The 112,478-nt window shown below is 68.3% G+C and carries 103 protein-coding genes (1 of these 103 cut by a window edge); 66 read left to right on the top strand and 37 right to left on the bottom strand.

The window, feature by feature from the left end:
• The 5 genes in view from LOS8367_RS10430 to uxuA are tightly spaced (each overlapping or abutting the next) and all read right to left on the bottom strand, a layout consistent with a single transcriptional unit that may run on beyond the window.
• On the bottom strand, nt 1-473 hold the start of the coding sequence (locus LOS8367_RS10430; RefSeq protein ID WP_085896438.1) for a C4-dicarboxylate TRAP transporter substrate-binding protein. Its footprint begins 505 nt before the window's first position; 473 of the gene's 978 nt are visible here — the first part of the coding sequence; the start codon lies at nt 471-473; its stop codon lies off the left edge, out of view.
• The gene (locus LOS8367_RS10425) at nt 470-1,738 is read right to left on the bottom strand and encodes an AGE family epimerase/isomerase (RefSeq protein WP_165761438.1); all 1,269 of its coding nucleotides are present in this window, start codon (nt 1,736-1,738) and stop codon (nt 470-472) included. Before LOS8367_RS10425 ends, LOS8367_RS10430 begins: the two co-directional genes overlap by 4 nt.
• Nucleotides 1,728-2,675 carry a sugar kinase gene (locus LOS8367_RS10420; protein WP_085896521.1) on the bottom strand — a complete coding sequence of 316 codons (948 nt, stop codon included), beginning with the start codon at nt 2,673-2,675 and terminating at the stop codon, nt 1,728-1,730. The genes LOS8367_RS10425 and LOS8367_RS10420 overlap by 11 nt, the downstream gene beginning before the upstream one ends.
• Complete coding sequence (locus tag LOS8367_RS10415) at nt 2,675-4,141, bottom strand: mannitol dehydrogenase family protein (protein ID WP_085896436.1); 1,467 nt, start codon at nt 4,139-4,141, stop codon at nt 2,675-2,677. Before LOS8367_RS10415 ends, LOS8367_RS10420 begins: the two co-directional genes overlap by 1 nt.
• Entirely contained in the window at nt 4,138-5,355 is a 1,218-nt protein-coding gene (gene uxuA, locus LOS8367_RS10410) for a mannonate dehydratase (protein ID WP_085896435.1), read from the bottom strand. Before uxuA ends, LOS8367_RS10415 begins: the two co-directional genes overlap by 4 nt.
• Before the next feature lie 102 nt (nt 5,356-5,457).
• On the opposite strand from uxuA, the gene LOS8367_RS10405 reads away from it, so the two are divergent.
• Complete coding sequence (locus LOS8367_RS10405) at nt 5,458-6,159, top strand: GntR family transcriptional regulator (protein WP_085896434.1); 702 nt, start codon at nt 5,458-5,460, stop codon at nt 6,157-6,159.
• A 69-nt stretch (nt 6,160-6,228) separates the two neighbouring features.
• Here the strand turns inward: LOS8367_RS10405 and LOS8367_RS10400 are convergent, their stop codons facing one another.
• Genes LOS8367_RS10400 through LOS8367_RS10390 form a run of 3 tightly spaced genes read right to left on the bottom strand, consistent with a single transcriptional unit; the run spans nt 6,229 to nt 9,364 of the window.
• The gene (locus LOS8367_RS10400; protein WP_085896433.1) at nt 6,229-7,611 is read right to left on the bottom strand and encodes an aspartate aminotransferase family protein; all 1,383 of its coding nucleotides are present in this window, start codon (nt 7,609-7,611) and stop codon (nt 6,229-6,231) included.
• Entirely contained in the window at nt 7,611-8,639 is a 1,029-nt protein-coding gene (locus LOS8367_RS10395; RefSeq protein ID WP_306456259.1) for a histone deacetylase family protein, read from the bottom strand. The genes LOS8367_RS10400 and LOS8367_RS10395 overlap by 1 nt, the downstream gene beginning before the upstream one ends.
• A gap of 23 nt (nt 8,640-8,662) precedes the next feature.
• Nucleotides 8,663-9,364: a GntR family transcriptional regulator gene (locus tag LOS8367_RS10390; RefSeq protein ID WP_242665561.1), complete on the bottom strand. Its 702-nt coding sequence runs from the start codon at nt 9,362-9,364 to the stop codon at nt 8,663-8,665.
• 106 nt (nt 9,365-9,470) lie between these two features.
• On the opposite strand from LOS8367_RS10390, the gene LOS8367_RS10385 reads away from it, so the two are divergent.
• The 7 genes from LOS8367_RS10385 (at nt 9,471) to LOS8367_RS10355 (ending at nt 17,392) form a co-directional block, all read left to right on the top strand.
• The gene (locus LOS8367_RS10385; protein WP_085896430.1) at nt 9,471-10,250 is read left to right on the top strand and encodes a class II aldolase/adducin family protein; all 780 of its coding nucleotides are present in this window, start codon (nt 9,471-9,473) and stop codon (nt 10,248-10,250) included.
• 70 nt (nt 10,251-10,320) lie between these two features.
• Nucleotides 10,321-11,862 carry an ABC transporter substrate-binding protein gene (locus LOS8367_RS10380; RefSeq protein ID WP_085896429.1) on the top strand — a complete coding sequence of 514 codons (1,542 nt, stop codon included), beginning with the start codon at nt 10,321-10,323 and terminating at the stop codon, nt 11,860-11,862.
• A 71-nt stretch (nt 11,863-11,933) separates the two neighbouring features.
• A complete protein-coding gene (locus LOS8367_RS10375) occupies nt 11,934-12,911 on the top strand; it encodes an ABC transporter permease (RefSeq protein WP_085896428.1) in 978 nt (325 codons plus the stop codon).
• Nucleotides 12,908-13,750 carry an ABC transporter permease gene (locus tag LOS8367_RS10370; protein WP_085896427.1) on the top strand — a complete coding sequence of 281 codons (843 nt, stop codon included), beginning with the start codon at nt 12,908-12,910 and terminating at the stop codon, nt 13,748-13,750. The genes LOS8367_RS10375 and LOS8367_RS10370 overlap by 4 nt, the downstream gene beginning before the upstream one ends.
• Nucleotides 13,747-15,381: an ABC transporter ATP-binding protein gene (locus tag LOS8367_RS10365; protein WP_085896426.1), complete on the top strand. Its 1,635-nt coding sequence runs from the start codon at nt 13,747-13,749 to the stop codon at nt 15,379-15,381. The genes LOS8367_RS10370 and LOS8367_RS10365 overlap by 4 nt, the downstream gene beginning before the upstream one ends.
• A gap of 8 nt (nt 15,382-15,389) precedes the next feature.
• Nucleotides 15,390-16,277 carry a 2-hydroxyacid dehydrogenase gene (locus tag LOS8367_RS10360; RefSeq protein ID WP_242665560.1) on the top strand — a complete coding sequence of 296 codons (888 nt, stop codon included), beginning with the start codon at nt 15,390-15,392 and terminating at the stop codon, nt 16,275-16,277.
• A 2-nt stretch (nt 16,278-16,279) separates the two neighbouring features.
• Entirely contained in the window at nt 16,280-17,392 is a 1,113-nt protein-coding gene (locus LOS8367_RS10355; RefSeq protein WP_085896424.1) for an NAD(P)/FAD-dependent oxidoreductase, read from the top strand.
• A 4-nt stretch (nt 17,393-17,396) separates the two neighbouring features.
• Here LOS8367_RS10355 and LOS8367_RS10350 read toward each other — a convergent pair whose 3' ends face one another.
• Nucleotides 17,397-18,074: a GntR family transcriptional regulator gene (locus LOS8367_RS10350; protein WP_085896423.1), complete on the bottom strand. Its 678-nt coding sequence runs from the start codon at nt 18,072-18,074 to the stop codon at nt 17,397-17,399.
• Nucleotides 18,075-18,206: 132 nt separating this feature from the next.
• Between LOS8367_RS10350 and LOS8367_RS10345 the strand changes: the two genes are divergently transcribed.
• The 8 genes from LOS8367_RS10345 to LOS8367_RS10310 all read left to right on the top strand — a co-directional run bounded on the left by LOS8367_RS10345 (nt 18,207) and on the right by LOS8367_RS10310 (nt 26,565).
• Nucleotides 18,207-19,553, top strand: coding sequence for a glutamine synthetase family protein (locus tag LOS8367_RS10345; RefSeq protein WP_085896422.1), 1,347 nt, complete (start codon nt 18,207-18,209; stop codon nt 19,551-19,553).
• Nucleotides 19,553-20,854, top strand: a complete 1,302-nt coding sequence (locus tag LOS8367_RS10340) for an NAD(P)/FAD-dependent oxidoreductase (RefSeq protein ID WP_085896421.1) — start codon at nt 19,553-19,555, stop codon at nt 20,852-20,854. The genes LOS8367_RS10345 and LOS8367_RS10340 overlap by 1 nt, the downstream gene beginning before the upstream one ends.
• A 14-nt stretch (nt 20,855-20,868) precedes the next feature.
• Entirely contained in the window at nt 20,869-21,834 is a 966-nt protein-coding gene (gene speB / locus LOS8367_RS10335) for an agmatinase (RefSeq protein WP_085896420.1), read from the top strand.
• Nucleotides 21,835-22,145: 311 nt separating this feature from the next.
• Entirely contained in the window at nt 22,146-22,991 is an 846-nt protein-coding gene (locus tag LOS8367_RS10330) for a cytochrome c oxidase subunit II (protein ID WP_085896419.1), read from the top strand.
• Nucleotides 22,988-24,760 (top strand): cbb3-type cytochrome c oxidase subunit I, encoded by a 1,773-nt coding sequence (locus LOS8367_RS10325; protein ID WP_085896418.1) that lies wholly within the window; start codon nt 22,988-22,990, stop codon nt 24,758-24,760. Before LOS8367_RS10330 ends, LOS8367_RS10325 begins: the two co-directional genes overlap by 4 nt.
• Nucleotides 24,757-25,449 carry a cytochrome c oxidase subunit 3 family protein gene (locus tag LOS8367_RS10320; RefSeq protein WP_085896417.1) on the top strand — a complete coding sequence of 231 codons (693 nt, stop codon included), beginning with the start codon at nt 24,757-24,759 and terminating at the stop codon, nt 25,447-25,449. Before LOS8367_RS10325 ends, LOS8367_RS10320 begins: the two co-directional genes overlap by 4 nt.
• An 11-nt stretch (nt 25,450-25,460) precedes the next feature.
• Entirely contained in the window at nt 25,461-26,174 is a 714-nt protein-coding gene (locus LOS8367_RS10315) for a heme-copper oxidase subunit III family protein (protein ID WP_085896416.1), read from the top strand.
• A gap of 7 nt (nt 26,175-26,181) precedes the next feature.
• A complete protein-coding gene (locus LOS8367_RS10310; RefSeq protein WP_085896415.1) occupies nt 26,182-26,565 on the top strand; it encodes a cytochrome C oxidase subunit IV family protein in 384 nt (127 codons plus the stop codon).
• A gap of 99 nt (nt 26,566-26,664) precedes the next feature.
• On the opposite strand, the gene LOS8367_RS10305 is transcribed toward LOS8367_RS10310, so the two are convergent.
• Nucleotides 26,665-27,231, bottom strand: a complete 567-nt coding sequence (locus LOS8367_RS10305) for an EF-hand domain-containing protein (protein ID WP_085896414.1) — start codon at nt 27,229-27,231, stop codon at nt 26,665-26,667.
• 405 nt (nt 27,232-27,636) lie between these two features.
• Between LOS8367_RS10305 and LOS8367_RS10300 the strand changes: the two genes are divergently transcribed.
• Nucleotides 27,637-29,301 (top strand): BCCT family transporter, encoded by a 1,665-nt coding sequence (locus LOS8367_RS10300; protein WP_085896413.1) that lies wholly within the window; start codon nt 27,637-27,639, stop codon nt 29,299-29,301.
• Nucleotides 29,302-29,335: 34 nt separating this feature from the next.
• Here LOS8367_RS10300 and pdxR read toward each other — a convergent pair whose 3' ends face one another.
• Entirely contained in the window at nt 29,336-30,847 is a 1,512-nt protein-coding gene (pdxR, locus tag LOS8367_RS10295; RefSeq protein WP_085896412.1) for a MocR-like pyridoxine biosynthesis transcription factor PdxR, read from the bottom strand.
• Between the two features lie 282 nt (nt 30,848-31,129).
• Here pdxR and LOS8367_RS10290 point away from each other — a divergent pair, with 282 nt between their 5' ends.
• From LOS8367_RS10290 to pta, 5 genes are all read left to right on the top strand, one after another.
• Complete coding sequence (locus LOS8367_RS10290) at nt 31,130-31,531, top strand: nuclear transport factor 2 family protein (RefSeq protein WP_207569253.1); 402 nt, start codon at nt 31,130-31,132, stop codon at nt 31,529-31,531.
• Between the two features lie 51 nt (nt 31,532-31,582).
• Nucleotides 31,583-32,977 (top strand): NAD(P)/FAD-dependent oxidoreductase, encoded by a 1,395-nt coding sequence (locus LOS8367_RS10285; protein WP_085896411.1) that lies wholly within the window; start codon nt 31,583-31,585, stop codon nt 32,975-32,977.
• A gap of 27 nt (nt 32,978-33,004) precedes the next feature.
• On the top strand, nt 33,005-34,786 hold the full coding sequence (gene xsc / locus LOS8367_RS10280; RefSeq protein WP_085896410.1) for a sulfoacetaldehyde acetyltransferase: 1,782 nt from the start codon (nt 33,005-33,007) through the stop codon (nt 34,784-34,786).
• Nucleotides 34,787-34,929: 143 nt separating this feature from the next.
• A complete protein-coding gene (locus LOS8367_RS10275) occupies nt 34,930-35,310 on the top strand; it encodes a cupin domain-containing protein (RefSeq protein WP_085896409.1) in 381 nt (126 codons plus the stop codon).
• Complete coding sequence (gene pta, locus LOS8367_RS10270) at nt 35,307-36,347, top strand: phosphate acetyltransferase (RefSeq protein ID WP_085896408.1); 1,041 nt, start codon at nt 35,307-35,309, stop codon at nt 36,345-36,347. The genes LOS8367_RS10275 and pta overlap by 4 nt, the downstream gene beginning before the upstream one ends.
• A gap of 64 nt (nt 36,348-36,411) precedes the next feature.
• On the opposite strand, the gene LOS8367_RS10265 is transcribed toward pta, so the two are convergent.
• The 4 genes from LOS8367_RS10265 to LOS8367_RS10250 form a co-directional block, all read right to left on the bottom strand.
• Complete coding sequence (locus tag LOS8367_RS10265) at nt 36,412-38,892, bottom strand: GcvT family protein (protein ID WP_085896407.1); 2,481 nt, start codon at nt 38,890-38,892, stop codon at nt 36,412-36,414.
• Entirely contained in the window at nt 38,889-41,339 is a 2,451-nt protein-coding gene (locus tag LOS8367_RS10260) for a GcvT family protein (RefSeq protein WP_085896406.1), read from the bottom strand. Before LOS8367_RS10260 ends, LOS8367_RS10265 begins: the two co-directional genes overlap by 4 nt.
• A 16-nt stretch (nt 41,340-41,355) precedes the next feature.
• A complete protein-coding gene (locus tag LOS8367_RS10255; RefSeq protein WP_085896405.1) occupies nt 41,356-41,898 on the bottom strand; it encodes a helix-turn-helix domain-containing protein in 543 nt (180 codons plus the stop codon).
• Between the two features lie 362 nt (nt 41,899-42,260).
• A complete protein-coding gene (locus LOS8367_RS10250) occupies nt 42,261-42,695 on the bottom strand; it encodes a GNAT family N-acetyltransferase (protein WP_085896404.1) in 435 nt (144 codons plus the stop codon).
• Nucleotides 42,696-42,885: 190 nt separating this feature from the next.
• Here LOS8367_RS10250 and LOS8367_RS10245 point away from each other — a divergent pair, with 190 nt between their 5' ends.
• Nucleotides 42,886-43,596, top strand: coding sequence for a cytochrome c oxidase assembly protein (locus LOS8367_RS10245; RefSeq protein WP_085896403.1), 711 nt, complete (start codon nt 42,886-42,888; stop codon nt 43,594-43,596).
• The gene (locus tag LOS8367_RS10240) at nt 43,593-44,102 is read left to right on the top strand and encodes a CopD family protein (RefSeq protein WP_085896402.1); all 510 of its coding nucleotides are present in this window, start codon (nt 43,593-43,595) and stop codon (nt 44,100-44,102) included. Before LOS8367_RS10245 ends, LOS8367_RS10240 begins: the two co-directional genes overlap by 4 nt.
• Here the strand turns inward: LOS8367_RS10240 and LOS8367_RS10235 are convergent.
• The gene (locus tag LOS8367_RS10235) at nt 44,072-44,584 is read right to left on the bottom strand and encodes a DUF2231 domain-containing protein (protein ID WP_085896518.1); all 513 of its coding nucleotides are present in this window, start codon (nt 44,582-44,584) and stop codon (nt 44,072-44,074) included. The two genes, LOS8367_RS10240 and LOS8367_RS10235, sit on opposite strands and share 31 nt — an antisense overlap.
• Nucleotides 44,585-44,662: 78 nt before the next feature.
• Between LOS8367_RS10235 and LOS8367_RS10230 the strand changes: the two genes are divergently transcribed.
• From LOS8367_RS10230 to LOS8367_RS10215, 4 genes are all read left to right on the top strand, one after another.
• Nucleotides 44,663-45,259 (top strand): cytochrome c oxidase subunit II, encoded by a 597-nt coding sequence (locus LOS8367_RS10230; RefSeq protein WP_242665559.1) that lies wholly within the window; start codon nt 44,663-44,665, stop codon nt 45,257-45,259.
• Nucleotides 45,256-47,712, top strand: coding sequence for a cytochrome c oxidase subunit I (gene ctaD, locus LOS8367_RS10225; RefSeq protein WP_085896401.1), 2,457 nt, complete (start codon nt 45,256-45,258; stop codon nt 47,710-47,712). The genes LOS8367_RS10230 and ctaD overlap by 4 nt, the downstream gene beginning before the upstream one ends.
• A complete protein-coding gene (locus LOS8367_RS10220; RefSeq protein WP_085896400.1) occupies nt 47,709-48,026 on the top strand; it encodes a hypothetical protein in 318 nt (105 codons plus the stop codon). Before ctaD ends, LOS8367_RS10220 begins: the two co-directional genes overlap by 4 nt.
• 81 nt (nt 48,027-48,107) lie before the next feature.
• Nucleotides 48,108-48,791, top strand: coding sequence for a fumarylacetoacetate hydrolase family protein (locus tag LOS8367_RS10215; RefSeq protein WP_085896399.1), 684 nt, complete (start codon nt 48,108-48,110; stop codon nt 48,789-48,791).
• A gap of 213 nt (nt 48,792-49,004) precedes the next feature.
• Here the strand turns inward: LOS8367_RS10215 and LOS8367_RS10210 are convergent, their stop codons facing one another.
• Nucleotides 49,005-50,339 carry a LysR family transcriptional regulator gene (locus LOS8367_RS10210; RefSeq protein ID WP_133166684.1) on the bottom strand — a complete coding sequence of 445 codons (1,335 nt, stop codon included), beginning with the start codon at nt 50,337-50,339 and terminating at the stop codon, nt 49,005-49,007.
• Between the two features lie 45 nt (nt 50,340-50,384).
• Between LOS8367_RS10210 and LOS8367_RS10205 the strand changes: the two genes are divergently transcribed.
• The 8 genes from LOS8367_RS10205 (at nt 50,385) to LOS8367_RS10170 (ending at nt 59,672) form a co-directional block, all read left to right on the top strand.
• Nucleotides 50,385-52,805 (top strand): GcvT family protein, encoded by a 2,421-nt coding sequence (locus LOS8367_RS10205; RefSeq protein ID WP_085896397.1) that lies wholly within the window; start codon nt 50,385-50,387, stop codon nt 52,803-52,805.
• A 114-nt stretch (nt 52,806-52,919) separates the two neighbouring features.
• Complete coding sequence (locus LOS8367_RS10200) at nt 52,920-53,678, top strand: electron transfer flavoprotein subunit beta/FixA family protein (RefSeq protein ID WP_085896396.1); 759 nt, start codon at nt 52,920-52,922, stop codon at nt 53,676-53,678.
• The gene (locus LOS8367_RS10195; protein ID WP_085896395.1) at nt 53,678-54,604 is read left to right on the top strand and encodes an electron transfer flavoprotein subunit alpha/FixB family protein; all 927 of its coding nucleotides are present in this window, start codon (nt 53,678-53,680) and stop codon (nt 54,602-54,604) included. The genes LOS8367_RS10200 and LOS8367_RS10195 overlap by 1 nt, the downstream gene beginning before the upstream one ends.
• Nucleotides 54,601-55,512: a bifunctional methylenetetrahydrofolate dehydrogenase/methenyltetrahydrofolate cyclohydrolase FolD gene (gene folD, locus LOS8367_RS10190; RefSeq protein ID WP_085896394.1), complete on the top strand. Its 912-nt coding sequence runs from the start codon at nt 54,601-54,603 to the stop codon at nt 55,510-55,512. Before LOS8367_RS10195 ends, folD begins: the two co-directional genes overlap by 4 nt.
• Nucleotides 55,513-55,577: 65 nt before the next feature.
• Entirely contained in the window at nt 55,578-56,462 is an 885-nt protein-coding gene (gene purU / locus LOS8367_RS10185) for a formyltetrahydrofolate deformylase (protein ID WP_085896393.1), read from the top strand.
• A gap of 115 nt (nt 56,463-56,577) precedes the next feature.
• On the top strand, nt 56,578-57,573 hold the full coding sequence (locus LOS8367_RS10180; RefSeq protein ID WP_085896392.1) for a taurine ABC transporter substrate-binding protein: 996 nt from the start codon (nt 56,578-56,580) through the stop codon (nt 57,571-57,573).
• A 60-nt stretch (nt 57,574-57,633) separates the two neighbouring features.
• Nucleotides 57,634-58,440, top strand: a complete 807-nt coding sequence (locus LOS8367_RS10175) for a taurine ABC transporter ATP-binding protein (protein WP_085896391.1) — start codon at nt 57,634-57,636, stop codon at nt 58,438-58,440.
• 5 nt (nt 58,441-58,445) lie between these two features.
• A complete protein-coding gene (locus tag LOS8367_RS10170) occupies nt 58,446-59,672 on the top strand; it encodes an ABC transporter permease (RefSeq protein WP_085896517.1) in 1,227 nt (408 codons plus the stop codon).
• A gap of 181 nt (nt 59,673-59,853) precedes the next feature.
• Here LOS8367_RS10170 and iolG read toward each other — a convergent pair whose 3' ends face one another.
• Genes iolG through iolD form a run of 5 tightly spaced genes read right to left on the bottom strand, consistent with a single transcriptional unit; the run spans nt 59,854 to nt 65,380 of the window.
• A complete protein-coding gene (gene iolG, locus LOS8367_RS10165) occupies nt 59,854-60,843 on the bottom strand; it encodes an inositol 2-dehydrogenase (protein ID WP_085896390.1) in 990 nt (329 codons plus the stop codon).
• A 1-nt stretch (nt 60,844) separates the two neighbouring features.
• Nucleotides 60,845-61,675 (bottom strand): class II fructose-bisphosphate aldolase, encoded by an 831-nt coding sequence (locus LOS8367_RS10160; protein WP_085896389.1) that lies wholly within the window; start codon nt 61,673-61,675, stop codon nt 60,845-60,847.
• Nucleotides 61,672-62,529 carry a 5-deoxy-glucuronate isomerase gene (locus LOS8367_RS10155; protein ID WP_085896388.1) on the bottom strand — a complete coding sequence of 286 codons (858 nt, stop codon included), beginning with the start codon at nt 62,527-62,529 and terminating at the stop codon, nt 61,672-61,674. The genes LOS8367_RS10160 and LOS8367_RS10155 overlap by 4 nt, the downstream gene beginning before the upstream one ends.
• A gap of 11 nt (nt 62,530-62,540) precedes the next feature.
• Nucleotides 62,541-63,512 (bottom strand): 5-dehydro-2-deoxygluconokinase, encoded by a 972-nt coding sequence (gene iolC / locus LOS8367_RS10150; RefSeq protein ID WP_085896387.1) that lies wholly within the window; start codon nt 63,510-63,512, stop codon nt 62,541-62,543.
• Nucleotides 63,512-65,380, bottom strand: a complete 1,869-nt coding sequence (gene iolD, locus LOS8367_RS10145; protein WP_085896386.1) for a 3D-(3,5/4)-trihydroxycyclohexane-1,2-dione acylhydrolase (decyclizing) — start codon at nt 65,378-65,380, stop codon at nt 63,512-63,514. Before iolD ends, iolC begins: the two co-directional genes overlap by 1 nt.
• A 122-nt stretch (nt 65,381-65,502) precedes the next feature.
• Between iolD and LOS8367_RS10140 the strand changes: the two genes are divergently transcribed.
• The 3 genes from LOS8367_RS10140 to LOS8367_RS10130 are packed head-to-tail and all read left to right on the top strand — an operon-like array spanning nt 65,503 to nt 68,686.
• Nucleotides 65,503-66,606 carry a Gfo/Idh/MocA family protein gene (locus tag LOS8367_RS10140; RefSeq protein WP_085896385.1) on the top strand — a complete coding sequence of 368 codons (1,104 nt, stop codon included), beginning with the start codon at nt 65,503-65,505 and terminating at the stop codon, nt 66,604-66,606.
• Nucleotides 66,607-66,622: 16 nt separating this feature from the next.
• A complete protein-coding gene (locus tag LOS8367_RS10135) occupies nt 66,623-67,516 on the top strand; it encodes a TIM barrel protein (protein ID WP_085896384.1) in 894 nt (297 codons plus the stop codon).
• Nucleotides 67,517-67,528: 12 nt separating this feature from the next.
• Nucleotides 67,529-68,686: a Gfo/Idh/MocA family protein gene (locus tag LOS8367_RS10130; RefSeq protein ID WP_085896383.1), complete on the top strand. Its 1,158-nt coding sequence runs from the start codon at nt 67,529-67,531 to the stop codon at nt 68,684-68,686.
• Nucleotides 68,687-68,745: 59 nt separating this feature from the next.
• Here LOS8367_RS10130 and LOS8367_RS10125 read toward each other — a convergent pair whose 3' ends face one another.
• Complete coding sequence (locus tag LOS8367_RS10125) at nt 68,746-69,753, bottom strand: LacI family DNA-binding transcriptional regulator (RefSeq protein ID WP_085896382.1); 1,008 nt, start codon at nt 69,751-69,753, stop codon at nt 68,746-68,748.
• A 187-nt stretch (nt 69,754-69,940) separates the two neighbouring features.
• On the opposite strand from LOS8367_RS10125, the gene LOS8367_RS10120 reads away from it, so the two are divergent.
• From LOS8367_RS10120 to LOS8367_RS10110, 3 genes are all read left to right on the top strand, one after another.
• Nucleotides 69,941-70,888, top strand: coding sequence for a sugar ABC transporter substrate-binding protein (locus LOS8367_RS10120; RefSeq protein WP_085896381.1), 948 nt, complete (start codon nt 69,941-69,943; stop codon nt 70,886-70,888).
• A 74-nt stretch (nt 70,889-70,962) separates the two neighbouring features.
• Nucleotides 70,963-72,081 (top strand): ABC transporter permease, encoded by a 1,119-nt coding sequence (locus LOS8367_RS10115; RefSeq protein WP_085896380.1) that lies wholly within the window; start codon nt 70,963-70,965, stop codon nt 72,079-72,081.
• Between the two features lies 1 nt (nt 72,082).
• Nucleotides 72,083-72,862, top strand: a complete 780-nt coding sequence (locus tag LOS8367_RS10110; protein WP_085896379.1) for an ATP-binding cassette domain-containing protein — start codon at nt 72,083-72,085, stop codon at nt 72,860-72,862.
• A 131-nt stretch (nt 72,863-72,993) separates the two neighbouring features.
• Here the strand turns inward: LOS8367_RS10110 and LOS8367_RS10105 are convergent, their stop codons facing one another.
• Both LOS8367_RS10105 and LOS8367_RS10100 read right to left on the bottom strand, forming a co-directional pair.
• Nucleotides 72,994-73,431, bottom strand: a complete 438-nt coding sequence (locus LOS8367_RS10105; protein ID WP_085896378.1) for a CREC-EF hand family protein — start codon at nt 73,429-73,431, stop codon at nt 72,994-72,996.
• A 294-nt stretch (nt 73,432-73,725) separates the two neighbouring features.
• Entirely contained in the window at nt 73,726-74,628 is a 903-nt protein-coding gene (locus LOS8367_RS10100; RefSeq protein ID WP_085896377.1) for a LysR family transcriptional regulator, read from the bottom strand.
• A 113-nt stretch (nt 74,629-74,741) separates the two neighbouring features.
• Here LOS8367_RS10100 and cuyA point away from each other — a divergent pair, with 113 nt between their 5' ends.
• The 8 genes from cuyA (at nt 74,742) to LOS8367_RS10060 (ending at nt 82,891) form a co-directional block, all read left to right on the top strand.
• Nucleotides 74,742-75,767: a D-cysteate sulfo-lyase gene (gene cuyA, locus LOS8367_RS10095; RefSeq protein WP_085896376.1), complete on the top strand. Its 1,026-nt coding sequence runs from the start codon at nt 74,742-74,744 to the stop codon at nt 75,765-75,767.
• Between the two features lie 4 nt (nt 75,768-75,771).
• Nucleotides 75,772-76,983: a DegT/DnrJ/EryC1/StrS family aminotransferase gene (locus LOS8367_RS10090; RefSeq protein WP_085896375.1), complete on the top strand. Its 1,212-nt coding sequence runs from the start codon at nt 75,772-75,774 to the stop codon at nt 76,981-76,983.
• Nucleotides 76,980-77,702, top strand: coding sequence for a cysteate racemase (gene cuyB / locus LOS8367_RS10085; protein WP_085896374.1), 723 nt, complete (start codon nt 76,980-76,982; stop codon nt 77,700-77,702). Before LOS8367_RS10090 ends, cuyB begins: the two co-directional genes overlap by 4 nt.
• A gap of 61 nt (nt 77,703-77,763) precedes the next feature.
• Nucleotides 77,764-78,750 (top strand): taurine ABC transporter substrate-binding protein, encoded by a 987-nt coding sequence (gene tauA / locus LOS8367_RS10080; protein WP_085896373.1) that lies wholly within the window; start codon nt 77,764-77,766, stop codon nt 78,748-78,750.
• Between the two features lie 63 nt (nt 78,751-78,813).
• Nucleotides 78,814-79,602: a taurine ABC transporter ATP-binding protein gene (locus LOS8367_RS10075; RefSeq protein WP_085896372.1), complete on the top strand. Its 789-nt coding sequence runs from the start codon at nt 78,814-78,816 to the stop codon at nt 79,600-79,602.
• Nucleotides 79,599-80,492, top strand: a complete 894-nt coding sequence (locus tag LOS8367_RS10070) for an ABC transporter permease subunit (protein WP_085896371.1) — start codon at nt 79,599-79,601, stop codon at nt 80,490-80,492. Before LOS8367_RS10075 ends, LOS8367_RS10070 begins: the two co-directional genes overlap by 4 nt.
• An 8-nt stretch (nt 80,493-80,500) precedes the next feature.
• Entirely contained in the window at nt 80,501-81,814 is a 1,314-nt protein-coding gene (gene hisD, locus LOS8367_RS10065) for a histidinol dehydrogenase (protein WP_085896370.1), read from the top strand.
• Nucleotides 81,815-81,871: 57 nt separating this feature from the next.
• Complete coding sequence (locus LOS8367_RS10060; protein WP_085896369.1) at nt 81,872-82,891, top strand: YeiH family protein; 1,020 nt, start codon at nt 81,872-81,874, stop codon at nt 82,889-82,891.
• 80 nt (nt 82,892-82,971) lie between these two features.
• On the opposite strand, the gene LOS8367_RS10055 is transcribed toward LOS8367_RS10060, so the two are convergent.
• The gene (locus LOS8367_RS10055) at nt 82,972-83,949 is read right to left on the bottom strand and encodes a ParB/RepB/Spo0J family partition protein (protein ID WP_207569250.1); all 978 of its coding nucleotides are present in this window, start codon (nt 83,947-83,949) and stop codon (nt 82,972-82,974) included.
• Nucleotides 83,946-85,139: an AAA family ATPase gene (locus LOS8367_RS10050; RefSeq protein WP_085896367.1), complete on the bottom strand. Its 1,194-nt coding sequence runs from the start codon at nt 85,137-85,139 to the stop codon at nt 83,946-83,948. The genes LOS8367_RS10055 and LOS8367_RS10050 overlap by 4 nt, the downstream gene beginning before the upstream one ends.
• Nucleotides 85,140-85,758: 619 nt before the next feature.
• On the opposite strand from LOS8367_RS10050, the gene LOS8367_RS10045 reads away from it, so the two are divergent.
• Both LOS8367_RS10045 and LOS8367_RS10040 read left to right on the top strand, forming a co-directional pair.
• Nucleotides 85,759-86,808, top strand: coding sequence for a replication initiation protein (locus LOS8367_RS10045; RefSeq protein ID WP_085896366.1), 1,050 nt, complete (start codon nt 85,759-85,761; stop codon nt 86,806-86,808).
• 218 nt (nt 86,809-87,026) lie between these two features.
• Nucleotides 87,027-88,259, top strand: a complete 1,233-nt coding sequence (locus tag LOS8367_RS10040) for a mandelate racemase/muconate lactonizing enzyme family protein (RefSeq protein WP_085896365.1) — start codon at nt 87,027-87,029, stop codon at nt 88,257-88,259.
• Between the two features lie 7 nt (nt 88,260-88,266).
• On the opposite strand, the gene LOS8367_RS10035 is transcribed toward LOS8367_RS10040, so the two are convergent.
• Nucleotides 88,267-89,886, bottom strand: a complete 1,620-nt coding sequence (locus LOS8367_RS10035) for a GMC family oxidoreductase (RefSeq protein WP_085896364.1) — start codon at nt 89,884-89,886, stop codon at nt 88,267-88,269.
• 118 nt (nt 89,887-90,004) lie between these two features.
• Nucleotides 90,005-91,036 (bottom strand): HTH-type transcriptional regulator GntR, encoded by a 1,032-nt coding sequence (gntR, locus tag LOS8367_RS10030; protein WP_085896363.1) that lies wholly within the window; start codon nt 91,034-91,036, stop codon nt 90,005-90,007.
• A 90-nt stretch (nt 91,037-91,126) separates the two neighbouring features.
• On the opposite strand from gntR, the gene LOS8367_RS10025 reads away from it, so the two are divergent.
• The 4 genes from LOS8367_RS10025 (at nt 91,127) to LOS8367_RS10010 (ending at nt 94,660) form a co-directional block, all read left to right on the top strand.
• Entirely contained in the window at nt 91,127-91,687 is a 561-nt protein-coding gene (locus LOS8367_RS10025) for a gluconokinase (RefSeq protein WP_085896362.1), read from the top strand.
• Entirely contained in the window at nt 91,684-92,700 is a 1,017-nt protein-coding gene (locus tag LOS8367_RS10020; protein ID WP_085896361.1) for a TRAP transporter substrate-binding protein, read from the top strand. The genes LOS8367_RS10025 and LOS8367_RS10020 overlap by 4 nt, the downstream gene beginning before the upstream one ends.
• Nucleotides 92,701-92,789: 89 nt before the next feature.
• Nucleotides 92,790-93,344, top strand: coding sequence for a TRAP transporter small permease subunit (locus LOS8367_RS10015; protein WP_085896360.1), 555 nt, complete (start codon nt 92,790-92,792; stop codon nt 93,342-93,344).
• Nucleotides 93,344-94,660 carry a TRAP transporter large permease gene (locus tag LOS8367_RS10010; protein WP_085896359.1) on the top strand — a complete coding sequence of 439 codons (1,317 nt, stop codon included), beginning with the start codon at nt 93,344-93,346 and terminating at the stop codon, nt 94,658-94,660. The genes LOS8367_RS10015 and LOS8367_RS10010 overlap by 1 nt, the downstream gene beginning before the upstream one ends.
• A gap of 97 nt (nt 94,661-94,757) precedes the next feature.
• On the opposite strand, the gene LOS8367_RS10005 is transcribed toward LOS8367_RS10010, so the two are convergent.
• Together LOS8367_RS10005 and LOS8367_RS10000 are read right to left on the bottom strand one after the other, a co-directional pair.
• Complete coding sequence (locus tag LOS8367_RS10005; RefSeq protein ID WP_242665557.1) at nt 94,758-95,792, bottom strand: LacI family DNA-binding transcriptional regulator; 1,035 nt, start codon at nt 95,790-95,792, stop codon at nt 94,758-94,760.
• Nucleotides 95,793-95,858: 66 nt separating this feature from the next.
• Nucleotides 95,859-96,650 (bottom strand): SDR family oxidoreductase, encoded by a 792-nt coding sequence (locus LOS8367_RS10000; protein ID WP_085896358.1) that lies wholly within the window; start codon nt 96,648-96,650, stop codon nt 95,859-95,861.
• A 186-nt stretch (nt 96,651-96,836) separates the two neighbouring features.
• On the opposite strand from LOS8367_RS10000, the gene LOS8367_RS09995 reads away from it, so the two are divergent.
• Together LOS8367_RS09995 and LOS8367_RS09990 are read left to right on the top strand one after the other, a co-directional pair.
• A complete protein-coding gene (locus LOS8367_RS09995; protein ID WP_085896357.1) occupies nt 96,837-97,871 on the top strand; it encodes an L-idonate 5-dehydrogenase in 1,035 nt (344 codons plus the stop codon).
• Between the two features lie 227 nt (nt 97,872-98,098).
• Nucleotides 98,099-99,706 carry an ABC-F family ATP-binding cassette domain-containing protein gene (locus tag LOS8367_RS09990; RefSeq protein ID WP_085896356.1) on the top strand — a complete coding sequence of 536 codons (1,608 nt, stop codon included), beginning with the start codon at nt 98,099-98,101 and terminating at the stop codon, nt 99,704-99,706.
• Between the two features lie 218 nt (nt 99,707-99,924).
• On the opposite strand, the gene cynS is transcribed toward LOS8367_RS09990, so the two are convergent.
• The 6 genes from cynS to LOS8367_RS19270 all read right to left on the bottom strand — a co-directional run bounded on the left by cynS (nt 99,925) and on the right by LOS8367_RS19270 (nt 104,442).
• Entirely contained in the window at nt 99,925-100,392 is a 468-nt protein-coding gene (gene cynS, locus LOS8367_RS09985; protein WP_085896355.1) for a cyanase, read from the bottom strand.
• Nucleotides 100,393-100,413: 21 nt separating this feature from the next.
• Complete coding sequence (locus tag LOS8367_RS09980) at nt 100,414-102,138, bottom strand: bifunctional protein-serine/threonine kinase/phosphatase (protein ID WP_085896354.1); 1,725 nt, start codon at nt 102,136-102,138, stop codon at nt 100,414-100,416.
• A 53-nt stretch (nt 102,139-102,191) separates the two neighbouring features.
• Nucleotides 102,192-103,043, bottom strand: coding sequence for a formate/nitrite transporter family protein (locus LOS8367_RS09975; protein WP_085896353.1), 852 nt, complete (start codon nt 103,041-103,043; stop codon nt 102,192-102,194).
• Between the two features lie 37 nt (nt 103,044-103,080).
• Entirely contained in the window at nt 103,081-103,239 is a 159-nt protein-coding gene (locus LOS8367_RS19050) for a hypothetical protein (protein ID WP_165761437.1), read from the bottom strand.
• 579 nt (nt 103,240-103,818) lie between these two features.
• Nucleotides 103,819-104,124 (bottom strand): glutathione binding-like protein, encoded by a 306-nt coding sequence (locus LOS8367_RS19275; RefSeq protein ID WP_242665556.1) that lies wholly within the window; start codon nt 104,122-104,124, stop codon nt 103,819-103,821.
• A gap of 9 nt (nt 104,125-104,133) precedes the next feature.
• Nucleotides 104,134-104,442 (bottom strand): glutathione S-transferase N-terminal domain-containing protein, encoded by a 309-nt coding sequence (locus tag LOS8367_RS19270; protein WP_242665555.1) that lies wholly within the window; start codon nt 104,440-104,442, stop codon nt 104,134-104,136.
• 78 nt (nt 104,443-104,520) lie between these two features.
• On the opposite strand from LOS8367_RS19270, the gene LOS8367_RS09965 reads away from it, so the two are divergent.
• From LOS8367_RS09965 to LOS8367_RS09930, 8 genes are all read left to right on the top strand, one after another.
• A complete protein-coding gene (locus tag LOS8367_RS09965) occupies nt 104,521-105,264 on the top strand; it encodes a helix-turn-helix transcriptional regulator (RefSeq protein WP_085896352.1) in 744 nt (247 codons plus the stop codon).
• A 241-nt stretch (nt 105,265-105,505) separates the two neighbouring features.
• Nucleotides 105,506-106,453, top strand: a complete 948-nt coding sequence (locus tag LOS8367_RS09960) for a Bug family tripartite tricarboxylate transporter substrate binding protein (protein WP_106535052.1) — start codon at nt 105,506-105,508, stop codon at nt 106,451-106,453.
• Nucleotides 106,454-106,525: 72 nt separating this feature from the next.
• On the top strand, nt 106,526-106,990 hold the full coding sequence (locus tag LOS8367_RS09955; RefSeq protein ID WP_085896351.1) for a tripartite tricarboxylate transporter TctB family protein: 465 nt from the start codon (nt 106,526-106,528) through the stop codon (nt 106,988-106,990).
• A gap of 7 nt (nt 106,991-106,997) precedes the next feature.
• Nucleotides 106,998-108,491, top strand: a complete 1,494-nt coding sequence (locus tag LOS8367_RS09950; RefSeq protein ID WP_085896350.1) for a tripartite tricarboxylate transporter permease — start codon at nt 106,998-107,000, stop codon at nt 108,489-108,491.
• Entirely contained in the window at nt 108,488-109,663 is a 1,176-nt protein-coding gene (locus tag LOS8367_RS09945) for an L-rhamnonate dehydratase (RefSeq protein WP_085896349.1), read from the top strand. Before LOS8367_RS09950 ends, LOS8367_RS09945 begins: the two co-directional genes overlap by 4 nt.
• Nucleotides 109,660-110,586 (top strand): dihydrodipicolinate synthase family protein, encoded by a 927-nt coding sequence (locus tag LOS8367_RS09940; RefSeq protein ID WP_207569249.1) that lies wholly within the window; start codon nt 109,660-109,662, stop codon nt 110,584-110,586. Before LOS8367_RS09945 ends, LOS8367_RS09940 begins: the two co-directional genes overlap by 4 nt.
• Nucleotides 110,587-110,600: 14 nt before the next feature.
• Nucleotides 110,601-111,317: a GntR family transcriptional regulator gene (locus LOS8367_RS09935; protein ID WP_085896347.1), complete on the top strand. Its 717-nt coding sequence runs from the start codon at nt 110,601-110,603 to the stop codon at nt 111,315-111,317.
• Nucleotides 111,314-112,306, top strand: a complete 993-nt coding sequence (locus LOS8367_RS09930; RefSeq protein ID WP_085896346.1) for a 4-hydroxythreonine-4-phosphate dehydrogenase PdxA — start codon at nt 111,314-111,316, stop codon at nt 112,304-112,306. The genes LOS8367_RS09935 and LOS8367_RS09930 overlap by 4 nt, the downstream gene beginning before the upstream one ends.
• The last annotated feature ends 172 nt before the right edge of the window (nt 112,307-112,478 follow it).

Genomic DNA, 112,478 nt, shown 5'->3' with positions numbered 1-112,478 from the left:
TCGACCTTGTCTTGGGTGAACATCTGCCGGGTGCCCTGGAACCAGTTGTAGTTCAGGAGCCGGATGCCGGACTCCTCGGCCAGCTCTTCGACCCATTCCTCGTAGACCGGGCTCTCGGTGATCGCGGCATACTCGGTGTAGTCGTTGACCAGATAGGGCGCGGCGAGAATGCCCAGCTCGGGCAGGAACGGCGCGAGCCGGCCGGCATCGACCAGTGCCGCGATCGGCGCGCCGGCGCGGATCTGCTCGAGCACGTCATTGTCCTCGCCGAGCTGCGAGGAGGGGTAGATCGTCACCTCCATGCGGCCCTCGGAGCGTTCCTCGATCCGCTCCTCGGCGCCCTGCATCGCGATGACAAGCGGGTCCTGCAGCGTCTGCGAGGTCGACAGGTTCAACGAGTATTCCTGCGCCGTGGCAGCGCCCGTCGACAGGGCGGCGATGGTGGCAAGCACGGTGGTGATGCGGTGGTTCATGTAAGGTCCTCCTCCTTGTGAACATCTTGATCTCGCGGCGCGGCATCCTGTTTGAGCGACCACAGCCCGGCGCGGCCGCCCTCGGTCAGGAACAGCGCGAGATGGTAAAGCAGCCGGCTCAGCGCCTCAGGCCAGAGCACCCGGCCCTGTCTGTCGAGGCGGTTGACCCAGAACGGGTCAGACCCGTCCGCGACGTAGCGCGCGAAAATCAGCTCGAGCAGCGCCAGCGCCCGCGCGGCATGTTCCCGATCGCCGGTCTCGGCATGCAGGTCGGCATAGAGCTTGCCCGCCTCGGTCAGCGGCCAGAGCAGATGTTCGGGCTCGGTCACGGCGCCATCGGCCGAGACCGCGTCAAAGGGCGCCCCGGCGAGCGGCCCGTCCCGGCGCAGCCCGTGCGCCTCGACGAAGCGCTGCATCCGCGCGGCCGTCTCAGTCACCGCCGGATCGCCACCCATCGCCGCGAAGCGGCGCAGCAGCCAGGCCCATTCATACTGGTGCCCCGGCTCGCGGCGCCAGCCATCGGCCGTGTCGAACGGGGCGAGGTCGTGGCCGGTGAACTCGCGGATCGCGCCGGTGTCGGGATCGAGGAAATGTCGCAGCCCAACCTCGACCAGACCGGCCGCCCGGTCGCGCCAGACCGCCTCACCGGTCATCTCATGGGCCTGGAGCAGCGCCTCGATCATGTGCATATGCGGGTTCTGCGCCCGCAGTTCGCCGGGCCAGGGCCCGCGCGCCGCCATCGCGTCATCCTCCCACAGCGCGCCGGTCGCGGGATCGGTAAGGCGCGTCGAAATGAAGTCCCAGCAGGCCTCGACCCGCCCTTCAGGCACCGCCTCGGGTGCTGCGCGGCGCAAAGTTACTAATGCCAGCAACGCGAAGGACTGGTCATAGGTGCGGCGCAGAGCGTATTCGGGGGCGGCGCTCGGCGCGCCCGAGGCCAGCGCCGCGACGCGGTAACCGCCATCCTCGTCGCGCAGCGCCGTGTCGAGATAGCGATGGATCGCGATGGCGGCCTCGCGCATCCATGGCGCGCCGGTCGCGAGATGCAGATGCGCGAAGGTGAAGACGAGCCGCGCCTGGGTCAGCGTCGTGCGCTCGGGCGAGGCCAGGGGTTTGCCCGGCGCCTCGAGCCGTTCGGCCACCGCGCCGCTGTCGTCCTGCGCCAGTTCCAGCCACCCCGGCAGCGTATCGAAGAGAAAATCGCCGACGCGCCGCGCTGCGACCGGGTCGTGGCGACCGGCATAGATTGTCCGATCAGCGGTCATCGCGGCCTCCCTTGGGTGCATCCCGGTCCCAGATCCGGGTTTCGGGCAAGTCGATGATCGCCCCATGCGCCGCGATCACCCGCGCGGCCATGACGGTTCCGGCCCGCGCGGCCTCGACCGGCGAGGCACCGTTCAGCCGGGCCGCGAGATAGCCCCCGTTGAAGCTGTCGCCCGCGCCGGTGGCGTCGACCACTTTGACCGCTGGCGGCACCGGCATGACCGTCGTCTCGCCCTCCGAGAGGAGTGTCACCGGCCCGGCCCCGTCCTTGACCGCCACCTCGCCCGCCCCGGCGGCAGCATAGCGTCGGGCGCAGGCGGCGGGATCGGCGTCGCCGAACCAACGCGCCTCGTCATCGAAGCTCGGCAGCGCGATGTCCGAGATCGCCGCCGCTGCGGTGATCGCGTCGCGCATTCCGGCCTCGTCGGACCAAAGGGCGGGGCGGATATTGGGGTCGAAGGCGATGCGGGCCCCGCCCTCTCGCGCGGCGCGCAGGGCATCGAGCAGCCGCGCCCGGCCCTCGGCCGGCAGGATCGCCAACGTTATCCCCGACAGGTAGATCATCCGCGCGTCCCGCATCGCGGTCCGCAGCACCGCTTCGTCATCGGCAAGGGCACGCGCCGCCGAGGTATCACGCCAGTAGGTGAAGGCGCGGTCCCCGTCCCGTTGCTCGATCATGTAGAGACCGGGACGCCGGTCGGGTATCCGCCGGATCGCTCCCGTGGCGATGCCCGCCTTGTCGAGGAATGCCACGATCCGGTCCGAGAAGCCGTCGGTCCCGAGCGCGGTGAAATAGCCCACCGGCCCCTCGGCCGGGTCCAGCCCGGCGCGCGCGTACCACAGCGTGTTGAGCGTGTCCCCGGCAAAGCCCATGCGCCAGCAGCCATCCTGCCCGCCCGACATCTCGATCATGCATTCGCCGATCGCGAGAAGCTGCATCACGCCGCCTCACCCGCGATGGCGGTGGCCATGCCCCGCTCGATCATGTCGTGCAGGATCTCCGCCGACTGCGCCTCGAACGCACCGTCGAGGAGCTCGGCAGGTGTCAGCCCCGGCAGCCGCAGCAGCCCGGCGAGCAGCGCCCTCGCACCATCGCCCGCCGCCTCGACGACCGCCGCGATCTCGACCTCGCGCGGGTCGCGCAGCGCGTAGCGTTCCCCACTCTCGTCCCGGCCCATGCAGTAGCGCGCCCAGGCCGCGGTGGCGAAGGCGAAAGGGCGCAGATCCTGCCCCACAAGCTGCGCGTCGCAGGCCGGGCCGAAGATGCGCTGCGGCAGCTTCTGGCTGCCATCCATCGCGATCTGGTAGGTCTCGTGCGCGATCGCCGGATTGGCGAAACGCGCGGCAAGCTCATCGCCATAGGCCGCGAGATCGATGCCGGGCAGCGGGTCCAGCGTCGCGGCCGCCGCCGCGATCTGCCGCCGCGCCAAGGCCGCGAGGGCCGGGTCGGCCATCGCCTCGCGCACCAGCGCATGGCCCGAGATGAACCCGGCATAGGCGATGAGCGAATGCGCCCCGTTCAGCATCCTGAGCTTCATCCGCTCGTAGAGCGCTACGTCGTCGACGAAGATCGCGCCGCCCGCCGCCCAGTCGGGGCGACCCTGCGGGAAGCGATCCTCGATCACCCATTGGCAGAAGGGCTCGGTCTCGATCGCCGCGGCATCCTCGAAACCGGTCAGGCGGGCCGCGAGCGCGAGCGTCGCCTCGGTCGCCGCCGGGGTGATCCGGTCGACCATCGAGGACGGGAAGGCCACTTTGGCGGCGATCCAGTCGGCGAGTTCGGGATCAACCCGACGGGCAAAGCCCACCACGCCCCCGCGCAACAGCGCACCGTTCTCCGGCAAGTTGTCGCAGCACAGCACGGTGAAGGGCGCATGTCCCGCCGCACGCCGTCGGCGCAGCCCCTCGACCAGTAGCCCCAGCACGCCGCGCGGCGCGGCCGGTCTTTCGAAATCGGCCGCGACATCCGGATGTGCCGGGTCGGCGTCAGGACCGCTCCGGTCGATGCCATAGGCCTTTTCGGTGACGGTTAGCGTGACGATGCGGATCGCCGGATCGGACATCGGCCCGAGCACCGCCTCGGGCGTGCCGCGCGCCGCGACCACCCGGTCGATCGCACCGATCACCCGCGCCCGGTCGCCCTGCGCGCCGCGCTCGATCAGCGTGTAAAGCCCGTCCTGCGATGCCAGCGTCTTGGCCAAGTCGGCCGAGCGCAGGCTGACCCCCGCGATGCGCCAATCGCCGCCAGAGGCCGCCAGCGCGGCGTCGGTGATCGCGGCCTGATGCGCGCGATGGAAGGCGCCCGCCCCGAGATGAAGAATACCCACACCATGCGCCGCCGGGTCGTAGCCGCGGGCCGCGCCCACGGGCAGCTGTGCCAGCGCGCTGCGCGAAAGCCGGGTCATGGCCGCAGCCCATGCTCGGCATGGCCGAGCGCGGTCATGATGCCGCGCAGCTCGGCCAGCCCCTTGAGCCGGCCGATCGCCGGGTAGCCGGGCTGGGCCCTGCGCTTCAGGTCGTCGAGGATGTCCTGCCCGTGATCGGGGCGGAACGGGATCGAGACATCGGCGCGGCCCTCTTCCCGACGTCGTGCCTCCTCGCGTAGAACGGCGGCGATAAAATCCACCATGTCGGTGTCGCCGCCCAGATGCTCGGCCTCGTGGAACGAGCAGGGCGTGCCGTCGCCTTCGCGCGCGACGTTGCGCATGTGCAGGAAATGCACCCGATCCCCCAGCCGCGCCATCATGCCGGGAATGTCGTTGTCGGCCCGCGCACCAAGCGAGCCCGAGCACAGCGTGATGCCGTTCGCGCGCAGATCCACCGCCTCCATCACGGCGCAGTAATCGGCCTCGGTCGACATGACGCGCGGCAGGCCCAGTAAAGAGAATGGCGGATCGTCGGGGTGACAGCAGAGCCGAAGCCCCAGCCTTTCGGCCTCGGGCGCCACTTCCGCGAGGAAATCGATCAGGTGGCCGCGCAGCGTCTCGGCGCGCATGCCCGCATATTCGGCCAGATGCGCGCGCACGTCGTCGAGGGTGAAATGCTCGGCGGCCCCCGGCAGGCCGAAGACGACATTGGTGGCCAGACGGCGGCGCATGTCATCGTCCATCCGCGCGAAACGCTCGGCCGCGATCTCGGCCACGCCCTCTGGAAAGCTCTCGGCCGCGCCGGGGCGCTTCAGGATATGGATATCGAAGGCCGCGAAGTCGTGCAGGTCGAAACGCATTGCCGTGCCGCCATGCGCGACGCGGTAGGCAAGGTCGGTGCGGGTCCAGTCCAGAACCGGCATGAAGTTGTAGCAGATCACCTCGATGCCGGCGTTGGCGAGATCGGCCATGCTTTGCTTGTAGGCCGCGATATGGGCACGCCAATCGCCGGACTGCTTCTTGATGTCCTCGGAGACGGGCAGGCTCTCGACCACCTCCCAGGCAAGACCGGAAGCGGTGCCGTCAGCACGCGTGGCAATCTCGCGCTGCCGCTGCTCGATCTCTTCCAGAGGCCAGACCACGCCGGTGGGCATGTGATGCAACGCCGAGACCACGCCCTCGACCCCGGCCTGCATCATGTCGTCGATGCCAACCCCGTCCTTCGGCCCGAACCAGCGCCATGTCTGCCGCATAACGGATCTCCCTCCCAATCGCTGACGAGACTAGACCGCGATTCGAAAGTTTACAAGTATGGTAGTATGGATTAAGGTGGCGCCAGATCCATAGAGAGCGCCATGTCAGCCACGAACCCAGCATCCTTCGCCCTCGACGCCTCCGCCCCGGTTGGCCTCCAGCTCATCACCAGCCTCCGCGCGCGCATCGTCACCGGCGAACTGACCCCGGGCACCCGCCTGTCGGAACAGGACATTGCCACCGGCTATGGCCTCTCGCGCCAGCCGGTGCGTGAGGCGTTCATCCGGCTCGCCGGGGAAAAGCTGTTGGAAGTGCGGCCGCAGCGCGGCACCTATGTGCGCAAGATCGACGTCGCCGAGGTCGAGGTCTCGCGCTTCGTGCGCGAGGCGGTCGAGGCCGATATCGCCCGGCTGGCGGCGCGCAGCGCCGATGCGGCCGCGCTGGCCGAGCTGCGCCGTCAGATGGCGGATCAGGCCAAGGCCGCGCAGGACGGGGGACGCAGCTTCGTAGAGCTGGACGAGCTGTTCCACCGTACGCTGGCCGAGATGGCCGGTCGCGCCGGTGCCTGGACGCATCTGCAGCCGATCAAGATGCACATGGACCGGGTGCGGCACCTCACGGCCGTGGAGTTCCCCGTCGACCGGCTGGTCGGCCAGCATCAGGCCATCGTCGACGCGATCGCGGCAGGAGACGCAGATGCCGCCGAAGCGGCGGTCCGAACCCATCTGCGCGGCGTGCTCGACGACCTGCCGAAGGTCGCCGAAGCGCATCCGGATTTCTTCATCGCCGAGCCCGCACCGTAAGGCACGATAGACCGGCCGCGCGGCACCCTGCCCGATGCCCGGGACAGGGAGCGCGCAGCCCTCGTCGCCTTAGACGAGACCTTCTTTCGAGACGTGATCCTGCGTGCGGTCGAGGATGCGTCCCATTCGGGCGACGATCTCGTCGATGTCGCCTTCGGTCACGATCAGCGGCGGGCAGAGCGCCAGAGTGTCGCCAACATTGCGGATGATCATCCCTTCCTCATGGCCGATCTCGAAGGCGGCCAGACCGACCTTGCCGACCGGATCGAAGGCGCGCTTCGAGGTCTTGTCCGCCACCAGTTCGAGGCCCGCGATCAGCCCGGCGCCGCGCACCTCCCCCACCAGCGGATGATCGGCGTATTGCCGAAGCCCCTCTTGCAGCCGTGCCCCCATCCGGGTCGCGTTGCCCATCAGGTCGCGCTCCTCGATGATCTTCAGATTCTCGAGCCCCACCGCCGTCGCGACCGGATGGCCCGAGGCAGTGAAGCCGTGACCGAAGGTACCGATCCGGCCGGTGTTGTCGGCGATCGCGTCGTAGACCTTCTCCGAAAACACCACCGCCGCGAGCGGCATGTAGGAGGAGGTGAGCTGCTTCGAGAGCACCATGATGTCCGGGGTGAAGCCGTAATGCACCGCGCCGAAGCTCGACCCTAGCCGTCCAAATCCGTTGATCACCTCGTCGGCGATCAGCAGGATATCGTGCTTGCGGCACAGCGCCTCGATGCCTTTCCAGTAGCCCGCCGGCGGCGGCATCACGCCCCCCGCCGCCATCAGCGGCTCGCCGATGAAGCCGGCGATGGTTTCGGGCCCCTCCCGCAGGATCACCTCCTCGGCCTCGGCCAGAAGGCGCTGCGTGAACTCGGCCTCGCTCTCGCCCTCATGCCCGAAGCGGTAGTGATGCGGACAGGTCAGATGGTGGACCGGGATCGCCGGCAGATCGAAATCCATGTGATTGTAGGGCAACCCGGTGAGCGAGCCCGAGGCCACGGTGATCCCGTGATACCCCTTGATGCGGGCCAGAAACTTTTTCTTTTCAGGACGTCCCAACGCATTGTTCATGTACCACGCCATCTTGACGACGGTGTCATTGGCTTCCGAACCCGACGAGGTGAAGAACACCCGGTCAAGTCCTTGAGGAGTCATCTCGACCAGCTTCTCCGCCAGCCGGATCGACGGCTCATGCGCCTTGTGTGCGAAGCTGTGGTAGTAGGGCAGCGCCTGCATCTGCTTATGGGCGGCCTCGACGAGACGCGGCTCGTCGAAGCCCACGGCGACGGACCAGAGCCCGGCCAGCGCCTCGATGTACTCCTTGCCATGCTCGTCATAGACGTGGATGCCCTTGCCCCGCGAGATCACCAGCGGGCCCTTTTCCTCGTGCCGGCGGGCGTTGGTATAGGGGTGCAGGGAAGTGGCGATATCGGCCTGCGCCAGCGAATTCGACAGCTTGTTCATCACCGCGCTCCATCGGTTGCGAATGTTTCAGGCGCCTTGCCCATTGCGCCGCCCAGGAAGGCGGCGAGGTTGTCGGTCAGATCCGCCGAGAGGTAACCACCCTCCTGCACCATCACGCAAGGCAGGTCTGCGGCGGCGATCATCTCACCGGCGACCCGGAAACCGTCGGTCGTCACCGCGAGGCCCCGAAGCGGATCGTTTTCATGCGCGTCGAGGCCGAGCGAGAGCACCAGCGCCCCGGGGGCAAACGCGGCGATCCGCGCGAGGGCCTGCCGGATCGCGTCGTGCCAGACGTCGTCACCGCTGTCGCGCGGCAGGGCGAGGTTGAGATTGTAGCCTTCGCCAGCGCCTTGACCCGTCTCGTGCGCATGGCCGTTGAAGAAAGGGTAGTAATCCATTGGATCCGCATGGATCGAAACGGTGAGCACGTCGGCGCGGTCGGAGAAGATCGCCTGCGTGCCATTGCCGTGATGCACATCGATGTCGAGGATCGCCACCCGTTCGTGGTGCCGACGCAGATGTGCCGCGGCGATGGCGGCGTTGTTCAGCAGGCAATGCCCCGAGGCGCTGTCTGCGTCCGAATGATGCCCCGGCGGGCGGCAGAGCGCATAGGCCATAGGATCGCCGTCCAACACCGCCCGCGCGGCGGCGACGGCGCAATCGGCGGCGCGACGGGTGGCGGTCCAACTGTACTCGCCGATTGGCGCCGAAGGATCGGCGAGATGCCAGCCCGCCCTGCCGAGGATATGCCGCGGATAGGTCGAGCGGGCTTTCTGCGGATGCGTGTTCGGCACCACCTCGGCCCCGGCATTCGGCAACTTCTGCCACTCGGTCCATGCGGTCTCTAGAAAGGCCACGAATTCGGGCGTGTGCACCGCCAGAAGATTGGCGTCGTCGCAGCGCGGCGGCGCCTCGGGGACAAGCCCCAGCCGATCGAGCCCGGCAAGCAGAAGCCGACCGCGCTCGGCCCGCTCGGCATTGCGCGTGACGCGGCCGTTGGTGATGCGGAAATCCGGGTCGTGAGCCATGGATTCGGGGGCGTGGAAGCACCTCATGCGGAGCCGTCCTCCTTAAGCTTGCGAAAGATGTCGGTCACGACGCGCCGTGCCGTGCCGATGTGATATTCGAGCGCCGCGCGGGCGCCCTGTGCATCCCGTGCGGCGATGGCGTCGAAGACCGGCTCATGGGTCTCGGCCATGCGCATCGGATCGTCGTAGAGCCGCCCAATCAGCATCAGGCTGAGCTGGGTTTCGTCGGCGATCTGGTCGAACACGGTGACGAAGCGCTCATTGCCGCTATGCAGGCAGATCAGCCGGTGGAACGCCATGTCGGCCTCGATCTGGCTCAGCGGATCGTCAGCTTCGGCCAGATCCCGCATCTCGTCGATCCGCTCGCGCAACCCGATGAGCGCTTGGGCCGGATCGCCCGCGACCAGCCGCTCCACCGCCGCGCATTCGATGCAGATCCGAAGCTCGTAGAGGCTGTCGATCGCCTCGACCGTGACCTCGCGTACGAAGAAGCCACGATTGGGCTGCGACACGACGAGGCCACGATTCTCCAGAAGCCGCGCCGCTTCGCGCACCGGCGCACGGCTCAGACCCAGTTCGCGGGCGATGCCGGATTCGGTCAGCCGGTCGCCTGGTTTCAGGCGCCCCTGCAGAATTGCGTCGGTGATCAGCCGGACCACGTGCTGCACCAGCCCGGCGCGGTCGAGGCGGGCAAAGATCGGATCAGGGGCGGGGTCCATGCTCATGAACCGAAGCTAGACCCGGTTCTGTCGATTGTCGACAATCTTCTTGACTGAACGGCAAACGCCCGACAGGCTCGACCCCGACGGATCGTTGCAGAGGGGACGAAGCATGGCCGACGGACTGGGAGGCAGCACCATCGAAGACGTCGGCGCGCTCAGGCGCGACCTCGCCGCCGCCTATCGGCTGATCGCGCTCGAAGGCATGGATGACGGGATCTACACCCATATCTCGGCGCGGCTCCCCGACGGACCGGACGGCGAGAAGCGGTTCCTGCTCAACCCCTTCGGCCTGCGTTTCGACGAGGTGACGGCGTCGAGCCTCGTCACCGTCGACGAGAGCGGCGCCGTGATCGACGACCCTTACGGCGCGGGCGTCAACGCGGCGGGCTTCACCATCCATTCGGCGGTGCACATGGCGCGCCACGACGCGGTCTGCGTGCTGCACACCCACACGGTGGCGGGCGTCGCGGTCTCATCGGTCGAGGAGGGCCTGCTGTCGCTGAACCAGTGGTCGGCGCAGTTCCACGGGCAGGTCGCCTATCATGATTACGAGGGCATCGCGCTCGACCTCGCGGAACGCGAACGGCTGATCGCCGATCTCGGCCCGAAGAACGTGATGGTGCTGCGCAACCACGGCATGCTCACCTGCGGCCGCTCGGTGGCTGAGGCGGTGAAGCTGACGCTGAACCTCGAACGTTCCTGCAAGGCGCAGATCGCGGCGCTCGGCATGGGGCTGAGGCCGCGTCCGCTCTCCGACGAGATCGCCGCGCACACGGCGCGCCAGTACCAGCGCGGCTACGACCGCTACGAGATCGACGGCAAGCCCGATCCGGAATGGGCCGCCGAGCTGCGCCGTCTCGAACGGACGGCGCCGGGCTTCGACGCCTGAACGGGCGCAAGAGAATAAAAAGAAGGTCACTCAAAGCAGGACCACACCAACAGACCGACAGGGAAGACAGATGAAGCATTTGCTGACGACGAGTTTCCTCGTGGCCGCGGCCACCGGCGCCTTCGCGCAGGAGCAGGGCGGACGCCTCGACATCGTGGTGCAGCCCGAGCCGCCGAGCCTGATGCTCGGCCTCGTGCAGAACGGCCCCACGCAGATGGTCGCGGGCCATATCTACGAGAGCCTGCTGCGCTACGACACCGACCTCCAGCCGCAGCCATCGCTCGCCAAGAGCTGGGAGATCTCCGAGGACGGCCTCACCTACACCTTCCACCTGCACGAGGGCGTCACCTGGCATGACGGCGAGCCCTTCTCGGCCGAGGACGTGGTCTTCTCCGCCGACGAGTTCCTGCGCGAAACCCATTCGCGGCTGCGCGTCAGCCTGAACTACGTCGAGAGCATCACCGCTCCCGACGCCAATACGGTGGTGTTCCAGCTCTCCGAGCCCTTCGGCCCATTCATCAACAGCTTCGAGGCCGGCACCATGCCGATCGTGCCGAAGCACATCTATGCGGGCACCGACTACGCCAACAACGAAATGAACGCGACGCCGATCGGCACCGGCCCGTTCAAGTTCGAGGCCTGGGAAAAGGGCAGCCACATCCACCTCGTGAAGAACGAGGACTACTATCTCGACGGCAAGCCATATCTCGACGAGGTGTTCTTCCGCGTCATCCCCGACGCCGCCTCGCGCGCTGTCGCCTTCGAGACCGGCGAGGCCGACGTGCTGCCCGGCGGCTCGATCGAGAACTGGGACGTGGCGCGGCTGATGGAGGACGAGGACACCTGCTCGACCGGCGAGGGCTGGGAGTTTCTCGCGCCGCACAGCTTCATGTGGATGAACAACCGCGAGGGCCCGACCTCGGACGAGCGCTTCCGGCAGGCGGTGATGTACGCGATGGACCGCGAATTCGTGCGCGACGTGGTCTGGAACGGCTTTGGCAAGGTCGCGACCGGCCCGGTCAGCTCGCGCACCAATTTCTACACCGACGACGTCACCGATTACAGCCACGACCCCGACAAGGCCCGCGCCCTGCTCGAGGAGATGGGCTATGACGGCGAGCCGGTGCGCATCCTGCCCCTGCCCTATGGCGAGACCTGGCAGCGTTGGGCCGAAGCCGTGAAGCAGAACCTGCAGGAGGTCGGCATCGAGGTCGAGATCGACAGCGCCGACGTCGCGGGCTGGAACCAGAAGACCAGCGAGTGGGACTACGATCTCGCCTTCACCTATCTCTACCAGTACGGCGACCCGGCGCTCGGCACTGCGCGCAACTATCTCGAGGACCAGATCGAGAAGGGCAGCCCGTGGAACAACGTCGAGGGCTATCGCAACCCCGAGCTCGACGCGAAATGGGCCGAGGCGGCGGTGACGCTGGGCAAGGAGGAGCGCCAGAAGCTCTATACCGAGATCCAGCAGGAGATCGTCGAGGACGCGCCCGTGGCTTGGCTTCTGGAGCTGGAATTCCCGACGCTCTACGACTGCAAGGTGCAGGATCTGGTCACCACCGCCATCGGCGTGAACGACGGCCTGCGCGACACCTGGATCAAGCAGTGACGCGACGCTGACCCCGCCGGGGCGGCCCCGCCCGCCCCGGCGCCTCGCCATCGCAACGGAGAGCCCCCGGCATGGCCATCGCCACCACCGTCCTCGGACGGCTCATCAAGGCCGCGATCACGCTTCTGGCGATCGTGGTGCTGAACTTCCTGCTGATCCACGCCGCCCCCGGCGATCCCGCCGCCGTCATGGCGGGCGAGGCGGGCGCCGCCGACGAGATCTTCATCGCCCAGCTGCGCGAGCGTTTCGGCCTCGACCAGCCGCTCTACGTGCAGCTGTGGAACTATGTCGGCAACATCATCCAGTTCGATCTGGGCTACTCCTACCGGCAGGGCGCGCCGGTGTTCGACCTGATCATGGAGCGGCTGCCCGCGACATTGCTGCTGACCCTCACCGCCTTCGGCATCTCGCTGCTGTTCGGCGTCGCCATGGGCGTCGCCGCCTCGGCCCGGGTCGGCCGCGCCGGAGACAGCGTCATCACCGGCATCGCGCTGCTGTTCTACGCCACGCCGCTCTACTGGGCGGCGCTGATGGCGGTGCTGGTATTCTCGGTCTGGCTCGGCTGGCTACCCGGCTTCGGCTACGAGACGGTGGGCGGCGGTTTCACCGGGCTTTCCCGCGCCCTCGACATTCTCAAGCACCTGATCCTGCCCGCCACCACGCTGGGGCTGTTCTTCATGGCGGTCTACACTCGTATGACCCGCGCCTCGATGCTCGAGGTGGCGCAGATGGACTTCGTGAAGACCGCGCGCGCCAAGGGCCTGCCCGACCGGGTGATCCGCCGCCGCCACATCCTGCGCAACGCGCTCTTGCCGGTCGTCACCCTTGCCGGTCTTCAGGCCGGCCAGCTGGTCGGCGGCGCGGTGCTGACCGAGACGGTCTTCGCATGGCCCGGCATCGGACGGCTGATGTTCGAAAGCCTGCAGGCGCGCGACTACAACACGCTCCTGGGCGTGTTCCTGATCTCGGCCGCGATGGTCATCCTGTTCAACATCGTCACCGATCTCGTCTATCGGCTGATCGACCCCCGCATCGGAGCCACGCGATGAGCGATTTCTGGTCCCGCTTCTCCCGCAATCGCGGCGCGATCCTCGGCCTCGTGCTGCTCGCCGCCGTGATCATCGTGGCACTCATCGCGCCGCTGATATTCCCCAAGGGGCCATGGCAGATGGTGCAGCGCCCCTTCCTCACCCCCTTCGCGACCGAAGGCCTGCCCTTGGGCACCGACACGCTGGGCCGCGACGTCGCGGCGGGCCTCGCCTATGGCGCGCGGGTCTCGCTGCTCGTGGGTCTCGTCTCGACGCTGGTGGCGCTGGCCATCGGCGTGCCGCTGGGGGCGGTCGCAGGCTATTACGGCGGCTGGGTCGACGAGGCGGCGATGCGCTTTACCGAATTCTTCCAGACCATCCCCAACTTCGCGCTGGCCATCGTGCTGGTGGCGATCCTTGAGCCGACGCTCACTTCGATCACGCTGGCCATCGCCATCGTCTCATGGCCGCCCGTCGCCCGGCTCGTGCGGGCCGAAGTGCTGTCGTTGTCGAAACGCGAATTCGTCGATGCCGCGCAGCTTGCCGGGCTGTCGAACCGGCGCATCCTGCTGGGCCAGATCCTGCCCAACGCGATGTCGCCGATCATCGTCATGGCCTCGCTGATGGTCGCCACTGCGATCCTCCTCGAAAGCTCGCTCGCCTTTCTCGGCCTCGGCGATCCCAACATCATGTCATGGGGCTACATGATCGGCGCCGCGCGCACCGTGATCCGCTCGGCCTGGTGGCTGAGCTTCTTTCCCGGCCTCGCCATCGTCATCACCGTGCTGGCGCTGAACCTGATCGGCGAGGGGCTGAACGACGCGATGAACCCGCATCTCAACCGGAAGGGCCGGGCATGAGCGACACTGTCCTGCGCATCGAGAACCTGACCCTCGACCTGCCATCCGGCGCCGACCGCGCCCATGCCGTGCATGATCTGAGCTTCACGCTGGCGCGCGGCGAGGTGCTCTGCGTGGTGGGCGAGAGCGGTTCGGGCAAGTCGATGACCGCCAGCGCCCTGATGGGGCTGCTGCCGGGCGCGGTGACGATAGGCGGTGGCCGCGCGATCTTCGGCGGTCGCGACGTGCTGGCCCTGCCCGAGGCCGAGCGCCGCGCGCTCAGGGGCGCGAAGATCGGCATGATCTTCCAGGAGCCGATGACCGCGCTCAACCCGCTGATGCGGATCGGCGACCAGATATCGGAGGTGTTCGAGGCGCATGGGTTACTGACCCCGACCGAACGGCGCGCCCGCGCGCTAGCGCTGATCGAGGAGGTGGGCCTGCCCGATCCCAAGAAGATCATCCGCGCCTACCCGTTCCAGCTCTCTGGCGGCCAGCGGCAGCGGGCGATGATCGCCATGGCGCTGGCGCTCGAACCCGAGATCCTGATCGCCGACGAGCCGACCACCGCGCTCGACGTCACGACGCAGGCGCAGATCCTCGATCTGATCGCCGAGATCCGGCAAAGGCACGGCATGGCGGTGATGTTCATCACCCATGATTTCGGCGTCGTCGCCGAGATCGCCGACAGGGTCATCGTCATGCGCCATGGCGAAATGGTCGAGACCGGCCCGGCGGCCGAGGTGCTCGCGGCGCCCAAGCACGACTATACCCGCCGTCTGCTCGACGCGATCCCCTCGAACGCGGTGCCGCGCCCCGACCGGGTCACCGCCGCCCCGGCGCTGGAGATCCGCAACCTGCGCAAGACCTACCGCACCGGCGGCGGCTGGGGCCGCGCCGCGCGCGAGGTACGCGCCATCGACGACGTCTCGCTCACCATCGCCAAGGGCGAGGTGCTGGGCCTCGTGGGCGAAAGCGGCTCGGGCAAGTCGACGCTTGGCCGCGCCGTGGTGCGCCTCGTCGATCCGGACAGCGGCCGGATCCTAGTCGGTGGCGAGGACATGGCCGCGCTGGATGCGAACGCGCTGCGCCGCGCCCGCCGCCGGGTGCAGATGGTGTTCCAGGACCCCTACGCCTCGCTCAACCCCCGCGCGCGCATCCTGCGCTCGATCTCCGAGGGGCCGGTGGCGCAGGGCGTCGCGAAGCGCGACGCCGAGGCCCGCGCCCGCGAGCTTCTGGAGGTGGTCGGACTGGGCGCGGACGCCGCCGACCGCTACCCCCACGAGTTCTCGGGCGGCCAGCGCCAACGCATCGGCATCGCCCGAGCGCTTGCCATGGACCCCGACCTGATCATCGCCGACGAAGCGGTCTCGGCGCTCGACGTTTCTATCCAGGCGCAGGTGCTCGACCTGCTGCGCGATCTGCGCGCGCGGCTCGGCCTGTCGCTACTCTTCATCACCCATGACCTGAGGGTCGCGGCGCAGCTCTGCGACAGGATCGCCGTGATGCAGAAGGGACGGCTGGTCGAAATCGGCCCGGTCGACGAGGTGTTCCTGAACCCGCGCGACCCCTATACCCGCAGCCTGCTCGACGCGGTGCCCGGCGCGAGCTGGGCCGATGGCGGATCGCCCGCACGCGCCGAGGCGATCTGATGGGCCGCGTGCACAAGGGTGTCGCGCTCTGCGAGCGGCTTGACCTGATGCGCCTGTTCGGCCCGCATTTCGAGGCCGAACCCACGCTCGACCTGCGCCCGCCCGAGCGGATCGAGGATCCCGCAGAGATCGAGTTCGCCCTCGCCTGGCGGCCGGGCCAGGAGGCCTTCACCCCCTATCCCAACCTGCGCGCGGTCTTCTCCATCGCCGCAGGTACGGACGGGATCACGGCCAGCCGCTCCCTGCCCCGGGACATTCCGCTGATCCGGCTGCGCGATCCCGATCAGGCGCTGCAGATGGCGGGCTTCGCGGTGTTCCAGGTGCTCTGGCACCATCGCGGCATGGCCGATCTCATCGCGGCGCAGGCCCGGCACGAATGGGCCCGCCGCGCCGGCGGCGCCAGCCCGGCGCGGCGGCGCATCGGCATTCTCGGCCTCGGCTTCATGGGTCGGCAGATCGCCCGCAGCCTCGTGGCGCTCGGCTATCCCGTCACCAGCCTGACGCGCCGCCCGCCCGACCCCGAACCGGGCGTCACGCATCTGACCCAAAATCGACGCGCGGCGTTCCTCGCCGGGACCGACATCCTGATCAACGTGCTGCCGATGACGCCGGAAACGCGCGGCCTGCTCGACCAGACGCTGTTCGACGCGCTGCCGCGCGGCGCGGCACTGATCCAGATGGGCCGCGGCGGCCAGCTGGTCGAGGAGGACCTGCTCGCGGCGCTCGACAGCGGCCAGATCTCGGGCGCGTCGCTCGACGTCTTCGCGACCGAGCCGCTGCCGCGCGGCCACCCGTTCTGGGACCATCCGAAGATCCTCGTGACCCCGCATATCGCGGGCGAGGCGGAGGCCGGGGCGGTGGTTGAAAACGTGCGACGCGAAATGGAGGCGCTCTGAGCATGAGGGAAAACGACGTCATCGTGCTGGGCGGCGGTATCGCCGGGATCAGCGCCGCCGCCGAGATCGCCGCCGAGGCGCGCGTCACGGTGATCGAGGCCGAACCCTCGATCGGCTACCACGCGACGGGGCGGTCCGCCGCGCTGTTCATCCGCAACTACGGCAATGCCACGCTGCGCGCGCTCAACGCCGCCTCGGCCCCGTTCCTGGACGCGCCCGAAGGCGTTTCGGATCGCAGCCTGCTGTCTCCGCGCGGCGAGCTGCTGGTCGCAAACGAGAGCGAGATGGATGCCCTCGAGGCCTATGCAGACGGCGCCTCCGGGCTCGAGCGGCTGAGCCCCGCCGAGGCCGTGGAGGTCGTGCCGATCCTCAAGCGGGAGTGCATCGTGGCGGCGCTGCTCGAACGCGACGCGCAGGACATCGATGTCGATCGGATGCTTCAGGGCTACGCGCGACTGCTGCGCCTTCGGGGCGGGCGTATCGTGACCGGGCTGCGCGTTGGGGCGCTGCGGCACGAAGCCGGCCTGTGGCGGATCGAGACGGATGAGGGCCAGATCACCGCGCCGGTGCTGATCAACGCGGCCGGGGCCTGGGCCGACATGGTGGCCCGCGCCGCCGGGGCCGCGCCGCTTGGCATCACGCCGATGCGCCGCTCCGCCGCGATCCTGCCGATGCCCGAGGACGTGGCGCTTGACGACTGGCCGATGTTCGCCTCGGCCGCCGAGGGCTGGTACGCCAAGCCCGAGGCCGGAAAGCTGATGGTGTCGCCCGCAGACGAGGACCCCGTCGATCCGCATGACGCCTGGCCCGACGACATGGTCCTGGCCGAGGGGCTGCACCGCTACGAGCAGGCGGTGACCGTCCCGGTCAGCCGGGTCGAAGGCAGCTGGGCTGGCCTGCGCAGCTTCGCGCCCGATCGCAGTCCCGTCGTCGGCTTCGATCCGGCGCGGACCGGGCTGTTCTGGCTTGCCGGACAGGGCGGCTACGGCGTGCAGACCGCCCCGGCCCTGTCGCGGCTCGCCGCGGATCTCTGTCTCGACCGGGCCTCCGCCCTGCCGCAGCACGTCGTCTCTGCCCTCTCGCCGGGCCGGTTCGCGACGGCGGTATCGGGCTGACCGATCAGCCTCGATCCTCCGCGAGGACCAGCTGGCCCGCCTGCTGGATGCCGTCCCGGATGTCGTCCTCGATCGCGCGGACCAGCGCCCCGCAATCGCGCTCCCGCAGGGCGCGCAGGATCTCCTTGTGGCGGTCGACGAGATAGAACTGCCGCACGTCGCGGATCACCCGCCGCTGGAACGGGCCGAGCTGGAGCCAGACGCTTTCGATCGCGGGCATCGCCTGCTGATGCGGGTTGGCGGTGTAGAGCAGCCGGTGGAACGCGTGGTTCGAGGTGGTCAGCGCATCGAAATCGCCAGCGCGGACATGACCATCCATCCGGTCGTCGATGAGAGCCAGCTCGTCGATCAGCACCTGCGACACGTAGGGCAGCGCGCGGCGCGCCGCGTGCCCCTCAAGCGCGCGACGCAGGCTCACGATCTCCTCGAACCGCTCCGGCGTCATTCCGGGAATGCTGATGCGGCGATTGCCCAGAAGCTCGATCGCCCGCTCAGAGCCGAGCCGCCGCAGCGCCTCGCGGATCGGGGTCGGGCTGATCCCCATGCAATCGGCAAGGCCGCGGATCGTCAGCGTGCTCTCGGGCTGTACCGCCCCCACCATGATGGCGTTGCGCAGCCTTGCATAGACATAGTCCTGCGCAGTCACGAAGCCCTCGCGCGGGAGGTCGGGCAGATCCAGCATGACATCCCCTGTTCCGGTCGCATCACCACGGCAGGCGCGATGGCAGACGCGATCGCGATTGACACAGCCATATCGGACTGTCATGCAAAAAGGTATCACAAATCTGAAAATTGTATCTCGATTGGCCCCGGCATGAACGAAGACGAACCGATCTCAGCCCCCGCGCCGCAGGAGCTCGAAAACATCTTCGGCTGCGTCTGCGACCTGAACGGCGTGCTGCGCGGCAAGCGGATGCCGGCGGACCAGCTCGACAAGGTAATGGCCGGCACGGTGCGGATGCCGTTGTCGATCTGCGGCCTCGACATCTGGGGCGAGGATATCGAAGGCGGCGCCATGGTGTTCGAGACCGGCGACGCCGACGGGGTCTGCGTGCCCACCGGCCGCGGCGCCATGCCGATGAGCTGGACCCGCAAGCCGACGGCGCTGATCCCGCTGTGGATGAACGAGGAGAGCGGCGCGCCGTTCCTCGGCGATCCGCGCCGAGCCCTGCACAACGTCGTCGAACGCTTCAAAGCGCATGGCCTGACGCCGGTGGTGGCGACCGAGCTGGAGTTCTACCTGATCGACCCGTCGGGCGATTATCCCGCCCCGCCCTGCTCGCCGGTCACCGGCAAGCGGCTGACCTCGGACGGCGCGCTCTGCCTCGACGAGCTGGAGCATTTCGACGCCTTCCTCAACGACGTCTATGCCGCCTGCCACAGCCAGGGCATCCCCGCCGACAGCGCCATCTCCGAGAATGGCGCCGGGCAGTTCGAGATCAACATGCGCCACGTCGCCGACCCGCTGCGCGCGGCCGATGACGCGCTGCTGTTCAAGCGGGTGGTGCGCGGCATCGCCCGGCAGCACGGCTTCGCCGCGACCTTCATGGCCAAGCCCTATGGCGACCGCGCCGGTTCGGGCTTCCACGTGCACATGTCGATCGTCGATGACGAGGGCCGCAACCTGTTCGACGATGGCGGCGACGACGGCACGCCGATGATGCTGAACGCGGTTGCGGGCCTTCTGGAGACGATCCAGCAGAACGCGCTCATCTTCGCGCCGCATGAGAACAGCTTCCGACGGCTGCTGCCCGGCGCGCACGCGCCATCCAACGTCGCATGGGGCTACGAGAACCGCACCGTGGCGATCCGCATCCCCGGCGGCGACCATCGGGCGCGGCGGATCGAGCACCGGGTCGCCGGCGCCGACGCCAACCCCTACCTGGTGCTGGCCTCGGTGCTGGGCGGCGCGCTTCTGGGGATCGAACGCGAGCTGACGCCGCCGCCGGCGATCACCGGCGACGCCTACAGCCTCGACCTGCCGCACCTGCCGCTGGACTGGGCCACCGCGATCCGCGCCTTCCAGAACGGCACTCTGGTGACCGAGATCTATTCCCGCCGGCTGCAGAAGATGTTCGTCGAGGCCAAGAAGCAGGAGCAGGCCCGATTCAACCGGCACGTCACCGAACTGGAATTCCATAGCTATCTGGAGATCGTCTGATGGCCGCATCCTACGCGGGCAACGGAAGCCACACCGGCTCCTACTACGCCGCCTCGGCCAACCCCTCGCCCGAGCGTCCGGCCCTGACGGGCGAGCACGACACCGAGATCTGCGTCGTCGGCGCGGGCTATAGCGGGCTGTCCACGGCGCTGCATCTCGCCGAGAAGGGCCACAAGGTCACGATGCTGGAAGGCGCGCGCGTCGGCTGGGGCGCTTCGGGCCGCAATGGCGGGCAGATCGTCAACGGGCTGAACGCCTCGCTCTCGACCATCGAGAAGCGCTATGGCCGCGACACCGCGACATTCGTGGCGTCTCTGGTGCAGGAGGGCGGCGAGATCATCCGCGAGCGGGTCGCGCGCTACGACATCAACTGCGACCTGAAGCAGGGCAACATATTTACCGCCATCACCGGCGCGCATATGCGCGAGCTCGAGGCGCGCCAGAAGCTCTGGCAGGGCTATGGCATCGACAACCAGGTGATGCTCGACAAGTCTCGGCTGCGCGAGCATATCGGCTCGGATTTCTACGCGGGCGGGCTGCTCGACACGACTGGCGGCCACATCCACCCCCTGAACCTCGCGCTCGGCGAGGCCGCGGCGGTGGAACGCAATGGCGGCGTGATCCACGAGATGTCGCCCGTCATCTCGGTCGATACCCAGGCCGCGCGACCCGTCGTGAAGACCGAAAAGGGCACGATCCGCTGCGACCGGCTGGTGCTGTGTGGCAATGCCTATCTCGGCCACGTGGTGCCGGAACTCGCACCGCGCGTGATGCCGGTCTCGACCCAGATCATGGCGACGGAGCCGCTCTCCGAGGAGCTGGCCGCCGAGCTTCTTCCCAAGGATGAATGCGTCGAGGACGTACGCTACATCCTCGACTACTACCGGCTCTCGGCCGACAAGCGGATGCTGTTCGGCGGCGGCACCGTCTATGGCGGCACCGACCCCAAGGACATCAAGGCCAAGCTCAAGCGCAACATGGACAAGGTCTTCCCGCAGCTGAAATCGGCGCGGATCGACTACGCGTGGTCGGGCAATTTCGCGCTGTCCTTCAGCCGGGTGCCGCAGATGGGCCGGATCGGCGCCAACACCTATTTTGCGCATGGCTATTCCGGCCACGGCGTCACCGGATCGCACACCTTCGGGCGCATCCTGGCCGAGGCGATCCACGGCGACGCCTCGCGCTTCGACGTCTTCGCGGCGCTGCCCTGGATTCCCTTCCCCGGCGGCCGGGCGTTGCGCGTGCCCTATTCGGTGATGGGCAGCTGGTATTATGGGCTGCGCGACAGGCTCGGAATCTGAAGGTGACCCAAGACATGCAGCAGGGCGACCAGGCGTTCCGGCGCGGCGAGACGCGGGGGCGCTGGCCCGAGATGACCTATGGCGGCGCGCTGAGCTTCCTTCGCCGCAGCTATTCCCGCGATCTCGCGGGCGTCGATGTGGTGGTGTCCGGCGTGCCCTTCGACGCCAGCGTCACCAACCGCCCCGGCTGCCGCTTCGGCCCGGCGGCGATCCGCGCCGCCTCGACCCAGCTTGCCGAGCTCAAGGCCTTTCCATTCGGTTTCGACCCGTTCGAGACGCTCTCGGTGATCGACTGGGGCGACTGCATGATTGATCCGCACCACCCGATGAGCGTGGCACCCGCCATCGAGGCCCATGCCGACGCGATCCTCGCCTCCGGCGCGCGGATGCTGACGCTGGGCGGCGACCATTCGATCTCCTACCCGCTCCTGAAGGCGCATGCGAAGAAGTATGGGCCGATCGCACTGCTGCAGTTCGACGCGCATTGCGACACCTGGGAGGATGACGGCAAGCGGCTCGACCACGGCACCATGTTCGCCCGCGCCGCGGCCGAGGGCGTGATCGACGTGTCCCGCTCGACGCAGCTGGGGCTGCGGACCTTCAACGACCACGACCACGGCTTCGAGATTCTCACCGCGCCCTGGCTGCACCGCAACGGCATCGACGCCGCGCTCGATCTGCTGCGCGACCGGGCTGGCGACGCGCCGGTCTATCTGAGCTTCGACATCGACGGTCTCGACCCGGCCTTCGCGCCGGGCACCGGCACGCCGGTCGCGGGCGGGCTGGCCTCGTGGCAGGCGCTGGAACTGGTGCGCGGCCTTGGCGAGCTGAACCTCGTCGGCATGGATGTGGTCGAGGTCTCGCCACCCTATGACCATGCCGAGATCACTGCCATCGCCGCCGCCACCGTGGCGCATGACTGGCTCTGCCTGCTGGCGCGCGAGGCAGGTGCCGCGCCGCGCGAGGTGGGTCGCCTCTGACCGGCGCGGGGCCGAGAACCGGGCCCCGCCACGTCACCCACCTGCTCTCTGGACGAGCACTGGACCCAGCGCCCGGGTCCGCCCCCCGGCCTGCGAAGTGTCGAGCGGGCTTGTACTTCGCAATTCGGACCACCCGGGCCGCGCCCTCATGACGCGGGGGCAGACTCCTGCCCGGGCGCAGGGCGCCCTTTCGGGGCGCCATCGCATGCCGCTGGAAAATTTCCCGAAATTCGGCTATGGTCGCTTCACTTCGCAAGATTGCCACGCGCCTGCACCCGAGACCTGCGCCCCCGCGTGGAAGGGACATCGCCATGATCGTTGCGGCTAGTCTGGTTCTGATTGTTCTGTTTTCCGTGGCGTTCCATCTGGTCAGCCCATGGTGGTGGACGCCCATCGCCTCGAACTGGGGCTATATCGACACCACGCTGGTCATCACCTTCTGGATCACCGGCGCCGTCTTCACGGCGGTGGTGCTGTTCATGGCGTGGTGCGTGTTTCGCTACCGCCACAAGCCCGGCCGCGTCGCCCATTACGAACCCGAGAGCAAGCGGCTGGAGATCTGGCTCACGGCGCTGACCGCGCTCGGCGTCGCGGCGATGCTGGCGCCGGGGCTGGTGGTCTGGAACCGGTTCATCACCGTGCCCGATGACGCCACCGAGATCGAGGTTGTGGCCCAGCAATGGTTCTGGAGCTATCGGCTGCCCGGCGCGGATGGGCAACTCGGCAGCTCGGACGTGACCTGGATCTCGGCCGACAACCCGCTCGGGCTCAACCCGCATGACCGGTTAGGTGCCGACGACGTGGTGATCGACGGCGGCGACTTGCACCTGCCGATCGGCAAGCCGGTGAAGGTGCTGCTCCGCTCGGTCGATGTGCTGCATGATTTCTACGTGCCCGAATTCCGCGCCAAGATGGACATGGTGCCCGGCATGGTCACCTATTTCTGGTTCACCCCCACTCGCACCGGCGAGTTCGAGGTGCTCTGCGCCGAGCTTTGCGGCACCGGGCACGGCTACATGCGCGGCTACGTGCTGATCGACGAGGAGGCCGAATACGAGGCCTGGCTCGGCGAGCAGCTCACCTTCGCGGGACTGCCCGCGGGCGAAGGGGTGCAGGTCGCGAATACCGCGGAGCCGATCGGAGGGAGCGATCCATGAGCAGCGTCAGCGAAGACCCCGACACGGGCATTCCGCCCGCCGAAGTGCCCGACCTGCCGCCGCCACATGCCCACGGCTTCTGGTCGCGCTGGGTCTTTTCGCAGGACGCCAAGTACATCGCGCTTCAATATTCCGGCACCGCCATCGCCATCGGCCTCGTCGCCCTCGTCCTGTCATGGCTGATCCGGATGCAGCTCGGCTTTCCGGGCGTGTTCGACTTCATCTCGGCCGAGGCCTATTACCAGTTCATCACTATGCACGGCATGATCATGGTGGTCTACCTGCTCACGGCGATCTTCCTCGGCGGCTTCGGCAACTACCTGATCCCGCTGATGGTCGGCGCACGGGACATGGTGTTTCCCTTCGTCAACATGCTGAGCTTCTGGGTGTATTTCCTCGCCGTGGTGGTACTCGCGGCGAGCTTCTTCGCGCCCGGCGGACCAACCGGCGCGGGCTGGACGCTCTACCCGCCGCAGGCGATCCTGTCGGGCACGCCGGGCGGCACGCAGTGGGGCATCGTGTTGATGCTGGTGTCGCTGATCCTGTTCATCATCGGCTTCACCATGGGCGGGCTGAACTACGCCGTCACCGTGCTGCAGGCGCGTACGCGCGGCATGACATTGATGCGAATGCCGCTGACCATCTGGGGTATCTTCACCGCCACGGTGATGGCGCTGCTGGCCTTTCCGGCGCTGTTCGTGGCGAGCGTGATGATGCTGTTCGACCGGCTCCTTGGCACCTCCTTCTTCATGCCGGCGCTGGTGGAGATGGGCGAGCAGCTGAGCTATGGCGGCGGCTCGCCGATCGTGTTCCAGCACCTGTTCTGGTTCTTCGGCCACCCCGAGGTCTACATCGTGGCGCTGCCGGCCTTCGGCATCGTGTCGGACCTGATCGCGGTGCATGCGCGCAAGAACATCTTCGGCTACCGGATGATGGTCTGGGCCATCGTCATCATCGGGGCGCTGTCTTTCATCGTCTGGGCGCACCACATGTACGTCTCGGGCATGCATCCCTATTTCGGCTTCTTCTTCGCCACCACGACGCTGATCATCGCGGTGCCCACCGCGCTCAAGGTCTACAACTGGATCCTGACGCTGTGGCGCGGCGACATTCACCTGACATTGCCGATGCTCTTCGCGCTCGGCTTCATCGTCACCTTTCTCAATGGCGGCCTCACCGGCCTCTTTCTCGGCAACGTGGTGGTCGACGTGCCGCTGTCGGACACGATGTTCGTGGTGGCGCATTTCCACATGGTGATGGGTGTCGCGCCGATCATGGTGATCTTCGGCGCGATCTATCACTGGTTCCCGCTGATCTCGGGGCGAATGCTGTCACACAGGATGGGGCTGATCCATTTCTGGGTCACCTTCATCGGCGCCTACGCGATCTTCTTCCCGATGCATTACGTGGGTCTGGTCGGCGTGCCGCGCCGCTATCCCGACATCTCGGCGAGCTTCGTGCCCGACAGTGTGGCCACGCTCAACGCCTTCATCACCGTCGCGGCGCTGACCGTGGGCGCGGCGCAGATGCTGTTCCTGTTCAACGTCGCGTGGAGCCTCGCACGGGGCCGCAAGGCCGGCCACAACCCATGGCGCGCCGCCTCGCTCGAATGGCAGACGCCCGAGGTGCCGCCGCGACACGGCAACTGGGGCGAGGAACTGCCATTGGTCTATCGCTGGGCCTATGACTACTCGGTGCCCGGCGCGCCGCGCGACTTCATCGCGCAAGACGATCCCGGCCACCGCGCCAGCTGGAGCCACGTGCCATGAGCATCGTGCTGGGCTTCGTGGCGCTTGTGGCCGTGATCGCGCTGACATGGCTCTGGCGGCAGGGCGTGGCGGAGCGGCCATGGCTCGAGACCGGCGCCGTCACCCGAAGCCCCTCCCCCGGCAGCCAGCCCACGGGCCGGGCCGGGCTCGGCGTGTTCCTGATCGTCGCGGGCGGGCTCTTCGCGCTGGCGGGCAGCGCGGTCACCATGCGGATGGGCTATGCCGACTGGTTCGAGATGCGGCTGCCGCGCGTGGTCTGGGCCGGCACCGCGCTCCTGGCGCTGAGCAGCCTCGCGCTGCAGGCCGCCGTCTTCGCCGCCCGGCGCGGCGACGGGCCGGGCCTCGCGCGCTGGATCGGTGCGGGCGCGGCGAGCATGGCGGCGTTCCTACTGGCGCAGGGCCTCGCATGGGCGCGAATGGCGGAAACCGGTCAGGGCCTCGCGGCGACGCCGGGGGCGAGCTTCTTCTACCTGATCTCCGGGCTGCACGGGCTGCATATCCTCGGCGGACTTGTGGCGCTGGCGCGGGTGGCCACGCGGCTGCGCGCGGGGCCCGGCGCCGCCGCGCCCGCCGTCGCGCTCTGCGCGATCTACTGGCATTTTCTGCTGATCGTCTGGATCGCCATGCTGGCGATCCTCACCGGCTGGGCCAGCGACGCCGCCGCGCTGTGCCGGGCGATCCTGAGCTGAGGGAGACGAGCATGACCGACGCCACCGCCCAGAGATCACCGCCCCGCCCGAACGGGCTCGAAGGGGTCGCCGCGGACTGGGCCTCGGACCAGAGGGCGTTCAAGACCGCCTCCTGGGGCAAGGCGATGATGTGGATCTTCCTGCTGAGCGACACCTTCGTCTTCGCGATCTTCCTCATCTCCTACATGTCAGCGCGCAGCTCGACCGAGGTCGAATGGCCCAATGCCAGCGAGGTCTTCGCGCTGCATGTCGGCCAGACCGAACTGCCGCTGCTGCTGATCGCGATCATGACCTTCGTGCTGATCTCGTCCTCTGGGACGATGGCGATGGCGGTGAACTTCGCCTATGCGCGCAACCGCAAACGCACCGCGCAGCTGATGTTCGCCACCGCCGCGCTCGGCGCGCTCTTCGTCGGCATGCAGGCCTTCGAGTGGACGAAGCTGATCTCCGAGGGCGTGCGGCCATGGGGCAATCCATGGGGGGCCGAGCAGTTCGGCGCGACCTTCTTCATGATCACCGGCTTTCACGGCACCCATGTCAGCTTCGGGGTGCTGTTCCTGCTGATCGTCGCGAACAAGGTCCGCAAGGGCGAATTCGACAGCGGCCGAAGGACATGGCTCTGTCGCGAGAAGGGCGATTACGAGGCGGTGGAGATCATGGGCCTCTACTGGCACTTCGTCGACCTCGTCTGGGTCTTCATCTTCGCGTTCTTCTACCTGTGGTGAGGGAAACATGACGCATGCCGCCGCCTCCGACACCCATGCCTCGCACGAGGGGCAGGCCCATCCGATCCGGCTCTACCTCACCTGCTGGGGCTTCCTGTTCGTGCTCAGCGCCGCCTCCTACATGGTGGATTACGCGCAGCTTCAGGGCGCGTTGCGCTGGAGCCTGATCCTGATCTTCATGGTGCTGAAAGCCGGGCTGATCGTCGCGGTGTTCATGCATATGGCATGGGAACGGCTGGCACTCGTCTATGCGATCCTGCTGCCGCCGCTCGCCGCGCTGGTCTTCATGGGGATCATGCTGGCGGAGTCCGACTACACGCTGCAATCGCGGACGACCTATCTCTCCGGCGATCCGGACCTCGCCGTCGCGCGGGAGGGCGGGCATGAATAGGCCGCGACCCGGGGGAGGACGGATCGCGGCGCGGATCGCCGGGTAGGGAGACGGTCCGGCTCGGCGGGGCCCGGTGAGACCCCGCCAAGAGGAGAGCGTTCAGCGGCGGCGGTCGGCCGGGCTGATCGCGCCGTCGCCGTCACGATCCATCCGCTCGAGCAGGGGGTCGAGACGGGCATCGATCTCGCCCTCGACGATCTCGCCGTCGCCATCGGCGTCGAACGCCTGGAAGGCATCGACCATGCGCTCGCGCATGAAGGCGTTGTAGAGCGTCTCGAACTCCTCGATCGTCAGCGCGCCGTCACCCGACGCATCGGCGCTCTCGACCTGCGCGGCGCGGAAAGCCTCGATCTCCTCCAGCGTCAGGCTGCCATCGCCGTCGGCATCGGCCTGGGTCATGATCTGCTGCATCATCATGCCGCCATGCGGCCCGCCATGCCCGGCCCCGCGACCATGGTGCCGGCCGCCCCGGCGGTCCTCGTCGCCGCCGCGATGCATGCGCGGGCCGCGCTCATCGGTCGCGGGCGCGTCGGCGGGCGCGGCCTGCGCGGTCGCGGCGGCCGGCTCCTGAACCGGCGACTGGCTTTGCGCGGTGGCGACGGCGGCGCCGGCACCCAGCAGCGCGGTCACGAGGAAGGCGGTGGGAAGAAGCGTGTTCGGTTTCATGTCTTGGCCCTTTTCTGGGTTGTCTGTCCGGCGTCGTCATCGGCGCCGTGTCGATCACTTGGGCCTTCCTGCCAGCTGGATAAGAGCCGCGCCACGCAGGCTTTGTCGCCGTCTGTCGCAGCGCCGCGACGCGATACAGGTCGCGACAAATCCCTCTGGTTTTCCCTCGGAAACAGCCTGCGAAACCACGATCACCGGCACCTGACCCGCCCCTCGCGGCCTCTTGTTCACGCCTGGAACACGGGGTTGCGGGACCTGTGGATGCCCGCTCCCTCGGCATCGGCAGATCGCCGCCACCTGCTCCACGCTCCGGTTTTCGTGACGGAACCTGCCGAAAGATAATGTGAACGACATCGGGCCAAGCGCGTTGAGCCCCAATTGATTGGCAGGAGCGAGGACGAGATCATGTCAGGCATGCGACCGCAGGAGCGGTTCTGGATATTTCCAAAGGTCAACCGACCGGTCTTCATCGTCTCGGCGGCGTTGATCATCGGGTTCATCTTGTTCGGCGCGCTCTTCAACGATCTCGCCAACACGGTCTTCACCGGTATCCAAGGCTGGCTCGCCGGATATTTCGGCTGGGCGATGATCATCCTAATCAACCTCCTGCTGGTCTTCGTGATCTTCATGGGAGTCGGGCCCTTCGGCGATGTCCGGCTGGGCCGGATGGACGAGAACCCGGAATATTCGCTGTTCTCCTGGACCGCGATGCTGTTCTCGGCGGGCATCGGCATCGGCCTGATCTACTGGGGCGTGGCCGAGCCGATGTATCACTACTTCGCGCCCCCCATGGCCGACCCCGAAACCGTGCAGGCGGCGCAGGAGGCGATGGCGATCAGCTTCATGCATTGGGGCTTTCACGCCTGGGGCATCTACGCGGTGGTGGCGCTGGCGCTGGCCTATTTCCACTTCCGCAAGGGGCTGCCGCTGGCGATCCGCTCGGCGCTCTACCCGCTGATCGGCGACCGGATCTACGGGTTCTGGGGCGATCTCGTCGACATCGTCGCGGTGTTCGGCACCATGTTCGGCATCGTCACCTCGCTGGGCCTCGGCGCCACGCAGGTCAATGCCGGCCTGAACGAGCTGTTCGGCGTGCCCAACAACGTGGTGGTCCAGATCCTCATCATCGCCGCGATCACCGGCATGGCGACGCTCTCGGTCGTCGCCGGTCTCGATGGCGGCATCAAGCGGCTCTCCAACATCAACATCATCCTGACGCTCGTCTTCCTCGCCTTCATGGTGATCGTCGGCCCGACGCTGTTCATCCTCGACAGCTTCGTCGACAATTACGGCTACTACCTGAGCCGCTTCATCCAGCTCGGCACCTGGAACGAGGGCTGGCAGGGCGGCAATGACGGCGGCAACTGGCAGGAAAGCTGGACCATATTCTACTGGGCCTGGTGGGTCAGCTGGGCGCCCTTCGTCGGCGTCTTCGTGGCCCGGATCAGCCGTGGCCGCACCGTGCGCGAATTCATGTTCGGGGTGATGCTGCTGCCCTGCTCGATCATGTTCTTCTGGTTTACCGCCTTCGGCGGCACCGCGATCTCGATCTCGCTCGCCGGCGATCCGACGCTGGTCGACGCCACGCGCGAGAACTACGCCAACACCATGTTCGCCCTGCTCGACTACTTCCCCTTCTCGGGCGTGACCTCGTTGTTCGCGACGATCCTGATCGTGATGTGGTTCGTGACCTCCTCGGATTCGGGCAGCTTCGTGATCGACATGCTGACCGCCGGCGGCGATCCGAACCCGCCCAAGGTGCAGCGCATCTTCTGGGCGGTGTCCGAAGGCGCGGTGGCCTCGGTGCTGCTGCTCGCGGGCGGTCTCGGTGCGCTGCAAGCGGCGGCGGTGATCGCGGGCTTCCCCTTCGCGGTGGTGCTGTGCCTGATCGCATGGGGCCTCGTGCGGGCGCTGCGCTGGGACAACCTGATGGTCCATCGACACCGTCAACGGTTCCGCAGCGATGCCGAGGCCGAGCATAACATGGGCACCGACGTGCATGACGCCTATGCCCAGCTCGGCACCGCCTCCGCCCGGACCGACGCGGCCGAAGGCGCCCCGGCGGAGTGACGAAACGCCGGCGTCCTGCGCCGGGCCGAGGGGGCTACGACCCCGTTCGGCCCGGCTCGAATGCCATCGGCCGAAGCCGCCGGACCGTCTTCGCGATCCGCGCCACGCCTTCGGCGATCCGCTCGGAGGCGATGGAGGAGTAGCCGAGCCGGAAGAACGGGCAAGGCCCCTCGAACCGGTCAAAGAACGGTGCCCCCGGTTCGATCACCACGCCCTCGCCCAGCAGCGCCTCGGCGAGGGCATTCGAGCATAGCCCCGGCGGCCCCTCGACCCAGACGCTGGAGCCGCCGAACCGCGCCGCCCCGGCGATGCTGAGCCCGGTCCCCCTCAGCGCCGCCTGCATCTCCGAGCGCCGTTGCGCGAAGGCCCGGCGCAGCTCGCGCATCAGCCGGTCGTAATGTCCCTGTGCGAGGAAATAGGCGGCGGTGCGCTGCAGATGGCCCGGCGGGTGGCGCAGGATCAGCGCCCTGAGCTCGCGCGCCTCGGCGATGAAGCGGGCCGGCCCGACCAGATAGCCGAGCCGCAGGCCGGGAAACAGCGCCTTGGAAAAGCTGCCGACATAGATCACCCGACCGTCGCGATCGAGCGACTTCAGGGCCGGGCTCGGCGCCTCGAGAAAGCTCATCTCGAAATCGTAGTCGTCCTCGATCACCACGAAATCGCGCTCCGCGGCGGCACGCAGCAACTGGCGGCGGCGCTTGACCGGCATGGTCGCGCCAGTGGGTGCATGGTGGCTTGGGCTGACGAAGACCGCCCCCGTGCCCTCCGGGATGCGCTCGGGCGGCAGCCCGTGCTCGTCGACCTCGACCGTGCCGACATCCGCTCCGCACCAGCGCAACGCCTGCAGCGTGTCAGGATAGCCCGGGTTCTCGCCGATCGCCTTCAGCGGTCTTCGGGTCAGCAGCTCGGCCGCGAGCCACAGCGCGTTCTGCGCGCCGACGGTGATCAGGATCTCGTCCGCCTCGGCGCGGATCCCGCGCCGAGGCAGCATGGTGGAGCGGATATAGTTCACCAGCACCGGGTCGTCGGCTGCGGCCTGATCGCCGGCGAGGTCGAAGAAGTCGCGCCCGCCGCTGGCCTGACGGGCGCAGTCGCGCCAGGCGGCGTGGTCGAACAGGCTCGCATCCATCTGGCCATAGACGAAGGGGTAAGGCATGTGCCGCCAATCCCGCGGCTTGATCACCCGGCGTCGCTTCGACAGCCCCATATCGAGAAAGCCATCCCAGTCCGGGGCGCCCGGTCGCCGTGGTTCGGCCCGGATCGGACGCGGCAGCTCCGGCATGGCGCTCTGGGACAGCACATAGCCACGGCGGTCGCGCGCTTCGACAAACCCCTGCGCCACCAGCTCCTGATAGGCCAGCGTCACCGTCGTCCGGGCGATGCCGAGATGCGCTGCGAGCTTGCGCGACGAGGGCAGCGTCGCGCCGGGCGCGGCCTGCCCGGTGCGCAGCAGCGCCACGACCGTCTCGCGCAGCTGCGCCTGCAGGGCGCGCCCGGAGCTTCGGTCGAGAAAGAACACGTCCGAGGGAATTCTGCTGACCGGCATGGGCGCGAGGATCACCTCGAAACTGGACCAAGTCAAATCCGAAACTGGCCCTAATGAATGGCTGCAATCCGGGGCTTTCTCATCTGGCCGGGACGCATTCGGTGCGACGCGGTCAGGCTCAGGCGAGAAGCGGGGGACCAAGATGGTGATGACGGGTCATGCACGAGGCGATGCCCTCTCCCGTGACCGCCGCCCGGCACATCCCCGGCGGCCCTCGAGCGCGCCGCCGGCCCGCTTCACGTCCTGTGGCATCCCCATTCCCATGATCGAGGAGGAGACTTCATGTCCGCCCCACTGACCGAAACCCGCATGACCGCTGCCGATCTCGCCGCGACCTTCGAGGCGTTCAACCGGCACGACATCGACGCCGTGATGACGCATTTCGCCGATGACTGCGTGTTCTACACCGTCGCCGGTACGGAGGCGCATGGCACCCGGATCGAAGGACGCGCCGCCATCGCGCGCGCCTTCGAGGCGGTCTGGCAGGCGATGCCCGACGCGCATTGGGCGCACCATTCGCACTTCGTCGCGGGCGACCGCGCCGTCTCGGAATGGACCTTCTCGGGCACCGATGCCGACGGGATGCGCATCGAGGCCGAGGGCGCCGATCTTTTCACCATCCAGAATGGCAGGCTCGTGGTGAAGCAGGCGCTGCGCAAGAACCGCCCGCCCTTCAGGGCCTGACCCTGCCCCATCACGGCCCCTGCCCCTAGCCCCGATCCACAGGAGACGGACATGCTCGACCGGCCCCCCGCCACTCCCCTCCGCACGGCCTACGACCCGCGCTACGATCCGCTGACCGATGCCGGGCCTGGGCGGAGCCGCGACTATGCCCCGACCTATTGGATCGGCACCGCCGGTCCAGCGCCCGAGGATGACGGCCCGGTCACCGCCGACATCGACGTCGAGGTGGCGGTGATCGGCTCGGGCTATACGGGGCTTTCGACCGCCATCCACCTCGCCCGCGACCACGGCATCGAGGTCGCGGTGCTCGAGGCCAACGCCGTGGCCTGGGGCTGCTCGACCCGCAATGGCGGGCAGGCGCAGATCTCGGCCGGGCGGCTCAAGCGCTCGGAATGGATCGCGCGCTACGGGCTCGACACCGCCAAGCGGCTGCATGCCGAGATCGTCGAGGCCTTCGATATCTTCAACGATCTGATCGGCTCGGACGGGATCGACTGCGACCCGCAGCCCGGCGGGCATTTCTATATCGCTCACCGCGCCAAGGTGATGCCGAAACTCGTGGCCGAGGCGCGGCTTCTCAACGAGGTCTTCGGCTACGGCGCGCGCCTCATGAGCCGCGAGGAATTGCACGCGTGCCACGTGAAGGATCAAGAGGCGCATGGCGTCATGTGGGAGCCCGACGGCACCTCGATCCACGCCGCCAAGCTCGCCTTCTCCTATATCCGCCTTGCCCGCCGTCTCGGTGCGAAGGTCCATCCATCGAGCCCGGTCGAGGGCTGGACTACGAAAGGTGGCTACCACTACCTGCGCACGCCCGGGGGCACGGTGTGCGCGCGCCGCGTCGCCATCGCCACGGCGGGCTATACGCCACCCGGGCTCGACCGGCGGACCCGGCACCGACTGATGCCGGTACTGTCGAACTCGATCGTCACGCGGGTGCTGACCGATGAAGAGCGCGCCGCCTGCGGCTTCCGGACCGGCTCGCCCCTGACCGACACGCGCACGCTGCGGCATTACTACCGCTACCTGCCCGACGGCCGGGTGCAGATCGGCTCGCGCAGCGCCATCACCGGCCGAGATGCCGAGAACCCCAGGCATCTGGAGCTTCTGAAAAAGGGGCTCTACCGCAAGTTCCCCGCCCTGACCGGAATTTCGCTCGACTACTCGTGGTGGGGCTGGGTCGATGTCAGCCACGACATGATGCCCCGCATCACCGAGGCCGAGCCCGGCTCGGGCGTCTTCTATGCCATGGGCTATGGCGGCAACGGCGTGATGTATTCCGCGCAGGCCGGGCGCCGCATGGCCCAGCTCGTCGCCGGAGAGCGGCTGCCGGAGCTTCCGATCTTCGGCTCGGCGCTGCCGCATCACGGCCCGCTCACCCCGTTCCGCAGGCTCGGCCAGCGCATGCTCTACCCTTGGTACCAGTTGCGCGACGAGACCCTCTGAGACGCTGATCCTACAGGAGAACTCCCCATGAAAATGACCACCGAAGAGGCCTTCATCAAGGTTCTGCAGATGCACGGGATCGAGCATGCCTTCGGCATCATCGGCTCGGCGATGATGCCGATCTCGGACCTGTTTCCCGAGGCCGGCATCACCTTCTGGGACTGCGCGCACGAGACCTCGGGCGGGATGATCGCCGACGGCTACACCCGCGCCACCGGCAAGATGAGCATGGCGATCGCCCAGAACGGCCCGGGCATCACCAACTTCGTCACCCCGATCAAGACCGCCTACTGGAACCACACGCCGCTGCTGCTGGTGACGCCGCAGGCCGCCAACAAGACCATCGGCCAGGGCGGCTTCCAGGAGATCGAGCAGATGAAGCTGTTCGAGGACATGGTCTGCTACCAGGAGGAGGTGCGCGATCCCTCCCGCATCGCCGAGGTGCTGAACCGGGTGATCGCCAAGGCCTGGCGCGGCTCGGCGCCCGCCCAGATCAACGTGCCGCGTGACTTCTGGACCCAGGTGATCGACATCGAGCTGCCGCAGATCATCCGGCTGGAGCGTGCGGCGGGCGGCGAGGAGGCGGTGGCGCAAGCCGCGCGTCTCTTGAGCGAGGCGAAGTTCCCGGTGATCCTCAACGGCGCGGGCGTGGTGCTGTCGGGCGCGATCGACGCCTCGCGCCGGCTGGCCGAGCGGCTCGACGCGCCGGTGGCCTGCGGCTACCAGCACAATGACGCCTTCCCCGGCAACCACCCGCTCTCCGTGGGTCCGCTGGGCTATAACGGCTCCAAGGCGGCGATGCAGCTGATCCAGAAGGCCGACGTGGTGCTGGCGCTCGGCAACCGCCTCAACCCGTTCTCCACCCTGCCCGGCTACGGCATCGACTACTGGCCCAAGGACGCCAAGATCATCCAGGTCGACATCAACGCCGACCGGATCGGCCTCACCAAGAAGGTCGATGTCGCGATCCAGGGCGACGCGAGGAAGGTGGCCGAGCAGATCCTGTCGAAGCTCTCGGTCGAGGCGGGCGAGCGCGACCGCGAGGCGCGCCGCGACACCATCGCGCATCTGAAATCCCGCTGGGCGCAGGAGCTCTCCTCGATGGATCACGAGGAGGACAATGACGAGGGCATCACCTGGAACGAACGCGCCCGCGCCCGCCAGCCTGACCGGATGAGCCCGCGCCAGGCCTGGCGCGCGATCATGGCGGCGATGCCGCGCGAGGCGATCATCTCCTCGGACATCGGCAACAACTGCGCCATCGGCAACGCCTATCCGAGCTTCGAGGCGGGGCGGAAATACCTCGCGCCGGGCCTGTTCGGCCCCTGCGGCTACGGCCTGCCGGCGATCCTCGGCGCCAAGATCGGCTGCCCCGACACGCCGGTGATCGGCTTTGCCGGCGACGGCGCCTTCGGGATCTCGATGAACGAGATGACGGCGTGTGGGCGCGGCGACTGGCCCCCCATCACCATGGTGATCTTCCGCAACTACCAGTGGGGCGCGGAGAAGCGGAACACCACGCTGTGGTTCGACGACAACTTCGTCGGCACCGAGCTCAGCCTCGACGTGAACTACGCGCGTATCGCCGAGGGCTGCGGCCTCAAGGGCGTGCAGGTCACCTCGACCGAACAGCTGACCGAGGTGCTGCGCACCGCCGTCAAGGAGCAGATGGAGGACGGCGTCACCACCTTCATCGAGGTGGTGCTGAATCAGGAGCTGGGCGAGCCCTTCCGCCGCGACGCGATGAAAAAGCCCGTGCGCGTGGCGAGCATCGATCGCGCCGACATGCGCCCGCAGAACGTGGGCTGAGCCACGCCTCGGGAGGAAGGCGGACGGTTCCGCCATCCATCCGGGCGGGAGGGCACCGCGAGCTGAGGTCCCTCCCCATGACCGCGACGATGAACCCGCCGCTACCATCCCACGCCGCCACCGAGAGGCCCCGAATGAAGCGCATGGACTCTCCCACCGTCACCGGTTTCGCAGATCCAGGTCCCGCCGCCACGCATCGCCGCCTCGCCGACCTGCCCGACCGGGTGATCGAGGGCGACCCGCGTCATGAGACGCGGATCGTGCATCAAAGCCCGGTTGGCCGCTTCCTTGCCGGGACATGGCGATCGACCCCGGGCCGCTGGCGTGCCTTCACCGGGCGCGACGAGGTCTGCGTACTGACCGCCGGCCATGTCCGGCTGATCGCGGCCGACGGCACCGCGCGCAAGTTCCGCGCGGGCGACGCCTTCGTCATCCCCGATGGCTTCGAGGGCGAATGGGAGGTGATCGAGGCCGCCACCAAGCACTTCGTGATCCGTGACACCGCGCCAGGGGAGGCACCATGAAACCGCTGGAGACGCTGCTCGCCGATGCCGCCCGTTCCGAGCGCCGCATCGTGCTGAGCGAGGGCACCGATCCGCGGGTGATCGAAGCCGCGCTGATGGCCCGCCATGCGCGGGCCGCCCGGATCGTGCTGGTCGGACCCGAGAGCGAAATCGCCACCGCGCTGGCCGCGCATGGCCCCGTCCCCGACGGCATCGACATCGCCGATCCCGAAACCAGCCCGGATCTGCCGCGCATGGCCCGGACCTATCACGAGTTGCGTCGCCACAAGGGGGTGGACGAGGTGGCCGCCCTCGCGGCCGCCCGCCAGCCGCATGTCTTCGCCGCACTGATGGTCAGGCTCGGCCTCGCCGACGGCACGCTGGGCGGGGCGCAACTCACCACCGCCGAGATCGTGCGCACCGCGATCCAGGTGATCGGCAAGGCGCCCGAGGCCAAGCTGGTCTCCTCCTTCTTCCTCATGCTGTTCTGCGAGCGCCACCACGCCACCAAGGGCGCGCATGTTTTCTCCGATGCGGGCCTCGTGGTGGACCCAACGGCAGAGGAGATGGCCGAGATCGCCCGCGCCTCAGCTGCCTCGCTCGAAGCGCTGGTCGGCGAGACGCCGCGCGTGGCGATGCTGTCCTTCTCGACCCGCGGCTCGGCGGCGCATGAGCGGGTCTCCAAGGTGGCCGAGGCGACACAGCTCCTGCGCGCCACGGCACCCGGCCTCGCCGTCGACGGCGAGATCCAGTTCGACGCCGCCTTCGTGCCCGAGGTGGCCGCTGCCAAGGCCCGAAACAGCGCCCTCGGCGGCCGCGCCAACGTCTTCGTCTTTCCCAATCTCGACGCCGGCAACATCGCCTACAAGATCGCGCAGCGCGTCGGCGGCGCCATCGCAGTGGGCCCGGTGCTGCAAGGCCTCGCCAAGCCCGCCAACGATCTTTCGCGCGGCTGCTCCGCCGAGGACATCCTGCACATGATCGCCGTCACCTCCGCGCAATGCGCGGCAACCAATCGGAACGCGGCCCGCCTCGCCGGCGCGGCGCAGCCCGCGTGAGAACCGGCCCTGCCGGGCAACGGGGTGAACATCGGGGCGGGCAGGTCGCCCGCCCCGATGCCGTTCAGGCCTTCATCCGCTCCGATTTCGGATCGTAGAAGGGCTTGAGCGAGGCTTCGGCCGCGACCCGCGTGCCGGCGATCTCGATCTCGTAGCGCGAGCCGAGGAGGTCGCCCGGCGTCTCGCCCGCGCAGGGCACGTAGCCCATCCCCATTGCACCGCCGAACGCGTGACCATAGGCGCCCGAGGTGAGATGGCCGACGACCTCACCGTCGCGCAAGATCGGTTCGGCATGGTAGAGCAGCGGCTCGGGGTCGTTCAGGCGGAACTGCACCAGCCGCTTCTGCAACCCCTCCTCGCGCTTGCGCAGCACCGCCTCGCGGCCGAGGAAATCGGGCTTCTGAGTCTTCACCGCGAAGCCGAGCCCCGCCTCTAGCACGTGGTCCTCGCAGGTGATGTCGTGGCCGAAATGGCGAAAGCCCTTCTCCATGCGGCAGCTGTCCATCATGTGCAGCCCGCACAGCCTGAGACCCAGATCGGTCCCGGCCTCGGCCAGCGTCTCGAAGCCATGCGCGGCCATCTCGGTGGGCAGGTAGATCTCCCAGCCCAGCTCGCCGACATAGGAGACCCGGTGCGCCCGCGCGAGACCCATGCCGAGCTCGATCTCCTGGAACGTGTTGAACGGGTTGGCCTCGTTGCCGAAATCATTCGGTGAAACGCGGGTCAGCAGTTCGCGCGCGCGCGGCCCCATCACGGCGAGCACCGCCTCGCCCGAGGTGACGTCGGTGATCACCACCTCGCGGTCGCCCGCGAGCCGCCTCAGGCGGGTCTGGTCCGCCAGCCGCGTCGCCGCCGGGGTGACGACGAGATAGGCGGTCTCCGATAGCCGCGCCACGGTCACGTCGGCCTCGATGCCGCCGCGCGAATTGAGCATCTGCGTATAGACGATACGACCCACCGGCACCGACATGTCGCCGCCGCAGGCATGGTTCATGTAGGCCTCGGCGTCGCGTCCCTCGACCCTGATCTTGCCGAAGGAGGACATGTCGTACATGCCGAGATTCTCGCGGATCGCCATGTGCTCGCGCGCGGCGTTGTCGAACCAGTTCTGGCGACCCCAGCCATAGCGGTATTCGCGAGCCTGTCCCTCGTCGGCGAACCAGTTGGCACGCTCCCACCCCACAAGCTCGCCGAAGACCGCGCCGCGCGCCTCGAGATGCGCGTGCAGCGGGCTGCGCCGGACCCCACGCGCGGTGGCTTTCTGGCGATAGGGGAAATGATCGGCGTAAAGCAGGCCCAGCGACTCCTTCGCGCGTGCGACGAGATAGCTGCGGTTGCCCTGAAACGGCTGCATCCGCGCGATGTCGACATCGCCGAGGTCGAACGGCTTCTCGCCGCTGTCCATCCACTGCGCCAGCGCCATGCCGGCGCCGCCCGCCGACTGGATGCCGATCGAGTTGAAACCCGCCGCGACCCAGACATTGTCCATCTCGGGCGCCTGCCCCATGAGGTAGGAGGTGTCGGGGGTAAAGCTCTCGGGCCCGTTAAAGAAGGTGTGGATGCCGACCTCGCCGAACATCGGGACACGGTGCATCGCCTTTTCGAGGATCGGCTCGAAATGGTCGAAATCCTCGGGCAGCTGGTCGAACTCGAACGCCTCGGGAATGCCCGACATGCCCCATGGCTTGGCCACCGGCTCGAAGGCGCCGAGCATCATCTTGCCCGCGTCCTCCTTGTAATAGGCACATTCATCCGGCACCCGCAGCACCGGCAGCCGCGGCAGGCCGTCGATGCTCTCGGTGACGATGTAGAAATGCTCGCAGGCCTGAAGCGGCACGTTGACCCCGGCCATGCGGCCGACCTCCCGGCCCCACATGCCGGCGCAGTTGATCACCGTCTCGGCCTCGATCCGTCCGGTCTCGCCATGCGCGGCCCAGTCGAGGCCGGTGATCCGCCGCCCCTCGCGCCGCATTCCCGTCACGCGCACGCCCTCGAGGATCTGCGCGCCGCGCATCTTGGCGCCGCGCGCCAGAGCATGCGCGATGTTGGCCGGATCGCCCTGCCCGTCCTTTTCGAGAAAGACGCCCGCCAGCACGCCATCGAGATTGATATGCGGGTAACGCGCCGCGATCTCGCCGGGGGTGATCCGTTCCACGTCGACGCCGTAGGTGCGTGCCATCGAGGCCTGCCGGAAGATCTCCTCGCGCCGCGCCTCGGTCAGCGCCACGGTGATCGAGCCGTTGCGCCTGAAGCCCGTGGCGACGCCGGTCTCCTCCTCGAGCGCGCCATAGAGTTCCTGGCTGTATTTCGCGAGGCGGGTCATGTTCTGGCTGGCGCGCAGCTGCGCGATCAGCCCGGCGGCGTGCCACGTGGTGCCGGAGGTAAGCTGCTTGCGTTCCAGCAGCACGATGTCGGTCCAGCCAAGCCGGCTCAGGTGATAGGCGACCGAACAGCCGATGATGCCACCGCCGACGATGACCACGCGCGCCTTTTCCGGCGGCAGGGTCGATGCCGACCCCGTGCCCGGACCTTTCGCTTCGCTCATGCCTTGATCCTTTCATTGCTGGGATCCCACAGGCAGATCCCGTCCTGCACTCTGGCGGGACGCCGATCGCCGCGGATATCGATCTCGAGCGCCGTGCCCGGCGCGCTGTCCGCGGTCTCGACCATGGCCAGCGCGATCGCGGCGCCGACCCGGTAGCCATAGCCGCCAGAGGTGACCTCGCCGACGATCCGGTCGCCCTGCCAGACCGGGGCCGAAGCGGGCGCATCGCTTTCGGGCGCATCGACGATCAGCGATACGAGCCGTCGGATCGGCCCGGCCTCGGCCTGCGCCGCGAGCGCCGCCTTGCCTGGGAAATCGGCCGGTTTGCCGAGCGCCACGAAGCGGTCGAGCCCGGATTCGAGGGCAGAATAATCGCTCGAGAACTCGCGCCGCCAGGCGCCATAGCCCTTCTCGAGGCGCATCGTGTCCAGCGCGTACATCCCGAAGGGACGCACCCCCGCCTCCATCAGAGCATCATAGATCGCCTCCATCTCGGCATTGGCGGCGTGGATCTCCCAGCCCAGCTCGCCCGCGAAGCAGACCCGCACCAACAGCGCCGGGCGACCGGCGACGCGCGCCTCCTGATGGCTGAGCCATGGCAGCGACAGGTCGCCATCGCTTATGCCTTGCAGGACCGCCCGGCTCGTGGGGCCGCAAACCACGAGGGTCGAGATCTCGCGGCTGCGATCGGTGAGGGTGATCGAGCCGTCGTCGGGCAGCGCCGCGCGCAGGAGGTCCGCGTCGTGCCACTGCGCCGAAGCGGCGCCGATCAGCGTCACCAGGTCGCCCTCGTGGCGCAGCACCGAGAACTCGGTGCGCACATGGCCGCGCGCATCGCAGACATAGCCGAGCGAGAGCCGTCCCGGCTTCGGCAGCCGCCCCGCGATGAGCCCGTCGAGCCAATCCGCGACACCCGGCCCTTCGATCTCGAAGCGGGCGAAGCCCGGCAGGTCGAGCAGGCCCGTGCCGCTCCGCACCGCCTCGACCTCCTCGCGGATCCGCGCCTCCCACGGGCCGTGGCGCGACCAAGTCTGCGTTGCAGCTTCGCTCAGATCGTCGCCGGGCTTTGCGAACCAGTTGGCCCGCTCCCAGCCGCCATAGACGCCCATCTGCCCGCCCGCGTTCTTGATCCGCTCGTGCAGCGGCGACAGCTTGCGGTCGCGCCCGGCCGGCCATTCGTGACGCGGGAAATGCATCGCGAATTCATGACCATAGACTTCGCGCGCCTTGTCGACGCAATAGTCGGGATCGGTGTAGTCGGTGAAGCGGCGCGGATCGACCGACCAGCAATCCCACTCGGTGCGGCCATGGATCACCCATTCCGAAAGCACCTTGCCCGCCCCGCCCGCCTGCGCGATGCCGAAGGTGAAGGCGCAGGCCTCGAAGGCGTCGGGCACGCCGGGCATCGGCCCGATCAAAGGCAACCCGTCCGGGGCATAGGGGATCGGCCCGTTGATCACCTTGTTGATGCCGGTCTCGGCCAAGAGCGGCACCCGGCCCATCGCGTCCTCGATATAGGGTTCAAGCCGGTCGAGATCGTCCGAGAAGAGCTGGAAGCTGAAATCCTCGGGCATCGGGTCGCCATCGCCGCACCAATGGGCGCGGCATTCCCGCTCATAGGGACCGAGATTGTAGCCGTGCTTTTCCTGGCGCAGGTAATAGGAGGTGTCGACGTCGCGCAGCAGCGGCAGCTTGCGCCCGGTCTCACGGCTCCACGCCTCGATCTGCGGGATCTCGTCGGTGAGCATGTATTGATGTGCCATCACCGCCAGCGGCACCGGGCGGCCGCCGAAGGGCTCGAACCATTTGCCGACCCGGCCCGCGTAATATCCCGCCGCGTTGACCACCTTGTCGCAGGCGATCTCTCCCTTCTCGTGCTCGACCACCCAGCGGCCGTTCTCGCGCCGCACCCCCGTCACCGGGCAGAAACGGATGATCCGCGCGCCAAGCTCGCGCGCGCCCTTGGCAAAGGCCTGGGTCAGCTGCGCCGGGTCGATGTCGCCGTCATGCGGATCGTAGAGCGCGCCCGCCAGATCATGGGTCTCGATGAACGGGTAGCGCGACTTGATCTCGTCGACATCCAGCAGCTCGATTGGCAGGCCCTGCCGGTCGCCCATGGCGCGGACATGGGCGAATTCCTGCATCCGCGCCTCGCTGTGCGCGAGGCGGATCGAGCCGGTGACATGGTAGTTGAGCGGATAATCGACCCGCGCGCCGAGCTCGCGGTAGAGCCGGGTCGAGTAACGCTGCATGTTCATCACCGCCCAGTCGGTGGAGAAGATCGGCACGTTGCCCGCGGCGTGCCAGGTGCTGCCGGCGGTCAGCTCGTGGCGCTCCAGCAGGACGCAGTCGGTCCAGCCCGCGAGGGCGAGATGGTAGAGGGCCGATGTGCCCACCGCCCCCCCGCCGATGATGACGACACGCGCTGTGGTGGGCAACTGGGACATGTTGGCCTCTCTGAACTCAGTAGACGGGGGGCGAGATCACCCACAGGGCGATCGCGGGTTCGGCATGGGGGTTGGCCCAGCGATAGGGCTCGTTTCGGATGCGGAAGCTGTCGCCCGAAGCGACTGTGAACTTCTCGGGCCCGAACCAGAGGTCGAGCCGGCCCGACAACATGAAGCCGATCTCCTGCGTGGCGCGCTGCATCGGCGTCTCGAGGGCGCTGCCGGGCTCGAAACGGGAATGCACGATCTCGAAGCTGTCGGTGAGATCGGGCGAGATCAGCGTCTCGAACAGGCCCTCATGCCTGTCGCCGATCGGGCGCCGGCGGTCGGCGCGCACGATGCGCCCCTCTTCCCGCGCGGCCTCCGGCGCGGGCTGCGACAGCAGCGCCGGCGCGACGCCGAGTACCGCCGCGAGCCGCTCCAGATCCTCGGCCCCGATCCGCGACAGGTCACGCTCGACCTGAGAGGCCCAGCCGACCGACCGGCCCATCGCGCCGGCAAGCTCCGCCAGCGTCATGCCGCGGTTGCGGCGCAGTGTCCTGAGATCGGCTCCCGTCATCACGAATCGCGGTCCATCGCTGTGTCAGGTGGAGCCTCACACGGTTCGTGAAATTTTCAAAGATTTTTTCACGAGCGCATTCGGTGGACACTTCCCAGGTCGGCCTCCACTGCTTACGGGTGACTGCGAGATCTGACGGAGCGACATGCGAAGGGCGTAGTTGTCCGGACAGGCCGAACTTTCCCCTGTTCGTGGCATGGCCGTGACCCACCCTCGCGCCGCGGTCCGGCTCGGCCAGCTCGACCGGTCGGAAATTTCCAATTGGCAATTGGCGCATTGGCCAGATTGGCGAGGCGTGCAGGTATCGGATTGAAGGCAGCACAGGGATCGCCCGCTGACCCGTATCAATCGCTTCGCGGCGATCACGCATCCATCGCGCCATCCCAGTCATAGGCGACCAGGTCTCGCGTTTCCCTCGCCTCGAGCCGCCGGTAGAGCGCTCGTGCGGCATGATTGTCCGCCTCGGTGGCGAGCCAGACCCCCTTGCATCCGCGCGCACGTGCCACCTCGATCAACATACCGCAGAGCGCCGTGCCAATGCCCTGCCGCCGCGATCGCTCGATGACGCCGACCTCGTTGATGAAGAGGGCCGGTTTCTTGTCGGGGTGAAGCAGCACGGTGCCGGACGCGAAGCCAACCACGGCGTCACCGACCGTCGCGAAGACCAGCACGTGACCTTCATCGGCCAGGAATCTTGCCAGCTGCTCCGGATCGACCGCGTGGTCGAAAATCTCGGCACCCCGGAGACGGTGCGCGTTGCCTGGGTCGAGCAGGTGGTAAAGCGCTTCGCTACCCATGCCCGAAAAATAGGATGCTTAGCTATGTCCCCGCAATGGCCAGGCCGGGCGTTTTCCCGGCCCCATACCCGATTGCGGACACGCGTCAAATTTATGCGACCATCGGTAGAACCCGAGCCGATCCGGGACGTTCGGTTCAGTGGGATGGCCGAAACCGGGCGCCTGCGCGAACGGGGCGAGGGGATGCCGGATGTCGGAGTGGATATTGCCGGGGAGCTATTGCGGCGCGGCACCGCTGCCAGAAAACGCGCTGCAATCGTGGAATTTCGATCCCCTGCTGCTGGGCGCCCTGTTCGTCATGGCGATCGCCCTGCGGCACAGCCGCGCCGGCCTCGCCGCGACGGCGGTGCTGGCCCTCGCCTTCGTCTCGCCGCTCTGCGCGATGGCGGTGGCGCTGTTCTCGGCACGGGTCGTGCACCACGTGCTGCTGGTGGCCGTAGCGGCACCGCTGCTCGCCGCCGCGTGGCCCAGCCGCCGCTCCTCGGGCGCCGCCCTGCCTTTCCTGATCTCGACCGCCCTGCTCTGGGCCTGGCATCTGCCTGCCGCCTATGACCTCGCGCTGCGCGACATCGCTGTCTACTGGATCATGCAGCTGAGCCTGCTGGGCTCAGCCGTCTGGTTCTGGCGCGCCGTGCTGGCCGAGCGATCGGCCATCGAGGCGATGCTGTGGACGCTGGCCGGGCTCATGCAGATGGGGCTGCTCGGCGCAATCCTCACCTTCGCCCCGGCGCAGCTCTACGCGGCGCATGCGCTGGCGCCGCTCGGCTGGGGCCTCTCGCCGCTGGCCGATCAGCAGCTCGGCGGGCTGATCATGTGGGTGCCGGCGATGCTGCCCTATCTCGCGGTGATCGCCCTCTCCGCGCGCCGCGGCTGGCGCATGGCGGAGCGTGCGGCGGCATGAGCTGGCTCGCCGGGCTGATCCCGCATCTGAAGGCGCTGCATGTCGGCATGCTGCTGCTGTGGTGCGGCGGGCTCTTCGCGCTGCCATTGATGCTGTCGCGGCACGACCCGGCGATCGGCCAGAGCGATTACGATCGCATCCGCCGCGCCACCCATTACGCCTATACCTATTTTGTCACGCCCTCGGCGGTGCTTGCCATCGCCTCGGGCACCGGGCTGATCTTCCTGCGCGAGGTCTTCGTGACATGGATGTTCGCGAAGCTGGTCTTCGTGGCGCTGCTGGTGAGCTTTCACGTCTGGGTCGGCTACGTCCTCGTCGCGGTGGCCGAACGCGAAGGCGCGCACCGGGCGCCGAACCCGGTGCTGCCGCTCGTCCTGCTACTGGTGCCGATCCTGACGATCCTGGTGCTGGTCCTCGCCAAGCCGGAGCTCAGCGAGATCCCGGTGCCCGGCTGGCTCGCAGAGCCGCGCGGCAATCAGCTGCCTTTCGACGTGCCCAGACGATAATCGAAAACGAGTTTGCCGCCATGCCATCCCGTGACCATCACCACGAGCACGTTGAAGCCCGACATCAGGATGCCGTAGGGCAGCACCGCCGCCTCGTAGCCCTGCAGCCGGTAGCCCCAGTTCAGCCCAAGCAGCGACAGCAGCAGCACCGCGATCACGAAATGGGTCCATGCCGGGGCGCGGATGCGGATGCCGGGAACCAACAGCAGCTCGGCGGTGCCCGTGGCGCCTGCGGCGAGGCCGAACAGGAAGGCCGTACCCGCCGCCCAGATCGCGGCGCGGGCCCAGAACAGCTCGCCAGACCACCAGTAGAGGACGTCGGCCCCGAAATTGCAGAAGGTCAGCGCCACCGGAAAGGCCACGCTCATCGCGTGCAGCGGATGGCCCCAGATCCCGACGAGGGATTCTGTCTGGTCGTAGCCCGGCGCTTCCGCGATCGGATCGACCAGATCCTCCTTTTCGTTGATCATCTCTTCCGCCATGCCCGGCCTCTCCTGCGCAGTGGTGTCGCCGGCTCAACACTCCTGCTGCTCGCCGGTTGCGAAGAGAGCCTTTCGGCAGTGCATCCGGCCGGACCCGCCGCCGCGATCATCGCCACGCTGTGGTGGGTGCTCTTGATCGGCGCGACGGCGATCTTCCTTCTCGTCGCCGGGCTGATCGCCTGGGCCTGGCGGCGGCCGCCGGGCGAGGTGCAGGAGCGGCGCTTCGTCGTCTGGCTCGGCCTCGCCTTTCCGCTGGTCGTGCTCGCCGCGCTGCTGGCCTACGGTCTCGTGATCGGCGAACGGCTGCTGCCGCGCGCCACGCCCGATCTGGTCGAGGTGCGCGCCGAGGCCCGGCAATGGGACTGGCGCTTCGGCTATGCCGACGCGCCCGGGCGGGTGACCGAGAACGAGCTTCACATCCCCGCCGGGCGCCCGGTCGACGTGGCGATCAGCTCCGCCGACGTGGTCCATTCCTTCTGGGTGCCGCGGCTGGCGGGCAAGCTCGACGCCGTGCCGGGTCATGTGAACGTGCTCAGGCTCGAGGCCGACCGGCCGGGCCGCTACGAGGGGCTGAACGCCGAATACAACGGACCGGGATACCGCGACCACCGCTTCACGGTGATCGCGCATGACGCGGAGGGCTGGCAGGCCTTCCTGCGGGGAGAGAGACCATGAACGCGCTCAGGCGTCACCGCGCGCTGTCGCGCATCTGGGCCTCCGAGCCCGGCCTCAGGGGCTGGTTCACCACGGTCAACCACACCGATCTGGGCCGCATGTTCCTCGCGGTCGCCATCTTCTTCTTCATCGTCGGCGGCATCCTCGCGATGCTGATCCGGGCGCAACTCGCGAGCCCGCGCTCGGCCTTTCTGGGGCCGGACCATTACAACCAGATCTTCACCATGCACGGGACCATCATGATGTTCCTGTTCGCGATCCCCTTCTTCGAGGGGCTCGCGGTCTACCTGCTGCCGAAGATGCTGGGCACCCGCGACCTCGCCTTCCCGCGGCTCACCGCCTACGGCTTCTGGTGCTACGTCTTCGGCGGCTCGATGATGATCTTCTCGCTGCTGGCTGGCGTGGCGCCCGACAGCGGCTGGTTCATGTATCCGCCGCTCTCCTCGACCATCGGCGCGCCGGGGATCAACTCGGATTTCTGGCTGATCGGCATCACCTTCGTCGAGATCTCGGCCATTTCAGCGGCGGTCGAGATCACCGTGACGGTGCTGCGCTACCGCGCGCCGGGCATGTCGCTGTCGCGGATGCCGATCTTTGCCTGGTACGCGCTGGTCACGGCGGTGATGATCCTCACGGGCTTTCCGCCGCTGATCCTCGGCTCGATCCTTCTGGAGCTGGAGCGCGCCTTCGACATGCCGTTCTTCCAGGTCGCGGCGGGCGGCGACGCGCTCTTGTGGCAGCACCTGTTCTGGCTGTTCGGCCACCCGGAGGTCTACATCATCTTCCTGCCCGCGGCGGGGGCGATCTCGACCATCCTGCCGGTGATGGCCCGCACGCGGCTGATGGGTTATGGCTGGGTCGTGGCGGCGGCGGTGTCCTTGGGCGTGCTCAGCTTCGGGCTCTGGGTCCACCACATGTTCACCACCGGCATCCCGCACATGGGGTTGGCCTTCTTCTCGGCCGCCTCGACGCTGGTGGCGGTGCCGACGGCGGTGCAGATCTTCGCCTGGATCGGCACGCTGTCGAAGGGCCGCCCGAGCCTGCATTTGCCGATGCTGTGGCTGCTGGCCTTCTTCGCCACCTTCGTGATCGGCGGTCTCACCGGGGTGATGGTGGCGATCGTGCCCTTCGACTGGCAGGCGCATGACACCTACTTCATCGTGGCGCATCTGCATTACGTGCTGGTCGGCGGCTTCGTGTTTCCGATGCTGGCGGCGCTCTATTACTGGATGCCGCATTTCACAGGGCGCAAGACCTACTTCAAACTCGGAAACACCGCCTTCTGGCTGATCGTGCCGGGGCTTCACGGCACCTTCCTGCTGCTGCACTGGGCCGGTCTTCTGGGCATGCGGCGACGGATCGATACCTATGAGAGCGGTCAGGGCTGGGAGGCGATCAACCTGATCGCCTCGATCAGCGGCTTCGTCATGTCGATCGGCTTCGCGCTGGTGCTGATCGACGTTGTGATCAACGCGGCGGTGGCGATCCGCGGCTCGCGCGACCCGTGGAAGGCGGGCACGCTGGAATGGGCCATGCCCACGCCCTCGGCACCATACAACTTCGCGAGCCTGCCGCAGGTCACGTCGCGCGAGCCGCTCTACGACGCTCCCGACCTGCCGGTCCGGCTCGCGCGGGGCGAGGGGTATCTCGGCGATCCGTCGCGGGGCCGGCGCGAAACCCTTTCGGTCGAGATCGCCACCGGCGCCCCGCGCTACATCACCGTCTTTCCGGGCAACACCTTCCTGCCGATGCTGATGTCGGCGGTGACCGGCCTGTTTTTCCTGGGAATGCTGCTCAAGACCTACTGGCTGGTGCCGATCTCGGCCACCGGCGTGATCTGCTGCGCCCTGTACTGGGTCTGGAGCCTCGGCGGCACCACGCGCGAGGGCGCGTTGCCGGTGGGGCACGGCCCCGAGTTGTTGACCGCCGGCGAGGTCGCCGATCCGCCGGGCTGGTGGGGATCGATCTTCCTGCTTCTCGCGAACGGCACATTCTTCGGCTCGCTGCTCTTCGGCTATATCTTTCTATGGACCATCGCCCCCAACTGGCCGCCGCCGCGCTACGCGGAGCCCGGCCCCGACGTGGCGCTCGCGGCGCTGGCGGGCGCCGGGCTCGCCGCTCTGGGACCAAGACTGCGCCCCGGCACCGGGCTGCTCCTCTTGCTGCCGGGGCTCGGCGGCCTCGCATGGGCGGGGATCCGGATCCTGACCCGCGTGCCCGACCCGACCGCGCATGCCTATGACGCCACGCTGTGGGTGCTGATGGGCTACGCGCTGCTGCATCTCGCGGTGGCGCTGGTGATGGCGCTCTTCGTCGCGGCGCGTGGCCGGACCGGTCATGTCGGCGCCATCATTGGTGGCGAGCCACGCATCGCGCGGCTGTGGAGCGATTACGCCGTGCTCGTCTCGGGGATCGCGGTTCTGGCGGCGGCGCTGCCGGGGTGGCTGACATGATCTCGGTGCTGCGCCTGTCGCTGCCGCTGGGGCTCTGGCTCGCCTCCTTCAGCGCGGTCTACGGCTTGCACGGCCTTCTCTGCTCGAGCCGCTGGGCCGAGCCGCCCATCGCCCCGCCCGAGCGCGCGCTTCTGATCGGCGCGACGCTGGCGGCGATCGCGTTGCAGGCCCTATGCCTGCTGATCCTCAGGTCGCCGCGCTGGCGCGAACCAGATCCCCGGCTTCGCAGTATCAGCCTCGCCCTCGCAGCGGTGGCCCTGCTCGCGGCGGCCTGGACGATGCTGCCGGTGGTGGCCTTCTCCTCCTGCCTGTGAGCATGCTGCCCCGCAGCCGCGCGCCCTCGACGAATGGCGGCGGATAGGGTTGGATCGATGTCCACACCAGCGAGGCGAGACATGAACGACTTCGTCATCCCGGCGCCGCCGGTTCCGACCATCCCGACCACCGATGGCGGCCTGTACCCGGTCCGCCGGGTCTATTGCATCGGCCGCAATTTCGCGGCGCATGCGGTCGAGATGGGCCATGACCCGGACCGCGAGCCGCCCTTCTTCTTTCAGAAGAACCCCGACAATCTGGATGCCTCCGGCACGTTCCCCTACCCGCCGCACAGCCAGGACGTCCATCACGAGGTGGAGCTGCTGGTCGCTCTGAAATCCGGCGGCAGCGACATCCCCGTCAGGCATGCGCTGGATCACGTCTGGGGCTACGGCGTGGCGCTCGACATGACCCGGCGCGACCTGCAGGGCGAGGCCAAGAAAGCGGGCCGCCCCTGGGAGATCGGCAAGGCGTTCGAGCGCTCCGGACCGGTAGGCCCGCTGATGCCGGTCGCGCAGGCCGGTCACCCCGACCAAGGCCGGATCGAGCTGCGGGTCAATGATGACCTCGCGCAGGAGGGCGACCTGAACCAGATGATCTGGAAGGTGCCCGAGATGATCTCCTACCTGTCGAAGTATTTCGAGCTCGCCGCAGGTGACGTGATCATGGCCGGCACGCCCGCGGGCGTCGGCCCGGTCAGGCGCGGCGACAGGATGCGGGCCAGCATCGAGGGTCTGGGTGATCTGGCCGTCAGCGTGACCTGACCGGTCGAGGCCAGCTTTCGCAGCATCAAGCATGGGCGCGGAACTGGCGAAGAGACGGGTCCACCAAGCCTTGCGCAACCGCATACTCGACCCGTCCTTCCCGCCGGGCACGAGGCGCCGCAAATCCACGCTTTGCGAAAACTTACGCGCTTCCCCTCACAGGTGGCAGCGCTGGCACGGCCCGACATCGAGAGACTGAAGGGCTGCTCTGCGCTAGTGGTCGAAACCAATCGGGTCCGCCGGTTCGCCGAGGGATTCCTCGTCGCCCTGCACCTCGATCGCGCCGGCGATCATCGGCGCGATCTTCGCGAAATCCGGCAGCAGCTTGTCGTGCAGCAATGCCCGGCACTCCCGCGCAAGCCGGGTCGGCAGATTGCCGAGCTCGTCGCTTCTGGTCACCAGATAGATCTGCCGCGACAGGCTCGCGAAGGGCAATGGCGATATGTCTATTTCCGACACGAGCGATCCGACATCGAGAAGGCTGAGCGGCGTCGAAATCGTCCAGCCGCCATTTTGCGCCACCGTCGCGATGACCGAGCGGTTCGTTTCGAACGAAAATCGCCGCTGCGGGTGAAACCCGACGCGCTTCAAATGGCCCGAGACCAGCCGCCCCAGAGGCATCGTTTCCGCGTATTGCACGAGAGGCAGCCGGGTCAGGCTCTGCCGCCAATCCTCACGGCGGTCATATTGTCCTTTGGCGGAAATCAAGACGAATTGCTCGCGCAAAAGCTGAAGGATGCTGAAGCGGTGCATGTCGGTCGGCATGATCCCCGTAATGGCGATATCGACATCGCGCGACAGGAGCTTGGCCGTCACCTGGTCCGAGCGGCCCGAGAAGGTCGAGATGAAGCATTGCGGCAATTGCCGCTGCAACGAAGAGGCCACCGCCGGTGTGATCGAGGCGTCGAGATCGTCGATGATCCCGAGGTTCAGGACCGGCAGGCTACGAAGGTTGAACTCGGCGAGGTTCGCCTCCGCCGCCGAAACCGTCGCCATGATGCGGTGCGCATGCATGCTGAGCACCTGCCCCGCCGGGGTCAGCAGGATCGGTCGGCTGTTGCGGTCGAACAGCTTGGCACCGACATTCTGCTCGAGCGCGGTGATCTGCTGCGACACGTTCGACTTGCTCACCCCGAGCTTCTGCGCGGCCCCGGCGACCGAGCGCGCTTCCTCCAGCGCGATGAAGGCGCGCAGGCCTCGCAGCGTCAGCCGCGCGATCGGCCGCTCGGTCGCGGTGGGGGGGGTCTGTGTCGTCGCCATCATCGAACCTCGGGATGTCCCGCATCGGACAATGCCCGTGCTTCGTCTCCCGGTCGACCTCGAATCCGGGTCCGGGCCGGGGCTGGCACCCCCCCGAAGCCCCCTGCGGGAGCGGTTTTCGAAGCTGACCCGCGGATGAGCAACCCGCCCGAAATTCCGCCGACCGCGTGACGCTGCCAGGCCGGGCCGGGCCGGGTTTCCCGCCAGAGGCGGCCCTTCGTTCAGCAGATCACCCACCCCCGTTCTGTTTCCCTGAACGAAGCCTCGGCGCGATTGACCGGGCGGCAATCTGTCGCGCTACTCGTCACAAATCCGAAACGGTCCGAGGGTAGAATGAAAAATCAGACACGCGTCGTCGTAATCGGCGGAGGCATCGCGGGATGCTCCACCCTTTACCACCTGACCCAGGAAGGTTGGACCGACGTCGTGCTCGTCGAAAGAAACGAGCTCACATCCGGAACCACCTGGCATTCGGCCGCGCAGGTCACCAATTTCGGCGCGACCCAGACCATGGTCGGGCTGAAAAGCCATTCCATCAAGCTCTACAAGGAACTGGCCGAGGACCCGGAATACCCGATCAATTACCACCACGCCGATGGCGGAATTCGGCTGGCCAATACCGAACGGCAAATGGAGGGCTATCGCCATTTCGCCAGCGTCGCGAAAGGCATGGCCGTTGACTTCGAGGTGATCGATGCCGAGGAATGCGCCCGGCGGCATCCGCTGATTTCCACCGACAACCTGCTCGGCGGGCTCTGGGACCCGCTCGATGGCGACATCGACCCGGCGCAGCTGTGCCAGGCGCTGGCGCGCCGCGCCCGCCTCGCCGGGGCAGAGGTCTACCGCAACACCCCCGTGACCGGGCTGACCCAGCACAAGGATGACAGCTGGACCGTGCATACCGAGCATGGCGACATCGCCTGCGAGATCGTCGTCAACGCCTGCGGCTACCGGGTCAACGAGGTCGGCGCGATGATGGGGGTGCACCACCCCGTCGCCTCGATGGAGCACCAGTATTTCCTCACCGAGCCGATCAAGGCGATCGAGGAGGCGGGCTTCCGCATGCCGCTGCTGCGCTGCCCGATCAGCGATTATTACTGCCGCCAGGAAAAGAACGGCCTGCTGGTCGGCTTCTACGAGCAGGACTGCAAGACCTGGGGCATGGACGGGATCGACCCGAACTTCGTTAACGCGCTCTGCCCCGACGATCTCGACCGGGTAATGGACGTGCTCGAAGGCGCCTTCGCGCGGATGCCGGCGCTGATGGATGTGGGCATCCACTCGGTCGTCAACGGCCCGATCACCTACACCATCGACGGCGCGCCGCTGGTCGGCCCCATCCCCGGAAAGCGCAACGCGTTCTGCATCATCGGCCTGCGTGCGGGCCTCGGCGAGGGCGGCGGCCATGGCTGGCTGCTGGCGCAGCAGATCGTGCATGGCGAGGCCTGCTACGACACATGGGTCATCGACCCGCGCCGCTTCACCGGCCACGCCAATGTCGAACTGACCGCGCTAAAGGCGATCGAGGATTACCAGAACGAGTTCCGCTTCCACTTCCCGCATGAGCACCGCCCGGCGGGCCGCCCGGCCAAGACCACGCCGCTGACCCCGGTGCTTGCCGCCGAGGGCGCCGAGTTCGGCACCGTCAACGGCTGGGAGCGCGTGGCCTACATCAAGCCCAGCCCTGATTTCGAGGAAACCCACAGCTTCCGCTTCAACGAGACCTTCCCCGTCGTGGCCCGCGAAATCGAGGCGGTACGCACGGGCGTGGGCCTCGCGGAGGTCAACGGCTTCAACCGCTTCGAGATCACCGGCCCCGGCGCGCGCGACTGGCTCGACACCATGGTCTGCGGACGGATCCCGCGCAAGGATGGCAAGGTCGGCCTGACCTACCTCTTGAACCACCACGGCAACGTGAAGGCCGAGGCGACGCTGGCCAATCTCGACGCCGACACGATCTGGTACGGCTCGGCCGCGGCCTCCGAATACCACGACATGGACTGGCTGCAGGCGCATCTGCCGAAGGACGGCTCGGTGCAGGTCCGCTCGCTCACAAATGACTGGACGATCCTCGTCCTCGCCGGGCCGAAATCGCGCGAGGTGCTGTCGGGCGTGTCGCGCGGCGACTGGTCGAAGGCCGCTTTCCCATGGCTCTCGGTGCGCCGCGCCTTCGTCGGCATCGCGCCCGCCGTGGTCATGTCGGTCAGCTTCTCGGGCGAGCTCGCCTACGAGATCCACGTGCCCAACCACCAGCTCTACGCCGCCTGGCTGGCGCTCAGGGCCGAGGGCGAGAAGCACGGGCTGACCCTGTTCGGCGGCCACGCCGTGGAGTCGATGCGGCTCGAGAAGGGCTATCGCCACTGGAAGGCGGACCTGATCACCGAGTTCAACCCGATCGAGAGCGGTCTCGACCGCTTCGTGAAGATGGACAAGCCCGATTTCATCGGCAAGGCGGCACTGGAGAAGCAGCTGGCAGGCGGGCTAAAGCGGCGCTTCGTCACCCTCGCGCTCGATTGCGACCACGCCCCGGCGCATGGAGGCGACAGCATTCTCGCCAATGGCAGATGCATCGGCACCATCACTTCGGCCGGCTGGGGCCACCGGGTCGGCAAGAACCTCGCCATGGGCTTCCTGCACCCCGAATACGCCGAAGTGGGCACGCCGCTGCAGGTCGAGGTGATCGGCAAGGCGGTCGCCGCGACCGTGGTGGATCCGGGCCTCTACGACCCCGAGAACCTGCGCATCAGGGCCTGACCCGAGCACCGGGCGGGGTGCGCGCCCCGCCCGGCCCGAGACAATCGGGGCGCTCCGGCGAGGCCCATGGGGCCCGCGCCGGGCCCGCCCCCCAAGACAGTGACTGGAGACGACATGAAGATACTCGTGCCGGTGAAACGCGTGATGGACTACAACGTGCAGCCGCGGGTGAAGGCGGATGGCAGCGGCGTCGACCTCGCCAACGTGAAGATGTCGATGAACCCCTTCGACGAGATCGCGGTCGAGGAGGCGATCCGGCTCAAGGAGGCGGGCGTGGCCTCCGAGGTGATCGTGGTCTCGATCGGGGTGAAACAGGCGCAGGACGCGCTGCGCACGGCGCTGGCCATGGGCGCCGACCGCGCGATCCTCGTGAACGCCGGCGACGACGTGCATCAGGACATCGAGCCGCTCGCCGTGGCGCGGATCCTCGCCAAGGTGGTCGAGGCCGAGGCGCCCGAGCTGGTCATCACCGGCAAGCAGGCGATCGACAACGACATGAACGCCACCGGACAGATGCTGGCCGCTAGGCTCGGCTGGGGTCAGGCGATGTTCGCCTCGAAGCTCGAGATCGCGGACGGTGTCGCCAAGGTGACCCGCGAGGTCGATGGCGGGCTGCAGAGCATTGAGGTGAAGCTGCCGGCGATCGTCAGCGCCGATCTGCGCCTCAACGAACCGCGCTACGCCTCGCTGCCCAACATCATGAAGGCCAAGAAGAAGCCGCTCGTGGAGACCAGCGCCGCTGATTACGGCGTCGATGTCAGCCCGCGGCTCGAAATCGTCTCGGTGCGCGAGCCGCAGGGCCGCCAGGCCGGGATCAAGCTCGGCTCGGTGAACGAGCTGGTCGGTCAACTCAAGGAAGCGGGGGTCCTCTGATGGCGGTTCTTCTGGTAGCTGAAATCTCGAAGGGCGCGCTGAACCGCGACGCCACGGCCAAGGCGATGCGCGCGGTGCGCGATCTCGGGCCGGTGACGCTGCTCTGCGCCGGGGCGACGCCCGAGGCGGCGGCCGAGGCGGCGCGGATCGACGGCGCGGCCCGCGTGCTGCTGGCCGAGGGCACGCAATACGCCCACCAGATGGCCGAGCCTCTGGCGGCGCTGATCGCGGTGCTGGCGGGCGAGTTCGAGCACGTCGCCGCCCCCGCCACCTCGGTCGCCAAGAACGCGCTGCCCCGCGTCGCCGGGCTGCTCGACGTGATGGTGATCCCCGACGTACTCAAGGTGGTGGACGCCGAGACCTTCGAGCGGCCGATCTATGCCGGCAACGCGATCCAGACCGTGCGGTCGCGCGACGCGGTCAAGCTCATGACGATCCGCACCACCGGCTTCGACGCGGCGGGCGAGGGCGAGGCCGCCCCGATCGAGACCGTGGCCGATCTCGCCGATCCGGGCCTCGCAGCATGGCTCACCGACGCGGTGACCGAAAGCGACCGGCTGGAGCTGACCTCGGCCTCCCGCGTGGTCTCGGGCGGGCGCGGCATGGCCTCGAAGGAGAACTTCGCGCTGGTCGAGGGTCTGGCCGACAGCCTCAGCGCCGCCGTCGGCGCGAGCCGCGCCGCGGTCGATGCGGGCTATGCCCCGAACGACTGGCAGGTGGGCCAGACCGGCAAGGTGGTCGCGCCCGATCTCTACGTCGCGGTCGGCATCTCCGGGGCGATCCAGCACCTCGCCGGCATGAAGGATTCGAAGGTGATCGTGGCGATCAACAAGGACGAGGAGGCGCCGATCTTCCAGGTCGCCGATTACGGCCTCGTCGGCGACCTGTTCGAGCTCGTGCCCGAGCTGACGGGGGCGCTGAGATGAACATCCGCGAGACCACGCGCGCGGCCCGCATCGACGGCAAGGGTTTTGCCGCCGGTGTGCGCGCTCGCGTCGCCGATCACGTGGCGGAGCTGACATCCGTGCAGGGGATCACGCCGGGGCTCGCGGTGGTGCTGGTGGGCGAGGACCCGGCCTCCGAGGTCTATGTGCGCAACAAGGCGCGCCAGACTCGCGAGGTCGGCATGACCGGCTTCGAGCACAAGCTCGCCGCCGAGACGACGCAGGCCGAGCTCTTGACGCTGCTGGCGCGGCTCAACGCCGACCCGGCGGTGCACGGCATCCTCGTGCAGCTGCCGCTGCCGCGCCACATCGACACAGAGGCGGTGCTGGCGGCGATCGACCCGGCCAAGGATGTCGACGGCTTCCACGTCTCCAATGTCGGCCTTCTGGCAACCGGGCAGAAGGCGCTGGTGCCCTGCACGCCGCTGGGCTGCCTGATGATGCTGCGCGACCGGCTGGGCAGCCTCAAGGGGCTCAACGCCGTGGTGGTCGGACGCTCGAACATCGTCGGCCGGCCGATGGCGCAGCTGCTGCTGCGCGACGACTGCACTGTGACCGTGGCGCATCGCCATTCGCGCGATCTCGAAGCGATCTGCCGGGGCGCCGACATCCTCGTGGTGGCGGTGGGCCGGCCACGGATGATCCCGGGCGACTGGATCAAGCCCGGCGCCACGGTGATCGACGTGGGCATCAACCGGATCGAGGCCGGGGACGGCAGGACCCGGCTCGTCGGCGATGTCGATTTCGACGACGCGGCGCGCGTCGCGGGCGCGATCACGCCGGTGCCCGGCGGCGTCGGCCCGATGACCATTGCCTGCCTGCTGTCCAACACGCTGACCGCCTGCTGCCGCGCCCACGGCCTGCCCGAGCCCGAGGGGCTCACCGCCTGACACGCCGCATCAGCGACCGCCGGGGCACCGCGCCCCGGCCCGCCCGCCATCCTTCGGAGACGCCCATGACCAAGTTCTGCCTGACCGTGACCTGCCAATCGAGCCGCGGCGTCGTCGCGGCCATCGCCGGCTACCTGGCCGAGAACGGCTGCAACATCGCCGACAGCGCCCAGTATGACGACCCCGAGACCGGTGGCTTCTTCATGCGGGTGAGCGTCGTGTCGGAGACCGGTGCGACGCTGGCCGATCTCGAAGCGGGCTTCGCCGAGACCGCCCGCAGCTTCGGCATGGACTACGCGTTCCACGACGAGGCCCGCAAGATGAAGGTCGTGGTCATGGTCTCGCGCTTCGGCCATTGCCTCAACGACCTGCTCTACCGCTGGAAGATCGGCGCGCTGCCGATCGACATCGTCGCGGTGGTCTCGAACCACATGGACTACCAGAAGCTGGTGGTGAACCACGACATCCCGTTCCACTGCATCAAGGTCACCCGCGCCAACAAGCCCGAGGCCGAGGCGCGGATCATGGCGGTGGTCGAGGAGGTGGGCGCCGAGCTGATCGTGCTGGCGCGCTACATGCAGATCCTCTCCGACGAGATGTGCAGCAAGATGTCGGGCCGGATCATCAACATCCACCACTCCTTCCTGCCCAGCTTCAAGGGCGCCAACCCCTACAAGCAGGCGTTCCAGCGCGGCGTGAAGCTGATCGGCGCCACCTCGCACTACGTCACCGCCGATCTCGACGAGGGCCCGATCATCGAGCAGGACATCGTCCGCGTCACCCATGCGCAATCGGCCGAGGACTACGTCTCGCTCGGCCGCGACGTCGAGGCGCAGGTCCTCGCCCGCGCCATCCACTCCCACGCCAACCGCCGCGTCTTCCTCAATGGCGACAAGACCGTCGTCTTCCCCGCATCGCCGGGATCCTATTCCAGCGAACGGATGGGCTGAGCCCCATCCCGCCACCGGCGCGGCCCGTCCGCGCCGCCCCACGAGAAATCGGGCAAACCGATCGTCACCCCGGCCGCCCCGACCGGCCATATCCAGACCCAACAAGGACAGACCCATGACACGCAAGTCGACCCTGCCGATCCTCGCCCTGACCGGTCTTCTGGCCGGGACCGCCGCCAGCGCCCAGGACGGGCTGACCGTCGCCTACTTCCCCGAATGGCCGATGCCGTTCCAATACGCCAAGGCCGAGGGGCTCTATGACGAGAAGCTCGGCCTGCCGGTGAACTGGGTCCGCTTCGATTCCGGCACCGCCATGTCCGCCGCGATGGCCGCAGGCAACGTGCAGATCGCGATCAGCCAGGGCGTGCTGCCCTTCATCGGCGCCGCCTCGGCAGGTCAGGACCTGCGCATCGTCGACATCGCCGCCTCCTATGCCGACAACGAGAACTGCGTGGTCGCGGCGGCGCTCGAGATCGATGCCGAAAACGCCAAGGAGCTGGAGGGGCTGCGCGTCGCGGTGCCGGTCGGCACCGGCGCGCAATACACCTTCCTGCAGCTGATGGAGCATTTCGAGGTCGACACCTCGACCATGTCGATCGTCGACATGGCTCCGGCCGAGGGCGCCGCCGCCTTCTCGCGCGGCGATGTCGACATGGCCTGCGGCTGGGGCGGCGCGCTGGCGCGGATGATGGATTACGGCAACGTGCTGCTGACCGGCCCGGAAAAGGAGGAGATCGGCATCCTCTCCTTCGACCTGACCACCACCTCGGCCGAGTTCGCCGCGGCCCGGCCGGAACTGCTGGCGGATTTCCTCGAACTCACCGCCGAGATGAACGCCAAGTGGAACGCCGGCGCGGACCGGGCCGAGATGCTGCCGGTCATCGCCCGCGACGCCGGCATGGAAGAGGGCCCCGCCGGCGAGGTGATCGACGATTTCACCTTCATCCCGGTCGACACGCTGCTCTCGGAGAAATGGCTCGGCGGCCGCGTCGGCAGCTATATCGACGGGGCGGCCGAGTTCTTCCACGCGCATGGCACTGTGCCGTCGATCCTGCCCGGCTATGGCGAGCTGATCATCACGGCGCCGCTGCAGGACATCGGCACCAACTGAGCCGGCGGAGGCGCGACGGCGCCTCCCCCACCCCATCCCCACCGACAAGGGAATGCCCGGATGCCCGGATTGACGCTGAACAACATCTCGATGCGCTTCGATTTGCCCAATGGAACCCATGTGCAGGCCCTGCGGGACGTGTCGCTGCATCTCGCGCAGGGCGAACTCCTGTCGGTCCTCGGGCCATCGGGCTGCGGCAAGACCACGCTGCTCAACATCGTGGCGGGGTTTCTCGCCCCCACCTCGGGCGAGATCACGCTGAACGGCCACGCGGTGCGCGGCCCCGATGCCGAGCGCGGCATGGTGTTCCAGGAGGGGGCGCTGTTCGAATGGATGAACGTGCGCGACAACGTCTCCTTCGGGCCACGCATGGCCGGGCGGTCCAAGTCCGAATACCTGCCCGAGGTCGACCGGCTGCTCGAGATCGTCGGGCTCAAGGATTTCCGCGACAAGGCGATCTACGAGCTGTCGGGCGGCATGCAGCAGCGCGTGGCGCTGGCCCGCTGCCTCGCCAACGATCCCGACGTGATCCTGATGGACGAGCCCTTGGGCGCGCTCGACGCGCTCACCCGCGAGAAGATGCAGGCGCTGGTCCTCACGCTGTGGAAGGAGACCGGCAAGACGGTGATGCTGATCACCCACTCAGTGGAAGAAGCGCTGCTTCTGGGCGAGCGGCTGATCGTGATGGCGCCGCGCCCGGGCCGCATCCACAAGGAATACCGCCTGCCCTTCGCCGATCTCGGGGCCGAGATGGATCTGCGGGAGGTCAAGAAACACCCCGATTTCGGCCAGACCAGGGAGGAAATCCTGTCGATGATCTGGAACATGGAAGAAGAAATTATGGGTCACATGGAGACCGCATCATGACCGGCATCGCGATCCTCCTCGTCTATATCCTCTCCTTCGTGCTGGCCGCCACCGCCGCCGGGCTGCTGCGCCGCGGCCGGATGCGCCGCGCCGATTTCAGCAGCCTCAAGACCGTGACCTTCGGCGACGAGAGCGCGATCCGTCCCGACCGCATCGCCTCGATCGCCTCGGTCGTCGTGATCTTCCTGCTCTGGGGCGCCTTCACAGGCTCCAAGCTGGTGCCGCTGCACGTGCCCGGCCCCTTCGCGGGCGAGACCTCCTTCGTCTACCAGGCCGAAACCGGCGACGGCGCGGTAAGCGACGGCCGGGTGCGGATCACCGTCGGGCCGGATGGGCAGCTCCCCGCCACCGAGGCCGACGCGCCCGGCGAGGTCGCGGTCGCGGTCCAGAGCGGCCGCGACAAGCTGATCCCGCTGCCGGGCGAGGCGCGCGTGGTGTCGGTGAACGGCACCGGGATCACGCCGGGCGGCACGGTTCCGGTCGCGGACGGCACCGTGTCGATGACCGCCAAGGGTACGCTGAGCTTCGCCGCCGAAAAGGGCCTGCAGATGGAGCCGATCTGGCTGCCCTCGCCCGAGGCGGTGGTCGGTCGCTTCATCGAGATCATGACCAACGGCTACCAGAACTACTCGCTGTGGGAGCATATCGGCGCCTCGCTGCTGCGGGTGCTGACCGGCTTCGCCCTCGGCGCGGCGGTCGGGATTCCGCTTGGCTACGCGATGGGGCTCTCGGGCTGGTTCCGCGGCTGGTTCGACCCGATCGTCGAGTTCATGCGCCCGGTGCCGCCGCTGGCGCTGATCCCGCTCGTCATCATCTGGTTCGGCATCTGGGAGACCGGCAAGGTGGTGCTGCTGTTCCTCGCCGCGCTCTGGGTGATGACCATCGCCGCGCGCGCCGGCGTCTCCGGCGTCAAGATCAGCAAGATTCACGCCGCTTATTCGCTCGGTGCATCAAAATGGCAGATTCTGCGTCACGTTATCGTGCCGAACTCGCTGCCCGAGATCTTCACCGGCGCGCGGGTGGCGATGGGCGTGTGCTGGGGCACCGTCGTCGCCGCCGAGCTGGTCGCGGCGCAGATGGGCGCGGGCATGATGATCATCGCCGCTTCCAAGTTCCAGCTGACCGACATCGTGATGATGGGCATCATCCTGATCGGCTTGATCGGCTTCGGCATCGACATGCTGATGCGCCAGGCCGAAACCCGGCTGGTGCCGTGGAAGGGCCGCAGCTGAGGCCCCGCCAATCTCTGCGACCGCGATCTCAGGCCCGCCCCTTTTCGGGGGCGGGCCTCGTCGTTCCGGCACGCCGTCACGCGGGGGGCTCGCCCGCCACGGGACGCCCCTTCCCGCAAGACAACGGCGCGACACCGAACCGGTGCCGCGCCGTAGACAGGACCGCGCCGTTGGACCGCGCTCAGTCGAGCCGCACCACTCGCCCCTCGCACCAGGACAGGTCAGCCGCATCCGCCAGAAGCTGCGCGCGCAGCCCGTCGGCAAGGCTCGGGGACATCTCGCGCCCCTGCGCCACGCTCTCGACGAAATGCCGCATCTCGGCCTCGTAGGCGGCGGCGTAGCGTTCGAGAAAGAAGGCCTGCGCCGGGGCGCGGCAGAAGCCCTCGGGCCCGGCCATCTCCACCGTGTCGCGCAGCATGTTGTCGGCGCGCAGCAGCGCGCGAGCGCCATGCACTTCGATCCGCTGGTCATAGCCATAGCTGGCGCGCCGCGAATTCGAGATCTGGCAGATTCGCCCAGAGGCCGTGGTCAGCGTCACCGCCGCCGTATCGGCGTCCCCCATCTCGCCGATCGCCGGATCGACCAGCGCCGCGCCGACCGCGTAGACCGTGACCGGCTCCTCGCCCAAGAGGAACCGGGCCATGTCGAGGTCGTGGATCATCATGTCGCGGAAGATCCCGCCCGATCCCTCGATGTAAGAAGGCGGCGGCGGCGCGGGGTCGCGCGACAGGATCGTCACCATTTCGACCGCGCCGATTTCCCCGGCCTCGATCCGGGCGCGGATCGCGGCAAAGTTCGGATCGAAGCGGCGGTTGAAGGCGGTCATGAAGGGCACGCCGGTTTCTTCGACCACGGCCATGCAGTCGCGGATCCGCTCGGCCGACATGTCGACGGGCTTCTCGCACAGGATCGCCTTGCCGGCGCGGGCGGCGGCATGGATCAGGTCGTAATGGGTGTGGGTCGGCGTGCCGATCACCACCGCCTCGACCTCGGCGCTGTCGATCAGCGCCTCCGCCGTCATCGCCGTCGCGCCGCAGCTCGCAGCCAGCCCGTGCGCGGCCTCCTCCATCGCATCGGCCACGGCGGCGACGCGCGCCCCCGCGATCCGGCCCAGCGATGCGGCATGGACCCGGCCGATGCGGCCGCAGCCCAGTATCCCGACATTCAGCATCTCATTCCCCCTTGAGCCCGCGCAGCACGCCGCGCGTCGCCTCGACCAGCGGCTCGTGGACCTCCGACAGGATCGCCACCCGGTCGAAGCGGTCGGGGTCGCGCGCCACGGCCGCGCGCAGCGCCCGGCCGAATTCCATGCGCAGCTCGGTGCCGATGTTGAACTTGGCGATCCGCGAGCCGCGCGCCAGCGCCCGGCGCTGCGCATGCGGCACGCCCGAGCCGCCATGGATCACCAGCGGCACCTCGGTGACCTCCACGATCGCGCGGATCCGCGCCTCGTCGAGACCGCCCTCGCCGCCGCGCTGCAGATGCGTGTTGCCAACCGAGATCGCCATCGCGTCGATCCGCGTCTCGCGCGCGAAGCGCGCTGCCTCCTGCGGATCGGTCCCGGCCGAACCTTCGCCCCCCGCATAGCCGACGAAGCCGATCTCGCCCTCGCAGGACACCCCCGCCGCATGCGCCATGGCGGCGATCTCGGCGGTGCGGGCGATGTTCTCCGCGAGCGGCAGCCTCGATCCGTCGAACATCACCGAGGTGAAGCCCGCCCCGATCGCCTCGCGGCATTCCTCCTCGGTGTAGCCGTGGTCGAGATGCGCCACCACCGGCACCGAGGCCGCCTCGGCCAGATGCCGGAACATCGCGCCGAGGATCGGGAGCGGCGTGTGCTTGCGGCAGGACGGCCCGGCCTGAAGGATCACCGCCACGCCCTCGGCCTCGGCGGCGGCGACATAGGCGCGCATGTCCTCCCAGCCCAGCGTCACGAGGCCGGCCACCGCATAGCCGTCGCGGTTCGCGGGCCCCAGCACCTCGGAAAGCGTCGCGAGCGTCATTTGAACTTGGCCACCATGTCCATGATCCCCGGGATCGTGTGCAGCTGCGCCGCATGGGTCGGCTGGAAATACTGCTTGAGGCTGCGCTGGCTCAGCCCGCCGAGGATGGTGAAGTAATACATCTCGTAGCCCGGCAGCACCGCGCAGGGATGGTAGCCCTTGTCGATCAGCACGGTCGAGCCGTTCACGATGTGATAGGCGTCGCCCGGCGCGTTGTCCTCACGCTGGAGCATCTGCAACCCCGAGCCGTAATCCGGCCGGAAGCGAAAGTTGTAGGTCTCGTCATGCCGGGTCTCGATCATCTCGCCATTGTCGCCGCGGCGATCGGTATCGTGCTTGTGGCTGGGAAAGCCCGACCAGCCCCCCTGCCCCACCGTGTAGAGCTCGCTCACCAGGAGGCGGCCGACCTTGTCATGCTGCTTGGCGCCGAGGATGTGCTTGATCTTGCGATGCGTCTTGGTGTCGTCCGAGCCGTATTGCACGATGTCGAGCTCGGGCTCGCGCACGTCGAAGGGCTCGAGCACCCGGTCGTATTTCGCGCCCGCGACGAAGACCTCCGCCGCCTCGCTGCGGCAGGTCAGGCGGGCCTTTGCGCCCGTGGGGACGTAGACGCCCTCGGGCTCGCCATCCCAGACATCGACGCCGCGCCGGCCAAGCGCCTCGAAGCCCATCCCCTCGACATCGACATCGACCGTGCCGGTGGCGGGCACCACGCAGGTCTCGTAGCCCGGTACGGCATAGTCGAAGCTCTCGCCGCGCTTCAGCTTGACGATGTTGAAGTAGTTGAGCGGCACCAGGTCGTGATCGGCATCGACGATGGGCTGGTTGCGGTTGTCATGGGGGGCGATGTGCATGGGATGTCCTTTCAGCCCTGCGTGGGGCCGGGATGGGTGTCTAGAAAGGCCTGCAATTCGGCCGGATCGGGCATGGCGGGGGCGCAGCCGGGCTTGGCCACGACGACCGAGGCGCAGGCCGAACCGCGCAGCACCGCCTCGCGCAGCGGGCGCGCCTCCGCGAGACCGGAGATCAGCCCGGCCATGAAGCTGTCGCCCGCGCCGGTGGGCTTGAGCGCATCGACGGGAAAGATGCCGGTGCGCAACTCCTCGCCATTCGCGAAGGTCACGGCGCCTTCGGGGCCCATCTTGTAGACCACCAGATCGGAGCTTTCGGCGAGCGCGCGCGCATGGGCGAAGCCGCGCTCGATGCCGCCCGCCATGAAGCCGAACTCCTCGTCATTGCCGATGATGATGTCAGCCATGGCCCCGGCGCGGCTCAGCACCTCCGAGGCGACCTGCGGCGAGGGCCAGCTATAGGGGCGGTAATCGACGTCGAAGATCACCGGCAGCCCGGCCGCGCGCGCCAGCTCGAAGGCGCGGAAGGCCGCCGCGCGCGACGGCTCGGCGGCGAAGACCGTGCCGGTGGTGATCACCGCGTCGAAGCGGGTGTAATCCACCGCCTCGACATCCGCGACGTTCATCGCGAAATCGGCGGCGTTGTTGCGGTAGATGACGCTCTGATGCTCCGCGACGCGGGCCTCGACGAGGGCCAGCGAGGTGCGCTCCTCGCCCTTCACGCGGCGCACATGGGCCCGCTCGATGCCATAGGCGTCGAGCTGATCCTCGCAATACCAGCCCACCGCGTCGTCGGACACGCAGGTCACCAGCGAGGCGGAGCAGCCGAGTTTCACCAGCCCGGCCGCGATATTGGCCGAGCTGCCGCCCATCGAGACCATCATATCGGTGGCCTCGCGGGTGCGGGTGCCGGGCGGCATCGCCGTCAGGTCCATGCCGACCCTCCCAATCACCAGAAAGCGGCGTCCCTTCAACCGGTCCAGCATCACACCCCCCGCCGCTGCCGGGCGCGGCCCGATTCCTGGCTTTCATGCGCGGCGCGGACCCGCTCGCTGGTCGTCACCTCCGGCGTGCCGACCTCCCACCAGGCGTGGCCCTGGGTGGTCCAGCCCTCGTAAGCGTCGACCTTCATGACGATGACCTGGCTGCGGTCGCTCGCCTTGGCCCGCTGGAACGCCGTGGCCAGCTCGGCCGGGTTTTCGACCGTCACCGCCTCGGCGCCCTGCGCCCGCGCATGCGCCTCGAAATCGACGGCGAAGGGTTCGGGGATGGTCGGGCAATCGGCGAGCAAATTGTTGAAGCTCTCGTTGCCGGTGTTGTTCTGCAGCTTGTTGATGACCGCAAAGCCGCCATTGTCGAGCACCAGCACGATCAGCTTCTTGCGGCTCAGCGCCGCCGAGTAGAGATCGCTGTTCATCATCATGTAGGAACCGTCGCCGATGAAGACGATGGTGTCGCGCTCAGGCTCGCGCTGCGCCTGCGCGATCCGCGCGCCCCATGCGCCCGAGATCTCGTAGCCCATGCAGGAAAAGCCGAACTCCACGTCGACCGTGCCGATCCCCAGCGTGCGCCAGTTCGCCGTCACCTCGGCCGGAAGCCCGCCCGCCGCCGCGACGATCCGGTCGCGCGGGTGGCACAGATCGTTCACCACGCCGATCGCCTGCGCGTAGGAGTTCGGGCCATTGCCGGGCTTCACGTTCTCGGCGACATAGGCGTCCCAGGCGCGGCGCTCCTTTTGCGCCTTCTCGACCCATGCAGCGGGGGCCGCGTAGTCGAGTCCTCGCCCCAGCGCCTCGATCGCCCGCTTCGCGTCACCGACCACCGGCAGCGCCCGGTGCTTGCCCGCGTCGTGCCGCGCCGCGTTGATCGCGACGATCCGGGCTCTGGCGTCGAAGGCGGTCCACGAGCCGGTGGTGAAATCCTGCAACCGCGTGCCGACGGCGAGGATCACATCCGCCTGCGCCGCGATTGCGTTGGCGCTGTCCGAGCCGGTGACGCCGATCGGACCGATGTTGAGCGGATGCTCCGCCAGAAGGTTGGCGCGCCCCGCGATGGTTTCGACCACCGGGATGCGATGCGCTTCGGCAAAGGCGGCGAGTTCCTTTGCCGCCCGCGAATACTGCACGCCGCCGCCGGCGATGATCATCGGCCGCTTGGCCGCGAGCAGCGCCGCGCGGGCATCCGCGATCTCGGCTTCGTCGGGGGCCACGCGGCGGATGCGGTGGAGTTTTTTCTCGAACATCGCCTCCGGGAAATCCCAGGCCCAGCCCTGCACGTCCTGCGGCAGCCCGATGAAGGCCGGGCCGCAATCGGCCGGGTCGAGCATCGTCGCCAGCGCGGCGGGCAGCGACTGGATCACCTGCGCCGGGTGGGTGATCCGGTCCCAATACCGCACCACCGGCTTGAACGCGTCGTTCACGCCGAAGGTCGGGTCGCCGTAATTCTCCATCTGCTGCAGCACCGGGTCCGGCAGCCGGGTCACGAAGCCGTCGCCGCAGAGCATCAACATCGGCAGCCGGTTGGCATGGGCGAGACCGGCGGCGGTGAGGAGGTTCATCGTGCCCGGCCCCGCGCTGGCGGTGCAGAACATGAAGCGCTGCCGCAGCCATTGCTTGGCATAACCGGCGGCGGCGAAGCCCATCCCCTGCTCGTTCTGACCGCGATAGAGCGGCAGCTCGGCCTGCACCCCGTGCAGCGCCTCGCCCAGGCAGGTGACGTTGCCGTGGCCAAAGATGCCGAAGCCGCCGCCGCAGACGCGCAGCTCCTCTCCGTCGATCTCGATATACTGGTTGGCGAGCCAGCGGATGATGGCCTGCGCGGTGGTGAGGCGAACGGTACCCTGTGATGCGGTCATGGCGGGGCGGCCCTTCCAGGTTTTTCGTGGCAAGTCGCGAATGCCGCTTGCGGCGTTTCGACTCTCACGATACGTATTTTGCAACCGGTTGCAAATCGAAATCGACGAGGGGGGAGTTCGACATGCGGGAGATCGGCATCGGCATCATCGGCGGCGGCTACATGGGTAAGGCCCACGCCGTCGCCATGTCGGCCGTGGGCGCGGTATTCGACACCCCGCTCCGGCCACGGCTCGAGATGGTCGCGGCCAGCTCGCCCGAAAGCGCCGAGCGCTACCGCGCCGCCTATGGCTTTGCCCGCGCCACCGATGACTGGCGCGCGCTGGTCGAGGATCCCCGGGTCGAGGCGGTGGTGATCGCCGCGCCGCAGGAGACGCATCGCGAGATCGCCGAGGCCGCCTTCGCGCGCGGCAAGCCGGTGATGTGCGAAAAGCCTCTGGGCGCCTCGGTCGAAGACGCCCGCGCCATGGTCGCCGCGGCCGAGGCCTCGGGCACGGCCAACATGGTCGCGTTCAATTACATCCGCACCCCCGCGAGCCAGTTCGCGAGACAGCTCATCGCCGAAGGCGCGATCGGCGAGGTGACGTGGTTTCGCGGCGAGCATACCGAGGATTTCCTCGCCGACCCCGAGACCCCGTTCACCTGGCGCTGCGCAGGCGAGGCCAACGGCACGCTGGGCGATCTGGCGCCACACATGGTCAACGCGGCGCTCGCGCTGCTTGGCCCCATCGCCTCGCTCTCGGCCACGATGGAAACTGTGCACACCGAGCGCCCCGGCGGCCGGGTCGACAATGACGACCAGGCCCAGCTGATGTGCCGCTTCGCGCGCGGCACGATGGGGCAGATGCATTTCAGCCGGATCGCTACGGGCCGCAAGATGGGCTACGCCTACGAAATCACCGGCACCAAGGGCGCGATCCGCTTCGATCAGGAGGATCAGAACGCGATCCACCTCTACCGCGCCGAAGGCCCCGAGGCCACGCGCGGCTTCACCCGCATCCTCACCGGCCCGGCGCATCCCGACTACCTCCCCTTCTGCCAGGGGCCGGGTCACGGCACCGGCTACCAGGACCAGATCATCATCGAGGCGCGCGATTTCCTGCGCGCGATCGAGACCGGCGAAACGGTCTGGCCCAGCTTCCGCGACGGGCTCGAGGTGGCGCGCGTGATCGAGACCGCCCGCGCCTCGGCGCGCGACGGGCGCTGGCGCGATGTCGAGAAACACTGAGAACAGAGGTCAGGACATGACGATCAGGATTGGCAACGCCCCCTGCTCATGGGGCGTGGAATTCGCGGCCGACCCGCGCAACCCCGATTGGCGCGACGTGCTGCGCGACTGCGCGGCAGCGGGCTACAAGGGCATCGAGCTCGGTCCGGTGGGCTACATGCCCGAGGACCCGGCCGAATTGGGCGCGGCGCTCGACGAGTTCGGGCTGCAGCTCATCGGCGGCGTGGTGTTCCGCCCGTTCCACGACCCGGCCGCCTGGGAGGACGTGCTCGACGCCGCGCATCGCACCTGCCGCGCGCTCAAGGCGCATGGGGCCGAGCACCTCGTGCTGATCGACTCGATCTCGCCGCGCCGCGCCCCGACCGCCGGCCGCGCCTCCGAGGCCGAGCAGATGGACGCGATGGAATGGGCCGCCTTCCGCGAGCGCATCGCCACCGTCGCGCGGATCGGCACCGAGGAATACGGGCTGACCACCGGCATCCATGCCCATGCGGCGGGCTTCATGGATTTCGAGCCGGAGCTGGAGCGGCTTCTCGACGAGGTCGACGAGCGCATCCTCAAGATCTGCTTCGACACCGGCCATCATTCCTATGCGGGCTTCGACCCGGTGGCCTTCATCAAGCGCCACGAGGACCGCATCTCCTACATGCATTTCAAGGATATCGACCCCGTGGTGAAGGCCCGGGTAATCGAGAACCGCACCGGCTTCTACGACGCCTGCGGACAGGGCATCTTCTGCAATCTGGGCGAGGGCGACGTCGATTTCCCCGCCGTGCGGCAGGCGCTGCTGGAAGCGGGCTTCGAGGGCTGGTGCACGGTCGAGCAGGATTGCGATCCGACGCTCGACCCCGACCCGCTGGGCGACGCCCGCAAGAACCGCGAATATCTCGAATCCATCGGCTTCAAATAGGGAGGTCCGGCCATGACGAAACTGGGATGGGGCATGATCGGTGGCGGCGAAGGCAGCCAGATCGGCCCGGCGCATCGCCTCGGCGCGGGGCTCGACGGGCTATTCGAATTCCGCGCCGGCGCGCTCGACCACCGCGCCGAGGCCGGGCGCGACTACGGCCGGCGTCTCGGCCTCACGCCGGACCGCGCCTATGGCGACTGGCGCGAGATGCTGGAGGGCGAGAGGAACCGCCCCGACCGGGTCGACCTCGTCACCGTGGCCACCCCCAACGCCACGCATTTCGAGATCACCAAGGCGTTCCTCGAGGCCGGCTTCCACGTCCTGTGCGAAAAGCCGATGACCATGACCGTCGAGGAGGGCGAGGAGATCGTCCGCACCGCGCGCGCGGCGAACCGGATCTGCGCGGTGAATTACGGCTATTCGGGCTATTCGCTGGTGCGGCACATGCGGGCCATGGTGGCGCGCGGCGATCTTGGAAAGATCCGGCTGGTGAAGGCCGAATTCGCGCATGGCCACCACGCCGACGCGGCTGACGCCGACAATCCGCGCGTGCGCTGGCGCTACGACCCGGCGCAGGCGGGCGTCTCGGCGCAGTTCGCCGATTGCGGCATCCACGCGCTGCACATGGCGAGCTTCGTGATCGGCCAGGAGGTCGCGCGCCTCTCCGCCGACACGGTGAGCTGCATCGAAAGCCGCACGCTCGAGGACGACGCGATGGTCAATCTGCGCTTCGACGGCGGCGCGGTGGGGCGGCTCTGGACCTCCTCGGTGGCGATCGGCCGCCAGCACGGGCTGACGCTGCAGGTCTTCGGCGAGAAGGGCGGCCTGTCATGGGCGCAGGAGCAGCCGAACCAGCTCTACTGGATGCCGCTCGGCGGCCGGCGCGAGGTGATCGAACGCGGCGAGGCGGGGCTCTCGCCCGAGGCGGACCGCACCAGCCGGGTGACGATCGGCCATGCCGAGGGCATGCCGCTGGCCTTCGCCAACATCTATGCCGATCTCGCCGAGGCGATCGCCGCGCGCAAGGCGGGCCGCGAGATGGACCCGGCCGCCGATCTCTACCCGCGCGCCGAGGACGGGCTGCGCTCCATGGCCGCCGTCTTCGCCGTGGCCAAGAGCGGCAAGTGCGACGGTGCCTGGACCGAGGCCCGGCCGCCGATGTTCCGCTAACCATTCGGGCCGGGGCCGTCGAGGCCCCGGCCCCTCAGCCCGTCCCGGGCAATGGCCCCTCAGCCCGCCTCGGGCAATGGCCTGAGCGTGCCGCGCTCGACGATCCGGCAGGGAAACACCCGCGCCTCCGGGTAGCGGTCCGGCTCGTCCAGCATCGCCCCCATCAGCTCGATCGAGGAGGTGACGATCTGCCGGATCGGCTGGTGGATCGTGGTCAGGTCGATCCCGGCCCAGCCCGCCATCTCCATGTCGTTGAGCCCCAGCACGCCGACATCGCCCGGCACCGAGAACCCGTTATCGCGCAGCGCCGAGAGCGCGCCGATCGACAGCACGTCGTCGCCGCAGAAATAGGCCTCGGCCGGCGGCTCCTGCAACAGCCGCTGCATCTCGCGCCGCCCCGCATCGAAGGTGTAGGCCCCCGCGAAGGACACGCTGAGCCCGAGCTCCGGCGCCTGCGCGATCTCGGCCTGGAACCCGGACAGGCGGTCCTGGGTCGAGGTCGCGGCTTCGGGCCCGCCGAGAAAGGCCAGCCGCCGGTAGCCGCGCGCGATCAGCGTACGCGCGGCGGTCCGGCCGCATGCGACGTTGTCGATGCCCACCGTGTGCACCTGCGGGTCCGAGGCGTAGCGCCCGAAGGCGTTGATCACCGGCACCCCCGCCTCGCGAAACGCGATGGCAAAGCCCGGCGGCAGGGTCGAGGAGGCGACGACGACGCCGTCGACCGAGTATTGCCGCAGCATCCGCACCGAGTTCTCGGGCTCGGTCTCGCCCGAGAGATTGACCAGCAAGGGCCGCAGCCCGCGCTCCTGCAAGCCGCGCGTGAACAGGTCGAAGATCTCGAGGAAGAACGGGTTGTGGAAGTTGCTCGACACCAGCCCGATCAGCTTGGTGCGCCCGGTGGTGAGCGATGAGGCCAGCGCGTTGGGGCTGTAGCCCAGTTCGCGCGCCGCCTTCTCGACCTTGCGCCGCATCTTGGGCGAGACCGAGGCGCCGTCGGTAAAGGTGCGCGACACCGCCGAGCGCGACACGCCCGCCCGTTCGGCGACCTCCTTGAGCGTGACCACCATGACCCCCCGTTTTCCCTCCCGCGACCGCATAGCTCTACCTCATCGAACGCTCGGGTCCAGCATGAGTTGCGCCAACCCGTTTTGCAACCGGTTGCAAAATGCCGCGCGATATGTTGTAGTCGGAGTCGAAGGGCTGGCGGAGGACCGCTCTTCCAACGGAACCAACGACACCAGGGAGGGATGTCCGATGACACCGACAATGAAGCTGCTGCTGGCCGCGACCGTCGCCGCCACGCCGCTGATCGCCGCCGGCACAGCGCAGGCCGAGGGCGAGAAATACATCCTCGTCAGCCACGCCCCCGACAGCGACAGCTGGTGGAACACCATCAAGAACGCGATCGCGCTGGCCTCCGAGCAGATGGGCGTCGAGGTCGAATACCGCAATCCGCCGACCGGCGACCTCGCCGACATGGCGCGGATCATCGAGCAGGCGGCGGCCAGCGGCCCCGATGGCATCATCACCACCCTCTCGGATTTCGACGTGCTCTCGGGCCCGGTCCGCTCGGCCGTCGACAGCGGCGTCGACGTGATCATCATGAATTCGGGCACGCCCGAGCAGGCGCGCGAGGTCGGCGCGCTGATGTATGTGGGCCAGCCCGAATACGATGCGGGCCTCGCCGCGGGCGAGCGGGCCAAGGAGGACGGCGTCGAGAGCTTCCTCTGCGTGAACCACTACATCAGCTCCCCCGCCTCGACCGAGCGCTGTCAGGGCTTCGCCGACGGGCTCGGCGTCGAGCTGGGCGAGCAGATGATCGACAGCGGCCAGGACCCGGCCGAGATCAAGAACCGGGTGCAGGCCTATCTCTCGGCCAATCCCGACACCGACGCGGTGCTCACCCTCGGGCCGACCTCGGCCGATCCGACGCTGCTGGCGCTCGACGAGACCGGCATGGCGGGCGACATCTATTTCGGCACCTTCGATCTCGGCGCCAACATCGTGCAGGGCATCAAGGACGGCGTCATCGAGTGGGGCATCGACCAGCAGCCCTTCCTGCAGGCCTACCTGCCGGTGGTGGTGCTGACCAACTACCACCGCTACGGCGTGCTGCCCGGCAACAACATCAACTCCGGCCCCGGCTTCGTCACCGCCGAGGGGCTCGAGATGGTCGAGAAGTTCGCCGGCGAATACCGCTGAGCGAGCGCGCGGGGGCGGCACCTCCCCATTGGCCGCCCCCATCGAATTTCAACCGATCCCTGGAGTAAGCGGGCATGGCAGATACACCGCAAATCGTGATGGACGAACGGGTCAAGCAGATCTCGCCGATGCGCCGCGCGATGATCCGTCCCGAGCTGGGCGGCATCGTGGGCACCATCGCGGTGTTCGTCTTCTTCGGACTGTTCGCCTTCGACAGCGGCATGTTCAACAGCCAAGGCATCATGAACTGGTCCGTCGTCTCGGCGCAGTTCATGATCATCGCCGTCGGCGCCTGCCTCTTGATGATCGCGGGCGAGTTCGACCTCTCGGTCGGCTCGATGATCGGCTTCGCCGGGATGATGATGGCCATCTTCGGCGTGACGCTGGGCTGGCCGATGTGGGTCGCGATCCTCGTGACCTTCGCGCTGTGCATCTCGATCGGCGCGCTCAACGGCTTCATCGTCGTGCGCACCGGCCTGCCCAGCTTCATCGTGACGCTGGCCTTCCTGTTCATCCTGCGCGGCTTCACGATCTTCCTGCCGCAGACTATCGAGCGCAAGACCATCATCGGCGGCATCCGCGAGGCGGCCGAGGGCGACTGGCTCGCGGCGCTGTTCGGCGGCACCATCGGCAAGGGATTTTTCACCTGGATGGGCGAGGCCGGGATCATCGCCACCTTCGAGCGCGGCACCCGCGCCGGCGAACCGGTGGTGAACGGCATCCCGATGCTGATCGTCTGGGCGCTCGGGCTGGTGGTGGTGGGCCATGTGCTGCTGACCCGCACCCGCTTCGGCAATTGGATCTTCGCCGCCGGCGGCGACGCCGAGGCCGCGCGCAATTCCGGCGTGCCGGTGAACCGGGTCAAGATCACCATGTTCATGTTCACCGCCTTCTGCGCCACCGTCTTCGCCGCTTGCCAGGTGATGGAGTTCGGCTCGGCCGGGGCCGACCGGGGCCTGTTGAAGGAGTTCGAGGCGATCATCGCCGTGGTCATCGGCGGCGCGCTGCTGACTGGCGGCTACGGCTCGGTGATCGGCGCCGCGCTCGGCGCGCTGATCTTCGGGGTGGTCCAGCAGGGGCTGTTCTTCGCGGGCGTCGAAAGCTCGCTGTTCCGGGTGTTCCTCGGCGTGATCCTGCTCTTTGCGGTGATCCTCAACACCTATATCCGCCGCATCATCACCGGAGAGCGCTGACATGACCCAGCCCCTGATCCAGATGAAGAACATCGAGAAGCATTTCGGCTCGGTCATCGCGCTGGCCGGTGTCTCGGTCGACATCCATGCCGGCGAATGCCACTGCCTTCTGGGCGATAACGGCGCCGGCAAGTCGACCTTCATCAAGACGCTCTCCGGCGTGCACAAGCCGACCCGCGGCGAGATCCTGTTCGAGGGCCGCGACATGCACTTCGCCGATCCGCGCGACGCCATCGCCGCCGGGATCGCCACGGTGCACCAGCATCTCGCGATGATCCCGCTGATGTCGGTGAGCCGCAACTTCTTCATGGGCAACGAGCCGACGCGCAAGATCGGCCCCTTCTCCTTCTTCGACCACGACCTCGCCAACCGGGTGACGATGCAGGAGATGGAGAAGATGGGCATCGTGCTGCGCGGCCCCGATCAGGCCGTCGGCACGCTGTCGGGCGGCGAGCGCCAGACCGTCGCCATCGCCCGCGCGGTGCATTTCGGCGCCCGCGTGCTGATCCTCGACGAGCCGACCTCGGCGCTCGGCGTGCGCCAGACCGCCAACGTGCTCGCCACCATCGACACCGTGCGCAAGCAGGGCGTGGCGGTGGTCTTCATCACCCACAACGTGCGCCACGCCATGGCGGTGGGCGACCGCTTCACCGTGCTGAACCGGGGCCGCACCTATGGCACGGCCAAGCGCGGCGAGATCACCCCCGAGGAGCTGCAGGACATGATGGCGGGCGGCCAGGAGCTGGCGACGCTGGAAAGCAGCCTCGGCAGCACGGTCTGATCCGGGAGGCCGCAGGCCGCTTTCAGCGGCATGTCGGGGCGGGATCGCGCGATCCCGCCTCGACTGCGTCCGGGCCCGGCCGGATGCCGGGGATCCGGGGCATGGCCCCGGCCCGGCCGGATGCGCGGGGATCAGCGGCGCGGCGGCTGGCTCGCGCGCATCTCCTCGACGCTGAGCACGCCGTCGCCGTTCTTGTCGGCGGCGTCGAAGCGCGCGGCCTCTTGGCTGAGGGTTTCGGCGCGCGACAGCGGCTTGAACTCGGCCCGCGCCTCGGCGGCCGGGCGCTGCTCCTGCCCCCGGTTCTGGTCCAGGCCCTGACGCGGCCCGTGGCCACGGCCTTCGCCCTTGCCCGGGCGGGCCTCCGGCCGCGCCGCGCGCGCCTCCTCGGCGCTCACCCGGCCATCGCGGTTGGTGTCGGCGGCGTCGAAACGCGCGCCCGCCAGCTTCAGCGCCTCGGCGCGCGGCAGCGGCTTCATCTCTGGATGCTGCTGGGCCGAAGCCGCGCCCGCGATGATGCCCGACAGGGTTGCCATCACGGCGATGGCGCTGATCTTGCCTGCGATTTTCATTCTCGTCGTCCTTGCGATTGGAACGTCACCCCCGGTCTTCGCAGCGCTGCACCGCGCCGGGGTCGGGTCTGAGATGGCGCAGTCCCGGGACAAGCTACAGTCGAGAATTGTCGCGAAATGTATGCGCGACGACAGGGCGCGACTGGCCGCGTGGGCCCCGGCCCCGCGCCCTATCCCGCTGCCGGATCGGGCAAAAATCACCAAGGTCACCGCGCCCGCCCCGCCCCTTCGGCCTTATCCCTGGATACAATTCAGATGCCGCCCCCGACCGTTTTCGCCCGGCCCCGGTCCCCCCTAGATGCCGGCCTCGCTCAGCAGCTCGGTCCAGACCGCGTCCTCGGAGCGGCGCTTGGGCCCGGCCAGCCGCATCGCGGTGATCACCAACTCGCAGCTCGGCAACTCGTCGGAAAGGTCGATCAGGCTGCCCTCGGCGATCCGGTCCCGCGCCAGGCTGTGCGGAATCCACGCGGTGCCGATCCCGACCTGCGCCATCTCCTGCGCCGCCAGAGTCAGCGCCGTCTCCACCCGCTGCACCGCCTGCAACGGCTGCGGCAGGTTCGGCAGGATCAGCAGGTTCATCACCTGCCCGAGAAACACCGCGTCGGGGTAGGAGACGATCGGCAGCAGCCCCATGGCGCGGTCGCGCAGGTGATCGGCCCGCCGCGCCGCCGCATGGACCGGGATCAGCCGGTCATGCCCGACCTCGACCGTCTCCAGATAGTCGGCCTCCACCTCGGGCGCGATCCCCTCGATCCGGTAGACCAGCGCGATATCCGCCTTGCGCGACAGAAGCTGGCCGTAGCAATCGTCGAAATTGGCCGAGCGCAGCCGGATCGAGATCGAGTCGTGATGCGCCAGCACGCCCTGCAGCAGCCGCGGCGTGCGCGAGGTGGTCAGCGCGTGCTGGCTCGCCAGCACCACGTGGTTCTCGGCCATCTGGCTGCCGCTGCGCAGATCCGCGACCAGCTGGCGCAGCGTACGGATGATCTGGAGGATTCGGTCGCGCTGGGATTCGGTGGTCCTTTGCAGCTGCACCGGCTTGCGGCTGCGGTCGAACAATTCGACCCCGACATAGTCCTCAATCTGCCGAATGCGGCGAGAAAAGGCAGACTGCGTCAAAGAGCGGCGTTCGGCGGCTTCCGAGAAGGATCCGGTCTCCGCCACGGCAATCAAGTCTTCCAACCATTCCAAGCGCATGCAAGGGTCCCGCTAAGTTGCATATCCTGCATATTACAATGTGAACTTCGCATTTGCATAGCGGTATTCGCGGGCGCAGTATTCCCATAGTGAATTATGAACGGGAGCGTCACATGCATCTGGCCCGGTTTCCCCGCGTCCATCTCGCCCATCTGCCCACCCCGCTCGAGCGGCTCGACCGCCTGAGCGCCGAACTCGGCGGCCCCGAGATCTGGATCAAGCGCGACGACTGCACCGGCCTCTCAACCGGCGGCAACAAGACCCGCAAGCTCGAGTTTCTCATGGCCGAGGCACAGGCCATGGGCGCCGACATGGTGATGACCCAGGGCGCGACCCAGTCGAACCACGCGCGCCAGACCGCCGCCTTCGCCTCGAAGCTCGGCCTGCGCTGCCACTTGCTCTTGGAGGACCGCACCGGCTCCAAGGATCACAACTACAACCGCAACGGCAACGTGCTGCTCGACCACCTGCACGGCGCCACCACCGAGACCCGCGGCCCCGATCTCGACATGCATGCCGAGATGGAGGCGGTGGCCGATAATTTCCGCAAGGACGGCGCCAAGGTCTACACCATCCCCGGCGGCGGCTCCAACGCCACCGGCGCGCTCGGCTACGTCAACTGCGCCTTCGAGCTGGTGGGCCAGGCCAATGATCGCGGAATGGTAATCGACCACATCGTCACCGCCACCGGCTCCGCCGGCACCCAGGCCGGCCTGATCACCGGCCTCAAGGCGATCAACGCCAAGATCCCGCTTCTGGGCATCGGCGTGCGCGCACCGCGCGAGAAGCAGGAGGAAAACGTCTACAAGCTGGCGCGCCTCACCGCCGAGAAGCTCGGCTGCGAGGGCATCGTCGCCCGCGAGGACGTGGTCGCAAACTGCGACTATGTCGGCCCCGGCTACGGCATCCCGCGCGAGGACACGATCGAGGCGATCCGCATGTTCGCCGAGCTCGAAGGCATCCTTCTCGACCCGGTCTATTCCGGCAAGGGCGCGGCGGGTCTGATCGACCAGATCCGTAAGGGCCGCTTCAAGAAGGGCGAGCGGGTGGTGTTCATCCACACCGGCGGGGCGGCGGCGCTGTTCGGTTATGACGCGGTGTTCGAGCGCGCCCCGGGCGACAAGCTGGCAGCGGAGTAAACCCATGGCCGAGACGCGTTTCACCGGTAGCTTCACCCAGCAGGAGCCGATCCCGGAGGAGGGCATCTCGGCGGCGCTGGAGCTGCTCCGCACCGGGCGGCTGCACCGCTACAACACCGCGCCGGGCGAGACCTCGCTCACCGCCCGGCTCGAGGCGGCCTATGCCGATTGGCAGGGCGCGCGCTACTGTCTGGCGCTGGCCTCGGGCGGGCAGGCGATGCAGATCGCGCTGCGCGCCTGCGGCGTGCGCCCCGGCGACCGCGTGCTGACCAACGCCTTCACCCTCGCCCCCGTGCCCGGCGCCGTCGCCGCCATCGGGGCCGAGGCGGTGCTGGTCGAGATCACCGAGGATCTGGTGATCGACCTCGACGACCTCGCCGCCAAGGCCCGCGCCTCGGGCGCCCGGCACCTGCTGTTGTCGAACATGCGCGGGCACTTGTGCGACATGGACCGGCTGATGCGGGTCGCCGACGACTGCGGCCTGACCGTGATCGAGGATTGCGCCCACACCATGGGCGCGCGCTGGAACGGCCGTCGCTCCGGCAATTTCGGCGCGATGGGCTGCTTCAGCACCCAGACCTACAAGCACATGAATTCCGGCGAGGGCGGTTTCCTCACCACCGACGACCCCGAGCGGATGGCCCGCGCGATCATCATGTCGGGCTCCTACATGCTCTACGAGCGCCACGGCGCGGCGCCCGGGCCCGAGCATTTCGAGAAGATCCGGCTCGAGACGCCGAACATGTCGGCGCGGATGGACAATCTGCGCGCCGCGATCCTTCTGCCGCAGCTCGAGCGGCTCGACGACGCCATCGCCCGCTGGAACGCGCTGCACGACCGGATGGCCGAGCGCCTTTCCGCCATGCCCGGCGTGACGCTGCCCGAGCGGCCCGAGCCCGAGTTCTATGTCGGCTCCTCGATCCAGTTCCGGCTGCCGGGGCTCGGGGCAGAGGCGGCGCGGCAACTGGTCGCCGAGGCGGCGGCGCGCGGGGTCGAGCTGAAATGGTTCGGCGCCGCCGAGCCGGTGGGCTTCACCTCGAACCATGGCAGCTGGCGCTACCTGCGCGCGCAGGCCCTGCCCCGCACCGACGCGATCCTCTCGACCCTGTTCGACATGCGGTTGCCGCTGACCTTCAAGCCGGCCGATTGCGATGCGATCGCCCATCATCTCGACGCCGCCCTCGCGGCGCTGCGCAGCCCGGAGGGCGCGGTATGACCCCGAAACGGATCGGCATATTGGGCGGCATGGGCCCCGAGGCGACGGTGCTCCTGATGCAGCGCGTGATCGCCGCCACCCCGGCCCGCGACGACGCCGACCACATCCCGCTTCTCGTCGATATGAACCCGCAGGTGCCCTCGCGCATCGCGCGGCTGATCGAGGGGCGCGGCGAGGATCCCGGCCCGGTGCTGGCCGAGATGGCGCGCCGGCTCGAAACGGGCGGCGCCACCGCGCTGGCCATGCCCTGCAACACCGCGCATCACTACGCCCCCGAAATCCGCGCCGCCGTCGAGGTGCCCTTCATCGACATGGTGGCGCTCTCGGTGGCGCGGGCCGCCGAACGGCTCGGGCCGGGCGGCAAGCTGGGTCTTCTGGGCTCGCCGGCGCTGCGCCGGATCGGCCTGTTCGACCGGGCCTGCGCCGAGGCCGGCCTCACCTTGCTCCACCCGCAGGACGAGGACGCGCTTCTGGCCGCGATCCGCGCGATCAAGGCGCACGGACCCGACGAGGACAGCCGCGCCGCGCTGCGCGCCGCCTCGGCCGATCTCGCCCGTCGCGGCGCGACGCTGCAACTCGTCGCCTGCACCGAGTTCTCGCTCATCGCCGGGGCGCTCGCGCCCGAAGCGGAGGGCATCGACACGCTCGACCTTCTGGTCGCGGCGATCCGCGACGCCGCCCTCGGCGCGCCCACTCAAGAAGACGGCACCGCCGCCTGACACCGCATGCAGAGCGGCGCGGGAACAGCGTCGGTGCAGCCAACCAACAGAGGAATATGAAATGACACGGACGACGACACGCGTAGCGCTCGCGCTCACCACCTTCCTGACCGCCGGATCGGCTCAGGCCGAGACCGTGACCATCGGTCATTTCGGCAACCCGACGCCGATGCAGGTGGCGCTGGCCGAGGGCCGCTTCGACGAAGCCACCGGTTGGGACATCGAATGGCGCAAGTTCGGCTCCGGCTCCGAGGTGATCGCCGCCATGGCCTCCGGCGACATCAAGCTCGCCGAGCTCGGCTCCTCGCCGCTCGCCATCGCCACCAGCCAGGGCGTCGAGCTGGAGATGTTCATGCTGGCGCAGGTGCTGGGCTCGGCCGAGAGCCTGATCGCCCGCGATGGCGCCGAGATCGAAACGCTCGAGGATCTCGCCGGCAAGCGGGTCGCGGTGCCGGTGGGCTCGACCGCGCATTTCTCGCTGATGGGCGCGCTCGACCATGCCGGGATCGACGCCTCCGACCTGACCCTGCTGAACATGCCCCCCGACCAGATCGCCGCCGCATGGGAACAGGGCGCGATCGACGCCGCCTTCATCTGGCAGCCGGTGCAGAACCAGATCCTCGAGACCGGCACCCGCCTCGCCACCTCGGCCGAGACCGCCGAATGGGGCTTCCCGACCTTCGACGCCTGGGTGGTGAACGCCGAGTTCGCCGCCGAGAACGCCGAGGCCGTGGCCGCCTTCGCCAGGACGATGGACGAGGCCAACGCCGCCTATCTCGCCGATCCCGCCGCCTGGACCGCCGAGAGCGAACCGGTGCAGACCATCGCCGCCGAGACCGGCGCCGACGCCGCGCAGATCCCCACGATCCTCGAAGGCTTCACCTTCGTGCCGCTCTCCGAGCAGCTCGGCGAGACTTGGCTCGGCAGCGCCCATGAGACGATGCGCGACACCGCCGCTTTCCTCAAGGAAGCCGGGCGCATCGATCAGGTGGCCGAGGACTATTCCGGCTTCGTGAACACCGAGATCGGCACCGCCGCCACCCAGTGACGGCCCCCGGTCCCGGCCCCCGCGCGGGCCGGGACCCCCCAGACCCCGACGAGGAGTGGTCCAATGGGACTGAACATCAAATCCGCCTCCGTGGTGTTTCCCGCAGCCGAGGGCCGGCCGCCGGTCGAGGCGCTGCGCGGCATTGATCTTGCCATCGCCGAGGGCGATTTCGTGGTGGCGCTCGGCGCCTCCGGCTGCGGCAAATCCACGCTTTTGAACCTGATCGCGGGCTTTCTCGCGCCCAGCTCGGGCGAGATCCTGCTCGATGGCCGCCCGGTCACCGGCCCCGGCGCCGACCGCTCGGTCGTGTTCCAGAAACACGCGCTGCTGCCCTGGCTCAACGTGATCGAGAACGTGGCCTTCGGGCTCAAGATGCAGGGCGTGGCCGAGGCCAAGCGGCTCGCCATCGCCGAGGATTTCGTGAAGCTGCTGGGCCTCGACGGGTTCCAGAAATCCCCGGTCTACCGGCTCTCGGGCGGCATGCAGCAGCGCGTCGGCATCGCCCGCGCCCTGACCTGCGACCCCAAGGTGCTCTTGATGGACGAGCCCTTGGGCGCGCTCGACGCGCTGACCCGCGAAAAGGCGCAGGAGCTGATCCTCAGGATCTGGAACGACACCGGCAAATCGGTTTTCTTCATCACCCACAGCGTCGAAGAGGCCCTGTTCATGGGCACCAAGCTGATCGTGATGTCGCCCCGTCCGGGCCGCATCTCGCACCGCTTCGACCTGCCCTTCTCGCGCCGCGTGCTCGCGGGCGAGCCGGCCCGGCAAATCAAGGCATCCCCGGAATTCATCCGCCTGCGCGAGGAGGTGCTCGGCATCATCTTCGCCGATGAGGAGGAAGCGGCATGATCGAGACCGTCAAGCACAGCACCAGCGTCGCCGAAAAGGCCCGCATCAACCCGCGCAGCGGCGTCTTCGCCTGGTTCGCGCGCGGTCGCCCCACCAAGCCCGGCGAGACCTACGGCGTGCCCGGACAGGGCGACACGATGTGGCTCTCGGTCGTCTCGATCCTGTTCCTGCTCTTCGTCTGGTGGGCGATCACCGCGCTGGGTCTGGTCAAGCCGCTCTTCGTGCCAAGCCCGCAGGCCATCGTCGCCAAGTTCGTCGATGTCTGGCAGAACGGCTTCACCAACACCTCCTTCCTCGAACATGTCGCGGTCTCGACCGCCCGCGTCTTCGGCGCCTTCCTTCTGGCCTGCGCCGTCGGCATCCCGCTCGGCCTCGCCATGGGGATGAGCCCGGTCATGCGCGGCCTGTTCGATCCGCCGATCGAGTTCTACCGGCCGATCCCGCCGCTGGCCTACCTGCCGCTGATGATCATCTGGTTCGGCATCGGCGAGACCTCCAAGGTGCTGCTGATCTTCCTGTCGGTCTTCGCCCCCGTGGCGCTCGGCGCTCGCGCCGGCGTGCGCTCCGCCGCGATCGAGCAGATCCATGCCGCCTACAGCTTCGGCGCCTCGCGCTGGCAGGTGATGCGCCACGTGATCCTGCCCTCGGCGCTGCCCGAGATCCTGACCGCGATGCGCGTCGGCGTCGGCTTCGGCTGGACCACGCTGGTCGCCGCCGAGATGGTCGCCGCGACCAAGGGGCTTGGCTACATGGTGCTCTCCGCCAGCCAGTTCCTGCAGACCCCGACCGTGATCATGGGGATCATCGTGATCGCCGCGATCGCCTATGCCTTCGACCTGCTGATGCGCTGGATCGAGCGCAAGGTCATCCCCTGGAAAGGCAAGATGTGAGACCCGACATGACCGTGACCTATCTCAAATCCGCCAAGCGCCACGCCGAAAGCGACCAGGCCGACACCCGCGCCGCCGTCAGCGCCATGCTGGCCGAGATCAAGTCGGGCGGCGAGGCCCGGGTCGAGGCCTATGCCCGCGAGCTCGACCGCTGGGACGGCCCGGTGCTGGTCGACGAGGACACCCGCCGCGCCGCCGCCGCCCGTCTTCCCGAGAGCCTGAAGGACGACATCCGCTTCGCCCATGCCAACATCCGCCGCTTTGCCGAGGCGCAGATGCGGACGGTACAGGGCTGCGAGGTCGAAATCCTGCCCGGTCTGATCGCCGGGCAGCGGCAGATCCCGGTCTCTGCGGCGGGCTGCTACGTGCCCGGCGGGCGCTACAGCCACATCGCCTCGGCGCTGATGACCATCACCACCGCCAAGGTGGCGGGCGTCGGCCACATCACCGCCTGCTCGCCGCCGCGCCCCGGCGAGGGCATCCCGGCGGCGATCCTCTTCGCCATGGATCTCTGCGGCGCCGACGCGATCCTCAACTTGGGCGGCGTGCAGGGTGTCGCGGCGATGGCCGAGGGGCTCTACGGGCTGCCGCGCGCCGACATCCTCGTCGGCCCCGGCAACCAGTACGTCGCCGAGGCCAAGCGCATCCTGTTCGGCGAGATCGGCATCGACATGTTCGCCGGCCCCACCGACAGCATGGTGCTGGCCGACGAGACCGCCGATCCGGAGATCGTCGCCATCGACCTCGTGAGCCAGGCCGAGCATGGCTGGAACTCGCCGGTGTGGCTCGCCACCACCGATCGCGGCCTCGCCGAAAAGGTGATGCAGATCATGCCCGGCCTGATCGACGCGCTGCCCGAACCCAACGCCTCGAGCGCCCGTGCCGCCTGGGCCGATTTCGCCGAGGTGATGCTTTGCGATAGCCGTGAGGCGATGGCGCGGGTCGCCGATGACTACGCGCCCGAACATCTGCACGTGCAGGCTGCCGATCTCGACTGGTGGCTGAACCGGCTGCGCGCCTATGGCTCGCTGTTCCTCGGCGAAGAGACCACCGTGGCCTATGGCGACAAGGCCTCGGGTCCGAACCACGTGCTGCCGACCTCGGGGGCGGCGCGCTATACCGGCGGCCTCTCGGTGCACAAGTTCATGAAGACGGTGACCTGGCAGCGCGCCGACCGCGCCGCCTCGCGTCAGCTCGGCGGCGCCACCGCCCGGATCAGCCGCGTCGAGGGGATGGAGGGCCATGCCCGTGCCGCCGACATCCGCCTGACCCGCTACGCCGTGACCGAGGCCGGCCCCGCCGCCGCCAAGGTCGTGGGCTAGGCCCTCCCCCGGCGCCCCGGCCCGACCGGGGCGCCGTCAACGCCAAGGAAATCCCCGATGTTCATTGATGCGATCGCGCCAGCCCGGCTGCGCGCGCCGGTGCTGCGCCTGCCCGTTCTCCTGCCCGGTTTCACCGTCGCCGCCGTGGTCGCCGTGGCGGCCCAGTTCATCTCCGAGCATTATGGCGCGCCGGCGATGCTGATGGCGCTGCTGCTGGGGATGACGCTGCAATTCCTGTCGCTCGAAGGCCGCTGCGTCGAGGGCATCGGCTTCACCGCCCGCCACGTGCTGCGCCTCGGCGTGGCGCTCTTGGGCGCGCGGATCTCGGTCGAACTTCTGCTCGATCTCGGCGCGGGCCTGATCGGGCTGATCGTGGCGGCGGTGGCCGCGACGATCCTGCTGGGCTTTCTCGCGGGCCGCGCGCTCGGCAAGGGCTGGCGCTTCGGTCTGCTGACCGGGGGCGCGGTGGCGATCTGCGGCGCCTCCGCCGCCATGGCCATCGCCGCGGTGCTGCCGCGCGACGAGAGCTCCGAGACCGATCTGAGCTTCACCGTGCTCGGCGTCACCCTGCTCTCGACATTGGCGATGATCGCATACCCGCTGCTGACCGGCTGGGTCGGCTTCGACACCCGCACCACCGGCGTGTTCCTCGGCGCGACGATCCACGACGTCGCGCAGGTGGTCGGCGCCGGCTTCTCGATCTCGCCCGAGGCAGGCGAGACCGCGACGCTGGTCAAGCTGATCCGGGTCAGCCTCCTGGCCCCGGTCGTGCTGCTGTTCTCGCTGGCGATCCGCGCCGGCGGCCTCGGCGACAGCGCCGGAGGCAAGCGGCCGCCATTGATCCCGGGCTTCGTGCTGGGCTTTCTAGCGCTCGGGGCGCTGAACTCGCTGGGGCTGGTGCCGGAGATGCTGGGGCGCCTGTTGGCCGATGCATCGGGCTGGGCGCTGCTGATCGCGATCGCGGCGGTGGGCATGAAGACCTCGCTCGCCACGGTGATGCAGGTCGGCGGCGCCGCGATCGCGCTGATCGCCGCCGAGACGCTGTTCCTCGCCGGGATCTTCCTGACGGCGCTTTGAGCGAGCTTGCCGCTCCTGTCGAAGTGCGGCAATCAAGACTTTGATTCAATTGGGAATTGCCCCCTATTGCCAGCTGGCAATCAGCGCGACTTCCGCTCCTTCAGGAACAGGTCGAGGGCGGATCGCAACGCCGCGTCGCTGAGATCGGCGTCGAACTCCATCACGTAGGATTTGCCCCTGCGGCGAATGCTGACATTGCCGTCGCGATGCTGGACCACCCGGTCCGAACGCTTGCGCGGCGCCGTCACCTTGCCCGCCGCCTTGAGCCGCGTCAGCACCGCCGGGGCGGCGAGGCGCGCGCCCTCCTCGGCAATGGCCCTAGCCTCCGCCAGCACCGCCTCGCGCGCGCCGGGCTCCGCCATCAGCGGCCGCAGCTGCCGCGCATGCAGCTCTTTGATGTCGCGGATCGACGGGAAGGCCGCGACGATCTCGGGCTCGAGCTTGGCCAGTTGCAGGAACCGCGACAGGAAGCCGGGGGAGACCTGCAACCGCTCGGCCATCAGCTTCTGCTGGCCGCCGTAATAGGCCTCGACCGCGCGGGCATAGTCGCGGGCACGCTCGAAATCCGAGATGTCCTCGCGGTCGCGGTTCTCGATATCGGCGAGGCGGAACGCCTCCTCGTCGGTCAGCTCGCGCTCCTCGATCAGGTAGCGGAACTGCGGGTAGTTGTTGGCCCGAAGCCAGCTCACCGTGAAATGCCGCCGGGCGCCGCAGATCACCTCGAACTCGGGGCCGTCCCCCTGCCCCGCCGGGCGCAGCCGCCGCACGATAGCGGGAAACTCCTGCTGGCCTTGCGCCTTCATCCCTTCGATCAGGTCGGCGCAGTTTTCGGGTGTCAGCAATTCGTAGGCGCGGTTGTGCCCCTCCCACATGACGCAGCTGGCCGGATCGACGAGGCGCAGCACCTTTTCCTGGCGCCCGCCCGCGACCTGTTCGGACATGGCGGTGGAGCGTTTGAGAAACCGCGTCTGCGCCCGCCCGGCCCCGTCCTCGCGGGTTTCGGTCTCGTCGAGACCGTTCAGGACGTCGTTGAAGATGTCGTCGTGCTTCCTGCTCACAGGATCCCCTCCTTGCGCAGCGCCGCGTGGTGGCTCGGCCATGTCTTGCGGATCTCGGTCTCGACCTCGCGCCCCACCGCATCGAGATAGACGCGGCAGCGCTTGTGCGTCTCGGTGCGGGTCGCTGCCCCTGTCAGCTCATAGACGGTCATAAGGTTCGCCGTCGCGTTGTCGATCTCGGCGCTGTCCTTCAGGACCGCCGACAGCATGTCCTGCGGGAACACCGCATCCATCATCCGCTTGATCGCGCCATGGGCGCTCTTCTGGTCGTTCATCTTGGTCGCAAGGATCTTCACGAAATGATAGCCCCGCGTCCCGCCATGTTGCGCGAGCTCGCCCAGGGTCGAGGACATCATCCGCAGGAAATGCGCGGTCGAGCCGAAATCGATGTTGTTGGGCGGCGCCGGCACGATGATCGCGTTGGCCGCGCGCAGCACCGACAGCGAGATCATCCCGAGCGCCGGCGGCGGGTCGAGCAGGATCACGTCGAACTGGTCCGAGATCGTCTCGATGCCGGCGCGCAGCCGGTCGAGCACGAAATCCTGTTCGCGCACCATGCGGGCCGCGAACTCGTACTCGGCGTCATAGAGACCAAGATTGGCGGGGATCAGCGCGATGCCGGGCCAGTAGGTGGCGCGCAGCGCGTAATGCAGGCTGGTCGGCCCGCCATGGCGGAAGAACGGGTAGAGCGTGTCCTCCTCCTCGTCGACATCGACGTCGGGGTTGAGGCCGAAGACGCTGGTGGTGGAGGCCTGGCTGTCGCAATCGATGACGCAGACGCGGTAGCCCTTGAGCGCAAGATACTGCGCCAGATGCGTCACCACCGTCGACTTGCCGACCCCGCCCTTGAAATTCTGCACCGCGAGCACCGTCGCCGGATCGGTGGGCGCGCGCCGCGGCAGCGTGCCGAACACCTCGCGCATCCGGTTCACTTCGGCCAGCGAATAGCCGGTGCGCCGTCCGGTATCGGGGTCCTTCTCGGGTTCGGGCAGCCGGCCGTCGCCCTCGGCGTCGCGCAGCGCCTTCTCGGTGCGGCCGCACATCTCGGCAGCGCTGCGCACGTTGAAGCGCAGATCGAGACTCTTGCTGACGCCGGGCGCGAAGACCCGCGCGCGGAGCTTCTCGATCACCCTCCCTGCCCGGCCCGCCAGCGCGTCGATTTCATCCAGCCCGACGGGATAGTCTTCCATGTCCAAAGCGATATCCTTGCCTGCGTTCGGCCTCCAAGATGCGGTGGCGCGGCACGGAGGTAAAGTGCGCTATCCGCAGAGCGGTGCCGCGAAAACCGAACCTGTCCATGGCGTGGCGCAAATACCGCACTCGGGCCCAAAGAGCCGCACGGTTCGGATTTTGCGGCACCTCGCCCCCCCTCCCCCATCCCGATTTGTAGCAAATCGGCTCCGCAGGGCGCCCAAAACCCCGAAATCCGAATCCGAAAACCCCTTGTTCTGGATTCTAGGGTTCTCTGTTCATGGCGCGCGGGGCCCTTGTTTCACTGCGCGAAGCGCCTGTATCGCTTACCTTTCGGGACGATTGGCGCAACATATGGGGTGGGTTGGCGATACGTATCGGGATGGCTGGCGATACCTATCGGGTGCCGAACTCTTACCTTTGGGGTGGGCCGGGATTGCAGGAATCACCCCTCTCGCAAAGCCCTGTTTTGCAGGGGGATGCGAATCGCCGCCTCCACCCGCCGCCGTCTCAAACCTTACTTATCGGGTGGCCCTCCCCGCGACCGCTGTCGATTGACTTACATCTCCGCCCATACAAAAGTATGCGCAACAGGTAACGCGCATTGGCGGTCAAGACATGGCAAAGCTGCCCCAACCCTCTTACCGCACGGTCGACGCGCGGCCCACACCCGAGACGTTGATCAAGCCGGGCGAGCTCGTCGACCTGATCGAGGTAACGCCGCTCACCCTCGCCGACCGCCGGATCTACAACCAGCTCTTGGAGAATGCCTGGGAGGCGATCGACAAGCCGGTGATGCATGTGATCGCCAAGTCCGACCTGCGGGGCAACCACAATTCCAACGACCGGATCGGCGACTCGATCGAGCGGCTGATGAGCGCGATCGTCAAGATGGAGGTGATCTGGGACGGCAAGCCGGCGGTCGAGCGGGTGCAGCTCCTCGGTGGCAACGTCGAGATGGCGCGCAGCGATGGTCTGTTCGAATACGAGATCCCGGCGCGGCTGCGCAAGGTGATCACCAACTCCACCGTCTTCGCCCGGCTGCAGCGCGAGGTGATGTTCGCGCTGTCGTCGAAATACGCGCTGACGCTCTACGAGATGGTGCAGAAGCGCGGCAACCTGCGCTGGAAGTCCTCCGAGACTTTCACGCTCGATGGCATCCGCGCCGTGCTCGGCGTGCCCAAGGGCAAGCTGACCTCGTGGTCGAACCTGCGGCTGCGGGCGATCGATCCGGCGGTGGCCGAGGTCTGCGCGCTGTCGGATTACATGGTCGAGATCGCGCCGATCAAGACAGGGCGCAGCGTGACCCATGTGGAGCTGCGCTGGTGGCGCAAGGATGGCGATGCCACCGACAAGACCGAGCGCAGCCTGAGCTTCGCCAGCACCGGTCGCCGGGCGCGGGCCGCCGAGGAGGCGCGCGGGCAGGGCGGCACGACCACGATCCCGGGCCAGACCCCGCCGCGGCCGCGCCCGGCCTGGCTCGACCGGCAGGGCGAGGCGTTGCGCACCGAGACCTACGAGACGGCGCGGCTGCGCTTCCCCGGCTACGACATCTACAACATCGAGGGGCAGTGGCGCGAATGGTCCAAGGGCAAGTCCCCGGCCGAGGATCCCGATCGCGCCTTCCTCGCCTTCTTCCGCAAATACGCCGAGGCGAACCCGATCTGATCGGGCGTCTGCAGGGCCGATTGCCAATTGGCAATCGGATCGGAGGCGAGGCCGCGCCCTGCCCCGACCGCACCGGAATTTCTCAACTAAGAATCTAATATCATTACAGAAATACTGAATTGCCAGTTGGCAATCGGTCGCTCCGCCCATGCCGGGGCTGGACAGGCTGCCGTCCGCCTGCTGTCCTCTCCCTCGCTGCTGGAACGAGGAGACGGCCGATGCGATTGCGAGACCTCGAGATCCTGATCGTCGCGCCACCGGCCCCGGGTTGGGGCGGGCGCTATTGGATCCTCGTCAAGCTCACCACGGATGACGGCATCACCGGCTGGGGCGAATGCTACGCCGCCGCGGTCGGGCCGCGCGCGATGGAGGCGGTGATCCGCGACGTGTTCGAACGTCACATGGAAGGAGAGAGCGTCGAGAACATCGAACTGATGTTCCGCCGCGCCTATTCCTCGGGCTTCACCCAGCGGCCCGACCCGACCGTGATGGGCGCCTTTTCGGGGCTCGAGATCGCCTGCTGGGACATTCTCGGCAAGGCGCGCGACCGTCCGGTCTGGGCGCTCCTCGGCGGGCTGATGAACGAGCGCGTGCGCGCCTATACCTATCTCTACCCGTCGGAGCACCATCCCCTGCCCGACTTCTGGATCGATGCGGACATGGCCGCCGAGGCCGCGGCCGAGGCCGTCGCGCGCGGCTACACCGCGGTGAAGTTCGACCCGGCCGGACCCTACACGATCCGGGGCGGCCACCAGCCCGCGATGAGCGACATCACCCGCTCGGTCGCGTTCTGCCGGGCGATCCGCGCGGCGGTGGGCGACCGCGCCAACCTGCTCTTCGGCACGCATGGGCAGTTCACCACCGCCGGCGCGATCCGGCTCGGCCGGGCGATCGCGCCGTTCGATCCGCTGTGGTTCGAGGAGCCGATCCCGCCCGACAATCCGCTCGACTTCGTGGAGGTGGCGCGGGCGACCGGCCTGCCGGTGGCGACCGGCGAACGGCTTGCCACCCGCGCCGAATTCGCGCTGCTGCTGCGAACCGGCGGGGCGCAGATTCTGCAACCGGCGCTTGGCCGTGCCGGCGGCATCTGGGAGGCGCGCAAACTCGCCGCCATGGCCGAGAGCTTCAACGCGCAGATCGCGCCGCATCTCTATGCCGGGCCGGTGGAATGGGCCGCCAACATCCATCTCGCGGCGTCGATCCCCAACCTGTTGATGGCCGAGACCATCGAGACGCCGTTCCATGACGGGTTGATCCGGGGCACGATCCGGGTCGATGAGGGGTTCGTTACCGCGCCGCAGGCCCCGGGGCTCGGCATCGAGGTGGACGAAGATTTCGCCCGCGCCCATCCCTACGAGGGCACCGGGCTGCATCTTGAGATGAGCGAAGCGCCCTGCGACTACGTCAATGGCAACCTGTTCGAGGGGGGCGCGCCCGCTCCGAGGGACTGAGCGCGGATCAGGTGGTCCTGGCGTCGTCGAGGACCATCTCGGCGGCGCGATGCGCCACCATCATCGTCGGCGCGTTGGTATTGCCGGAGGTGATGCTGGGAAAGACCGAGGCATCGACCACCCGCAGCCCGTCGAAGCCATGCAGCCTCAGCCGTGGATCGACCACCGAGCGGCGCGGGTCGGCGCCCATGCGGCAGGTGCCGACCGGGTGAAAGACGGTGCCGCAGCGATCGCGGAAATCGTCGAGAATGGCCGCGCCGTCGAGCGCGCGCAGGTCGGGATCGACGGCGCTCTCGACCAGTGCGGTAAGCGCGGGGCTGCGCATGATCCGGCGACACAGCTGCCCGCCTGCGATCACGGTTTCCCGGTCCGCCTCGGTCGCGAGCGAATTGGGGCGGATATCCGGCGGGGCCAGCGGATCGGCGGATGAGATGTCGATCCGGCCCCGGCTCGTTGGCCGGGCGGGCTGAAAGCTGATGATGAAGCCGGGAAACGGATCGGGCCGGACGAGGTCGCGGCGGCCCGTAGGCGTGGTGCTGTAGCTGACCGGGTTGAAGTAGATCTGCTGATCCGGCTGCGGGCTCTCGGCCGTGCCGCGAAAGAAGCCGCCGCATTGATTGACCGAAAGCGCCAGCGGCCCGCGACGGCTCAGCGCGTAACGGATCGCGGCCCGGGCCTTGCCCCAGAACGGGCGCAGCTGGTCGTTGAGCGTCGGCTCATTGGCCTTGAAGTAGTAGTTTACCGCGAGATGGTCCTGAAGCTGGCCACCGACATGCGGCGCATCCGCCAGCACCTCGATCCCATGGGCGCGAAGCAGCTCGGCCGGGCCGATGCCCGAAAGCTGCAAGAGCCGGGGCGAGGTGACGGCGCCGGCGCAAAGCAGGATCTCGCGCCCGGCGCGCAAGGTCTCGATCCGGTCACCGATCCGCAGTTCCACCGTTGCGGCTCGGCGCCCTTCGAAGCCGATCCGGGTGACCGTGACGCCGGTGCGCAGCGTCACATTGGATCGCCGCAGCGCCGGGGCGAGGTAGGCGCGGGCGGCGGAGTGCCGCAGGCCGGACCGGGTGGTGATGCGATAGGTCGTGGCGCCTTCGAAGCGGGCGCCGTTGCAATCGGGGCAGGCGGGCAGTCCGGCCTGCGCCATGCCGTCGAAGAAGTGGCGGGTCACCGGGTGGATCTGGTCCGAGACGTCCTGCACATGGAGCGGCCCGCTGCCGTCGCGGCTGCCATCGGCCGCGACGCGGGTTTCCATCGCCTCGAAGGCGCGGCGGGCAGCGTCCCAGTCCCAGCCCTCGGCGCCGTCCGCCGCCCAATCGTCGAAATCATGTGGCAGGCCCCGGGCCCAGATCAGCGCGTTGATCGAGCTCGAACCGCCGACCACCCGGCCACGCGGCCAGTAATCGCTGCGCCCGTTGAGCCCGGGATCGGGGGCGCTGCGATAGCGCCAGTTGAGCCGGGGATGGAAGAAGGTCTTGCCGTAGCCGAGCGGCAGCCGCACCCAGGGCGACCGGTCACGCGGCCCGGCCTCGAGCACCAGCACGCTGTATCGCCCCGAGGCGCTCAGCCGCTCCGCCAGCACGCAGCCCGCCGAGCCTGCGCCGATGATGATGTAGTCCGAAACCGCCATGACCAACGCCTCCGCCCCGCAGACTGGCAGAGGCCGGGGCGGCACGACCAGCGGAAAGATGCGATCTCCTTGCGGTTGAGCCGCGCTGCATTTTCGGGGCCGGTCTTCGAGCCGGCGTCTAAGTCTCGACCGGCCGGTTGCCGGTCGGGCCATCCGTGCTGCGCCTTGCCAGTATCTCGGCCTTGAGGTCGAGGATGGCGGGGCCGGGGTCGCGACCGTCGAGCCGGGCGCGGATCATCTCGACCGCCCGCGCGCCCATCTCGAAGCGGTTGGTGCGCACCGAGGTGAGCGACGGCTCGGCGGCGCGCATCATCTCGAGATCGTTGAAGCCGCAGATGCCGAGTTGCCCGGGTACCGGGATCCCCATGCGCATCGCCTCGAACAGCGCGCCGAGCGCGAGGTCGTCATTGTTGCAAAACACCGCGTCGGTTTCGGGGTGGCGCCCCAGAAGCGCGCGCAGCAGTTCCGCGCCGCCGCCGACGCTCGATGGCACCTCGGTGGTCTCGACCCGGTCGAGATCGAACACGCCGCCCGCCTCGGCCTCGGCGCGAAACCCCGCGAAGCGGCGTTGCGTGCGCGGGTCCATCCGGGCGCCGAGAAAGCCGGGCCGGCGATAGCCGCGATCGATCAGGTGGCGCGTCGCCGCCGCCGCCGCGTCGTGATGCGAGAAGCCGACCATCATGTCGACCGGGTCGGGGCCGGTTTCCATCACCTGCACGACCGGGCAGGAAGCGCGGTCGAGAAGCCGCCGCGCCGCATCGGTCTGGTCGATGCCCGAGATGATCAGACCGGCGGGGCGCTGGCGCAGGAACACGCCGATCAGCTTTTCCTCGGTGCCGGGGTCGTAGCGCGTGATCGCGTATTGCACGTCGAAGCGGCTGTCGGCGAGCCCGTCATAGATGCCCGAGAGCACGTCGGTGAACACGGCATTGGTGACCGAGGGGATCAGCACGCCGATCACGTCGGCGCGGCCGGTGGCGAGGGCCCGCGCCGCCGGGTCCGGCACGTAGCCCAGCTCGGCCACCGCCGCGTCGATCCGCGCCCGGGTCTCGGCCTGCACCGTGTCCGGACGCCGCAAGGCCCGGCTCACCGTGATCGGCGAAACGCCGGCCCGGGCCGCCACTTCGGCCAGTGTTACCCGCTTCGCCATTGATCTCCCCCTTGACGCATGACAGCGCTGTCATCTAATGATAGCGCTGTCATTCTAGCCGTGGGGAGCGGCTGCGACAAGGGAGGCGGCATGAGCGAGCGGCAGGGACCGATTCTGGTGATGGGCGTGAGCGGCGCGGGCAAGAGCACCGTGGCGCGCGGTCTCGCCGATCGTCTGGGCGGCGTCTATGTCGATGCCGACGACCTGCACCCCGAGGAGAACGTCGCGACCATGGCGCGCGGCGAGCCGCTGACCGACGCGCTGCGCTGGGGCTGGCTCGACCTCGTGGCCAAGGCGATGGCCGAGACCGAGCCCTTCGCCGTGGTCGCCTGCTCTGCGCTAAAGCGTGCCTATCGCGACAGGCTCCGCGCGCATCTGGGCCCGTTCCCGATCATCTATCTCGATGGCGACCGCGCGCTGCTGCGCGAGCGGATGTCGCGGCGCGAGGGGCATTACATGCCGGTCTCGCTGCTCGACAGCCAGCTGCAGACGCTGGAGCCGCCGGGCCCCGACGAGGATGCCATCGCGGTTTCGGTGGCGCCTTCGCCCGTCGAGATCATCGCCACGGCACTGACACAGCTTTCATCCCGCCTGCAGGGAGGGCCCGACGGGTCCGGGCAGGCGGACCACACCCCGAGGAGGACCACATGACCAAGACCTTCACCATCACGCTCGCGACCGCTCTGACGCTGGCGGGCGCCGCCGCCGCGCAGGATTACAGCTTCCGCTTCCAGTCCTCGGACCCGGCGGGCAACCCGAACTTCGAACTGCAGAAGCAGTGGGCCGAGAGCGTCGCCGAGTTGACCGATGGCCGCGTCACGGTCGAGCTGCTGCCGGTGGACTCGATCGTCGCCCATAACGAGACGCAGGACGCGATCGCGGCCGGCATCCTCGACGGCCACATCACCGACACCTCCTATTTCGCCGGCAAGGATCCGGCCTTCGGCCTGATCGCCAACCCGGTCGGCGCCTGGTCCGACCCGCAGCAGATGTTCGATTTCGTCGAGCAGGGCGGCGGCCACGAGCTGATGGACGAGCTGCTCTCGCCCTACGGGCTCGAATTCATCGGCGTCAGCACCCCGGGCCTCGAGGCCTTCGTCTCGAACGTGCCGCTCGAGGGCGTCGAGGATCTCAAGGGCCTGAAGCTGCGCGCCCCCGAGGGCCTCGTGCAGCAGGTCTTCGCCGCCGCCGGCGCGGCGCCGGTGAACCTGCCGGGCTCCGAGGTCTTCACCTCGCTCGACAAGGGCGTGATCGACGCGGCCGACTACTCGGTGTTCTCGGTCAACCACGCGCAGGGCATGCATGACGTGGCCGCGCACCCGGTCTATCCGGGCTTCCACTCGATGCCGCTGGTCGAAGTCTCGATGAACGAGGCCAAGTGGGACGAGCTGCCCGACGATCTCAAGGGGATCATGGAAGAGTCGGTGAAGCAGTTCGCCCAGAACCAGATCGCCTCGCTCAAGGAGGCCGATCAGGCCGCGCTCGAGGAGGCCAATGCCTCGGGAGAGATCACCGTGCATGACTGGTCCGACGAGGAGCGCGCCAAGTTCCGCCAGATCGCCATGGGCGAGTGGGAGAAAGTGGCCGTGCGCTCCGAGAACGCGCAGAAGGTCTATGACACGCTGACCGGCTACCTGACCGAGAACGGCCTGATCGCCGAGTAAGACCTGCGCGGCCCAGCCGTATCCCTGAGACGCCCGGGCCCGCGGTCCCGGGCGTCTTCGCAAGCACCTTTCAACGAGGGACAAGGCCAGTGACAGAAGATCACACCGACATCACGCCGCCCCGCGACGAGGGCGGGCCGATCCCGGAGGCGGGCTGGCTCGGCCGCGCCATCGACCGGGTCGGCATCGTCTTTGCCGTGGGCATCATCATCGCCATGCTGATCCTGATCCAGGAGGTGGTGCTGCGCTACTTCTTCAACCGGCCCACGATCTGGGCGCACGAGACCACCGTGTTCCTGTCGGGCGTGGCCTTCGTCTATGGCGGGCTCTACTGCACCGCGCGCGACAGCCATATCCGGGTCGTGCTGATCTATGACCAGCTCGGGCCGAAGCTGCGCCGCGCCTTCGACGTGGTGATCTCGATCATCTGCGGCCTGTCGGCGGCGATGTTCACCTGGGCCGCCTGGATCATGGTGTCGCGCGCCGCCTTCGCACCCACCGGCGAGATCCGCATCGAGCGGTCCGGCAGCGCCTGGAATCCGGTCTATCCGGGCCTGATCAAGATCTTTCTCATGCTCGTTCTGGGCGTCATGACGGTCCAGTTCGCGATCCTGGCCGTGAACTACGCGCGGGGACGGCGTTGATGGAATTCTTCGGACTGCTGCAGGGTCTCGGCATCGAGGGGGCCACCGGGCTGATGTTCGCGATGCTGCTGGTGCTCTTGGTCACCGGCATCCCGCTGGCCTACGTCACACTGCTCGTGGCGCTGATCTTCGCGCTCGGCTGGTTCGGCCCGATGGCGGTGCCGCTGATCACCTCCCGGGTCTATTCCTTCGTCTCGAGCTTCGTCTTCGTCTCGGTGCCGATGTTCGTGCTGATGGCGGCGATCCTCGACCGGTCCGGCATCGCCCGCGACCTGTTCGACGCGATGCGCCTGTTCGGCGGGCGGCTCAGGGGCGGCATCGCGATCCAGACGATCCTCGTGGCCGTCATCCTCGCGGCGATGTCGGGCATCATCGGCGGCGAGGTGGTGCTTCTGGGCCTGATCGCGCTGCCGCAGATGCTGCGGCTGGGTTACGACAAGAACCTCGCCATCGGCGTGGTCTGCGCCGGCGGCGCGCTCGGCACCATGGTGCCGCCCTCGATCGTGCTGATCATCTACGGGCTGACCGCCAACGTCTCGATCGGCGACCTGTTCACCGCGGCCTTCATCCCCGGGCTGATGCTGGCGGGCTTCTACGTGGCCTATGTGCTGATCCGCGCCTATCTCAACCCGGCGATGGCGCCGGTGGTCGAGGGGCCGCGCGCCTCCACCGCCGAGAAGCTGCGGCTGGCCAAGGGGCTGTTCCTGCCGATCCTCGTAGTGATCGGCGTGCTGGGCTCGATCTATGGCGGCATCGCTAGCGTCACCGAGGCCTCGGCCGTCGGCGTGCTCGGGGTGACGCTCTCGACGATGATCCGCGGCGAGTTCACGATCGGGCTGATGAAGGCCGCGGCGCTGCAGACCCTGCAAACCGTCGGCATGATCGTCTGGATCGGCATCGGCGCCACGGCGCTGGTGGGGGTGTTCAACCTGATGGGCGGCATCAAGTTCGTCTCGGCGCTGATCACGGGCATCTCGGACGAGCCGGTGATCGTGCTGCTGTTCATGATGGCGCTGTTGTTCGTGCTGGGCATGTTCCTCGACTGGGTCGGGATCGCGCTTCTGACCATGCCGATCTTCGTGCCGATCATCACCTCGATGGGCTACGACCCCGTCTGGTTCGGCGTGGTGTTCTGCATGAACATGCAGATGAGCTTTCTCAGCCCGCCCTTCGGGCCGGCGGCGTTCTATCTCAAATCCGTGGCGCCACCGGATATCAGCCTCGGCGACATCTTCCGCTCGCTGCTGCCCTTCATCGGGCTTCAGGCGCTGGCGGTCGCGGTGCTGATCCTGTTCCCGGCGATCGCCATATACTGAGACGCGCCCCTTGGGCACCACCGGCCCGCCCCCTGCAGGGGGCGGGCCTTTTTCATGGGGCAGGGGGGTCTTGGCCGCGCCCGGGTTCGCGCCGGGATCAGCGCGGCTCGCCCGAGGTCTCGCGGATGATCAGAGCAGGCGGGATCTCGATCCGCCGGGGCGGCCCGGACCGGTCGCCGTTCAGGAGCGCGCCGACCAGCTGCGCCGCCTCGGCGCCGATCCGCTCGGCATGGGCGTCGACCGTCGTCAGACGCGGCGCGCAGACCGCGCCGATCTCGTAATTGCCGAAGCCCGCGAGCGCCAGCGTGCCCGGCACCGCGATCCGCCGCCGCTGGCACTCGGCCAGCGCCCCGAAGGCCACGAGGTCGGAGACGCCGATCACCGCGTCGGTGTCGGGATGCCGCGCGAGCAGCGCGTCGAGCGCCGCGGCGCCGGCGGCCATGCTGATCGGCGGTTCACCGAGCGGGGCCAGCCGGAAGGTTTCGAGACCATGCCGCGCCAACGCCGCGACGAAGCCGGCCCGGCGCTGCCGGCCGCGCGGATCGCGGTCGGAATCGCCGCCCAGAAAGCCGATGCGCCGACGGCCCCGCGACACGAGGTGATCGACGAGCAGCCCGATCGAAGCGGCGTTGGAAAAGCCAACGACGTGATCCAGCGGATCGTCCGGCAGGTCCCAGAGCTGCACGATCGGCAGCTTCGAGGCGCGCAGCAATTGCCGCGTACGGGGCGTGTGCTGCCCGCCGGTCAGCACCACCGCCTCGGGCTTGCGGCGCAGAAGCTGCGCGATGACGGCCTCTTCCTGCGCGGGATCGTACTCGGTGTTGGCGAGCAGGATCTGCAAACCTTCCCGCGCCAGTCCCTGCGTCAGCGCGCGCACCGTCTGGGCGAAGTTCGCGCTGTCGATGGTGGGCACGGTGACGGCGACGAAACCGGTCCGGTTCTGGCGCAAATTCGCGGCCGTGGCGTCGAAGACGTAGCCCAGCTCCTCCGCCTTTCGCAGGATCTTGTCACGGGTTTCGGGCCTGACGCTGTCGTCGCCCTTGAAAGCGCGCGAGACGGTCATCGCCGAGACCCCCACGGCCCGGGCGACATCGGACATCCGGATCGTCGCGCCGCGCGCGGCCGGGCTCATGCGCCGCCCCCCGGTCAGGCCGAAACGGCGCGGGGGCGCAGCCCCGCGCGCGGCGTCGATGCGGGATCAGAGCGAGACACTGATCGCACCGTCGACATAGAGAACGTGGCCGTTGACGAAGCTCGACGCCTCGGACGAAAGGAAGACGCAGGCGCCGATCAGCTCGTCGACCTTGCCCCAGCGCCCCGCCGGGGTACGCTTTTCGAGCCAGGCCGAGAAGTCCGGATCGGCGACCAGCGCGGCGTTGAGCGGCGTGTCGAAATAGCCGGGCGCGATGGCGTTGCATTGCAACCCGTGCCGGGCCCAGTCGGTCGCCATGCCCTTGGTCAGGTTGCCGACCGCGCCCTTGGTGGCGGTGTAGGGGGCGATCCCGGGGCGGGCGAGGGCGGTCTGCACCGAGCAGATGTTGATGATCTTGCCGTGGCCGCGCGCGATCATGTGTCGCGCCGCCGCCTGGCCGACATGGAACACCGAAGCGATGTTGGTTTGCAGCAGCGCCTCGAAGCGGTCGGCGGGAAAGTCCTCGAGCGGCGTGCGGTGCTGCATCCCGGCGTTGTTCACGAGGATGTCGATGGCGCCCGTCTGCGCCTCGAACCCGTCGATCGCGGCGCGCACCTCGTCATGGCGGGTCGCGTCGAAGGCGAGGGTGGCGATTTCGGCCTCCGGCAGCTCCGCGGCGAGCGTCTCGCGCGCCTGCTCCAACCGGGCCGGGTCGCGGCCATTGAGTACGATTTGGGCCCCGGCCTGCGCCAGACCGCGGGCAAGCGCGAGGCCGATCCCCTGCGAGGAGCCGGTGATCAGGGCACGCCGGCCGGACAGGCCGAACATGGTTTCCAGATACGCTTTGCCTTGGGTCATCCAGCTCTCCTGACGGTGTAGACATGTCCTCGTCCACCTTCTATGTTATCGATAACAAAACGAGTCAAGCAGGGTCTGGCGCGGCTATGCCGTTTCGATCCGAGGGAGAGGGAACATGAGGCAGCCGCTCGATCATCAATCGGTTCTCGGGCAGGGTGCGTGCCTCGCCCATGGGGCTTGCGCCCGATGAAGGCCGTCGTCATCCATGCCGCCCGTGATTTGCGGGTCGAGGAGCGCCCGTCCGAGGCGGTCGGGCCGGGGCAGCTGCGCGTCGCGATCGAGCGGGGCGGGATCTGCGGCTCGGACCTGCACTATTATTCGCATGGCGGTTTCGGCTCGGTGCGGCTGCGCGAGCCGATGATCCTCGGCCACGAGGTGTCGGGCCGGGTCGTCGAATGCGGCCCCGGCGTGACCGGGCTCACGGCGGGCGATCTCGTCGCCGTCTCGCCCTCGCGGCCCTGCGGCGGCTGCGCGCAGTGCCATGCCGGTCGCCCGAACCATTGCGAGAACATGCGCTTCTATGGCTCGGCCATGCCGTTCCCGCATATCCAGGGGGCATTCCGGCAGGAGCTGGTGGCCAATGCGGCGCAATGCGCGCTGGCGACCGGGCTGAGCCCCGGCGAGGCGGCGATGGCCGAGCCGCTGGCCGTGACGCTGCACGCGGCCCGGCGGGCGGGCGAACTCCTGGGCAAGCGGGTGTTGGTGACCGGCTGTGGCCCGATCGGCCTGCTCTCGATCATCGCCGCGCGCCACGCGGGCGCGGCCGAGATCGTGGCCACCGACCTGACCGATTTCACGCTCGGCGTGGCGCGGCAGGTTGGGGCCGACGTCACGATCAACACCGGGCAGGATGCCGAAACGCTCGCGGGCTACGCGGCGGGCAAGGGCAGCTTCGACGTGCTGTTCGAATGCACCGGCGTGGCGGCCGCGATCGCGCCGGCGCTGGCGGCGATGCGCCCGCGCGGCGTGGCGGTGCAGCTGGGGCTGGGCGGCGACATGTCGCTGCCGATGATGCTTGTCACCGCCAAGGAACTGGACCTGCGCGGGTCGTTCCGGTTCCACGAGGAATTCGCCCAAGGGGTCGCCGCGATGCGCGCGGGCCGGATCGACGTCAAGCCGCTGCTCACCCATGCGGTCGGCCTCGACGAGGCCGAGCAGGGCTTCCGGCTGGCCAGCGACCGCAACAGCGCGATCAAGGTGCAGATCCGGTTCGACGCGTGACAGGCGTTCCGGCCCCGGGACAGCGACGGGCTGTCCCGGGGCCGGCAGCTTGCGGATAAGGAGAACCGATGCCTCGACCGGGACGAGATCGGGCGTCCGTCCCGCATCGGTGACTTTGCGCAGGGCGCGAATGGGCGTATCCTGCGCGGGTCAGAGGAGAACCATCGACATGGACCACGTGCGCGCCGCCTTCCGCCTTTCGGTATCGCTGCGAGAAGCCATGTCCCATGTCCACCTCCGTCACCCTTTCCCAACTTTCATGGTCCGCCCCTGACGGCACCCCCGTCCTGTCCGATCTCGACGCCGTCTTCGGCGCCGAGCGCAGCGGCCTCGTCGGTCGCAACGGCAGCGGCAAGACCACGCTGCTGCGGCTGATCGCCGGGGAACTGCGGCCGCGTTCGGGGCAGGTCGGTTGCGACGGGCGTGTGGCAATGCTGCGCCAGGACGTCCAGTTCGCGGCCGGGGAAACCATCGCGGAGCTGTTCGAGGCGCGCGAGGCGCTGGCGCTGCTCGACCGGGCCGAGGCGGGGTTGGCCGGGATCGACGAGCTGGCCGAGGCCGACTGGACGCTACCCGCGCGCATGGCGGCGGCGCTGGACCGCTGCGGCCTCGCCCTCGATCCACAGGCGCCGCTCTCCGATCTCTCGGGCGGAGAGCGAACGCGGGGCGGTCTCGCGGCGCTGCTCTTCGCCGAACCGGACCTGCTGCTGCTCGACGAGCCGACCAACAATCTCGACCGGGCGGGGCGGACCTTGGTGGCGGAGGTGCTGCGCGATTGGCGGCGCGCGGCCATCGTGGTCAGCCATGACCGCGAATTGCTCGAGGAAATGGATGCAATCGTCGAGTTGTCGGAGCTGGGGGCCCGGCGCTATGGCGGCGGCTACAGCGCCTACCGCGCGTGGAAGGCGCGCGAGATCGAGGCGGCGCGGCATGATCTGGCCGATGCCGAAAAGGACCGCGCCGCGCAGAAGCGCCGGGCGCAGCAGGCGGCCGAGCGCAAGGCGCGCAAGGACAGCCGCGGCCGCAAGGGGCGGGCGAAGGGCGGGCAGCCGAAGATTCTTCTCGATGCGGCGAAGGAGCGGGCGGAGGGCTCTGGCGGCGCCGGGGCGCGGCTGCGCGAGGACCGGCGCGCCGCGACGGAGGCGCGGGTCGCGGCGGCGCGCGAGGCGATCGAGATCGTGGCGCCGCTGGCGATGGAGATTTCGCCCACGGGTCTCGCACGGTCGCGGGTGGTGCTGCGGCTCGACCGGGTCAGCGCCGGCCCCGACCCGGACCGCCCGGTCATTCGCGACCTGTCGCTGGTGATGACCGGGCCCGAGCGCATCGCGATCACCGGCCCGAATGGCAGCGGCAAGACCACGCTTCTCGACCTCGTGGCCGGGCGGCGCGCGCCCTGCGCCGGGACGGCACGGCTGGAGGTCGCCTGCGCCTATCTCGATCAGCATGTCGACCTGCTGGCACCGGGGATGTCCTTGCGCGACGCCTACAAGCGGCTGAACCCGGCGGCGCCGGAAATGGAATGCCGCGCGGCGCTGGCGCGGTTCCGGTTTCGCGCCGAGGACGGCTTGCGGCAGGCCGGGTCGCTCAGCGGTGGCGAACGGCTGCGGGCGGGGCTTGCCTGCACCATCGGCCGCCCGGTGCCACCGGCCCTGCTGATCCTCGACGAGCCGACGAACCATCTCGATCTCGACGGGATCGAGGCGCTGGAGGCGGCGCTCATCGGCTATGACGGCGCGCTGCTGGTGGTGAGCCACGACGAGGCGTTTCTGGACCGGCTGCGGCTGGATCGGCGGGTGGAGCTGGGCGGGGGCCGAGACGGGTTCGGCCTTTTTTGAAACATTCCGGGCGGCGGTTCACCCGACAGGTTAGCCGTTGCGGGCAGGGCAGGGGGCAAGCCTCCGGCGGCCGGTTGCCGGTGGAGCGCCGATTTGTCACGCTGGATGCGTCCCGTGCTCGGCGGACCCGCGGGCGTTCGGGCGTTCCCGCCGGGTCCTCGAATCGACACGACCGATCACTGCGTGGCGCGGGCCGGTTACCAGCCCGCGCCGCTGCCCTACCAGGCGTTGTAGCCGAGGTATTTGCCGGACATCTCAATCTTCACGCGGTCGCCCTTCGGGTTTTCGACCCGTTCGATCTTCATGTCGAAATCGATCGCCGACATGATGCCATCCCCGAACTTCTCGTGGATCAGCGCCTTGATGGTCGGGCCATAAACGCCGACGATCTCGTAGAGGCGGTAGATACAGGGATCGGTGGGTACCGCCTGCTCCCAGACCTTGGTCGGGCTGTCCTGCAGCACCGCGACCGCCTCGGCGGGCAACTCCAGAAGGCTGGCCAGCGCTTCGGCCTTTTCCGCCGGCATCGCGTTCATCCCCATCGCCGCGGAATGGGTCCAGACCGAGGACATGCCGATCTTTTCGGCGATCCCCTCCCAGCTCAGCCCGGCGCGTTTCTTGGCCCGAACGATCAGGACAGTCACGTCCTCCTTGGTCAGGTCGTCGAACAGTGCGAGGTCTTTCATGTGGTCCTCCTTTGGGACGGTTCAGCCGCCCATCCGGACGGCCATGACGAGGCAGAGCAGGGCGAGGATCGCCGAGACCGACTGCCAGAATTGGACGGGGTTGCGCTGCACCAGCGGCACGTGCCGCGTCGCGCGCCAGTCGGCGCCGGGACGACGCAGATCGGCCACGAATTCCGACAGGGCGTCGTAGCGGCGCAGCGGGTCGGGATGGGTCGCACGGCGCAGCGTCATGTCGACCCAGGCGGGCAGGGTGCTGTCGTCGTCGCGGGCGGAGCGATAGGTCAGGCGGGCCTGATCGCGGCGCGACCGCACCCGCGCGACCTGCGTGCCATAGGGCAGCCTGCCGCAGAGCATCTCGTAGAGGATTACGCCCAAGGCGTATTGGTCCGAGCGCCAGCTGACCGCGTCGCCCGCGAAATATTCCGGCGCGGTGTACTGGTAGGTGCCTGGAAGCTGGCCCAGCAGGCCGGGCCGGGCTTCCTCGACCCCCGCCACTGCGGCCGAGCCGAGATCGATGATCGTCACCGTGCCGCTCGCGTCGATCATGATGTTCTCGGGGCGCAGGTCCTGATGCACCATCTCGCGGCGGTGAAGGGCGCGCAGCCCCGCGGCGATCTGGGCGGCGATGTCCCGGACCCGGTCGAGCGGCGGCGCAGGGTTGTCGGTCATCCACTGGCGGAGGGTGACGCCCCGGACCAGTTCGGTCACGGCGTAGAGCGCGGTAGACCGCCCGGCGCGCGAGGCCGCGCGCAGCACATGCGGGGAATGGATCCGCCGCGCGATCCAGTCCTCGAGCACGAAGCGGCGCAGGTATTCCTCGTCCTGCGCCATCTCGGTCGCGGGGATCTTCAGAGCGACCTCGCGCCCCTGCGCGTCGGTGGCGAGATAGACATGGCTGCGCGCGGTTGCGTGGATTTGGCGGTGGATGCGAAAGCCGTCGATGCTGTCGCCGGGTCTCGGCAGCGGCAGCACCGGAAGCCGGGCGGCATCGGTGCCAAGCGCGTCCGCACCATCGGGCAGAGCGTCGATGCGCAGGATCTGGACCGTCAAGTTGTCGCGGCTTCCGGCCCGCAGCGCGGCGTCGGCGAGCTGCCTCGCCGCTTGGTCCAGATCACCGGTCGCGACCGCATCGCGGACCATCGTGCCGGTGATGAAGTCGTGCACCCCGTCGGAGCTCAGCAGGAAGATATCGCCCACCGAAAGCGGCACGCGCCGGTAGTCGATCTCGACCGTGGCGTCGATGCCGAGAGCACGGCCGAGATAGCATTCCTCGGCCGAGAGCGTGAGGCGGTGGTCGGTGGTCAGGGGCTCGAGGCTGGCGCCGGTCAGGCGGCTGACCCGGCTGTCGCCGATATGCAGGACATGCGCCTCGCGGCCTTTGGCGATCAGGGCCGAGAGAGTGCAGACGCGGCCTTGGTTGATGTCCCCGACCGAGTTGTTCTGCCCGTGCAGCCAGGCATTGGTGGCGGCGATCACCCGGGTCGCCGCGGTCCTTGCGGTCCAGCTGTCCGGCGTCGCGTAGTAGTCCGCGAGCAGGGCCTTCACCGCGGTTTCGGCAGCCTCGGCGCTCACGCGCGAGGAGGAGATGCCGTCGGCCACGGCCAGCGTGATGCCCTTGAGCGCCAGCGCCTCGCCCCCGGGGATCAGCGCGCCGTGGAAATCCTGGTTCTCCGGCTTGCGCCCGGCCGAGGAGAACTGGCCGATCGACACGCGCAGCGTATCGGGGGCGTTGGTGTCCTTCGGCATGGCGGGGCTCCGGCAAGGGGGGGGGCCGCCGGAGCGGAGCCCGTGAGGGGCGATCACTCGGCGGGAAAACCGGTCATGTCGTCGTTGCGCGCGAACTTGGCGTTGCGCTTGGGCGATTCCCGGAAATGGGTCATGTAGATCATGCCGCCCACAAAGGTCAGGCCGCCGACGAGGTTGCCCAGTACGACCGGGATCTCGTTGTAGATGAAGTAGTCCGCCCAGGTAAATTCGCCGCCCAGCATGATGCCCGAGGGGAACAGGAACATGTTCACGATGGAATGCTCGAAGCCGAGATAGAAGAAGACGAGGATCGGCATCCACATCGCCATGATCTTGCCCGAGGTCGAGGTCGACATCATCGCGGCGACGACGCCGGTGGAGACCATCCAGTTGCACAGGATCGCGCGCACGAAGACGGTGAGCAGCCCGGCGCCGCCGGCGGCGGCATAGCCGATGGTCCGGGCCTCGCCGATGGTGCCGATCCGCTGGCCGACCGCGTCGGGCTCGGCCGAAAAGCCGGTGGTGAAAACGACCGCCATTAGGATCGCCGTGGTCATCGCGCCCGCGAAATTGCCGCAGAAGACGAGGCCCCAATTGCGCAGCACGCCGGCCCAAGTGCAGCCGGGACGCTTGGCGAAGACGGCGAGCGGCGCCAGCGTGAACACCCCGGTCAACAGGTCGAAGCCCATAAGGTAGAGCAGGCAGAATCCGACCGGGAACAGCAGCGAGGCGACGAGGAAATTGCCGGTCTGCACCGCGATGGTCACGGCGAAGGCGGCGGCGAGCGCGAGGATCGCGCCGGCCATGTAGGATCGGATCAGGGTGTCCTTGGTGGACATGAAGATCTTGGATTCGCCGGCATCGACCATCTTGACCGCGAATTCCTTGGGAGCGACATACGACATTTTCTAAGCTTTCTCAGAGTTTTGAGGTGTCCGGCGATCAGGCGCCGGGGATCGATCCCGGTTCGATGTTCCGGCCGCCGGACCGGGCGGGTAGGAGAGCGTCCAGCGTGGGGCGGCAGGCGGTGGCGCGCGCTGCGCGGCAGATATCGGAGCGGCGCGCCGGGCCATGACCGATGACGAGGGGGTGACGGGACATGGCGTCCTCCGGGGTTTCGGGCGGAACCGGGTTTTCCGGGCCGCGACGGTTTCGATCCGGGAGAGCGTCGCCCGAGGGGGCATGGCTCCCGCGATCCGGCGGGGTGTCAGGAGAGTGCGCAGCGCCGTTGCCGCGCGGGGAGGGCCGATGTGACGAAAACCGCCGCGCCGTTGCGGCCGAGGCAGGGGTTTGCCCACCTCGCTCAGCTATTCGGACAGGCAGAACCCATGCGGCCGCCAGTCATTTTCGGGATTTCACGCGAGCGCGGGTCACCGCAGACACCTGTCTGCCGAAGAACGCGGCGAAACCGGCCCCGCAAGGTGCCGAATGCAGCGCGGTTGGGCGCCGCCTGATCGCGAATATGAACGACGCGTGGCGTCGATAAAGGCGCGTATTACAGCCCGATTCCGGGGGGCGACAGCGTGACAACAGCCGCGTCCGGTGTAGCGGCGCCGCCGGCGCATTGATCTCAGGCGGCGCAGCTCAACGGTTCTTTGGACGGCGGGTCGGGCGCGACGATGCGTCGTGGAGGGTCGAAGCGGCACCCGCCGGAACTTCGGCCGGTGCCGCTTCGAGGCCTCAGGCCACCTCGGAGCGGCTCAGTAGTTCGGCGTCGAAGGCGGCCGCTTTGACCGCCGAGGTGCGGGCCTCGCATTGGTCGATCCAGGCCCGGATCGCGGGATGGTCCGGCGCGGTCTCGGGGAACCATATGAAGGGCGAGACGAGCAGCAGGTCCGCCGCTGTAAAGGCTTCGCCCATCAGGAAGGGCGCGTCCTGCAGCGCGCCCGCCAGCCGCGCAATCATCTCGGTCCGGCCCCGGAAGGTGCGGTCGAGATAGGGGTGCGACAGCTCGGCAGCGCCGAAGACCAGCACCGGTTCGACCACGTTGCCGTATCAGGCCAGCCAGCTCAGGTAGCGTCCGCGCATCGGATCGCCCGCCACCGGTCCCATCCCCGCCTGCGGAAACAGGTCGGTAAGGTAGAGGATAATGGCGTTGGATTCCCAGATTTCGACGCTGTCATGTACGAGCAGCGGCACCTTTCCCTCCGGGTGGGGGTTGTGCGCCTCGCCCGGGCTGAGCGACCCGTCATTGCGCAGGATCGGCACGATCCGGATCTCGATCCGGTCGTGGATCCCCAGCTCCTCGATCAGGTGTATGATACGCGACGACCGGCTGAGTGGCGCGTGGTAGAGGGTGAGCATGGTGAAGATCCTCTCGATGTGGTGTCGATCCGGCTGCCATCATATGCTCACCCTACTGCCAGTTTCCGTCAGGATCCCATGAGCCGCTCCGACCGCCTGTTGCGCCTGCTGAATGCCCTGCGGGTCCTGCCGGGCCCGGTAACCGCCGAACGGCTAGCAGGCGAGACTGAGGTGTCGCTTCGGACGCTGTATCGGGACATCGCCAGCCTCCGGGCCAGTGGCGCGCTGATCGACGGCGCGCCGGGGCTGGGCTACACCCTGACCGAGGACCCGGCGCTGCCGCCGCAGAGCTTTGACCGGATCGAGTTGGAGGCGCTGGTGCTCGGCCTCGGCGATGTGCGCCAGCGTGGCGATCCGCAGATGGCCCGGGCCGCCGATTCCGCGCTTGCCAAGATCGCCGCGACCCTGCCGCAACGCCTGCAGCGGCAGGTGCTTCACGCGACCCACATGGTGCATCGCCACCAAGCGCAGGTGCAGCAGGTGCCAGACCTCTCGGTGATCCGGGCGGCCTGCTGGGACGAACGCGCGCTCGACATCTCGAATCGCGACGCGCAGGGGGCACCGAGCGAGCGGCGCATTCATCCCATCGCCATCGTCTATCTCGACACGGGCATCGGGGTGCTGGCGTTTTGCTGCCTTAGACAGGATTTCCGGAAGTTCCGCGTCGCGCGGATCGTGTCGGTCCAGCCGACGCGCGAGAGCTTCCGCCCGAACCGCGCGCGGCTCCTGCGCCAGTATCTTGCCGATCTGTCGGGCGAAGACAGCCGGAGATCCGGCCCTCGCTGGGTGGAGCGGAATCGCGACGCCCGGTCTCGAAGCTAGTCCGCGGACACACCCGATAGGCCGCCTCCGATCGTATGCGCCTCTCGGCGGCTCGGACCGCCCTCCCGCAATCGCTTGCGCCCTCGTCGGGTGAGAGCCCGCGGCTTTTCCTCCATAATTTAACCGATCGACCACTTTCCGGTATTTTGGCATGCCAAAACTTTGACATGTCGATTTCGGCGGTTTAACGATTGGGGTGCACCCGGCTTGGTGCAGTGGGAATCAGGGAGGAGACTTGAAGATGCTGATGAAAACCGTGGCGATCCTTGCCGCCATCACGACCCCCGTCGCAGCGCTTGCGCAGGATGCCTATCCGGACGGCACCATCGAGGTGGTGACCCATTCGGGCGCCGGTGGCGGCACCGACACGACCGCCCGCATGATGATCGCCTCGGTGGCGCCGGTGCTGGGCACCGACATGGTCATCGCCAGCCGGCAGGGCGGCTCGGGCGCGGTGTCGATGGAGTATCTGGACCGTCAGCCCGCCGATGGTCACACCATCCTCGTCTGGACCACCGGTCATGCCGTGACTCAGGCCAAGAACGGCGCCAGCGGCGCCGAGGGCCTGATCCCGATCGCGCGCGGCACCAATGACCCGCAGGTGCTGATGGCCAAATGCGGCGTCCACGAGGATACCCAGGCCTTCATCGACGCCCAGAAGCAGGACTCGATGTCCTACGGCGTCACCCACGTCGCCAATATCGACGACGTTTCGGCCTTCATGTTCGCCAAGGCGGCGGGTCTGGCACAGCCCGACATCATTCCCTTCGAGGGCGGCGGCGACCTGCTGACCAACCTCGTCGGCGGCAATGTCGACGTGGGCGTGCTGAACTACGGCGAGGCGGTGGCGCAGATCGAGGCGGGCGAGGTCTGCCCGATGGTGGTGATGGGCGCGGAGCGCCTTGCCACCGCGCCCGACACCCCGACCACCGCCGATCTCGGCATCGACGCCGATTTCGCCACCGTGCGCGGCTTCGCCGTCAAGGAGGGCACGCCCGAGGCCGTGGTCGAGCAGATCCGCGCGGCGATGATGGAGGGCATGACATCGCCCGAATATCTCGAGTTCCTCGAAAGCCAGGGTCTCGACGAAAGCTCGGTCGCGGATGCCGAGGTCTGGGGCGCGCAGATGAACAACTCCGTCGCCCGGATGCGCGAGGCGCTGGTCGAGCTCGGCTATATCGGCGGCTGAGCCGGCCCGACGGACGGCCGCCCGGGAGGGGCGGCCGTCGCGCTCCGTTCACCCCCGGGGAGGAGTACCCGCATGAGGGCCCGATATTCGTCATTCCTGCCGTTGATCGTCTGCGCGTTGATCGCCGGCTTCGCCTATGGCTGGTCCTACACCTTCAAGGACGTGCCGCCGATGCTGATCCGCGGCTTTCAGCCGGGCGCGTTTCCGCGGCTGGTGGCCGGCATCATCATCGCGCTGTCGCTGATCGGCCTGTGGCAGGCGCGCCATGCCGGAGAAGATCGCCCCGGCGCGCTGCCGCGCGAGTTCCATCTCTCGGTGCTGATGCTCGGCCTGTTCGGAGGGCTGGCGCTGATCGGCGATTTCCTGTTCGCGCTGATGATCGGCTGCGCCGGCCTCGCATGGTGCTGGGGCGAAAGACGGCCCCTCGTGCTGATCGGCCTCGGCCTCGTGGCGCCGGTCGCGGTGGTTCTGTTCTTCGACGCCGCCTTCCAGGTCCGCTTCCCGCGCGGCTTTCTCATCAACCTCTATTACGGGTAGGCGCGACATGGGCGATATCCTCTCGGGGCTTCTGGCCCTCGGCGACCCGAAGCTTTTGCTGCTCATCGTCGCCACGACGCTGGCGGGCACGGTGATCGGGGTTTTGCCGGGGCTCAACGCCACCACCGGCGCGGCGCTGATGCTGCCCTTCACCCTGACCATGGACCCGATCTCGGCCACTGTGGTGCTGGCGACGATCTACGGATCGGCCACCTTCGCGGGATCGATCACCGCGATCCTGATCAACACGCCGGGCACCTCGGCCTCGGCCACCACCTGCCTCGACGGCTACCCCCTGGCGCTGCGCGGCGAGGCCGGGCGCGCGCTCGGCGTCGCGACCATCGCCTCGACCTTCGGCGGGCTGGTCTCGATCGTGTTCCTGTTCGTGGCGGCGCCGCTGATGGCGAGGCTGGCCTATGATTTCGGGCCGCCGGAATATTTCGCGCTGACGCTGTTCGGCCTGTCGATGCTGGCCACGATCGGCGGCGGATCGGCGGTGAAGAACCTGATCGCGGGCGCCTTCGGCGTGCTGCTCGCCACCATCGGCGTCGACCTGCTCACGGGCGTGGAGCGCTATACCTTCGGCACCCACGCGCTCTATGACGGCATCGGCTTCGTGCCGGTGATGATCGGCATCTTCGGCATCGCCGAACTGCTGCGCCAGTCGACCCAGCTCGGCACCGAGCGGCGCCTCATCGCCATGCGCGCGGTCAAGCTGCCCAGCTGGGCCGACATTCGGCGCATCCGCACCACGGTGCTGCGCTCCACCGGCATCGGCACTTTCATCGGCGTGCTGCCGGCCGAGGGCGCGACCATCGCTTCGATGATCTCCTACAACGAGGCGCGGCGCTGGTCGCCGAACCGCGACAATTTCGGCAATGGCGAGATCGAGGGCATCGCCGCCTCGGAGGCGGCCAACAACTCGGCCATCGGCGGCTCGCTGGTGCCGACGCTGGCGCTCGGCATCCCTGGCAGCCCGACCGCGGCGATCATCCTCGCGGGGCTCCTGACCCAAGGCTTGCAGCCCGGGCCGATGCTCTTCGCCGAGCAGGGCGAGTTCCTGGGCGTGATCTTCGCGGCGCTGCTCGTGGCCAACCTGCTGTTCATCGCCGTGGGGCTGGGCGGCGCGCCGATCTTCGCGCGGATCACCACCATCCCGGTGCGGATCCTGTGGCCGCTGGTGTTCCTGTTCTCGATCGTCGGCGCCTATGCGATCCGGCAATCGCAGGTCGACGTGATCATCGCGCTGGCCTTCGGGGTGATCGGCCACCTGATGATCCGCCACGGCTTCTCGGTGGTCTCGCTGGCCATCGGGCTGGTGCTGGGCGCCATGGTCGAGCAGCGGCTCGGCCAGTCGGTCGCGATGTTCCGGGGCGAATGGTGGATGCTCTTCACCCGGCCGATCGCGCTGACCTTCTTCGCGCTGACCCTGCTCGCGCTCTTCGGGGCGCCGACCACCCACCTCATTCGCAAAATCACACGAAAGGAGATCGCGTCGTGACCAAGATCACCTCGATCCGCACCCGCGTCTGGCACTGGACCGGCCCCACCGTTCCGCCGCAGGGCAATTTCTGCACCAACGCCTCGGACGCGCTCTACGAGAAGGGCGACGCGATGTCCTCCTTCCGGTTCCACCAGTGGCTGACCTGCGAGGTGGAATGCGACGACGGCACAATCGGCATCGGCAACGCCGCGCTGGCGCCCAGCGTGGTCAAGCAGGCGATCGACGACTGGTACGCGCCGCTGGTGATCGGCGAGGACCCGTTCGACTACGCCTATATCTGGGAGAAGATGTATCGCCGCACCCATGCCTGGGGCCGCAAGGGCATCGGCATGACCGCGATCTCGGCGATCGACATCGCGATCTGGGACGCGATGGGCAAGCTCGTCGGCAAGCCGGTCTTCAAGCTCCTGGGCGGCCGCACCAAGGAGAAGATCCCGGTCTACTACTCCAAGCTCTATGCCCGCGACATTCGCGAGATGCAGGCAGAGGCCGAAGAGGCCATGGCGAACGGCTATACCGCCTACAAGTCGCGCTTCGGCTACGGCCCCAAGGACGGCATGCCGGGCATGCGCGAGAACCTCAAGCGGGTCGAGGCGCTGCGCGAGGTGATCGGCTACGACAACGATCTCATGCTCGAATGCTACATGGGCTGGAACCTCGACTACGCCAAGCGGATGCTGCCCAAGCTCGCCAAATACGAGCCGCGCTGGCTCGAGGAGCCGGTGATCGCCGACGACGTGGCGGGCTATGCCGAGCTGAATGCCATGAACATCGTGCCGATCTCGGGCGGCGAGCACGAGTTCTCGGTGATGGGCTGCGCCGACCTGCTGCGCCGCGGTGCGGTCAGCGTGCTGCAATACGACACCAACCGGGTCGGCGGCATCACGGCCGCGCAGAAGATCAACGCCATCGCCGAGGCGTTCCAGGTGCCGGTGATCCCGCATGCCGGGCAGATGCACAACTACCACCTGACCATGGCCAATGCGAACTGCCCCATCGCCGAATACTTCCCGGTCTTCGACGTCGAGGTCGGCAACGAGCTGTTCTACTACATCTTCGAGGGCGATCCGGAGGCACAGGGCGGCTTCCTGCAGCTCGACGACGAAACGCCGGGACTGGGTATCTCGATCAGCGACCGGCATCTCGACAACTTCCGGATCGAGGAATGACCGCCATGAGGCCCCAGACCCTGACCGGCGCATGGCCGGTCGCGCCGACCCCCTTCAACGAGGATGGCACGCTCGACCTGCCGGGCATGACACGGGTGCTCGACTGCACCATGGAGCAGGGCGCCGACGGCGTCTGTATCCTCGCCAACTTTTCCGAGCAGTTCCTGATCTCGGACGCAGAGCGCGAGACGCTGACCCGGCACTGCCTCGCGCATCTCGCGGGCCGGCTGCCGGTGATCGTCACCATCTCGCATTACGCGACGCCGATCGTGGTGGCGCGGGCCCGGCTGGCGCGCGATCTGGGCGCGGTCGCGGTGATGATGATGCCGCCCTATCACGGGGCGCTGCTGAAGGGCACGGCCGAGCAATGCTACGAGCAGTTCGCCCAGGTGGGCGAGGTCGGCATCCCGATCATGGTGCAGGACGCGCCGCTCTCGGGGGTCGAGCTGCCGGTACCGCTTCTGGTGCGGATGGCGCGCGAGATCGAGATGGTGCAGCATTTCAAGATCGAATGCGCCGGTGCCGCGGCCAAGCTGCGGGCGCTGATCGCCGAGGGCGGCGAGGCCATCGTCAGCCCGCTCGACGGCGAGGAGGGGATCACCATGCTCGCCGATCTCGACGCGGGCGCGACCGGCACCATGTGTTCGGCGATGATCCCGGAGCTGATCCGCGAGGTGGTGACGGCGCATCACGCGGGCGATCGCGAGCGGGCGGTCGCGGGCTATACGAGGATCCTGCCCGCGATCAACCACGAGAACCAGCAATGCGGCTTTCGCGCCGCCAAGGCGGCGATGGTCGAGGGCGGCGTGATCCGCTCCGACTTCTGCCGCCACCCGGTGCCGCCGCTGCCGCCCGAGACGCGCGCCGAGCTGATCGGGCTGCTGCGGCCCCTCGACCCCATCGTGCTGCGCTGGGGGCGCTGAAAGGAAACACGACCATGACCGACGAGTCCAACCTGTCGAAAAGCCTCGCCGAAATGGCGCCGATCTCGGGGCGCAAGACGCTGTGCGACGAGGTGGCCGAACGGCTGCGCGAGCTGATCCTGCTGGCCAAGCTGGCCCCCGGCGCCCCGATCCGCGAGCGCGACCTCGCGGAGGCGATGGGGATCAGCCGCACGCCGCTGCGCGAGGCGCTGCGCATCCTCGAGGCCGAGGAGCTGGTGGTCTATTCGCCGACCCGCCGGCCCTTCGTGGCCGATCCGGATCTGGAGACGCTGGAGCAGAACCTCTCGGTGCTCGGCGCGATCGAGGCGCTGGCCGGCGAGCAGGCCTGCCGCAACGCCACCGACGAGGAGATCGCCGAGATCGAGCGGATCTGCCAGGAGATGGTCGAGGGCTCCGAGACCGACGAGCCGCTGACCTTCTTTCGCCGCGACATGGCCTTTCACGAGGCCATCGTGACCGCCAGCCGCAACCGGCCGCTGGCGCAGACCCAGCGGCAGTACAACGCGCGGCTCTGGCGCGCGCGCTTCATCTCCTCGCAGCGCAAGCCGGACCGGCCGCGCACGCTGCGCCAGCACGAGGAGGTGGTCCTCGCCCTCAAGGCGCGCGACGCGGTCGCCACGGCGGCGGCGCTGCGCCAGCATCTCGAGACCGCGGTGGAGAACATCGCCAAGACCCGATCCGAACAGGCCGAGGAGGGCCGCAAGACATGACACCCCGTATCGGCATCATCCCCGGCGATCCCAGCGGCATCGGCCCCGAGCTGATTGCGAAGCTGATGGCGGCGGAGGGTGTCCGCGAGGCCGCCGAGATCCTGCTGATCGGCGATCGCTGCGTGTTCGAGCAGGGCATGCGTCAGGCGGGCGCGGAGTATGCCCTCGTGCCGGTTGATCCTGAGGATTGGCGCGCGCCCCCCGAGGGCATCGCATGGCACGAGACCGAGACCATCGCCGCCTCGGAGATCGAGGTGGCGGTCGAGACCGAGGCCTCGGGACGCTCGGCGCTTGCGACCATGGACCGGGCGCTGGAACTCTTGCAGGCCGGGCATATCGACGGCTTCGTCTTCGCGCCCTTCAACAAGGCGGCGATGCACATGGCGGGTCTCGCCCATGCCGACGAGCTGCACCACATGGGCGAGCGGCTCGGGGTGACGGAGTATTTGTCCGAGCTCAACGTGCTCGACGGCATGTGGACCTCGCGCACCACCAGCCATATCGCGCTGCGCGACGTGGCCGATGCGATCACGCCCGAGCGGCTGGAGGAGGCGGTCGATCTGATCGACCGGACGCTGCGGCGCTCAGGGATCGCGCGGCCGCGGATCTCGGTCGCGGCGCTGAACCCGCATGCGGGGGATGGCGGCAATTTCGGCCGCGAGGAGATCGACGTGCTGCGCCCGGCGATCGAGGCGATGCAGAAGCGGCAGATGCCGGTGGACGGGCCCTGGCCCTCGGACACGGTGTTCCTGAAGCTGCGGGATGGCGAGATCGACGCGGTGGTGACGATGTATCACGATCAGGGCCAGATCGCGCTCAAGCTCCTGGGCTTCGAGCGCGGCGTCACGGTGCAGGGCGGGCTGCCATACCCGGTGACGACGCCGGCGCATGGCACCGCCTTCGACATCGCGGGGCAGGGCAGGGCGCGGGTCGACGCGATGCGGCAGGCCTTCGACATCGCCTGCGACATGGTTGCCAACTGGCAATGACCCGGCGCGGCGCGCTTTCCCCTCTGGTCGGTCCGGAAGGGGGAGAGGCTTTGCGTCATCGGTGCCAGTGGTCCGGGTCGATGCCGGTGGGCTTGGACGGCGGCGGCAAGTCGGGAGACCCGGTCGCGGGGACGACCGGTAGATCGAGGAAGGCGAGCGCGGGTCGTGGAGA

Source organism: Limimaricola soesokkakensis (assembly GCF_900172345.1).
GTDB lineage: Bacteria > Pseudomonadota > Alphaproteobacteria > Rhodobacterales > Rhodobacteraceae > Limimaricola > Limimaricola soesokkakensis.
This window is presented reverse-complemented; position numbering and strand designations above follow the sequence as displayed.

Excerpts from the sequence above, each read along its gene's own strand:
- LOS8367_RS10425 (WP_165761438.1), bottom strand. The coding sequence starts at position 1,738 with ATGACCGCTGATCGGACAATCTATGCCGGTCGCCACGACCCGGTCGCA.
- LOS8367_RS10420 (WP_085896521.1), bottom strand. The coding sequence starts at position 2,675 with ATGCAGCTTCTCGCGATCGGCGAATGCATGATCGAGATGTCGGGCGGG.
- LOS8367_RS10415 (WP_085896436.1), bottom strand. The coding sequence starts at position 4,141 with ATGACCCGGCTTTCGCGCAGCGCGCTGGCACAGCTGCCCGTGGGCGCG.
- uxuA (WP_085896435.1), bottom strand. The coding sequence starts at position 5,355 with ATGCGGCAGACATGGCGCTGGTTCGGGCCGAAGGACGGGGTTGGCATC.
- LOS8367_RS10405 (WP_085896434.1), top strand. The coding sequence starts at position 5,458 with ATGTCAGCCACGAACCCAGCATCCTTCGCCCTCGACGCCTCCGCCCCG.
- LOS8367_RS10400 (WP_085896433.1), bottom strand. The coding sequence starts at position 7,611 with ATGAACAAGCTGTCGAATTCGCTGGCGCAGGCCGATATCGCCACTTCC.
- LOS8367_RS10395 (WP_306456259.1), bottom strand. The coding sequence starts at position 8,639 with ATGGCTCACGACCCGGATTTCCGCATCACCAACGGCCGCGTCACGCGC.
- LOS8367_RS10390 (WP_242665561.1), bottom strand. The coding sequence starts at position 9,364 with ATGAGCATGGACCCCGCCCCTGATCCGATCTTTGCCCGCCTCGACCGC.
- LOS8367_RS10385 (WP_085896430.1), top strand. The coding sequence starts at position 9,471 with ATGGCCGACGGACTGGGAGGCAGCACCATCGAAGACGTCGGCGCGCTC.
- LOS8367_RS10380 (WP_085896429.1), top strand. The coding sequence starts at position 10,321 with ATGAAGCATTTGCTGACGACGAGTTTCCTCGTGGCCGCGGCCACCGGC.
- LOS8367_RS10375 (WP_085896428.1), top strand. The coding sequence starts at position 11,934 with ATGGCCATCGCCACCACCGTCCTCGGACGGCTCATCAAGGCCGCGATC.
- LOS8367_RS10370 (WP_085896427.1), top strand. The coding sequence starts at position 12,908 with ATGAGCGATTTCTGGTCCCGCTTCTCCCGCAATCGCGGCGCGATCCTC.
- LOS8367_RS10365 (WP_085896426.1), top strand. The coding sequence starts at position 13,747 with ATGAGCGACACTGTCCTGCGCATCGAGAACCTGACCCTCGACCTGCCA.
- LOS8367_RS10355 (WP_085896424.1), top strand. The coding sequence starts at position 16,280 with ATGAGGGAAAACGACGTCATCGTGCTGGGCGGCGGTATCGCCGGGATC.
- LOS8367_RS10350 (WP_085896423.1), bottom strand. The coding sequence starts at position 18,074 with ATGCTGGATCTGCCCGACCTCCCGCGCGAGGGCTTCGTGACTGCGCAG.
- LOS8367_RS10345 (WP_085896422.1), top strand. The coding sequence starts at position 18,207 with ATGAACGAAGACGAACCGATCTCAGCCCCCGCGCCGCAGGAGCTCGAA.
- LOS8367_RS10340 (WP_085896421.1), top strand. The coding sequence starts at position 19,553 with ATGGCCGCATCCTACGCGGGCAACGGAAGCCACACCGGCTCCTACTAC.
- speB (WP_085896420.1), top strand. The coding sequence starts at position 20,869 with ATGCAGCAGGGCGACCAGGCGTTCCGGCGCGGCGAGACGCGGGGGCGC.
- LOS8367_RS10330 (WP_085896419.1), top strand. The coding sequence starts at position 22,146 with ATGATCGTTGCGGCTAGTCTGGTTCTGATTGTTCTGTTTTCCGTGGCG.
- LOS8367_RS10325 (WP_085896418.1), top strand. The coding sequence starts at position 22,988 with ATGAGCAGCGTCAGCGAAGACCCCGACACGGGCATTCCGCCCGCCGAA.
- LOS8367_RS10320 (WP_085896417.1), top strand. The coding sequence starts at position 24,757 with ATGAGCATCGTGCTGGGCTTCGTGGCGCTTGTGGCCGTGATCGCGCTG.
- LOS8367_RS10315 (WP_085896416.1), top strand. The coding sequence starts at position 25,461 with ATGACCGACGCCACCGCCCAGAGATCACCGCCCCGCCCGAACGGGCTC.
- LOS8367_RS10310 (WP_085896415.1), top strand. The coding sequence starts at position 26,182 with ATGACGCATGCCGCCGCCTCCGACACCCATGCCTCGCACGAGGGGCAG.
- LOS8367_RS10305 (WP_085896414.1), bottom strand. The coding sequence starts at position 27,231 with ATGAAACCGAACACGCTTCTTCCCACCGCCTTCCTCGTGACCGCGCTG.
- LOS8367_RS10300 (WP_085896413.1), top strand. The coding sequence starts at position 27,637 with ATGTCAGGCATGCGACCGCAGGAGCGGTTCTGGATATTTCCAAAGGTC.
- pdxR (WP_085896412.1), bottom strand. The coding sequence starts at position 30,847 with ATGCCGGTCAGCAGAATTCCCTCGGACGTGTTCTTTCTCGACCGAAGC.
- LOS8367_RS10290 (WP_207569253.1), top strand. The coding sequence starts at position 31,130 with ATGTCCGCCCCACTGACCGAAACCCGCATGACCGCTGCCGATCTCGCC.
- LOS8367_RS10285 (WP_085896411.1), top strand. The coding sequence starts at position 31,583 with ATGCTCGACCGGCCCCCCGCCACTCCCCTCCGCACGGCCTACGACCCG.
- xsc (WP_085896410.1), top strand. The coding sequence starts at position 33,005 with ATGAAAATGACCACCGAAGAGGCCTTCATCAAGGTTCTGCAGATGCAC.
- LOS8367_RS10275 (WP_085896409.1), top strand. The coding sequence starts at position 34,930 with ATGGACTCTCCCACCGTCACCGGTTTCGCAGATCCAGGTCCCGCCGCC.
- pta (WP_085896408.1), top strand. The coding sequence starts at position 35,307 with ATGAAACCGCTGGAGACGCTGCTCGCCGATGCCGCCCGTTCCGAGCGC.
- LOS8367_RS10265 (WP_085896407.1), bottom strand. The coding sequence starts at position 38,892 with ATGAGCGAAGCGAAAGGTCCGGGCACGGGGTCGGCATCGACCCTGCCG.
- LOS8367_RS10260 (WP_085896406.1), bottom strand. The coding sequence starts at position 41,339 with ATGTCCCAGTTGCCCACCACAGCGCGTGTCGTCATCATCGGCGGGGGG.
- LOS8367_RS10255 (WP_085896405.1), bottom strand. The coding sequence starts at position 41,898 with ATGACGGGAGCCGATCTCAGGACACTGCGCCGCAACCGCGGCATGACG.
- LOS8367_RS10250 (WP_085896404.1), bottom strand. The coding sequence starts at position 42,695 with ATGGGTAGCGAAGCGCTTTACCACCTGCTCGACCCAGGCAACGCGCAC.
- LOS8367_RS10245 (WP_085896403.1), top strand. The coding sequence starts at position 42,886 with ATGTCGGAGTGGATATTGCCGGGGAGCTATTGCGGCGCGGCACCGCTG.
- LOS8367_RS10240 (WP_085896402.1), top strand. The coding sequence starts at position 43,593 with ATGAGCTGGCTCGCCGGGCTGATCCCGCATCTGAAGGCGCTGCATGTC.
- LOS8367_RS10235 (WP_085896518.1), bottom strand. The coding sequence starts at position 44,584 with ATGGCGGAAGAGATGATCAACGAAAAGGAGGATCTGGTCGATCCGATC.
- ctaD (WP_085896401.1), top strand. The coding sequence starts at position 45,256 with ATGAACGCGCTCAGGCGTCACCGCGCGCTGTCGCGCATCTGGGCCTCC.
- LOS8367_RS10220 (WP_085896400.1), top strand. The coding sequence starts at position 47,709 with ATGATCTCGGTGCTGCGCCTGTCGCTGCCGCTGGGGCTCTGGCTCGCC.
- LOS8367_RS10215 (WP_085896399.1), top strand. The coding sequence starts at position 48,108 with ATGAACGACTTCGTCATCCCGGCGCCGCCGGTTCCGACCATCCCGACC.
- LOS8367_RS10205 (WP_085896397.1), top strand. The coding sequence starts at position 50,385 with ATGAAAAATCAGACACGCGTCGTCGTAATCGGCGGAGGCATCGCGGGA.
- LOS8367_RS10200 (WP_085896396.1), top strand. The coding sequence starts at position 52,920 with ATGAAGATACTCGTGCCGGTGAAACGCGTGATGGACTACAACGTGCAG.
- LOS8367_RS10195 (WP_085896395.1), top strand. The coding sequence starts at position 53,678 with ATGGCGGTTCTTCTGGTAGCTGAAATCTCGAAGGGCGCGCTGAACCGC.
- folD (WP_085896394.1), top strand. The coding sequence starts at position 54,601 with ATGAACATCCGCGAGACCACGCGCGCGGCCCGCATCGACGGCAAGGGT.
- purU (WP_085896393.1), top strand. The coding sequence starts at position 55,578 with ATGACCAAGTTCTGCCTGACCGTGACCTGCCAATCGAGCCGCGGCGTC.
- LOS8367_RS10180 (WP_085896392.1), top strand. The coding sequence starts at position 56,578 with ATGACACGCAAGTCGACCCTGCCGATCCTCGCCCTGACCGGTCTTCTG.
- LOS8367_RS10175 (WP_085896391.1), top strand. The coding sequence starts at position 57,634 with ATGCCCGGATTGACGCTGAACAACATCTCGATGCGCTTCGATTTGCCC.
- iolG (WP_085896390.1), bottom strand. The coding sequence starts at position 60,843 with ATGCTGAATGTCGGGATACTGGGCTGCGGCCGCATCGGCCGGGTCCAT.
- LOS8367_RS10160 (WP_085896389.1), bottom strand. The coding sequence starts at position 61,675 with ATGACGCTCGCGACGCTTTCCGAGGTGCTGGGGCCCGCGAACCGCGAC.
- LOS8367_RS10155 (WP_085896388.1), bottom strand. The coding sequence starts at position 62,529 with ATGCACATCGCCCCCCATGACAACCGCAACCAGCCCATCGTCGATGCC.
- iolC (WP_085896387.1), bottom strand. The coding sequence starts at position 63,512 with ATGCTGGACCGGTTGAAGGGACGCCGCTTTCTGGTGATTGGGAGGGTC.
- iolD (WP_085896386.1), bottom strand. The coding sequence starts at position 65,380 with ATGACCGCATCACAGGGTACCGTTCGCCTCACCACCGCGCAGGCCATC.
- LOS8367_RS10140 (WP_085896385.1), top strand. The coding sequence starts at position 65,503 with ATGCGGGAGATCGGCATCGGCATCATCGGCGGCGGCTACATGGGTAAG.
- LOS8367_RS10135 (WP_085896384.1), top strand. The coding sequence starts at position 66,623 with ATGACGATCAGGATTGGCAACGCCCCCTGCTCATGGGGCGTGGAATTC.
- LOS8367_RS10130 (WP_085896383.1), top strand. The coding sequence starts at position 67,529 with ATGACGAAACTGGGATGGGGCATGATCGGTGGCGGCGAAGGCAGCCAG.
- LOS8367_RS10125 (WP_085896382.1), bottom strand. The coding sequence starts at position 69,753 with ATGGTGGTCACGCTCAAGGAGGTCGCCGAACGGGCGGGCGTGTCGCGC.
- LOS8367_RS10120 (WP_085896381.1), top strand. The coding sequence starts at position 69,941 with ATGACACCGACAATGAAGCTGCTGCTGGCCGCGACCGTCGCCGCCACG.
- LOS8367_RS10115 (WP_085896380.1), top strand. The coding sequence starts at position 70,963 with ATGGCAGATACACCGCAAATCGTGATGGACGAACGGGTCAAGCAGATC.
- LOS8367_RS10110 (WP_085896379.1), top strand. The coding sequence starts at position 72,083 with ATGACCCAGCCCCTGATCCAGATGAAGAACATCGAGAAGCATTTCGGC.
- LOS8367_RS10105 (WP_085896378.1), bottom strand. The coding sequence starts at position 73,431 with ATGAAAATCGCAGGCAAGATCAGCGCCATCGCCGTGATGGCAACCCTG.
- LOS8367_RS10100 (WP_085896377.1), bottom strand. The coding sequence starts at position 74,628 with ATGCGCTTGGAATGGTTGGAAGACTTGATTGCCGTGGCGGAGACCGGA.
- cuyA (WP_085896376.1), top strand. The coding sequence starts at position 74,742 with ATGCATCTGGCCCGGTTTCCCCGCGTCCATCTCGCCCATCTGCCCACC.
- LOS8367_RS10090 (WP_085896375.1), top strand. The coding sequence starts at position 75,772 with ATGGCCGAGACGCGTTTCACCGGTAGCTTCACCCAGCAGGAGCCGATC.
- cuyB (WP_085896374.1), top strand. The coding sequence starts at position 76,980 with ATGACCCCGAAACGGATCGGCATATTGGGCGGCATGGGCCCCGAGGCG.
- tauA (WP_085896373.1), top strand. The coding sequence starts at position 77,764 with ATGACACGGACGACGACACGCGTAGCGCTCGCGCTCACCACCTTCCTG.
- LOS8367_RS10075 (WP_085896372.1), top strand. The coding sequence starts at position 78,814 with ATGGGACTGAACATCAAATCCGCCTCCGTGGTGTTTCCCGCAGCCGAG.
- LOS8367_RS10070 (WP_085896371.1), top strand. The coding sequence starts at position 79,599 with ATGATCGAGACCGTCAAGCACAGCACCAGCGTCGCCGAAAAGGCCCGC.
- hisD (WP_085896370.1), top strand. The coding sequence starts at position 80,501 with ATGACCGTGACCTATCTCAAATCCGCCAAGCGCCACGCCGAAAGCGAC.
- LOS8367_RS10060 (WP_085896369.1), top strand. The coding sequence starts at position 81,872 with ATGTTCATTGATGCGATCGCGCCAGCCCGGCTGCGCGCGCCGGTGCTG.
- LOS8367_RS10050 (WP_085896367.1), bottom strand. The coding sequence starts at position 85,139 with ATGGAAGACTATCCCGTCGGGCTGGATGAAATCGACGCGCTGGCGGGC.
- LOS8367_RS10045 (WP_085896366.1), top strand. The coding sequence starts at position 85,759 with ATGGCAAAGCTGCCCCAACCCTCTTACCGCACGGTCGACGCGCGGCCC.
- LOS8367_RS10040 (WP_085896365.1), top strand. The coding sequence starts at position 87,027 with ATGCGATTGCGAGACCTCGAGATCCTGATCGTCGCGCCACCGGCCCCG.
- LOS8367_RS10035 (WP_085896364.1), bottom strand. The coding sequence starts at position 89,886 with ATGGCGGTTTCGGACTACATCATCATCGGCGCAGGCTCGGCGGGCTGC.
- gntR (WP_085896363.1), bottom strand. The coding sequence starts at position 91,036 with ATGGCGAAGCGGGTAACACTGGCCGAAGTGGCGGCCCGGGCCGGCGTT.
- LOS8367_RS10025 (WP_085896362.1), top strand. The coding sequence starts at position 91,127 with ATGAGCGAGCGGCAGGGACCGATTCTGGTGATGGGCGTGAGCGGCGCG.
- LOS8367_RS10020 (WP_085896361.1), top strand. The coding sequence starts at position 91,684 with ATGACCAAGACCTTCACCATCACGCTCGCGACCGCTCTGACGCTGGCG.
- LOS8367_RS10010 (WP_085896359.1), top strand. The coding sequence starts at position 93,344 with ATGGAATTCTTCGGACTGCTGCAGGGTCTCGGCATCGAGGGGGCCACC.
- LOS8367_RS10005 (WP_242665557.1), bottom strand. The coding sequence starts at position 95,792 with ATGAGCCCGGCCGCGCGCGGCGCGACGATCCGGATGTCCGATGTCGCC.
- LOS8367_RS10000 (WP_085896358.1), bottom strand. The coding sequence starts at position 96,650 with ATGACCCAAGGCAAAGCGTATCTGGAAACCATGTTCGGCCTGTCCGGC.
- LOS8367_RS09995 (WP_085896357.1), top strand. The coding sequence starts at position 96,837 with ATGAAGGCCGTCGTCATCCATGCCGCCCGTGATTTGCGGGTCGAGGAG.
- LOS8367_RS09990 (WP_085896356.1), top strand. The coding sequence starts at position 98,099 with ATGTCCACCTCCGTCACCCTTTCCCAACTTTCATGGTCCGCCCCTGAC.
- cynS (WP_085896355.1), bottom strand. The coding sequence starts at position 100,392 with ATGAAAGACCTCGCACTGTTCGACGACCTGACCAAGGAGGACGTGACT.
- LOS8367_RS09980 (WP_085896354.1), bottom strand. The coding sequence starts at position 102,138 with ATGCCGAAGGACACCAACGCCCCCGATACGCTGCGCGTGTCGATCGGC.
- LOS8367_RS09975 (WP_085896353.1), bottom strand. The coding sequence starts at position 103,043 with ATGTCGTATGTCGCTCCCAAGGAATTCGCGGTCAAGATGGTCGATGCC.
- LOS8367_RS19050 (WP_165761437.1), bottom strand. The coding sequence starts at position 103,239 with ATGTCCCGTCACCCCCTCGTCATCGGTCATGGCCCGGCGCGCCGCTCC.
- LOS8367_RS19270 (WP_242665555.1), bottom strand. The coding sequence starts at position 104,442 with ATGCTCACCCTCTACCACGCGCCACTCAGCCGGTCGTCGCGTATCATA.
- LOS8367_RS09965 (WP_085896352.1), top strand. The coding sequence starts at position 104,521 with ATGAGCCGCTCCGACCGCCTGTTGCGCCTGCTGAATGCCCTGCGGGTC.
- LOS8367_RS09960 (WP_106535052.1), top strand. The coding sequence starts at position 105,506 with ATGCTGATGAAAACCGTGGCGATCCTTGCCGCCATCACGACCCCCGTC.
- LOS8367_RS09955 (WP_085896351.1), top strand. The coding sequence starts at position 106,526 with ATGAGGGCCCGATATTCGTCATTCCTGCCGTTGATCGTCTGCGCGTTG.
- LOS8367_RS09950 (WP_085896350.1), top strand. The coding sequence starts at position 106,998 with ATGGGCGATATCCTCTCGGGGCTTCTGGCCCTCGGCGACCCGAAGCTT.
- LOS8367_RS09940 (WP_207569249.1), top strand. The coding sequence starts at position 109,660 with ATGACCGCCATGAGGCCCCAGACCCTGACCGGCGCATGGCCGGTCGCG.
- LOS8367_RS09935 (WP_085896347.1), top strand. The coding sequence starts at position 110,601 with ATGACCGACGAGTCCAACCTGTCGAAAAGCCTCGCCGAAATGGCGCCG.
- LOS8367_RS09930 (WP_085896346.1), top strand. The coding sequence starts at position 111,314 with ATGACACCCCGTATCGGCATCATCCCCGGCGATCCCAGCGGCATCGGC.